Below are 113027 nucleotides of genomic sequence, written 5' to 3'. Positions count from 1 at the left end.
CCGGCTCTGCTGGGTCAGCACCATCCACCAGGCGGCGACGCCGGACAACAGCAGCAAGGCGGCAAAAGCCTTGATGAAACTGTCCTGCAGCGCGCTGATCAGCAGCGTCTGCTCAGCGCCGAGGGCGAGCAGTTCGTGCGTGTACAACACGCCGAGGACCAGGGCGAGAACCGGCACGATGCCGGTCATCAGCATCAGATAGTGGCCGAGGCCGGTCTCCAGGTAAGGCAGAACCGGCGCCGGCAGCAGGCGGCGGAGGACGGTATTCCATTGCGCCGTCAGATTGGCTTCCGGCTTGCACAGGTCGTGGCAGCGCGCATCGAGCGAACAGCACAGCGAACAGATGGCGCCCTGGTAGGCCGGGCAATGCGCCATGTCCTCGCCTTCGTAGTCGCGTTCGCAAATCACGCATTTCTGGGCGTTGACCGCCGGAGTCGCCGCCGGCCGGGCCAGATAGTAGCGGCCGCCGGTCGCCCAGGCGATCAGCGGCGAAATCAGCAAGGCCGAGAACAGTGCGACGAAAGAGGCGTAAGGCTGGATGCCGGTCCCGAACAGCCCGACGAAAGCGCCGATCGACAGCAGCGAGGCGATGCCCATGGCGCCGACGCCGACCGGGTTGATGTCATAGAGGTTGCTGCGCTTGAACTCGATGCCCGGCGGCGACAGGCCGAGCGGCTTGTTGATGACGAGATCGGCAACCACCGCCGCCATCCACGAAATGGCGATGTTGGAATAGAGGCCGAGGACCTGGCCGAGCGCCCGGAAGACGTCGAGCTCCATCAGCAGCAAGGCGATCAGCGTATTGAAGACGACCCAGACGACGCGCCCCGGGTGGCTGTGCGTCAGCCGGGCGAAGAAGTTGGACCAGGCCAAGGAGCCGGCGTAGGCGTTGGTGACGTTGATCTTCAGTTGCGAAACGACGACGAAGAGCACGGTGGCGGCGATGGCCAGCGTCGTGTTGTCGAAGACGTGCGAAAAGCCGATCAGGTACATCTGGTTCGGATCGACCGCCTTGTCGGCCGGCACCGCATTGCGCAGCGCCAGCCAGGCGAGCAGCGCGCCGCCGAGCATTTTCAGGATGCCGGGCACGATCCAGCCCGGCCCGCCGACGACGACGCCGAACCACCAGCGGCGGCGATTGGCGGCGGTCTTTTCCGGCATGAAGCGCAGGTAATCGACCTGCTCGCCCATTTGCGTGACCAGCGCGATGCCGACGGTCAGCGCCGCACCAAAGAGGTGCGGATCGAAGCGGCCGCCCTCCCCGTTCTGGCCGGCGTATTGCCACAGACCGGCCAGCGCCTGCGGCTCCTCGACGAAGACAAAGGCGTAGGGCAGGACCAGCAGGCCGAGCCAGAGCGGCTGCGTCCACGCCTGCAGGCGACTGATCGCGGTGACGCCGTGGGTGACCAGCGGAATGACGACCAGGGCGCAGATCAGGTAACCCCAGGCCGGCGGGATGCGGAAGGCGAGTTCGAGCGCGTAGGCCATGATGGCCGCTTCGAGCGCGAAGAAGATGAAGGTGAAGCTGGCGTAGATCAGCGAGGTGATGGTCGAGCCGATGTAGCCGAAACCGGCGCCGCGCGTCAGCAGATCCATGTCCAGCCCGTGTTTGGCGGCGGTCTGGCTGATCGGCAGGCCGATCAGGAAGATGATCAGGCCGGTCGCCAGAATGGCCCAGAAGGCATTGATGAAACCGGCGTTGACCAGCATGGTGGCGCCGACCGCTTCCAGCACCAGGAAGGAGGCAGCGCCGAAGGCGGTGTTGGCGACGCGCATTTCCGACCACTTGCGGAAGCTGCGCGGCGTGAAGCGCAGGGCGTAATCCTCCAGCGTTTCGCTGGCGACCCAGGTGTTGTAGTCGCGCCGGATCTTGACGACGCGCTGGACGGGATTGCTGATTTCAGAAGGCATGCCGGAAATTATGCATGATTCGCGCCAGTCAGCGCCCGACCCCGGCAGTCGTCAGATTGTCGACAATGTGACATCGACGACGCCGCCGATGACCAGAAACTCGTCCTCGCCCTGCAGCACGCCGGGCAGCAGGCCGCAGTAGAAGAAAATCTTGCTCAGCGGCACGTTGACCGCAAGGATGTAGTCGCCGAACTCGCAGGCTCGCTCGCGGCTGCAGGTAAAGGAACTGAGGTTGTTGAGCAGGATGACGTAGCGACCGCCCTCGCCTTTTTCCAGTACTTCATGGTCGGCCATCCGGTTGACGCCGCGATACAGCGTGACGTGCCGGGCACCCGGGTGGCGCAGCGCCAGGTCGAGCTGGCAATAGGCGTAGACCAGGTCGAACTGGGCCTCCAGCGCATTGGTGCCATATAGCCCCTGCGAGCGCATTTCGAGATAGCGCCGGTAGGCATCGCCCGATGGATCGCGCAGCGACTGGCCGTGGTAGCGCGGCATCAGGCCGAAGCGCGACTCGACCCAGCCTTTGAGCACCGCCCCCTCGCGGCTGTCGGAATCGAAGCTCCAGCCGCGGATCATCCGCACATAGTTGGCCTTGGCCCGGCTCTTCCGCTGGCCTGTGAACCCGATTTCCTCCGGCCGTTCCAGCCGGAAATGCACGGTCAGGTAATCGCGGAAGACCTCGGCCCGGGCCTCGGCCGGCACCGCGTTCAGTCGGCGGAAAAGATCGGCATGCAGTTCGGCGACGCCGTCGATCAACAAGGGGCTGGGGTGTTGCTGGTAAGTCAGGCCGCCGAGGACGACGGCCGGCAGGTTGCAGCGATTGATCGGCAGGCGGGCGTCGCGCGGCAGTGAAGCTGGGTGCGGGTTTGTCTCGCTTGCGCTCGCCCCGTTGTCGTTACCCCTACAAAGCAGAGGGGAATTGTCGGATGTCCCCACGCTGACCGGCGCCGCTACATTTTCATTTTTCATCTAATAATCAATCGATTACGGTCTGCCAGTCGACCTGGCACGCAACATGCAGAAGGTGAGGTGCGACTCTCAATGATTCCTTCGCAAATCGACTGACAGACTAAGGAGATTACACCATGGCAAAACTGCGTCAATGCGCCATCTACGGCAAAGGCGGGATCGGCAAGTCCACCACCACCCAGAATCTGGTGGCGGCACTGGCCGAATCCGGCAAGAAAGTTATGATTGTTGGCTGCGATCCGAAAGCCGACTCCACCCGCCTGATCCTGCATAGCAAGGCTCAGACCACCGTGATGCACCTGGCTGCTGAAGCTGGCTCCGTGGAAGATCTCGAACTGGAAGACGTCCTCTCCGTCGGTTTCGGCGGCGTCAAGTGCGTTGAATCCGGTGGCCCGGAACCCGGCGTCGGCTGTGCCGGTCGTGGTGTGATCACCGCCATCAACTTCCTGGAAGAAGAAGGCGCCTACGACGAAGACCTCGACTTCGTGTTCTACGACGTGCTGGGTGACGTGGTCTGCGGCGGTTTCGCCATGCCGATCCGCGAAAACAAGGCGCAGGAAATCTACATCGTCTGCTCCGGCGAAATGATGGCCATGTACGCTGCCAACAACATCTCCAAGGGTATCGTGAAGTACGCGAACTCCGGCGGTGTCCGTCTGGCCGGCCTGATTTGCAACTCCCGCAACACCGACCGCGAAGACGAACTGATCATGGCTCTGGCTTCCCGCCTCGGCACCACGATGATCCACTTCGTGCCGCGTGACAACGCCGTGCAGCACGCTGAAATCCGCCGCATGACGATGGTCGAATACGATCCGAAGCACAAGCAGGCCGACGAATATCGCCAGCTCGCCAACAAGATCGTCAACAACACCAACTTCGTCATCCCGACCCCGATCGAGATGGAAGAGCTGGAAGACCTGCTGATGGAATTCGGCATCATGGAAGCGGAAGACGAGTCCATCGTCGGCAAGACCGCTGCCGATCTGGCTGCCTAAGCACCACCCCGCAAGCTCCGGCGGGGGCGTTGCTCCCCGCCACTTTCAACCAGTACGTCGGCCACAGATTGGTGGCGACGTCAGGAGGAAAAAATGACGACTCTGTCTCGCGAAGAAACCGAAGCCCTCATTGCCGAGGTGCTTGAGGTTTATCCGGAAAAAGCCAAGAAGGACCGCGCCAAGCATCTCGCGGCCAACGACGTATCCGTTGAACAATCCAAGAAGTGCATCACGTCCAACCGCAAGTCCCTGCCCGGTGTCATGACCATCCGTGGTTGCGCCTACGCCGGCTCCAAGGGCGTGGTCTGGGGTCCGATCAAGGACATGATCCACATCTCGCACGGCCCGGTCGGCTGCGGTCAGTATTCCCGCGCCGGTCGCCGCAACTACTACGTCGGCACCACCGGCGTCGATACCTTCGGCACGATGAACTTCACCTCCGATTTCCAGGAGAAGGACATTGTGTTCGGCGGCGACAAGAAGCTGGCCAAGCTGATCGACGAAGTCGAACAGCTCTTCCCGCTGCACAAGGGGATCTCGGTTCAGTCCGAGTGCCCGATCGGCCTGATCGGCGACGACATCGAGTCGGTCTCCAAGAAGGGTTCCGCCAGTATCGGCAAGCCGGTCGTCCCGGTGCGCTGCGAAGGCTTCCGCGGCGTTTCGCAGTCGCTCGGCCACCACATCGCCAACGACGCGATCCGCGACTGGGTCCTCGACAAGCGTGACGGCCAGCCCTACGAATCGACCCCGTACGACGTTGCCATCATCGGCGACTACAACATCGGTGGCGATGCCTGGGCAACCCGTATTCTTCTCGAAGAGATGGGTCTGCGGGTCGTCGCTCAGTGGTCCGGCGACGGCACCATTGCCGAAATGATGAACACGCCGAAAGTGAAGCTGAACCTGCTGCACTGCTATCGTTCGATGAACTACATCAGCCGCCACATGGAAGAGAAGTACGGCATTCCTTACCTGGAATACAACTTCTTCGGCCCGACCAAGATCATCGAATCGCTGCGCCGCATCGCTGCCTTCTTCGACGATTCCATCAAGGAAAAGACCGAAGCCGTCATCGCCCGCTACAAGCCGATGATGGACGAGATCATCGCCAAGTACAAACCGCGCCTCGAAGGCAAGAAGGTCATGCTCTACGTCGGCGGTCTGCGCCCGCGTCACGTGATCGGCGCCTACGAAGATCTCGGCATGGAAGTGATCGGCACCGGCTACGAATTCGGCCACAACGACGACTATGACCGCACGATCAAGGAAATGGGTGATGCCACCCTGCTCTACGACGACGTCACCGGTTTCGAGCTGGAAGAGTTCGTCAAGAAGCTGAAGCCCGACCTCGTCGGCTCCGGCATCAAGGAAAAGTACATCTTCCAGAAGATGGGCATTCCGCTCCGCCAGATGCACTCCTGGGATTACTCCGGCCCGTACCACGGCTACGACGGCTTCGCCATCTTCGCCCGCGACATGGACATCGCTCTGGCCAGCCCGGTCTGGGGCAACCTCGTGCCGCCCTGGAAGAAGGTTGCAGCCGAAGAAGTCAAGAAGGCCGCCTGAGTTAGTTCAGCAAATCCTTAACCTTGCGCCCGTACCCGCAGATGAGCGGTGCGGGCAAGGAGATAGCAATGCAAACCGCAGAAAAGATCAAGCCCTGTTATCCGCTGTTCCGTGACGATGACTACAAGAAGAACCTCGCTGAAAAGCGCCAGCTCTTCGAAGAAGGTCATGGCCCGGACAAAGTTTGGGAAACCTTCGTCTGGACCACGACGCAGGAATACCAGGATCTCAACTTCAAGCGTGAAGCCCTGACCGTCGATCCGGCCAAGGCCTGCCAGCCGCTCGGCGCCGTCCTCTGCGCCTCCGGCTTCCACAAGACCCTGCCTTACGTGCATGGTTCGCAAGGCTGTGTCGCCTACTTCCGCACCTACTTCAACCGTCACTTCAAGGAACCGTGCTCCTGCGTCTCCGACTCGATGACGGAAGACGCAGCCGTGTTCGGCGGCCAGAAGAACATGTTCGACGGTCTGGCCAACGCCAAGGCCATCTACAAGCCGGACATGATCGCTGTCTCCACCACCTGCATGGCGGAAGTTATTGGTGACGACTTGAACGCGTTCATCAACAACACCAAGAAGGAAGGCCACATTCCCCAGGAATACCCGGTCCCCTTCGCCCACACGCCGTCCTTCGTCGGTTCGCACACGACCGGTTGGGACAACATGCTGGAAGGCATCATCCGCTCCTTCACGCTGAACTTCATGGAAGGCAAGAAGGTCGGTTCGAACGGCAAGGTCAATATCGTTCCGGGTTTCGAAACCTACCTGGGCAACTACCGCGTCATCAAGCGCATGCTCGGTGAAATGGATGTCGATTACACCTACCTGTCCGATGCCAGCGAAGTGTTCGACACCCCGGCCGATGGCGAATTCCGCATGTATGCCGGCGGCACGACCATCGACGAAGTCAAGGATGCGCCGAACGCCATCACGACCCTGCTGCTGCAACCGGCCCAGCTGGAAAAGTCGAAGAAATTCGTCGAGAACACCTGGAACCATGACATTCCCAAGCTGAACATCCCGATGGGTGTGGAATGGACCGACGAGTTCCTGATGAAGGTCTCCGAAGTCACCGGCAAGGCGATTCCCGAATCGCTGGCCAAGGAGCGCGGCCGCTGTATGGACCTGATCGCCGACAGCCACGCCTGGCTGCACGGCAAGAAGTTCGCCCTCTACGGTGACCCGGACTTCGTCATGGGCATGGTCAAGATCCTGCTCGAGTGCGGTGCCGAGCCGACCCACATCCTGTCCCACAACGCCAACAAGCGCTGGGGCAAGGCTGTCGAGAAGCTCCTCGCCTCCAGCCCGTTCGGCGTCAATGGCAAGGTCTATGTCGGCAACGACCTGTGGCACATGCGCAGCCTGTGCTTCACGGACAAGCCGGACTTCCTGATCGGCAACTCCTACGGCAAGTACATCCAGCGCGACACCCGCTACAAGGGTGAAGAGTTCGAAGTACCGCTGATCCGCCTCGGCTTCCCGCTGTTCGATCGTCATCACCTGCATCGTCAGACCACCATGGGCTACGAAGGCATGATGTCCATCGTCACCCAGCTGACCAACGCGGTCCTTGAGCAGCTCGACAAGGAAACGATCGGCATGGGTACGACCGACTACAACTTCGACCTGGTTCGCTAATCAGGACCACCGGCGGGGCTGCACGCTCCGCCGGTCCTGCAGGAGAGTGTCAAATGGCCAATATCATGATCCAGCAAGGCGCAAGCGGTGGGCTGGTTTTTTACCTTCCGAAGCGCGATCTGGAAGCTTCCATCGAGTCCATCGAATTCGATTCCCCGGAAAAATGGGGCGGCGAACTGAAACTGGACAACGGTGGAACCTACTACATTGATCCGATCGCCAAGCCGCCCCGCCTGCCCGTTTCCCTGCGTGCCAAGCGCCTCGGCGCGGCCGAAGACTAAGCCCGTTGAAACCAGCCCGCCCCAGCCAGCCGATTAGCCAGCGAGGGCGGATTGAAAGGAGAGCATCATGGCAATGAAAATCGATCCCGACATGTGCACCGCCTGCGGCGACTGCAAACCGGTCTGCCCGACCAAGTCGATCAGTTCCGGCAAGATCTTTTTCAAGATCGACGGTGCAACCTGCACGGAATGCGACGGCCACAACGATTCCCCGTTGTGTGTCGATGTCTGCCCGTCCGGCTGCATCAGCCCGGCCTGAGCAAAGCCTTGAGCCGAACACCAGCCGCAACGCAAGTTCGTCTGGCGTTCCACTGAAGACTTTCCCTGGAGCCCATCATGTCCGATACCCCCATCGCCTCCCGCGAAGCCGCGCTGCGCATCGCACTGGCCGCCCGTGCCCTGAATGGTCTTGATGTCCGCGCCCTGGTCGGGGCGCTGATCGAAAAGCTCGAAGCCCCCCTCACCGAAGCCAAGCTCGGTACGCTGACGGTCGAAGACCTGCGCGTCATCCTGGCCGGCGACTTTGCCGAACAGGGCTGCCATGTCGGCGTCGAAAGCGAAGCGCTCAAGGAAGCCGTCCGCCTGCTCTGGGGCCAGGGCGTCGAAAACAGCGATTTTCCGGCGGTCGACACCTACACAGAGGGCGAAATGCCCGGCTCGATCCGCGTTGCCATCGCCGCCAACCGCGGCGAGAACCTCGATGGCCACTTCGGCTCCTGCGAACGCTTCCTGATCTATCAGGTCGGCCCGCAGGCGATCAAGCTGATCGGCATCCGCAGCACGGTCGAAGCCGATGCCGCCGAGGACAAGAACGCCGCCCGCTCGGCGCTGATCAACGACTGCCAGATCGTCTATGTCCAGTCGATCGGTGGCCCGGCCGCCGCCAAGGTGGTGCGTGCCGGCGTCCATCCGGTCAAGAAGCCGGAAGGCGGCAAGGCCCGCGAAGTATTGGTCGAACTGCAGGGCCGCCTGTCCAGCCCGCCGCCCTGGCTGGCCCAGATCATGGGCGTGCCCTCGGCCTCGCTGGCCCGCTTCGAGGAGGAAATCGCCGCGGAGGAATCGGCATGATCACCCCCAGCCAACTCGTCCAGGTCGGCGAAGCGACCCATCTCGACGCCCGTGCCGCCTCGCTGCGCCAGCGCTTTCCCGACCTCCACTTCAGCGAATGCAGCGAAGACGACATCTCGCCGCGCTACGCCCCGGCCCTGACCCTCGACAGCTACGATCTTTACCTGATCAGCGGCGCCTCCGGCCATTGTCTCGAACTGACCAACGACTCCGCTTCCGCAACCGGCATTCTCGTTGCCGCCAAGGTCGATGAAGAATGAGAGCCGCCCCGCCGAGGCCGGTTTCGGCCGGCTCGGCCTGTGTTCCGGCTGCAGCTATTACCCGGACTACCTGAACAGCCACCGCTGCACGCCCGGCGACGCCTGCATCCGCGCCCACAGCGGCCGGCAGATCGATCGTTTCCTGCGCACCAATCCGGAACTGGCCCCGAACTACCTGAACGATATTTTCTGGGAGCGGCGGGCGATTGCCGCCCGCTATGCTGCGGTCGACCATATTTTTTCGCTGAAATCGGATGCCGACGAGGTGGTGCGCCGCGTCGTCGCCACCCGCCTGCCGGTCGACGAACTGATCGGCATGGTGCGCGACCCGGACCGCGAGGTACGGCTTTCGGTCGCCGCCCGCCTGCCCGAACCACTGCTTGTCCAGCTGATCAACGACCCGGATTACCTGATCCGTGCCACCGTTGCCCGCCGCCTGCCGCACGGCCAATTGTCCAAACTGGCGAAAGACCCGGAGCGCGAGGTGCGCAAGGTGGTCGCCTCACGCCTGCCGCCCTTCGCGCTGCACATGCTGGCCGCCGACCCGGAACCAGAAGTCCGCGCCATCGTCGCCGAACGCGCCCTGCCCGGTCTCGCCGTCGCCCTGTTGCAGGACGAAGAGTGGTGGGTACGGCTGGCCGCGGTCAGCAACGCGCCGCTCGAATTTCTGCCGCCGCTGGTCAACGATCCGGAAGTCGAGGTCCGCGAAGCGGCCCAGGCCCGGCTGGCCGAACCCAACATGCTTTGATAACGAGGAAGCCTCATGAAACAAACCCTGGCCTGGACGGAATACTGCAAGTCGCTCGCCCCTGCCATTGTCGAAACCTGTGCCAAGGTCTCGGTCAGCAGCGGCCCCGGCGCCCTGGTCAAGGCGCTCGGCGCCGCCTTGCCGGAATGGAAATTCCGCCACGCCCTGAGCCGCGGCGGCTGGTACCGCCTGGGCGGCATCCTCGACCATCAGGGCGAGCGCGTTTCCGACAACCTCGAAAGCTGGGTTGAAAATGCCCTCGATGAACGCGACGGCGACTTCGCCGCGCTTTGCGACGACTTTATCGACAAGAAGCTCTACGCCACCCGGCTGGTCGGCCAGACCCACTATCTGGTCGCCTCGGCCGGCGACAGCACCGACGGTTTCCTGCAACTGGAGATCGAAGACTTGCAGGAAATGCGCGTGCACCAGCTGTTCGCCAACGAACCGAGCACGCTGGAAGAACTGGTCGATCCGCGCGGTGGGGCCGACCAGCCGGTCCCGGTCGGCCTGCCTTTCTACACCTTCCGGCGCATCCAGCACATCGGCGCCTTCCTTGGCCGCATGCTGGCCCAGAAGCCGGAACCGGCCCCCATCCACCGGATGATCGATGACTGGTCGAAAAGCAGCGCCAGCAACACCAGCGCCTATTTCAACCACTGGGTGATCGCCACCCGCGAGCACCTCGACCGCTATCACCAGCCGGTTTTCCGCGCCCAGCCGATCGCCACGCTGGCCGGCGAGGCGCCCGAGTTTGCCGCAGCCAGCGGCACCACCGGCCTCAAGCTGAACGAAGCGCTCAGCCATTTCGACCGCGAGAGCGGTTACCCGATGGCCTGGTATTTCCACATGTTGACCAGCAAGGCGGTGCCCTACTGGGTCGCCCAGGCGGTGGTCGAGGACTCGCTGGGCGGCTTCGCCTACCTGCCGCAACGCGACGTCGATGTCGTCCGCCACTGGTTGCACCAGCCCTACGCCCTCTGAGGCAGCCGCCTAAAAAACAAAGGGCCCGCCTGTGGCGGGCCCTTCTTGCTGCTCGCGACTCAATCGCCGGCTAAAGCATTAGGAAAGCCAACATCGCCACCCCGGTCGGCGCCAGCGCGTAGAGAAAGAGACCGAGCGGGCTGATCGAGCCTTCGTCGAAGCTCGACTTCAGGATCGCCAGACCGGCCGGGTTCGGCGCATTGGCGATGATCGTCAGTCCGCCGCCGGTGACCGCGCCGGCGATGATGGCGTATTTGAATTCGTTGGAAACACCTTCGACCAGCGAGGCCAGATAGGCCAGCGCCGCGTTGTCGGTCAGCGCGGTCAGGCCGGTGGCGAGGAAATAGAGCAGCGTCGGCTCGACGCCGGTCAGCGTACTCTGCAGCCACCATTGCTGCAGGCCGCCAATGACCACCAGCCCGGCCAGGAAGAAGGCAACCAACAGCCCCTCGCGCAAAATCAGGCGATCCTGATAGCGCTCGTAGGCCTCGACATAGCCGAGGAAAAACAGGAAGAGACCCATGAAGATCACCGGATGATGGGCAAAGAGCACGACGCCGAACAGGAAGGCGAGATGGATGCCGGCCACCCCGAGCGGCACCGGCGCGGCATCGCCAGCCTCCGTCTCCTGCCCCTTACCGGCCAGTTCCTTGCGGAACAGCCAGGTCACCACGGAGGCATTGACCAAAACGGCAAGCGCCGCTTTCCAGCCGAAGGTGGCGAACATGAAGGGGGTATCCCACTGCCAGGTGGCCGCCACCATCAGCACCGGCGGCGCGGCGAAATGGGTCAGCGTGCCACCGATCGAGACATTGACGAAGAGAACGCCGATCGTCGCGTACTTCAGGCGATGCGACAGTTGATGCTGGAAATAGCGGTCGCGCAGCATCAGCGCAGCCAGCGTCATCGCTGCCGGCTCGGTAATCAGCGAACCGAACAGCGGCACCAGGCAGAGACAGAGAAAATAGCCGGCCACCGCCCGCTGCATGGGCATCACGGCTGCCACCAGGCGAACGATATTGATCACCGTGCTGACAATCGGCCGGCTGGCGGCAATCACCATCACGACAAAGACGAACATCGGCTCGGTGAAATTCCGGCTTTCGACATAGTCGACCGCAGCACTCTTCCCGGCGACCGAAATCATCACGATAACCAGCACGAAAGCCCAGAAACCAAAGACCACCTCGACTTCGGCCAGCAAGTGCCAGAGCCCGGCATGGCGCGGCTGTGCATGCGCCAGGTGGGCAAAGAACTTGGTCATGAAGGTGTGCAGCACGGCCAGCGCAAAGATACCGGCGGCAATCAGTTCGGGGGCGGAGACAGCTTGAAGATCCATGTTTTTCTTGATTGATTCGTCGTTGCCCCACCATAGCCAACTTGCCTGCCCTTGGCAAATCGGCGAATCCCGGGCGGCCGGTCCTGACTAGTCTTGGCTTTTCGGCGTCAGCAGATAAACCTTCTGCTCGACGCGCACCAACTCGGCAATCGCCGGATCGGGGTCGGCTTCGAAGACACTTTCGACGTGACTGAGTTGAATGTCGAAGGTGGCGGCATAGAGGCCGGCGATTTCATCGGCCACGGCAAAGGGCTGGCCGGCCGTTTCCCAGCCCTCGGGCTCTTCGGTGGTCAGCAGCAACACCTTGCAGGCAGCCGGCACAATGCGGGCAAGATGCGCCAGGTAGGCGGCGCGGATGTCGTCCGGCAATGCGGTCAGCGAGGCGCGGTCGAAAACGGCGGCAATGTCGCCCAGATCGGCGGCGGTCAACTGGAAAAAGTCACCGCACAGGATGCCGATCCGGCCGTTCTCCCAGAGGGTCAGCTTGCCGACCTGGCGCCGGCTGGCCTGCAGCCGGTTTTCGCGAAAAAAGGCGCGGACGGCGAGCGGACTCAGCTCGACCCCGATCACGCTATGCCCCTGCCCGGCCAGCCAGAGCAGATCCAGGCTCTTGCCGCAGAGCGGCACGAAAACCCGGTCGGCGGCCTGCAAGCCAAGGCTGGACCAGAACCTGACCAGATGCGGATTGACCGTTTTCTGGTGAAACGCCGTATTGCGGTCGCGCCAGGATTGTTGCCAGAGCTCGTTGTCGCGGCCTGTCATGTCGATTCTTTCGCATCAGTCGCTGCATTGTTGAATCAGGAAATGTTCTGATCGTAAGACACAAGGCTTCGGCAGAAGCACCATGCAGCCCGAAAAGGCACTCGCGGCGAACGGCTCCAAAAATGGGCCGGACGCGTCGACAGTACCACCGAAAGTTGGCCGGCAAGCGCCGTCGGATGATTGTCGCATTCTCGACATTGAGCCCACATTCCGCCGGTCGACAATAAAAAACATCGGTTTTTCAACACCTTAAAGCTTGGCACCATCCTTGCTGCGAATGAGCCGAGGAGATTCCCATGACCCAGCCTTTCATCACCATCAACGACACCACCCTGCGCGACGGCGAACAGTCGGCCGGCGTGGCGTTCTCGCTCGATGAAAAACTGGAAATCGCCCGCCAGCTGGCCGCCATCGGCGTTCCCGAGCTGGAAGTCGGCATCCCGGCAATGGGCGACGAGGAACGCGCTTCAGTGCGCGCTGTCGCCGACCTCAAGCTGGCCCCCCGACTGATGGTGTGGAGCCGCATGCACCCGGCCGACATCGCCGCCTGCGCCGACCTCGGCGCCCACCTGATCGACATTTCGGTGCCGGCCTCCGACCAGCACCTGGCCTACAAGCTGAAGCAGGACCGCGCCTGGCTGCTGCGCGAACTGCCCAAATTCATCGGCGCCGCGCTCAGCCTCGGCCTCGAAGTCGGCCTCGGCTGCGAGGATGCATCGCGCGCCGACCTGAACTTCCTCTGCGCCCTGGCCGAAACCGCCGAACGGGCCGGCGCTCGCCGCCTGCGCTTCGCCGACACGCTGGGCATTCTCGAACCCTTCGCCACCTTCGAGCGGATCAGCACGCTGCGCCGCAACAGCGGCCTGGAAATCGAGATGCACGCCCACGATGATCTCGGCCTGGCCACCGCCAACACGCTGGCCGCCTGCAAGGCTGGTGCAACGCATGTCAATACGACGGTCAACGGCCTCGGCGAACGGGCCGGCAACGCACCGCTCGAAGAAGTCGTGCTCGGCCTGAAGAAGCTGCACGGCATCGAAACAGGGGTCAATCTGCGCGGCTTCCCGGCGCTCTCCAGCCAGGTCGCCACCGCTTCCGGGCGGGCCGTGCCGTGGCAGAAAAGCGTCGTCGGCGCCGGCGCCTTCACGCACGAGGCCGGCATCCACGTCGATGGCCTGTTGAAGCACCCGGACAACTACCAGGGCTTCGACCCGCAGGAAGTCGGCCAGTCGCACCGCATCGTCCTCGGCAAGCATTCCGGCTCGCGCGCCGTGCAAGTCGTCTATGCCGGCCTCGGCCTGACCGTCGATGACAGCGAAGCCCATGCCCTGCTGCCGCGCGTCCGAAATTTCGTCGCCGAACACAAACATCCGCCGGAAACGCCCGATCTTCGGGCGCTGCTGGCCTCCGTCCGGAGCCAACTCCATGTCTGAAGCGATCACCATGACAGCAAGCCTCACCGCCACGCCGGGCCTCTGGGCAATTCTCAAGGAAGACCTGGCCTGCGTTTTCCTGCGCGACCCGGCGGCCCGCTCGACGCTGGAGGTGCTGACCACCTACCCCGGCGTCCACGCCGTGCTCACCCATCGTCTGTCGCATCGGCTGTGGCAGACCGGCTGGCGCTTTCCGGCCCGCTTCCTGTCCTTCCTCGGGCGGACGCTGACCAATGTCGACATCCACCCCGGCGCCACCATCGGCCGCCGCTTCTTCATCGACCACGGCGCCTGCGTCGTGATCGGCGAAACCGCCGAAGTCGGCAACGATGTCACGCTCTACCACGGCGTCACGCTCGGCGGCACCTCGTGGAACAAAGGCAAGCGCCACCCGACCCTGGCCGACGGTGTCGTCGTCGGGGCCGGCGCCAAGATCCTCGGCCCCATCTGCATCGGCGAACGCGTCCGCGTCGGCGCCAACTCGGTCGTCGTCAAGGATGTGCCGGCCGACCGCACCGTGGTCGGCGTGCCCGGCCGCATCGTCGATACCCGGGCCGGCAGCGCCCGCCCGGAAAATGGCATCAGCCTCGACCACAACCTGCTACCCGACCCGGTCGCCAAGTCGATCGCCTGCCTGATCGAACGCATCGAAAGCCTCGAAAAGGAACTGGCCGAAGTCCGCCACCAACCGCCGCCGGCCGATCACAGCGGCCAATGTCAAACCTGTTCCGCCGGTGACTTGTGCTGCGAGCACGAGTCCATGCACTGATAACGGACGGCAATACGCCATGGACCTGCTCGATTTCTCCGACTGCAAACTCTATTTCGAGGAGCCGCTGCCCGCCGAGGCCGAACGCCTGATCGCCCAGGCGGCCAGCGAATACGGCGAGGCGACGGCCGAAATGGCCTTGCTGCGCGCCCATCTGCTGGCTCCGGAGAACCTGACGGTGCTGGTCGGTCTCTATCGTTACTACTTCTACCAGCATCGCCTCGAAGACGCGCTGATCGTCGCCGAGCGCGCCATGCAGCTGTCCGGCCGCCACCTCGGCCTGCCGCCGGACTGGAACCAGCTCGACGAAACCCGGCTCGGCTCAGCCGCCGCCAACTCCTTCGGCCTGCTCCGCTTTTACTTGCTGGCCCTGAAGGCGGCCAGCGTCGTGCTGCTCCGCCTCGGCAAAATCGCCGCCTCGCGCGCCCGCCTGATCAAGCTGGCCGGCCTCGACAGCCGCGACCAACTCGGCGCCGGCAAGCTGCTCGAAGTGGTCGACGAATTCCAGGGCAGCAGCAGCGACACTGCCCCCCCTCCCGAACTTCAACTTGTAGCCGCCTGAGGAACTCATCATGGAAGATACCCTGACCCTTGCCGAAGCCATGGAAGACCTGGTTTCCGCCGAAGACTTTCTCGATTACTTCGAGGTTCCCTACGAAGCCAGCGTCGTGCACGTGAACCGCCTGCACATCCTGCAGCGCTTCCACGACTACCTGGCCAAGCAGGCGCCCAACCTGCCGCCGGAAGAGGAGTTGCAGCGTGGCATCTACCGCCTGTGGCTGGAACGTGCCTACAAGGACTTCGTGAGCTCCGATTCGCTGACCGAAAAGGTCTTCGCCGTCTTCCAGCACGTCGCCAAGCCGGATGGCGGGATGAGCTCCTTCGTCTCGCTCGACAAGGTGTTCCGGCAATGATGGACGCCCGCTGGGACTACGGTGAGCCGGTGCGCCTCACCCGCAACGTCCGCAACGACGGCACCTACCCCGGCCTCGACCCCGGCGAACCGCTGGTCCGGCGCGGCAGCATCGGCTACGTCGTCGATGTCGGCACCTTTTTGCAGGACCAGATCATCTACTCGGTGAATTTTCTCGACGAAGGCAAGATCGTCGGTTGCCGGGAAGAGGAACTGATCGGCGCCGACGATCCATGGACCCCGTCGCGCTTCGAGTTCCGCGAGAAGGTGCGCTCGGCCAAGGGCCTCGCCGTCGGTGGCGAAGTGTTGGTCGCCCTCGGTGCCATCGGCGAGGTGATCAAGGTGATCCGCGATGCACCGGGCGGCGTCGCCTACCACATCCACTTCGACAGTCTGCCGGGCCGCGTCCTGCAAATCCCGGAAGACGCCCTGGAAGCCACCGAAACAAAGGACTGAACGATGCAGCACGGCTACCTTGAACTGAAACTTTCCTGGGAGCTCTTCAAGAAAGCTCCGGAAACGCTCTCCGATCCCGAGCGCAACCGGCTGGGCGAGGTTGCCGCCAAGCAGAACGGCATCGAGCAGCGCATCCTGGCCAGCCCGCAGGCAGCCAATGTCATCGTCCCCGCAGCGACGCTGGCCACCCGCCTGGGCGAGGTTCGCCAGCGCTACGCCAGCGAGGACGATTACCTGCAGGATCTCGAGCGTAATGGCCTCAACGCGGCGACGCTGGGCGACGCCGTCGAACGCGACCTGCGCGTCGAGGCGGTGCTCGAAAAAGTCGCCGCCAGCGCCCCCACGGTCAGCGCGGTCGATGCCGAAATCTACTACCGGCTCCACCCGGAAGCCTTCGACCGCCCCGAGGCCCGGCGCCTGAGCCATATCCTGATCACCTTCGACAACCCGCAACAGAAGGTCAAGGTCCTCAAGCAACTCGAAGCCCTGCGGTCGACCGTCGAAAACAGCGATAAATTCGCCGCGGCGGCGCTGCGCCATTCGCAATGCCCGACCGCGATGGAAAAGGGCCTGCTCGGCGTCGTCAAGCGCGGCCAGCTCTACAAGGAACTGGAACCGGCCGCCTTTGCGCTGGAGGCCGGCGAAGTCAGCGCCGTACTCGAATCGCCGATCGGCCTGCACATCTTGCGCTGCGACGAAATATTGCCGAGCGGCCTGCTGCCGTTTGCCGAAGTCCGGGAAAAAATCATCGAACGCCTGACCGACAAGCGCCGCCGCGAAGCGCAGCGCGAATGGATTCGGCAGCTCGTTGCTCGCTAGGCCGATGACCGAAACGCAGTTTGGGGCGGCTCTCGGCCAAGCTGCCGAAAAGGCAGCAGAATGTTCAGCCGGAAACGATACAGGACGGGGCTTGTGCCGCTGTTCCTGCCGGCATCCGGCAAGAGGATACGGCAGAAAACAAAAAACGGCCGAAAGGCCGTTTAATGTTGGTCGGGGCGGTGGGATTCGAACTCACGACCCTCTGCTCCCAAAGCAGATGCGCTACCAGACTGCGCTACGCCCCGACACGAGAGCCGGCATTCTAACACCTCGCGGAAATCCGCACCAGATCAATGGTCTATATTCTGCAAAGAAAGATTCCTTGCAGGAAAACCGCCTTTCTGATATTTAATCGCTTTTTTGGTCTCTGGGACGCACAACAAATGGCAGAAGAACTGCTTCACAAACATTTCGCACCGTACGAACCCAAAGCGGGCGAAGACTATATGAGCACCAAGCAACTGGCGCACTTCCGCAAGATTCTCGAGACCCTCAAAAAAGAATTGAGCGAAGACATCGACCGCACCGTGCACACGATGCAGGACGAAGCGACCGTGTTTGCCGACCCGAATGACCGGGCCAGCCAGGAAACCGACATCGCCATCGAACTGCGCAATCGCGACCGCGAACGCAAGCTGATCAAGAAGATCGACGAAACCCTGGTCACCATCGAAAGCGGCGACTACGGCTTCTGCAACAAGTGCGGCGTCGAGATCGGCATCAAGCGCCTGGAAGCGCGCCCGACCGCCACCCTGTGCATCGACTGCAAGACGCTCGACGAAATGAAGGAAAGACAGATGGCGAAGTAATCCGCCACCGGCAGTGCTGCGGTCGACCTCGGGAAAACCGCAAAAAGCAAAGGGCACCTTCCGGTGCCCTTTTGTTTTGCTGCTGATACCAGCCCCCACCGCAGCGGGGGCCGGCACACCGGCAATTACATCTGCGGTTGCTGAGCTTCAGCTTGCGGTGCAGCAGCCGGCTGGGCAGCAGCACCTTCTTCGGCGGCAACGGCCTTCATCGACAGCTTGACGCGGCCGCGGTCGTCGGTCTCGAGAACCTTGACGCGAACGATCTGGCCTTCCTTGACGTAGTCTTCGACCTTGTTGACACGTTCCTGGGCGATCTGGGAGATGTGCAGCAGACCATCCTTGCCCGGCAGCACGGAAACAATCGCGCCGAAGTCGAGGATCTTCAGTACGGTACCTTCGTAGATCTTGCCGATCTCGACTTCCGCCGTGATCGCATCGATCCGGGCGCGGGCCGCAGCAGCGGCTTCGGCACTGCTCGAAGCGATGGTGATCGTGCCGTCGTCCTGGATGTCGATCGTCGTGCCGGTTTCTTCGGTCAGGGCGCGGATAACAGCACCGCCCTTGCCGATGACGTCACGGATCTTTTCCGGATTGATCTTGAAGGTGTACAGACGCGGCGCGTAGGCCGACATCTCTTCACGCGGGCCGGCAGCAGCTTCCTGCATCAGGTTAAGGATGTGCAGACGGGCTTCCTGGGCTTGCGCCAGTGCCACCTGCATGATTTCCTTGGTGATACCCTGGATCTTGATGTCCATCTGCAGCGCGGTGATACCGGCGGTCGTGCCGGCCACCTTGAAGTCCATGTCGCCGAGGTGATCTTCGTCGCCGAGGATGTCGGTCAGCACGGCAAAACGGTTGCCGTCCTTGATCAGGCCCATGGCGATACCGGCAACGTGTGCCTTCAGCGGCACGCCGGCATCGAGCAGCGCCAGACAGCCGCCGCAAACGGACGCCATCGACGAGGAACCGTTGGATTCGGTGATTTCCGAAACCAGGCGCATCGAGTACGAGAAATCTTCCGGCTTCGGCAGCACAGCCAGCAGCGCGCGCTTGGCCAAACGACCGTGACCGACTTCGCGACGCTTCGGCGTACCGACGCGACCGCATTCGCCGGTGGCGTACGGGGGCATGTTGTAGTGCAGCATGAAGCGGTCGCGGTATTCACCGGCCAGCGCATCGATAATCTGCTCGTCGCGGTTGGTACCGAGGGTGGCGACCGCCAGGGCCTGGGTTTCGCCACGGGTGAACAGAGCCGAACCGTGGGTACGCGGCAGGACGCCGGAACGCATGGTGATCGGACGCACGGTGCGGGTGTTGCGGCCGTCGATACGCGGCGCACCACTGAGGATGCGGCCACGGACGATGGCGGCTTCGATTTCATGGAACAGGTTGCCGACGGTATTCTCGTCCGGCGCACCTTCACCCTGACACAGGGCGGCGATGGCTTCGGCGCGGATTTCCTTGACGGCCTGGCTGCGCGTCTGCTTGACGGTGATGTTGTAAGCTTCTTCGAGCTTGGCAGCGACCAGATCCTTCAGCTTGGCGACCAGGGCTTCGTCCTGGACCGGCGCTTGCCAATCCCATTCCGGCTTGCCGGCTTCTTCGACCAACTCGTTGATGGCGTTGATCGCCTTCTGCATTTCGGTATGACCGAACACGACGGCGCCGAGCATGACATCTTCCGGCAGTTGGTCGGCTTCGGATTCAACCATCAGCACGGCGGCTTCGGTACCAGCAACCACCAGGTCGAGCTGGCTGGTCTTCAACTGGCTCAGGGTCGGGCACAGGACATACTGGCCATCAATGTAGCCAACGCGGGCTGCACCGATCGGGCCGTTGAACGGCACGCCGGAGATGGCCAGGGCGGCCGAAGCGCCAATCAGGGCCGGGATATCGGAATCGACTTCCGGATTCAGCGACATCACGGTGGCGATGACCTGGACTTCGTTGTAGAAGCCCTCCGGGAACAGCGGGCGGATCGGGCGGTCGATCAGGCGGCAGGTCAGCGTTTCCTTTTCGGAAGGACGGCCTTCGCGCTTGAAGAAGCCGCCGGGGATACGGCCGGCAGCGTAAACTTTTTCCTGGTAATCAACGGTCAGCGGGAAGAAATCCTGACCCGGCTTGGCGCTCTTGGCAGCGACGACGGTGACCAGAACGACGGTTTCTTCCATGGAAACGAGAACGGCACCGCCAGCCTGGCGGGCGATTTCGCCGGTTTCGATGGTGACCTGATGGTCGCCATAGGCGAAGGTTTTTTTCACGACATTAAACATAATTTCCTTTCACTCTCATCACAATAAACAACGATTTATCAACAACTTACAATCAACAACAAAACACTACGACAAAAAGCAAAAAAAGCGGCCGGGAAATTTCCGGGCCGCTCTTGCGTGGCTTCGTTCTGCCTTACTTGCGCAGACCGAGGCGGGTAATCAGGGTGCGGTAAGAATCAACATTCTTGCCCTTCAGGTAGTCCAGCAGCTTGCGACGCTGGGAAACCAGGCGCAGCAGACCACGACGTGAGTGGTGATCCTTGGTGTGTTCCTTGAAGTGCGGCGTCAGATCGTTGATGCGGGCGGTCAGCAGAGCGATCTGCACTTCCGGCGAACCGGTGTCGCCTTGGGCGCGCTGGAATTCGGCAACGATGCCGGCTTTGACTTCAGTGGTGAATGCCATTTCAAACTCTCTTTCATGGTTACGACGCCGCCCCGGTTTGATAGAGCCAGCGCCAGTTTAAAAAAACTTCCTGTTGGCGACAGGAAGCCTTGGAGTATATCAGTTAATCGGCCAATTGAACCAGGCGTTTCGGCCACAGACGTCCGCTCTGCCCCGGTTCGCCGATGCCGATCAGGCGGCTGCCCTCATAAACCCGGATCTTTCCGTCCAGGCCGGGCGGCAGATCAATCGGGTTACCATGCCGAAAACGCATGGCCGCCTCGCCTTCAACGCTCAGCACCGGCAGCGTATGCAGCAAGGCATCGACCGGCTGCAAATAGGCCAACCGTTCGCTTTCGTCGAGCGCCGCCAGTTCGGCCAGAGTTACCGATCCCTGCAGGCTCAGATCGCCGACCACAGTCCGCCGCAAGGCAGCCAGATGCGCACCACAACCAAGCACGGCGCCGAGATCGGCTGCCAGCACGCGAATATAGGTTCCCTTGCTGCATGCCACACGCAACGTCAGACTGTCGCCGGCAAACGCCAGCACCTCAAGGGCGTGAATGGTGACCGCTCGCGGCTCGCGCTCGACCTCGATTCCCTGCCGCGCCAGTTCGTAAAGCGGCCGGCCGTCGCGCTTGAGCGCCGAATGCATCGGCGGGATCTGCTGAATGTTGCCGGTGAACCGTGGCAGCGCCTTCAAAACATCCTCCGCCGAAACGTTGACCGCAGCAGTCGCCGTGATCGCGCCTTCAGCATCGCCGGAATCGGTGGTCACACCGAGCTTGAGGACCGCTTCGTAAGTCTTGTTGGCATCGAGCAGATCGGCCGAAAACTTGGTCGCCTCGCCGAAACACAAGGGCAGCAGGCCAGTCGCCAGCGGATCGAGTGTTCCGGTATGACCGCCCTTGGCCGCCGAAAACAGGCGACGCGCCTTTTGAAGCGCATCGTTGGAAGAAAGGCCGATGGGTTTGTCGAGCAAAAGAACGCCATCGACCCGTTTCCAGGTCTTTTTGACTTGCATGCGGAGAATTACTCTTCCGGCGTCTGATCGCTCAGCGCATTGGCCTGATCGATCAACAGCGACAAGCTGGCGCCGCGCTCGATGGAGTTGTCGTAAACGAAATGCAACTCGGGCAAGGTATGGATGTGAATCCGCCGCCCCAACTCACGCCGCAGGAAACCGGACGCGCGCTTCAGGCCACGCTCGATTTCCTCCAGATGCTCGGCATTGAGCGTCGCATAAAAAACCTTGGCATGAGCATAATCCGGGGTTAGTTCGACAGCCGTCAGGCTGATCATGCCAACACGCGGATCTTTCAACTCCGTACGAATCAGATCGGCAAGGTCGCGGCGCACCTGCTCCGCGACCCGATCACTACGCTGAAAACCTTTTTTCTTCATTACAGCGAGCGTGCCACTTCCTGAATTTCGTAGACTTCGAGGTGATCGCCTTCTTGAATATCGTTGTTATTCTTGAGCGACAGACCACATTCGAAGTTGCTGCGAACTTCCTTGACGTCATCCTTGAAGCGCTTGAGCGAGTCGAGTTCGCCATCCCACTGCACGACGTTGTTGCGCAACAGACGGATACGCGAATTGCGCTTGACGATACCTTCCAGGACGTAACAGCCGGCAATCGCGCCAACCTTGGAAACGTTGAATACCTGGCGAATCTCGACCATACCGGTAATCTGCTCGCGCTTTTCAGGCGACAGCATGCCGGACAGGGCGGACTTGACCTCGTCGACGGCGTCATAAATCACGTTGTAGTAACGGATATCGACACCGAAGGTTTCGGCCAGCTTGCGAGCACCGGCATCGGCACGGGTATTGAAGCCGATAATGACGGCACCGGAAGCCTGCGCCAGATTGACGTCGGATTCGGTAATGGCACCGACGGCACCGTGGATAACATTGACCCGGACTTCTTCGTTGGCCAACTTGGCCAGCGTCTGGACCAGCGCTTCCTGCGAACCTTGCACGTCGGCCTTGACGATCAGGGCCAGCGTCTTGACCTCGCCCTCTTCCATCTGCTGGAACATGTTTTCCAGCTTGGCCGCCTGTTGCTTGGCCAGCTTGACGTCGCGGAACTTGCCCTGACGGAACAGGGCGATTTCGCGGGCCTTCTTCTCGTCAGCCAGCACGATCGCTTCTTCACCAGCGGCCGGCACATCGGACAGGCCGAGGATTTCGACCGGAATGGACGGCCCGGCTTCGTTGATCGGCTTGCCGTTCTCGTCGAGCATGGCACGAACGCGACCGAAGACCTGACCGGCCAGCACGACATCGCCACGCTTCAGCGTGCCGGAGGTGACCAGCATCGTCGCCACCGCACCGCGCCCCTTGTCGAGGCGGGCTTCGATGATCAGACCCTTGGCCGGCGCATCCTTCTGCGCGGTCAATTCGAGAATTTCGGCCTGCAGCAGGACCTGTTCGAGCAGTTCGTCGATACCGGTGCCCTTCTTGGCAGAGACCGGCACGAACGGCGAATCGCCGCCGTACTCTTCCGGAATGACGCCTTCGGCAACCAGTTCCTGCTTAACGCGGTCCGGGTTGGCATCCGGCTTGTCGATCTTGTTGACTGCAACCACCAGCGGCACACCGGCCGCCTTGGCGTGGTGGATCGCTTCCTTGGTTTGCGGCATCACACCGTCATCGGCCGCGACGACCAGAATGACGATGTCGGTGGCCTTCGCACCGCGCGCCCGCATCGCCGTAAAGGCTTCGTGACCCGGGGTATCGAGGAAGGTGACCATGCCACGGTCGGTTTCGACGTGGTAAGCACCGATGTGCTGGGTAATGCCGCCAGCTTCACCGGCCGCCACCTTGGCGCGACGAATGTAGTCGAGCAGCGAGGTCTTGCCGTGGTCGACGTGGCCCATGACGGTGACCACCGGAGCGCGCGGCTCGAGCGGCACGTCCTTGTGTTCGACACCCTGAGTAACTTCAAGGAAGGCATCCGGATCGTCCAGCTTGGCGGCAACGCCCTTGTGGCCCATTTCCTCGACGACAATGATCGCGGTTTCTTGGTCCAGCACCTGATTGATGGTGACCATGGAGCCCATCTTCATCATGGCCTTGATCACTTCGGTGGCCTTGACTGCCATCTTGTGGGCCAGATCGGCGACGGAAATAGTCTCCGGAATATGCACTTCCCGGACAACCGGCTCGGTCGGCGCCTGGAAGCTGCCCTGGCCGTCATCGCCGCCCTTGCTGGCGTGCTTCTTGTGACCATGGCGGCCATCTTTCCACGAAGTACCGACATCGGAACCACGGGTCTTGATGCCCGGCTTTTTCTTGCCATCATCGGCCCGGCCGTTGCCGGCCTTCTTGCCCGGGGCATCCGGCTTCTTGTGCAGCGTACCCTTTTCGGCCGGCGCTTCCTGAGTCTTCGCCTGGGCAGCAGCCTGCTGCTTGGCTTGCTCGGCTTCCTTGGCGGCAATGGCAGCGGCTTCGGCCTGCTGACGCATGCGCACCAGTTCGGCCTCACGCGCCTGCTTCTGCTTCAGTTCGCGTTCCTGAATTTCACGCAACTGGCTGTAGCGACGCGCTTCCTGCTCGCGTGCCTTGAGCTCCTTCTCGCCAATGATCGCGGCACGATCAAGAACGACCGGTGCGGGCTTTTCGACGACAACTTCGGCCGGCGCTTCGACAACCGGCTCGACGACTTCTTCGACGACCGGCTCGGGAACGATCTCGACCACCGGCTCAACGATCGGCTCCGGCTCGGGAATGACTTCCGGCTCGGGCACGATCTCGACGATCGGCTCGACCACTGGTTCGGCCAGCGCCGACAGATCAGCAGCATCGGTCACAGCTTCCGGGTGCTCACCCAGTTCGCGCTTGACGAGGACACGTTTCTTGCGGACTTCAACCTGAACGGTACGGGCCCGACCATGCGCATCGGTCGCCTTGATTTCCGAGGTCTGCTTGCGGGTCAGCGTGATTTTGGTCTGCGACTCGTCACCATGCGCCCGGCGCAGGTAATCGAGCAGACGCGCCTTGTCCTGATCGGTCAGGGAATCGTTGCTACCAGCCTTGCCGACACCGGCCTTGCCCAATTGCTCGAGCAGGGCCGCGACCGGCATTTTGAGTTCAACAGCAAATTGCGAAACAGTTGTTGCGGACATACTTCCTACCTCCCGCTCACTCAAACCAGTGAGCACGTGCCTTCAGAATAATTTCCTTGGCACGCTCTTCGTCGATGCCGGTCATTTCCGTCAGTTCATCTACCGCCAGTTCAGCGAGATCATCCCGCGTCTTGACGTCGTGACTGGCCAATTTTGCGGCCAGCTCCTTGTTCATGCCTTCCAGACCCATCAGGTCGTCGGACACATTTTCCAGCTGCTCTTCCGTGGCAATCGCCTCGGTCAGCAGCACGTTACGGGCACGGTTACGTAGCTCGTTAACGATTTCCTCATCCAGCCCCTCGATTTCGAGCATTTCGGCCAGCGGCACATAGGCCACCTCCTCCAGCGTCGAGAAGCCCTCTTCGATCAGCAGATCGGCCAGTTCTTCATCAATATCCAGCTTTTCCATGAAGGTAACGCGGGTCACCGCGTATTCCGCCTCGGAACGCTTGGCCGACTCGTCCTGCGTCATCAGGTTGATGGTCCAGCCGGTCAGCTCCGAAGCCAGGCGAACATTCTGACCGCTACGCCCGATGGCGATGGCCAGGTTATCTTCGTCGACGACGACATCCATGACATGCTTTTCCTCATCAACAACGATCGAGGAAACCTCAGCCGGCGACAGGGCGCCAATCACGAACTGGGCCGGGTCAGCCGACCACAGCACGATATCGATGTTCTCACCGCCGATTTCGTTACGCACGGCAGTGACGCGTGAGCCGCGCAGACCGACACAGGTACCGATCGGATCGACGCGCGGATCATTCGACTTGACGGCAATCTTGGCGCGCATGCCTGGATCGCGGGCACAGGCTTTCAATTCCATCAGACCATCGGCAATTTCCGGCACTTCCATCTCGAACAGACGGATGACAAATTCCGGCGCCGTCCGTGACAGGATGATCTGCGGACCACGGGCATTACGGTCAATACGCAGCAGGTAGGCGCGAATGCGGTCACCGACGCGCAGATTTTCCTTGGGGATCATCTGATCGCGCGGCAGCAGGGCTTCGATCTTGCCGGCTTCGACAATGGCGTTGCCGCGCTCCATGCGCTTGATGGTGCCGGAGACGACATGCTCCTTGCGATCCAGGAAGTCAGCCAGAATCTGCTCACGCTCGGCGTCGCGGATTTTCTGCAGGATGACCTGCTTGGCCGCCTGCGCACCAATCCGACCAAAGTCGATTGGCTCCAGAGCCTCTTCGAGCGTATCGCCGGCCTCAATCTCCGGATCGTCCTTCTGGGCGTCGGAGAGTGGCACCTGCAGGTATTCATTGACGTATTCGTTGTCGGCTACGACCTGCCAGCGACGGAAGGACTCGAAGTTCCCGGTATTGCGGTCAATGGAGACACGAACATCGGCCTCGTCATGGATACGCTTCTTGGTCGCCGAAGCGAGCGCCAGTTCGAGGGCGCCAAAGACGATTTCCTTGCCGACGTTCTTTTCGCGGGCCAGTGCATCGACCAGCAGCAACATTTCACGGCTCATGGGCTAAAACCTCCTAGTCCTTCAGTCGAATCGCGGCACGAGACGTGCCTTTTCGATGTTATTAAATTCGAGTTCCACTTCATCTTTTTCCAGGCGCAGGCCAACCTTGCCATCCTTGCAGCCAAGCAACTCGCCCTGAAAATTGCGGCGGCCACCATGCGGAATGCGCAACTTGATCTGGATATCCTGCCCGGCGAAGCGCTCGAAATCTTCCGCCTTCTTGACGACGCGATCCAGGCCCGGCGAGGAAATTTCCAGCCGGTCAAAATCGATGTTCTCGACTTCGAAGACGCGCGACAACTGGTTGGAAACCTTGGCGCAATCCTCGACATCAATCCCGCTCTCCTTTTCAGGGAGATCGATGAAGACGCGAATCGTTCGACCGCGCGGCGACATCTCGACATCGACGAGTTCATAACCCAGACCGACCACGGTCGTTTCAAGCAGCGTGTTTAAATCCATAGCCACAAATAAAAAATGGGCGAAACGCCCACCTCAAGAAAGAAGATGCCTCGCCAGAAACGACGAGAGGAACAAACCCGTGAATTATAACGAGTTTACTCCTCCCCGTAAATGAACCCAGCCGACTTTATGCGTTCTCGGAAAGCTCGGCCGCCGGTTTCAGCGATTTCTCAAGTTCGCGCATAAAATGCTTGACTTCCATCTCTTCCAGCTCGCGCACGCGACCGCGTTTCAGTTGCGGCGGCAGGCTGAACGGGCCGTAACGCACACGAATCAGGCGACTAACCGTGCAATTGACCGCCTCGAACATCCGGCGCACTTCACGATTGCGACCTTCAAAGATCGTCACGTGATACCAGTGATTGGCCCCCTCGCCACCGCGGTCTTCCAGGCTGGCAAAACTGGCCGGCCCGTCCTCCAGTTCGATGCCGCCCAACAACAGCTTTTTCGATTCCTCGGTCAACTCGCCCAAGACGCGAACAGCGTATTCGCGAACCAGTTCCGAACTCGGATGCATCAGCTTGTTGGCCAACTCGCCCGAGGTCGTAAACAGCAGCAGGCCGGAGGTATTGAAGTCGAGACGCCCGACGGCAATCCAGCGCCCGCCCCGAATCCGCGGCAGCGCGCTGAAGACCGACGGCCGACCATCCGGATCATCGCGCGAAACGATTTCACCCTCCGGCTTGTGATACATGACGACGCGCGGCGTCTTGGTCGTCGTAAAGCGCAAATTGACCAGGCGACCGCCGATCTTGACCTTGTCGGTCGGTATCACGCTTTGCCCCAGCTGCGCCGTGACGCCATTGACACTGATCCGGCCAGCAGCGATCCACTCCTCCATTTCGCGCCGCGAACCGATGCCCGCCTGGGCCAGCACCTTCTGCAAACGCTCCGGCTTGGATTCGAGCAAGGCCTTGCCGTTGCGGCCGACGGTGCCGCGATTGGCCCGCCCCGACTGCGGCCCCAAGCGCTGGCGTTTCGGCTTGGCAGCCGGCTCGACAGCCGGCATCTCATCGGCACCGTGCTGCGGTGCTTTGCCGCGCACAGCACCCCGCTTGCGGTCGACGCCGTTTTCCAGGCGATTTTCGGGACCGCCCTCGCCCTTGGCGGGCGATTGACGGAAAGGCGTACGTTTATTTTTCATGGTTCAGCTCCAGTGTCTGGCTGATTTGTTCGAGCGGCGGCAGTTCGCTGACGCTACGCAAGCCCAGATCATCAAGAAATTGTTTGGTCGTGGCAAACAGTGCCGGCCGACCGGGCGTCTCGCGATGCCCGACAACGTCGATCCAACCGCGTTCTTCCAGTGTTTTGACAACATTGCTATTGACCGCCACCCCGCGGATTTCTTCAATGTCGCCACGGGTGACCGGTTGCCGGTAAGCAATGATGGCCAGCGTTTCCAGCATCGCCCGCGAGTACTTCGGCGGCTTTTCCGGATTCAATCGTTCAAGGTAAGGCAGGTATTCGGCCCGCGTCCGAAAACGCCAACCGGAAGCAAGCTGGATCAGTTCAACCGGGCGTTTGGCATACTCGGTGCGCAACTGGTCAAGCAATTTGCGTAAGGTGTCAGTCGACAACTCGTCATCGAACATCTTGCGCAACTCGAGCGGCGTCATCGGCTCGCGGGCGGCGAGCAGCGCCGCTTCAAGCACCTTCTTGACCAGGCTCGGTTCCACCTTGATGCACTCTCACGTAAATGGGCTGAAACGCCTCGGTTTGGGTAAATTCGACCAGTTTTTCACGGGCCAACTCGAGCATGGCGAGAAAATGCACAACCAGGCCGGGCGCGCCCATCGCCGGATCGAACATGGTTTCAAACTGGACAAATCCGCCACGCTCCTGCAAAAGGCGCAGGATAATGCCCATATGTTCGCGAACCGACAACTCTTCGCGACTGATCTTGTGATTCTTGGTCAGCTTGGCCTGGCGGACGATACTCATCCAGGCTTCTTTCAAATCCTCGACCGAAACTTCCGGCAAGCGGACATACAGCGATTTTTCGACCAGAGTTTCGACCCAGAAGAACTCGCGCTCGGCCTGCGGCATTTCGTTCAGCTTCTGGCCGGCAAGCTTCATCTGCTCGTATTCCATCAACCGACGAACCAGTTCGGCACGCGGATCTTCGCCATCGTCACCCTCACCCAGCTTCGGGCGCGGCAGCAGCATGCGCGACTTGATCTCGATCAGCATTGCCGCCATCACCAGATACTCGGCCGCCAGTTCCAGATTACTGGCCTGCATGCCGTCGATGTAGTCAAGATATTGCCGGGTCAGCGGCGCCATCGGAATATCGAGGATATCGACGTTGGCCTTGCGAATCAGGTAAAGCAGCAGGTCGAGCGGCCCCTCGAAAGCATCGAGCATGACTTCGAGGGCATCCGGCGGGATGTACAAATCCTGCGGCAGAGTCTGCATTGCCTCGCCGTAGATGCGGGCAACAGGGACGAAAAGCTCTGCCTGAGGGGCGTCCACCGCAAGATTCATGTCACGAGGCGGCCGAACGGCCCTTGCCTCTGTAGTGCAGATGCAGATTGCGCAGATATATTACGACCGGTAGTGCCTGACCGAAAATGAACACCGGATCCTTGCGATGAATGGCATAGATTACCAACACCAGACTGCCAGCCAGACTGAAATACCAGAAGGCGACCGGGATGACGACCCGCTTGGCCTTCTCGCTACTCCACCACTGGATGACGAAGCGCATCATGAACAGCGCCTGGCCGCCAAAACCGATGCCGATCCAGATCAGGGACTCCCAGTCATAGCCGAACATCAATGGTATTCCAGCCCCATCGATTCGCGGACATCGCGCATCGTTTCGCGGGCCAGTTCACGGGCCTTCTCGCAACCATCAGCAATGATGTTCTTGACCAGCGTCGGATCATCCAGATAGATCTGGGCCCGCTCGCGCATCGGTGCCTGCTCCTTGAGGATGCCCTCGATAACCGGCTGCTTGCATTCGATGCAACCAATGCCGGCCGTCTTGCACCCCTGCTGCACCCATTCCTTGGTGCTGTCGTCGGAATAGACCTGATGCAACTGCCAGACCGGGCAGCGCGCCGGATCACCCGGATCGGTGCGGCGGACGCGGTTGGTGTCGGTCGGCATGCTGCGCACCTTCTTGGTCACCGACTCTTCGGATTCGCGCATGGTGATCGTGTTGTGATACGACTTGGACATCTTCTGCCCATCCAGCCCGGGCATCTTCGATTCTTCGGTCAGCAGGTAGCCCGGCTCGACCAGGATCATCTTGCCGGTCCCTTCCAGGAAACCGAACAGGCGCTCGCGGTCGATCGCAGACATGTGCTGGATTTCGTTGAGCATGGCCTTGGCCTGCTCGACGGCTTCCTTGTCGCCGTTCTGCTGGAAACGGGTCCGCAACTCTTCGTAGAGACGCGCCTTCTTGCTGCCCAGCTTCTTGACCGCTTCGCGCGCCTTGTCCTCGAAGCCGGGTTCACGGCCATACATGTGATTGAAGCGACGGGCCAGTTCGCGGGTAAATTCGACGTGCGGAATCTGGTCTTCACCCACCGGCACCTTGTCGGCGCGGTAGATCAGGATGTCGGCACTCATCAGCAACGGATAGCCGAGGAAACCATAGGTCGTCAGATCCTTGCCGGCCAGCTTTTCCTGCTGATCCTTGTAGGTCGGCACGCGCTCCAGCCAGCCGAGCGGCGTCATCATCGACATCAGCAGATGCAGTTCGGCGTGCTCCGGCACCTTGGACTGGATGAACAGCGTCGCCTGGTTCGGATCGACCCCGGCCGCCAGCCAGTCGATCACCATGTCCCAGGTCGCTTGCTCGATACCCAGCGGATTGTCGTAATGCGTCGTCAGGGCATGCCAGTCGGCAACGAAGAACAGGCAGGGATATTCATGCTGGAGTTTGACCCAGTTCTTGAGAACCCCGTGGTAGTGGCCAAGGTGGAGAGCGCCGGTGGGGCGCATGCCGGAGAGAACACGTTCTGCGTACATAGTCGATCAGTAAAGTCCAAAAATGGATTCGATAGTCCGCGCGGCAAAAATCACCAGCGGATTCATAACGGTGCCGAGGATACCGGTGAACAACAACACCAGCAAAATCGGGAAGCCCCAAGGCTCAAGCTGGGCGAACTTCCAGGCCAGTTTGTGCGGCAGCAGGCTGACAGCAATCCGTCCGCCATCGAGTGGTGGCAGCGGCAGCAGATTGAGCACCATCAGCACACAATTGACCATGATGCCGATCTTGCTCATCTCGGAAAGCGGCAAGGTGAAATCGTTGCCGGGCATCAGCCAGGCAAGCTTGAGCATGCCAGCCCAGCACAACGCCATGAACAGGTTGGCGCCCGGCCCGGCCGCCGCGACCCAGAGCATGTCGCGCTTCGGGTTGCGCAGGCGACCGAAATCGACCGGCACCGGCTTGGCATACCCGAACAGAAAGGAACCGCCAGAAAAAAGCAAAATGGCGACTGGAATAACAATGGTGCCCCACAGGTCGATATGGCGCAGTGGATTAAGGCTGATGCGCCCCAGTTGCCAGGCAGTCGGGTCGCCAAAATGGCGGGCCGCGTAGCCATGCGCCGCCTCATGCAAGGTGATTGCAAATATCACCGGCAAGGCGGCGACCGCCAGCGTCTGGATCAGGCTTTCGAGCATCGCTTCAATCGAGTCCGAACGGGGTCAGCGAACCGCGCCCGGCGCGAACCAGTTCCGGCGCAGGGCCGGTCAGGTCGATCACGGTAGTCGGCTCGGTACCACAGCCCCCCGCATCGAGAATCAACTCTAGCTGGTCTTCCAGGCGATCCTGAATTTCCCAGCCTTCGGTCAGAGGCAACTCATCACCCGGCAACTGCAATGTCGTCGTCAGCAGCGGTTCATTGAGTTCTTCCAGCAGCGCCAGAACCACCGGGTGGTCGGGCACACGCAGGCCGATGGTCTTGCGCTTGGGGTGCATGACCCGCCGCGGCAACTCCTTGGTGCCTTCAAGAATGAAGGTATAACTACCCGGCGTCACCGCCTTAAGCAGCCTGTACTGGGCATTATCGACGCGGGCGAAATGGGCGATTTCCGAGAGATCGCGCACCATCAGCGTCAGATGATGCCGATCATCCACCTGGCGAATCTGGCGGATACGCTCCAGCGCCTCCCGGTCACCAAGATGACAGCAGAGCGCATAGCAGGAATCGGTCGGCAAGGCGACGATGGCGCCATTGCGAATGAATTCGGCCGCCTGCGCGAGTAATCGCTGTTGCGGCGTATCCGGGTGAATATTGACGATGCGGGCCATAAATTTAACGAATCAGACGCCAGACCGGCTTCAGGTCTTCCGGCAGTTGCGGCAATTTGCCGAGATCGACATAGCTTTCCTGCGGCCCGTGGAAATCGGAACCGCGTGAAGCATGGAAGGCGTAGTGCCGAACCAGTCGGGCGAAATGCATTACATGGTCGGGCGAATGGCTGCCACAGGTCACTTCGATCCCTTGCCCGCCCAACTCCTTGAAAGCATCGAGAAACTTGCGCATGTCGCCACCGGACATCTTGTAACGTCCTGGATGGGCCACCACCGCCACGCCGCCGGCCGCATTGATCCAGCCAATGGCATCGGCCAGCGTCGCCCAGCGGTGGTCGACATAACCCGGCTTACCCGGCGTCAGGTAATACTGAAAAACCCCGGGCACATCGCGGGCGATGCCGATCGACACCATGTAGCGGGCGAAGTGGGCCCGGGAAATCAGGCTGGGATTGGTCGCATAACAGAGCGCCCCTTCGTAAACACCTGGAATATTGATTGCCGCCAGCGCCTCGCCCATCCGCTTGGCGCGTTCGATGCGACCAACACGCAACTCCTCGAGGCCGTTCTTCAGCCCCGGATGCTCGGCATCGAAGCCAAGACCAACGATGTGGATCGGCACGCCCTGCCATTCGATGGAAATCTCGACGCCATTGACGAAGGCCATGCCGCTTTCCTCCGCCACTGTCTTGGCCTCGGTGAGGCCGCCCAGATCGTCGTGGTCGGTCAGTGCCCAGAGGTCGACACCATTGGCCGCGGCTCTTTTTGCCACCTCATGGGGCGGCAGGAGCCCGTCGGAGACGGTGGAATGACAGTGGAAATCAAAGTTGACTGGCGTCACGGTACTGAATGCAAGGTAAATGCGGAGTTTATCATGAAGGCCCTGGCCGCCCGGCTTCCATTGTGCGGCGCAGCAGGTTGATTAGATGCCGGCATCCCGTTATAGTGCCTTCCGTTCCATGGGAGAGCGCAGATCAAGTCTGCCGCCGAAGGCGCAATTTCACCCGAAAACGCTCAGGTAAAAGGACCATGGAACCGGACGAATTGCATAAATTCAGCCGAAACTCTGGAGAGCGGCGTAAACAGCGCCCACCGATGGGGCAAATCTCTCAGGTATCGAGGACAGAGGGGTGAAACGCAAGATTCGTTCTTTCGTTTCACCCCTTTTCCGTTTCTAGAACCGACGTCATAAAACGTCAGTAAAGGATTGATATGCTGAAGCAAACGGTTTTGAACGCAGCCCACCGCGCAATGGGCGCCCGGATGGTCGATTTTGGCGGTTGGGACATGCCGGTCAATTACGGTTCGCAGATCGAGGAGCACCACGCGGTGCGTACCAACTGCGGCATGTTCGATGTCTCGCACATGTGCCCGGTCGATGTCGTCGGCGCCGATTGCCGTGCTTTCCTGTCCCGCCTGGTCGCCAACGATGTCGCCAAGCTCAAGGTCTCCGGCAAGGCGCTCTACGCCGCCATGCTCAACGAGGCCGGCGGCGTCATCGACGACCTGATCATCTATTTCCTGACCGAAACCCGCTTCCGCATCGTCGTCAATGCCGGTACCGCCGAGAAGGACCTGGCCTGGATGCAGGCCAAGGTCGCCGAATGGAAGCTCGACGTGACCATCACCCAGCGCCGCGATGGTGCAAACGCCCTCGGCATCATCGCCGTGCAGGGCCCGAATGCCCGCGCCAAGGTCTGGGAAGTCCTCCCCCAGGCCAAGGCCGCAATTGCCGACCTGAAGCCTTTCTTTGCTGCCGAAGTCGACCAGTACTTCATCGCCAGCACCGGCTACACCGGTGAAGATGGCTACGAAATCATGCTGCCGGCCGGCGAAGCCGAAGCCATGTGGAACAAGCTGAATGCTTCCGGCGTCGCCCCCTGTGGCCTCGGCGCCCGCGACACGTTGCGCCTGGAAGCCGGCATGAACCTCTATGGCCAGGACATGGACGAGACGGTTTCGCCGCTCGACGCCGGTCTGGCGTGGACCGTTTCACTCAATACCGAGCGTGATTTTGTCGGTAAAGCTGCGTTGACCGCAGCCGGCCAGCAAAAGCAGTTCCTCGGCCTGGTCCTACTCGACAAGGGCGTGCTGCGCGGCCATCAGAAAGCCATCACCGCTCAGGGTGAAGGTGAAATCACTTCCGGCAGCTTCTCGCCGACCCTGCAGCAATCCATCGCCCTCGCCCGTCTGCCGCTCGGCGTGCAGGTTGGCGACGAGGTCGAAGTCGACATCCGCGGCAAGCTACTCAAGGCCAAGGTCGTCAAACCCGTATTCGCCCGCAACGGCAAGGCAGTCATTTAATTACCCCCATTCAGGAGAAAAGCATGTCCAACGTCCCCGCCAACCTCAAGTACGCCGCCTCCCACGAATGGATGCTGCTCAACGCTGATGGCAGCGTCACCGTCGGTATCACCGACCACGCCCAGGAAGCCCTCGGCGACTTGGTTTTCGTCGAGCTGCCGGAAGTCGGCGCCCATTTTGACGCCGAGAAGGAAATCGCCGTCGTCGAATCGGTCAAGGCCGCCGCCGACGTTTACGCGCCGATCGCCGGCACCGTCACCGAAGTGAACCAGGCTGCCGCCGATGCGCCTGAGTCTGTCAATCAGGACGCCTACGCCGCCTGGCTGTTCAAGATGACGCCGGACAACGTCGCCGACCTCGACAAGATGCTCGACGCTGCTGCCTACCAGGCCGTCGCCGACGCCGCCTAAGCGCTGCATGTCGCTCCCGCACCAGCGGGAGCCCAGAACGATCAAACCACTGGATTCCCGCCGCTGCGGGGATGACGTCTTCACGTATTTCTCATGCAAGGATTTCCATGCCGTTGAATCTTCCCCTTTCAGCCCTGGAGCAGCACGACGAGTTCATCGACCGCCATATCGGCCCCTGCCCCACTGAAATTGCCGCCATGCTGGCCGCCATCGGTGCCGACAGCCTCGACCAACTGATCGACCAGACCGTGCCCGCCGCCATTCGCCTGCCGGCCGACCTGGCGCTGCCCGCCCCGCAGCGCGAGCACGAAGCGCTGGCGACGCTGAAGGCCATCGCCAGCAAGAACGTCGTCAACAAATCCTGCATCGGCATGGGCTATTACGACACGTTGACGCCCAAGGTCATCCTGCGCAACGTCATGGAAAACCCGGGCTGGTACACCGCCTACACGCCCTACCAGGCTGAAATCGCCCAGGGTCGCCTGGAAGCCTTGATGAATTTCCAGCAGATGGTGGTCGACCTGACCGGCCTGGAGATCGCCAACGCCTCGCTGCTCGACGAAGCCACTGCCGCCGCCGAAGCGATGACCATGGCCCGCCGCGTATCGAAGTCGAAATCCAACCGCTTCCTGGTCGATGCCGCCTGTTTCCCGCAGACCATCGACGTCGTCAAGACCCGGGCCGGCTATTTCGGTTTCGAACTGGTGATTGCTGCGGTCGACAGCGTCAAAGACGAAGAATTCTTCGGCGCCCTGCTCCAGTACCCGAACGACAACGGCGAAGTCCGCGACCTAAGCGCCATCATCGCCGGCCTCAAGGCCAAGGGCGCCACGGTGGCCGTCGCCAGCGACCTGATGGCCCTGCTCCTGCTCAAGTCGCCCGGCACCATGGGGGCCGACATCGCCCTCGGTTCCAGCCAGCGCTTCGGCATCCCGATGGGCTTCGGCGGCCCGCACGCCGCCTTCTTCGCCACCCGCGAAGCTTTCGTCCGCTCGATGCCGGGCCGCATCATCGGCGTCTCCAAGGATGCACGCGGCAATACCGCCTACCGCATGACGCTGCAGACCCGCGAGCAGCACATCCGCCGCGAGAAGGCCAACTCCAACATCTGTACCTCGCAGGTGCTACTGGCCAACATGGCCGGCATGTACGCCGTCTATCACGGCGCCGAAGGCCTGCGTACCATCGCCGGCCGCATCCACCGCCTGACCGCCATTCTGGCCGAAGGCCTGAAGCGGGCCGGGGTCAGCCTGCTGACCAAGCAGTTCTACGACACCGTGCATTTCGACCTCGGCGCCCGTGCCGAAACGGTTTATCACGATGCGCTGGCCGCCGGCTACAATCTGCGCCGCGTCTCGGCCGGCGTGCTCGGTGTTTCCATCGACGAAACGACCAGCCGCCACGACGTCGCGACGCTGTTCAAACTGATCAGCCAGGTCACGCTCGACCTGGACCTGATCGACGCCCAGGTGGCTGCGGCTGATCCGACCCTGCCGGCCGAACTGATCCGCAGCGACGCCGTGCTGCAGCACCCGGTGTTCAACACGCATCACACCGAACACGAGATGCTGCGCTACCTGAAGTCGCTGCAGAACAAGGACCTGGCCCTCGACCACTCGATGATCTCGCTCGGTTCGTGCACCATGAAGCTGAACGCGACCAGCGAGATGATCCCGGTCACCTGGCCGGAATTCGGCGGCCTGCACCCCTTCGCGCCGCGTGACCAGGCGGTCGGCTACCTGGAAATGATCGCCGGCCTGACCGAATGGCTGAAGACCGTCACCGGTTTTGACGCCATCTGCATGCAGCCGAACTCCGGCGCCCAAGGCGAGTACGCTGGCCTGGTCGCCATCGACCGCTACCATGCCAGCCGCGGCGAGGAACACCGCAACGTCTGCCTGATCCCGAAATCGGCGCACGGCACCAACCCGGCAACCGCCCAGATGGCCAACATGAAAGTCGTCGTGGTCGATTGCGACGAAAACGGCAATGTGGACGTCAGCGACCTCAAGGCCAAGGCCGAAGAGCACAAGGACGACCTGGCCTGCCTGATGATCACCTACCCGTCCACGCATGGCGTGTTCGAGGAAGCGGTCAAAGACATCTGCGCCATCGTCCATGCCAACGGCGGCCAGGTGTACATGGACGGCGCCAACCTCAACGCCCAGGTTGGCCTGACCGCGCCCGGCTTCATCGGCGCCGACGTCAGCCACATGAACCTGCACAAGACCTTCGCCATCCCGCACGGCGGCGGCGGACCGGGCATGGGTCCGATCGGCCTGAAGGCGCATCTGGCACCGTTCATGGCCGACCACGCCGTCCAGCCGACCGGCGACGCCAACCGCGTCAATGCCGGCCAGGGCGCGGTGTCCGCCGCGCCATTCGGCTCGGCCTCGATCCTGACCATTTCCTGGATGTACATGGCGATGCTCGGCGGCGCCGGCGTCAAGAAGGCAACGCAAGTGGCCATCCTCAACGCCAACTACGTCGCGCAGCAGCTGAACGCCCATTACCCGGTGCTCTATACCGGCAAGAATGGCCGCGTTGCCCACGAGTGCATCCTCGACATTCGCCCAATCAAGGCGGCCACCGGCATCGCCGAAATCGACATCGCCAAGCGCCTGATGGACTACGGTTTCCATGCGCCGACGGTATCCTTCCCGGTCGCCGGCACGATCATGGTCGAGCCGACGGAATCCGAATCGAAGGCCGAACTGGACCGCTTCATCGCAGCCCTTATCAGCATTCGCGAGGAAATCCGCCAGATCGAAAATGGCGTCTGGACGGCCGACAACAATCCGCTGAAGAATGCCCCGCATTCCCAGGCGGACGTCATCGATGCCGACTGGAAGCATCCGTACAGCCGCCAGCAGGCCGTCTTCCCGCTCGCCTGGGTGGCGGCCAACAAGTTCTGGCCGAGCGTCAATCGCATCGACGATGTCTATGGCGACCGCAACCTGAACTGTGCCTGCCCGCCGATGGAAGCGTACGCCGACTGATGACCGTCGATCTCTCTGCCATCGCCAAGTGGCCCAACGTCCCCGCCTGTTACGACTGGTTGTCGCTCGACCGGCGGGGCGATTGGCGCCTGCAGGGAGAGCGCGTCACGCACAGCGGCCTGATTCAATTCATCAACCGGCAGTACGGTTGTGACGAATCAGGCTGCTGGTTTGTGCAGAATGGCCCGCAACGGGTTTTCGTTGCGCTGGCCTACACCCCCTGGATTTTTCGTCGCGAAGCCGACTGCTTGGTCAGCCACACCGGTGAGGCGGCCGGCACGGCCCAGGCCATTTACCTCGACGAGGATGGCAGCCTGCTGCTGGAGACGGCACTCGGCATCGGCCTGCTCGACGACCGCGATCTGCCCCGGTTTCTCGCCGAATGCCGGATGCTCGATGGCCAAGCAGTGGACGATCCAGCCTTCATCGCCCTACTGGAAACCGGCCAGGGCGACATCGCCTGGCAAGGACTGCCGATACAGACCATTGCTGCGGTCGACCTGCCCAAACGCTACAAATTCAACCCTGCCCCCAAGGCCTGACTGGCTTTCTTATTGATTGACTGGAAAAGCAGTCAGCCAATTCAGGGAAGGCCTGGCTACGCGACAACAGCATCCTGCGGCCGCAGGATGCCGAAGTGGCCTAGGCCGGCCAGATGCGGCCGGCCATCTTCGCTTAACGACTGACCGCTTTGGCCCCGGCCATCGCGACCTGCTCGTCCTGATCGGCCCGCACACCGGAAACGCCGACCGCGCCGATCACATCGCCATTGACGATGATCGGCACCCCGCCCTGCAGGAAAACGTGGCCATCGGCTGAAAGCAACGCCGGCCGCCCCTTGTTGATGGCCTCTTCCAGCGCCCCGCTTGGACGGCGGAAGAGTGCCGCAGTCTTTGCCTTGCCGATCGAAATATCGACGCTGGGCCGTTGTGCATTGTCGAGACGATCGATGGTTAGCGGATAACCGGCATCGTCGGCAACGACAATCACCACATTCCAGCCATTGTTCTTGGCCTCGGCGGTGGCCGCGGCCATCGCCTTGCGCGCTTCAGCCAGGGTCAGCGCCTTCTTGTCGACCAACTGGGCCTGGGCGGACAGCGAGGTGACCAGCAGTAGGCCGGCGGCGAACAGCTTGTTCTTTTGGTTCATTGGGATCTCCTTTGGTGGGCAAACAAACAGACCGGCACGGCCGGTCGACGCCAGGGAGATCGGCAATTTATGGGGTGCGGATATGCCCTGGCGCTAAGGCACTATAGCGGCAAATGGCATGACAGCGACCTCGGGAAAACCCACCCCCGGTTGCTACGCCAGTCTCACCACGCTTAACTAGGCAAGCCCGTTGGCCTGCCGCCAGGCCAGAATCTCCGGCAGCGCCGCCTCGATGTCGTCGAGCAGGGCAGCATTGGCCTGCAACAGCAGTTTGCGCTGGCGAACACTGAGCCGGGCGGGAAACACCGGGATCAGCTCGACCAGCAGATCACCGGCCGGATTCCTGCCTCGTCCCGGATAGCCCTTGCCGGCCAGACACAGGCTTCGGATTTCGGCACTACCGGCCTCCAGCGCCTGAATGAACGGCCCGGCCAGCGACGGCAATTCGATGTCGCCACCGGCAATCAAGGCCAGCGCACTGACCGGCATCCGGAAATGCAGGTCGCGCCCGCGCAACTGATAGAGCGGGTGCGAACGGAGAATCAGCGTCAGGTAGAGGTCGCCCGGCTGCAGTTCGCCATCGCCCGGCTCGCCCTGCCCGGCCAGGCGCAGCTCGTCGCCGGCCAGCATGCCGGGCGGCACGGTGATTTCCAGGCTGACCTCGGCCAGCTCGCGACCGCTGCCCGAACAGTCAGGACAAATGCGCTCGCTGAAGAAACCGCGGCCGGCACAGGCCTCGCACGACGCCAGGACACGCTGCATATCGCGCACCCGGCCGCTGCCGTGGCAGGCCTCGCAAAAGCGGGTACGGGCAAACCCGGACTCGCCACTGCCATCACAGGTCGGGCAGGCCTTGCCGCGGGTATAGCGAATGGTCTTGCGGCAACCGCTGGCCGCCTCCTCCAGATCCAGTTCCAGATTGAGACGGATGTCGGCGGCACGGGCGACCGTTTCTTCAGGCTCAGGGCTGGCAGCCTCGGTTTCGTCGGCCTCGGTTTTTGCCTCTTCCGGCACGTCGACCGCAGCGCCAGCAGTTGTTTCTGTGGTCGCAGCAAGCTGGTCGTAGGCGGCGCGAATTTCCTTGAAACGCTCGGTCGCCTCCGGATGATCGCTGCGGTCCGGATGCCAGCGCATGGCCAGCCGGCGATAGGCCCGCTTCCATTCGGCCGGACCGGCTTCGGGTGCAATGCCGAGAATGGCGTAGGGATCGATCGCGCTCACTTATTTGTCACCATGACGACGGGCCGGCGGCGCGCCGACTGCAAACCGAGGAGTGTTGTTGATCGCCAGCATGGATATCCAACGTTGCCGTCAAGCAGCCAGCACTCGTTCAAGCGCCGCCCGCAATTCGCCCACTTCGCTTTCCAGTGCCGCGACGCGCGTGCGCAGTTCTTCGATTTCCGAACGCGAACCGGAAGCGCTGGCCGGCGCTTGCTCGATGGCCGGCTGGCCGCTCAGCAAGTGCGTCCAGCGGTTCTCGCGGGCGCCGGGCAGGCGTGGCAGTTCAAGGACCAGGCCGCCCTCGGCGCGGCTCGCCAGTTCCTCGAGAAAGGCTTCGACCGACGAGATGTCGGCGAATTTGTGCAGACGCTCGCAATTCAGCCGCAATTCACCGGCCGTTTGCGGCCCGCGCAGCATCAACACCGTGATCAGGGCCGAGGCCTGGGTCGGCACGCCGAGCACGCGCTCGAACTGGTGGGCAAAACGCGGCACCCGGCTACCGCTGACTTCGCTAACCAGCCGGGCCTCTTTCAGGCTATCGATCGCTTGCAGGATGTCGGATTCCCCGAGTTCCAGCACCGGGTTGCGGCTCGTCTTCTGGTTGCAGCCGGCGGCCAGCGCATTCAGCGACATCGGATAGGTATCCGGCACCGTCCGCTGCTTCTCGACCAGCGTGGCGAGAACACGGGTTTCAACAACAGAGAGGATCGGAAAACTGTCAGGCATGTTGAGTTCTTTTGCTATTTGCATCGAAGGTTGAAAAGGCTGGCTCAAAGCGCTGCTTGCTTGTCGCGCTCACGCCGCCAGACATGATAAATCTGCAGCGCGACATGGGCATCATTGGCCGCGTAGAGCAATTGCCGTTCACTCAATTGGCGGCTGGCCCAATTGCTCGTCCCGGTTTTTTTGGACTTCTGCAATTTCTGGCCAAAGTAATGCGCCACCGCCACCTTGGCGCCAACGGTACCTTTATGCCCGGGGCCGCGCAGTACTTCGCCGAGATCGAGGACATTGCGCAGATCGATGCCAAAGCGGGATTTCAGCGCACTGCGGTCGTTGCCCAGACCAAAGCCGACCTTCAGGAGTTGCGTCGCCTCCAGCACGATCTTCAAGGCCGCGCCGTCGGAGGAGCGGGAGAGCGGAAACAGGTAGGTCCGGCGATCGGTCGCCAGTTGCACCAGATGCGGCCCGGTCGACACCTCGCCCTTGAGGAAGGTCGGCTTGGACTCGGTATCGAAGCCAATCACCTCGGCCGCCAGCAACACCACCAGCGCATCGGCCGCCTGTGCTTCGGAAGCGACCAGGGTCACGTTCTCCAGGGCGATCCCCGGGTAAGGCGGCAAATCGGCTTCGGCCAGCGTCGCCCGACTCATCACCAGCTCGCTCAAAGGCGCCTCCGGGCGGCTTTTTGCCGGCGTGAAGGCAAGCAATTTTTGCTTGCCGGAATCCTGGGCTGGCCCATCCATGTATCCTTATCGCTTTCAGAAGAAGCAAGTGTATGGGATCGCAGCGGCACAAAGGCATTTTTGTCTGGCTCAAAGGGCTTTTTTCACCCAAGGTGGCACCGCTGTCTGAAATCGCCCGGGCAAAATTGCTGATTTCAGCCGTCGACCGCGGCGGTATTCCGCTCAATGCCGCCAAGGTCAATGCCATTGCCCGTGATCTCGGGCTGGAGGTTTCCCGCAAGGCCCCGATCGAAGAAACCATACAACGCATCCGCGACGCCCTCGGCCGCATCAACCACCATGACTGAATCCAAGCCTTGGTTCCTGTACCTGATCGAATGTCGCGACGGCAGCATCTACACCGGCATCACCGTCGACGTCGCCGCTCGCTACGCCGCGCACTGTGCAGGCAAAGGCGCCCGCTATACCCGCTCACATACGCCCTCGCGGCTGCTGGGGATCGAGTGCCACCCTGATCGCTCGACCGCCTCGAAAGCGGAATACCGGATCAAGCAGCTATCGGCAGCGGAAAAACGCTGCTATGCCGCCAGCCTCGACAGCGGCATGCCGTCATCAAACTGAGCAGACAACAAAAAAGCACTCCGCAAAGTGCTTGTTTGAGACCAGTTCGAGAAACCCCGACGACTGGCAGCTTGCCTGCCCGGAAGCAGTGGTTCAGCGTAGATAAACGCCGGGCGGCTGGATCACGACCGAAGGCGGTTGCAGGTAAATTGCCGGAGCCGGCACGGGTACCATCACCCTGCTCTCACCGCAGACACTCCGCTCCCGATAATGGCCATGGCGGTCGTACCAGCCATCAACCCGGCACGGCCCGCCGCGATAGTCATCCCGGTAATGGTCGTGACCATAGTGCCGATGATGCTTATGCTTATGGTGATGCCGATGCCCGTCGCCATCGGCAAAAGCTGGCACGGACAGCGCCAGCAGCAGGGACGCAAGAACTACCTTCACGGGGTGACGTGTCATACAAAAACCTCAAATTCGGAAACCGGGATTTATCCTGAAGCAGCCCCTGGCAAGGCAGCACAGGAAACAAGCAAGGCTTAGCAAATTCTACGCCAACCAAAATTTTGATGATTTTTCGGCAGAATTTTAATGTCGCACGTCCGCCGCTGTCGTTGCGTGGCGACAGCAGCGGACGCTACACAGCTAAGCGTTTGATTTATAGCATCTTCAATTGTCGCCAACGCACGACAACGCGCTATTGCGACGTATCCGCCAAGAAGGGCCGTTGAGGCTTGCTGGAGCCCTCCCGAGCGAATCAAGAGGCCTTGATCTCGTTGGTCAGCGGACGCCCCTCGGCAAACTCGCTGACGCTGTTGATGGTCGTTTCGCAAATGGTCGTGATCGCTTCCTCGGTAAAAAAGGCCTGGTGCCCGGTAACGATCACGTTGGGGAAAGAAAGCAGGCGCTGGAACACATCGTCCGCGACGATGGTATTCGACAGATCGCGGAAGAACAGGTCGGCCTCCTGCTCATAGACGTCAATCGCCAAGCCGCCCAACTGACCGCTTTTCAGCGCTTCGATCACCGCCTCGGTATCGACCAGCCCGCCACGACTCGTATTGATCAGCAACGCCCCGCGCTTGGCCCGGGCCAGGGTGTCGGCATTGACGATATGGTGCGTTTCCGGCGTCAGCGGACAATGCAGGGAAATGATGTCGGCCTTGGCCCCGATTTCCCCGGGCTGGGCATAACTCGCCCCCAGTGCGGTAAAGGTTTCCGATGGGTACTTGTCGTAGCCGATGACCCGACAGCCAAAGCCCAGCATGATTTTGGCGAAGACACAGCCGATCTTGCCAGTGCCGACCACGGCCACGGTCTTGCCGTGCAGGTCGAAGCCCATCAGCCCATCCAGCGCAAAATTGGAGTCTCGCGTCCGGTTGTAGGCACGGTGAATCTTGCGATTGATTGCCTGCAGCAACGCCACCGCATGCTCGGCCACCGAATAGGGCGAATAGGTCACCACCCGGACAACCTTGAGCCCCAATTCCGCGGCAGCCTGCAGATCGACGTTGTTGAAGCCGGTACAGCGCAGCGCCACCAGGCGAGTGCCTGCGGCAGCGAGCGCCTTGAGTACGCCGGCATCGGCACGGTCATTAACGAAGATGCAGACGGCCTCATAGCCGGCGGCGAGTGCGGCCGACTCCTGGTCGAGCATCTCGTCGAAAAAACGAAGCTGATGACCAGCTGTTTCATTGGCTGCAGTGAGGAAGTCGCGGTCGTAACGCTTGGCGCTGAATACGGCAATTTTCATTTTATCTGCTCCATGAAATATGGAAAAAATGTCTGGGCTGCCTGCTTCGGGCGTCACCCACCCAGCAATATCACGGCGATTTGCGCAAACACGATCTTGAAGATGGTCATCGATGGAAAGATCATGGCGTAGCCGACATCCGGCCGATCTGTACCGGCGGTACGGCTGGCAAAAGCAAGGATCGCCGGATTGCCGGTGGCGCCGGAGATGACACCGATCGCGGTATCGAAAGGTAAGCGGAAAACAACCAGACAAAAGAAGGCGGTAATCAACACCAGGGCGGTAGCGATCAGCGCGCCGTAGAGCAGGAAGCTGGCGCCGGTCGTGCTCACCGTCGCAAAGAACTTCGGCCCCGAGGCCAGCCCGACCTGGGCCAGGAAGATGGTCAAACCGAAGTTGCGCAGCACGAGATTGGCCGATAGCGGCATGGTCCAGACAAAGGGACCGCTCCGCCGGATTTTGCCGAGGTAAAGAGCGACCAGCAGCAGGGCCGCAAGGCCGAGGGTGAGTTTGCCGACACCGGGAATGGCCAATGGAATCAAGCCGACGAGCAGTCCAAGCGCGGCACCGATACCGATCGAGATATAGCTGAGATCGGCCGTTCCCTTGATCGAGTCGCCGAAAAAGGCCCGGATGTTCTTGATCTTGTCGCGCGGCACCAGCAGGCCGACCCGGTCCCCAACCTCGAGGATCAGATCAGGGCTGGGATGGAGATCGCTATCGCCACGCCGCACCTGGATAATCGAACACTCGATGCCGGCCGGCAGCGCCAGATCGCCAATAGCGCAGCCAACCACACTCGGTTTCGAAGCGAAGACACGAATGTAGTCGAAATCCTCGCGATGGCTGGTAATCCGCCCGGGCTGCAGTTCGCCCAGCAGGGCCACCGTATTTTGCAGCGCCGACTTGTCGGTGGAAGTCGCCAACAAGACGTCGCCCGGGGCCAAAACAAAATCATCCGAAGGCAGGCAGTTGTGATGCTCCCGCCGGATCGCAGCAATCATCACGCCGGCCGGCAAGCGAGGTATCAGTTCTGGAAAGCCGACACCATAGAAAGCTGAATTCAACAAGGCAATTTCCGCCGTCTCGACAACCTGCCCGGCAGGCAGATCGATCTTGGGCTTCAACCAAGCCTTCAGGATGTAAATGCCGAGAATCGGAATCGCCACTCCGAACGGATAAGCCACGCTGTAACCCACTGCGGCACCATTGCTCGTCACCGCCGCCAGAATCGCCTGCAAGGTCGCCGTGCTGGTGCCTGCCCCGGCAAAGATACCGAGCGATTCGTCGGCGGCCAGACCGGCGAATGGCACCAGGGCCACCGAAACACAGCCCGCCCCCAGCACCCCGAGGGTCGCAGCCGCGTTGGCCTTGATTCCCTCCTTGCTGGTCAGGCCTTTGAAGAACTGCGCTCCGTACTGAATCCCGACCCCGTAGAGAAAGAGCAGGAGACCCATGGTGCCGAGTACGCCTGGTGGCGCCGCCTTCGCGGCAAATCCCCCGACGGCCAGACCGACGAACAGTACCGCGCCGGAGCCCAGCGCGAAGCCCTTGATGTTGATTTCACCGACCAGATAGCCTAGGGCAATGGTCAGAAACAAGGTGAACAACGGCTGCGTTTCAAGCAATAGCTTTATCTCTTCCACGGCCAGACTCCTTGGAATAGTCTAATTACTGACTTTCAACAACCAGGCAACATGCACCTCAATCACCTTGTCAGCGAACGATCGAAGCGCCGTAAATGGTGTGCGAAGGAAGCTTCAACCGCTCCTCAAGCATCCCGGGAATAGAAAGTTGAAAATAGCGGATGTTACTGATCGGGAAAATTAAAAAATCCCCATCGACTTCGACCACCAGCCGATCGCTCTCCCAAAGACTTTTCAACATCAACTGTCGGGCGGCGTTGATTTCAACCTGCTCCGGAAACTCGAACGACATTTTCTTGCCATCGATGAAATTCAGTGTCAGCGAGCGAACTGTCTTCATTTGATTGCTCCAGCACCGCCAATGAGAATCGGCCAAACCTCTTATGCAAGGGACCTCTTATGAAGGGGTTCTACTTATGCATGATAGGTGGCACATAGCAAATCCTCAATACCCGATGCCCTTCATTTTCCCAGGGATACCGTTCTTGGTTATGATTGGAGGGTATCTGCCGGGCACTCAGCTCACGGCAAGCAGCTGACTTTCGAAAGACAAAGATCTGGCAAGGAGATGTGCATCATGCTCGATATCCGTCAGTACACCGCAACTGAAACCCTGAAAAACGGCCTCGACATATGCATCCGGGCCTCACGCCCGGATGACAGCGACAGGATCGTCGAAGCATTCCATCAGCTCAATCCCGAATCGGTCTATCTGCGCTTTTTCAGTCCCAAGAAGGAAATTTCGGAGGCCGAACTGCAGCGCTTTCGGGAAACCGACTTCGACCGCCGGGTCATCTTACTCGGCACTATCGTCCAGAAAGGTCGAGAAATCGTAATCGCCTCGGCGAGCTATGTCCGGGTAGACGAGGACAGCGCCGAAGTGGCTTTTCTGATCGAGGAGGACTTTCATCGACTGGGCATTGCCGGCCTCCTGCTCAAGCATCTCGGCCGAATTGCGGTGGGCGCCGGTATCAAGACCTTTATCGCCGAAGTACTGCCGCACAACACCGCGATGCTCGGGGTCTTCAAACGTAGCGGTTGGCCAATGACCTCCGAAGTATCCGATGGCACGGTGCACCTTTCTTTGGCACTGAAAAGCTAAGGCATCAGGCCAATGCCGTACTGACATTCTCTCGCCTGGCCTGAGCAACTAGTGCGGCGACGGCACAGGATGCAAGTCGCGTCAGCACGGAATCGGCACGGCTGGTCAGGATGATCGGCACTCGTGCACCGAGCACGATGCCGGCCGCATCGGCGTCCGCCATGAAGCTCAGGCTCTTGGCCAGCATGTTGCCGGCCTCAAGATCCGGCACCACCAGAATATCGGCCTGGCCGGCGACCGGCGACTCGATCTTCTTGATCTTGGCTGCATTGAGATCGACTGCATTGTCGAGCGCCAGCGGGCCGTCGAGAATGCCGCCGGTGATCTGACCACGATCCGCCATTTTGCAGAGAGCGCCGGCCTCGATGGTCGATTGGAGTTTCGGATTGATCGTTTCCATCGCCGAGAGGATCGCTACCTTGGGTTGCTCGATCCCCAGCGAGTGCGCCAGATCGATTGCGTTCTGGATGATGTGCATCTTGTCTTCCATGCTTGGAAAGATGTTGATTGCCGCATCGGTGACGAAAATCGCCCGATCCAGGCTCGGCACATCCATGATGAAGCAGTGACTGATCCGTCGCGCCGTCCGCAAGCCGGTTCCGCTGCGCACCACGGCGGCCATCAGTTCATCGGTATGCAGGCTTCCCTTCATCAGCAATTCGGCCCGCCCTTCGCGGGCCAGTTGGACGGCAGCCTCTGCGGCGGCAACGCTATGCGGCACGTCCACCAGTTCGAATTTCGAGATATCGAGCCCGAATTGCCCTGCCACGGCGTCGATCTTGCTACGGGGGCCGACCAGAATCGGCTGCAGAATTCCCATTTCTGCAGCCTCCACCGCCCCCCTCAGCGAATTCTCGTCACATGGATGGGCAACAGCGGTCGGCGTCGGTGACAGGGTCTTACAGCGAGCAATCAAGCGTTCGTATTTCTCGTGTTTACGTTCCATGCCTCTTCCCTCTCATCGATGCATACTGATTAGCTGACCTTGCGTGAGATTCGTTTGGTCGCCACTTTTTGCTCGGTACCAGTAAAAAGTTTCTCGATCAGAGCCAGTCGTTCGGCTCGCTCTCCTGTCGCCTTGCCAGTCGCCTCGACCGTACGCCGAATGGCTTCCAGCGATTTCGCGCGGAGAGCGGGATCAGTTGGCAACATTGTCGGAATCGCCGCCAGCGCAGCCTCCTGATCGAGCAACAGCCCAAAAAACTGCTCGCGGAGAAGCTGTTTGAACTCATCTAGTGACATGCCCTTATTTTCAGCGCGAATTTGCCGCAATTCGTTGAATGCGCGTTCGTCCACCCCAGGCCCGGCCATCCCGATATAGACCAGGCTGCGAATTACTGCTTCGTGCAATCCACCGTCGGCGATACGCGACTTCAACTCGGCGATACGCCGCTCGATGAACGCGATGCGTTCCGGGTCCATGCCAGGTCGCTTGCGTGGCGGCGCATCCGAGGCCTTGAGGCCGAGCAGCGCCTGCAGCACCGGAGAACTGTAAGTGGCCAGGAAGATCTGTTCCAGGCTGCTATCGCGTAGATCGCGATAGCCATCGAGAGCGGTGACTATCCCTTCAGAAATCGCCGATTGCCAGGCCAGGAATGGATTGTCTGCCGATACCGGCTGACGTTGTTGGCGAACCTCCTCGGCAAGTTGGGCAATTTGCTGCATAAACGGGTTGCGATCGGAAAAAATCTCAAACTGGAGTTCGGATGGATTGAGTTTTTTCATCCATTCCGCCGTCTGTTCGTTTATACCAGCCCGGACAAGGGGTTGAAGAAGCGTCCGATAAAGACCGAGATTGATCTCCGATACCCGCTGGACGGCAGCAAAACGACGCTCGTTCTCGGCGCTGGGCAGGACGACGGCACGGATGTCGTTCAAGGTGCGCGGCTCGAAGCGCACGATCCAGTCGCCGACCACCAAGTCGGGGTTGGCCGCCTCGCCAGACTTCGGGGTCATTACCGCCTCATACAGACCGGGCGGCAAGACATCGACCAGGTCGATGTTGGAGGCGAACTCCTGATGCTCCTTCTTGGCAATGCCGCCCGAAACAAAGATGCCAAGGTGCCCGACGCTTTCGTGAATGGCGTAGATGATGGTCTGGCCACAGACGCGGATGTCGTCATCCTTGGCGTACAAATCAGTGATCCAACCCAAGGCCTGTTGCGGCGGGGTGATGTTGTCGCCCTTGGAGCAGAAACAGATTATCGGCGAGCGAATGTTGCGGAGATCGATCCGCTTGCCATCGCTGGTCACGATCTCGCCTGTCGCCAGACGATTGCCGACGAACAACTGATCGACGATCCATTGAATTTCCTCGCCATTCAGATTGACGTGACCGCCCCACCACTTCTCGAACTCGAGGAAACGCTGTGCACCGCTGTCGATCGTAGACCAGATATCGTAATTCTTGCTCCACAGCGTGTTGGCCGGGTTCAGGTTCTCGAAATTCTTGACCAGATGGGCACCATCGAACTTGCCGTTGCCGAGGTCGCTGGTCAGCGCGGTGATCCAGCTACCACCGGCCAGGCCGCCGGTATAGCGCATCGGGTTCTCACCTTCGACACCAGCCCAGTAGGAAAGCGGCGAGCCGGGAACGATGACCGGGCCACACAGCTCAGGTCGCGTCGCGGCCAGCATCATGACCGCCCAACCGGCCTGGCAGTTGCCGATGATGCAGGGCTTGCCCTCGGCCTCCGGATGTAGCTCGATGACTTTTTCCAGGAAGACCGCCTCGGCGCGCATGATGTCTTCGATGGTTTGCCCCGGCATCGGCTCCGGGGTAAAGCCGACGAAATAACAGGGATGCCCGGCACGCATGGCGACGCCGAGTTCGCTGTCGGCCTTGAAGCCGCCAATCCCCGGCCCGTGCCCGGCGCGCGGGTCGACAACGACGAACGGCCGTTTTTGCAGATCAATCGTTACCCCTGCCGGCGGTTTGATACGGACCAGCATGTAATTGACCGGCCGCTCGAAACCACGGGCGTCGAGCACCAGTTCGGCATCGAAGTTGAGCACATGAGGAACCTTCTTCGCCTTCTGCGCATAGTATTGGTCACTGCGCTGGCGCAGCAGGTCCCAGAACAGAATGGTACGTTGGCTGGCATCTACCATGTATTCCCCCACCGGCCCCCAGGCCTGGAGGATGGCGTTCATGCCGCCAAGCAATCCCGGTAGCACATCTGCTGTCTTGTTAGCCGTTGAGTCAGTCGATTTTTTACTGGACGGGTTGGACATATTGCTAATCCTCGATAACGGTATTGACTTGCTGCACTGCCTTTACAACCAAAGCGGAGGCAGAGTTAGGGGACTGTTGAAGAGGCTTCAGCTCATTTGACGGTGTAGCCCCGCCCTTCCAGACAGGCGGCGCGTGCCTTCGTATATGCGCCCTGTTGTTGCTGGGAACTGGCCTGTTGCTGTTGCTGGGCTTGTTGCTGGGTTGCGGCATTTTGCCGGCGGCTCTGTCCGCGCGCGGCAACCGCCCCGACCGCGGCACCAGTCCCGGCGTCGCCGCCGACAACCTCGCCGACGACAGCCCCTCGCATGGCCCCACGCGCACCGGCACCGGGGGTGGTACCTGTGGCGGTTGTTGGCGGCTTTGCCGCCTGTTGTGGCGGTGGCGGCTTTGCTGGGTCAAAACCGGTTTGCTGGACGGCCCATGTATGACAGGCCGACTCATCGCTCTGTTGTTGCGCCGGAGACTGCCCCTTCGCCGGATACACGTATTGCTGGGCGAACACCAGGGAAACCAGCCCCAGACCGCAGGCAAACACCCATAGGGTTTTCTGTTTCATTCGATCAACCTCCACAAAAGGTGAATGCCAGGCGCCATGCGGCAGGCAAAACACTTTACTGGTTCATGTCTCGTATCGAAGCAGGTCAGGTCATCCGGAAGATGACAAGTGGTAGCATACCACCGGCAAGTGTTCGCTTTGAATACCGATTTCAGGGGTAATACAAGTCCCACCGGAACTTCGCCGACAACAGGAAAACCGGGATCCGAATCAAGCACAACAGCCAGAAAGTGCGCTGCAATGACCAATCGAATTCACCTTTATGCTTTCAAAGCAGTTAGCTGGCTTGTGTTGCTCTCGTCCGGCCTGAACTCATGGGCACAGACCGTGCCTTCCGCCGGGCAGAAGCCTGCCGAAGCAACTGCCCAGCAAGCGTCGTCGCCGACAGCGGTCGACGATGGCTGGCCGGATTTGAGCAACTTCATCGACCAGGCCTATGGCTTTCTTCCACTAGCCATTCCGATCACGGAACCAGCCGTCGGTTTGGGCGCCGTTGGCGCCCTGGCCTTCATCGACAAGCAAAATCCGGAAGCGGGTGCGGGGTTTGGTCGCCCGAATATCTCGGTGGTCGGCGCCCTCGCTACCGACAACGGATCACGCGGCCTGATCCTCGGGGATATGCGCTACTGGCTGGACGATCGACTGCAAACGCTGGTCGGCGCGATCAAAACCAGCATCAACCTGGATTACTACGGCACTGGCGAGCAAGGTTTCCTGAACAAGCACCCACGCTCCTACTCTCTTGACTTGTCGGGTGCAATGGCACAAGCAAAGTACCGGATCGGCCAATCCCAGAACTGGATCGGACTGGGTTACATACTGGCCAGCACCAGCGCCACCTTCAACACCCCCTTTGATTTTCCGGAGCGCGACCGGTCGATCCAGCTCGGGGGCATCAATACCACTTTTTCGCACGATTCACGCGACAACATTTTCACGCCGCGCAGCGGCAATTATCTGGAGTTGTCGGTCAGCCTGTTCAACGAGGCCTTGGGCAGCGACCTGAAATTCACGCGGCTAAACCTGATCGGCATGCAATATTTCCCGCTTGATGCGAAATGGTCTTTCGGTTTGCGTGAAAGCATAAGCTTCAACTACGGCGATGCGCCTTTCTACATTCAACCATTTGTCCTGATGCGCGGGGTTCCCGCCATGCGTTATCAGGGGGAAAAGGTCGCGCAAGTGGAAGCCGAATTGCGCTGGCAATTCTGGCAACGCTTCAGTCTCCTCGGCTTTGTCGGGGCCGGTTCGGCGGTCGATGAAATCCGCCAATTGACGCAAACCAGCAACGTGGTCGCTGGTGGCGCCGGGCTGCGTTATGAGGTGGCCAAAAAATACGGCATCCACATGGGACTGGATGTCGCCTGGAGCCGCGATGGTCCGGCCGCCTATTTTCAGGTCGGCAGCGCCTGGATGCGACCGTAATCGCTCCCAGGCGCTGCGCAATTCGAGCTAGGCGAGCGCCATCTCACCGACCTTGTCGGCCATCGCGAAACGCGCCCCGGTCTTTTCGCGAACCGTTTCGACCGAGATGCCAGGTGCGGTTTCGAGCAGAACGAATTCGCCATGCGAGATCGAGAAGACGGCCAGTTCGGTCACCACCAGCGAGACACGGGACTTGGCCGTCAGCGGCAAGCTGCAGCGTTCGAGAATGCGCGTTTCGCCTTCTTTCGTGCAGTGCTCCATGGCGACGATGACCTTGCGGGCACCACTGACCAGGTCCATGGCACCGCCCATGCCGGGCACCATCTTGCCGGGCACCATCCAGTTGGCCAGGCTACCTTCTTCGTCGACCTGCAGACCACCCAGCACGGTGACATCGACGTGGCCGCCGCGGATCAGCGCAAACGAGGTGGCACTGTCGAACATTGCCGCTCCCGGCGCCAGGCCGCAGGGCACGCCGCCGGCATTGACGACGCCGGGCATCGGCTCGCCTTCCAGCGGCCCAAGGCCGAGAAAGCCGTTTTCCGACTGCAGCGTGATGTTCACGCCCTTCGGCAGGAAGCGCGGCACCATGGTCGGCAGGCCGATCCCGAGATTGACGACGTAGCCCTCCTTCAACTCCTGGGCAACGCGGCGGGCAATGATTTCCTTGGCTTCCATGTTCAAGCTCCCTGACTCAGAACGATCTTGTCGACCAGTGCGGCCGGGGTCATCACCATATCCGGATCGATCTCGCCGACCTCGACCAGTTCATCGACTTCGACGATGACCAGATCGGCGGCAAAGGCGATCACCGGATTGAAATTGCGGGCCGCCCGTTCATAGACCAGATTGCCGGCCCGGTCGGCGCGCTTCGCCTTGATGATCGCGATGTCGGCGCGCAAGGGCAGCTCGAGCAAGTATTCCTTGCCGCCAACCGCCATCTTGGTCTTGCCTTCCTCGACCACGGTGCCGACCCCGGTCGGCGTCAGGACACCGCCCAAGCCGCTGCCACCGCAGCGGATACGCTCGATCAGCGTGCCCTGGGGCACCAGGTCGACATCGAGTTCGCCGGCGATCATCTTCTTGCCGGTAGCCGGGTTGGTCCCGATATGAGAGACGATCACCCGACTCACCTGGCCGCTCGCCACCAGCGGACCGACGCCGGCCTCCGGCATTGCGGTGTCGTTGCCGATCAGGGTCAGTTGGCCGACGCGGCTCTCGCGCAGCACCGCGACGATCCCCAGCGGTGTACCGACGCCCATGAAGCCGCCAAACATAACGGTCATGCCGTCCCGGAACAGCGGGCCGATTTCAGGCCATTGCACAATCTTGTTCATGTTCTTTGCTCTTTCAAAAAGTTCAGCGCTGGAGCATCAGGCCACCGAGGATCAGGCAGGCCAGGAATACGGTATCGATCAGCAGCATCAGTACCGGGCGCCAACCTAGCGCGGCCAGTTGCTGGAAGGAGGTCTTGACGCCGAGGGCGGCGATGGCAACGACCAGGCACCAGCGCGACAGGCCGGACATGCCGTCAACCACCGGCTTGGGTATCCAGCCCAGACTATTGATGACAATCAGGGCCGCGAAGCCGACCAGGAACATCGGCAGCAGCGGCGGCTTGGTGCCCTGCCCGCCGCCCTGGCTGCGGAAGAGCAGCGACAGCACGACCACCACCGGCAGCAACATGGCGACGCGCAGCAGCTTGACGAAGGTCGCCGTGTCGCCGACCTCGGGGGAAATCAGGTAGCCGGCAGCCACCACCTGAGCTACGTCGTGGATGGTGCCGCCGATGAATACGGCTGAGGCACTGGGGCTGAGTTCGAGGAATTTGGCGATACTCGGGTAGGCGATCATCGCCACGGTCGATAGCGCGGTGACCCCTACTACCGTGAACAGCGTGAAACGCTGGTTTTCCTCGTTTTTCGGCAAGACCGCAGAAATAGCCAAGGCGGCGGAAGCACCGCAGATCGCCACGGCGCCGCCGGTGAGCACGCCCTCGACCGCCGGTCGTCGCAGGATACGGCCAATCGAGACGCCGAACAGGATGGTCATGAACACGCCGCCGATTACCATGCTGATCGAAGTGCTGCCAATCGAGGTGATCTGGTCGACGGTGATCCGCACGCCAAGCAAGGCAACACCGAAGCGCAGGATCTGGCGCGCCGTGAACTCAATGCCGGCCTTGACCTTCTCGCCCTGCGCCGCGAAGTTAAAGGCCATGCCGAAGAACAGCGCGTAGAGCAGTTGCGGCCCGCCCTGGTGCTCGGAGACGAAAGTCGCCGCCATGGCAATGGTGATGGCCGTCAGGATGCCCGGCCACAGCGCTTTCCAATGCGGGATCCGGTCGACGAAGAAGGCATGCATTTTTCCGGCTCCTGCCCCGCGGGCGGACGATTGGCTAATGGTGGTCATGGGAGTTAGCGGCTGGCAGTGCGCAGCATGGACAGGTTGAATTGGGCGCTGCGCGCCGGCTTGTCGAGCAGGAAGTGCGAGAGGGCCGGGATCAGGACCAGCGCACCGATCATGTTCCAGACGAACATGAAGGTGAGCAGGATGCCCATGTCGGCCTGAAACTTGATCGGCGACCAGACCCAGGTGACGACACCGGCGGCCAGGGTGATACCGACCAGCGCGACGACCTTGCCGGTGAATTTGATCGAGCGCTTGTAGGCGACGGCAAGGCTGGCGCCGGCCCGCTGCTGGGCGAGCTGGATGCTCAGCAGGTAGAGCGCGTAGTCGACGCCGATGCCGACGCCAAGGGCAATCACCGGCAAGGTGGCGACCTTGACCCCAATCCCGAGGATCACCATCAGCGCCTCGCAGAGGATCGAAGTGACGACCAGCGGCACGATGGCGACGACGACGGCGCGCCAGTTGCGGAAGGTGACGAAGCACAGCAGGATCACCGCGCCATAGACGTAGAGCAGCATGGTCCGGTTGGCCTCATGAACGACGATGTTGGTCGCCGCCTCGATACCGGCATTGCCGGCGGCGAGCAGGAACTGATGCTCGGGCGTCGAGTTGGCCTCGGCGAAGCGGGCCGACTCCTCGACCACCCGGCTCAGGGTTTCGGCACGATGGTCGGACAGATAGGCGATCACCGGCATCACCGAGCAATCGTTATTGAACAGATCCGGGTTGTTGACCGAAGCCTGCTGCGCGCCGTAGTTGAGGACGTTCTGGTTGCGGGCCAGGGTCAGCCATTTCGGGCTGCCCTCGTTCGAGCCGGCGGTGATCTGGCGCACGGCATTGCCGAGAAATACGGTGGTCTGTACCCCCGGTAACTGTTGCAGGTTCCAAGCCAGACGGTCGGCCTCGACCAGGGTTTGGTAATTCAGGCAGCCTTCGGCCGGCGTCTTGACGATGACCGCGAACTGGTCGCTGGACAGCGAATAGCTGCCGGAAATGTAGGCGTTGTCCTTGTTGTAGCGCGAGTCGGCACGCAACTCGGGGGCCCCGGCTTCGAGATCGCCGATCTTCAATTGCAGGCTGACGACGAAGCCAATCACTGCCAGCGCCAGGGAAACGCCCACCGCGCCTAGCGCCCAGCGACGCTCGGTGAAACGCTCAAGCCAGGACCACAGGCCGGCCATGCCCTTGCCGGAAGACTCCGCCTGATCGGCCCGCAAGCTGCGCTCGGCCGCCCCGGCGCTGACGCCAGTGTAGGACAGGAGCACCGGCAAGAGGATCAGGTTGGTGAAGATCAAGACGGCGACGCCCATCGAGGCGGACAGTGCGAGGTCCTTGATGACCGGGATATCGATCAGCATCAGCACGGCAAAGCCCACGGCATCGGCCAGCAAAGCGGTCATTCCGGCCAGGAACAGGCGACGGAAGGTATAGCGGGCAGCGACCAGGCGGTGTGTCCCCTGTCCAATATCCTGCATGATGCCGTTCATCTTCTGCGCTCCGTGCGAGACACCGATGGCGAAGATCAGGAAAGGCACAAGGATGGAGAAGGGGTCCAGCTCGAAGCCGAGAAAGGCGACCAGCCCGAGTTGCCAGACCACGGCGACCACTGAACAGGCGACCACCAGCGCCGTACTGCGCAGGCAGCGGGTGTAGAAATAAATGATGGCAACAGCGATGGCGGCGGCAATCGCGAAATACATCATGACCTGCGACAGGCCTTCGATCAGGTCGCCGACCAGCTTGGCAAAACCGACCATATGGATGCGTGTACCGGAGCCATCCTGCTCGTAGCGATGGCGGATGTTCTCTTCCAGCGTTCTGGAAAGTGCCCGGTAGTCGATCTGCCGGCCAGTCGCCGGATCCTTGTCGAGCAAGGGAACCACGATCATGCTCGACTTGAAGTCGTTGCCGACAAAGCGCCCGACGATGCCAGCACGGGCGATATTCAGCCGCAGCTGCTCGGTCGCCTTCGGCGAACCATCATAGGATTCCGGCATCACCGGGCCACCGCGGAAGCCCTCCTCGGTCACTTCGGTCCACCGTACACCGGGCGTCCACAACGACTTCAACCAAGCCCGGTCGACGCCGGGGGTCAGGAACAGTTCATCGCTGATCTTGCGCAGCGTCTCCTGGTATTTCGGATCGAAAATATCGCCCTCGGTGTTTTCGACGACGATACGCAGGACATTGCCCAGGCCGCGCAATTCGGCCCGATTGTCGAGGTAGTTCTTGATATAAGGCTGGCTCTGCGGAATCATCCGTTCAAAGCTGGCATTCAGCGTCAGCTTGGTCGCCGCGCCGAACAGAAAGAGCAGCGTCGCCAGGACGCAGGCCACGACAACAACCAGCCGGTTGTTGAAGATCAGGCGTTCAAGCTTGGTGCCCGAGTTCTGGTTGAAATCTTCCAGGCTCCGCACGATGGGCATGCGGTCCATGAGGTCAGTTGCGACAGCCATCGCTTGCATCTCCTGTGGGTTTTTTCTAGTTTTGTCGTTGAATTACTGGATCACCTGGGCGCTGACACCCCGCGCCCCGGCAATCACGCTTACATCGCGGCCCAGACAGGCAACCGCGGAGGCCGGCACGGCCTGCTCCAGCTTGACCGGCCGAAAACTGGCGCCACTGTTGTCGCTGAGCAGCATCCGCCCAGCCTGGCTGACCAGGACGATGCGCCCTTCGCCGCAGACGCTGCTGCCGGTGACGCCGTCCTGCAGGCCGGTTTCGATCTTCTGCCAGCTAGCGCCGCCATCAAGGCTGCGGAAGGCATGACCACGCAAGCCGTGGACGATGACCGCACCGTCGCTGCCGGTTACCCCGAAGAACGTTCCTCGGTAGCCAGTTTCCAGTGTTACGAAACGTTCACCGGCGGCATCGAGCTTCTGCACCAGGCCCTGTTCGCCGACAATGTAGAGGCTGTTGCCGACCTTGCGCAGGGCATAGAAATGCAGGCGATTGGGGTTCGCCGTCCGGTGGAACCAGGGCTCCCAGGTCTTGCCGCCATCGGCGGTACGAAAGATCAGGTTGAAGGCGCCAACGATGAAACCGTTGTTCTCGTCCGCGAACCAGACGTCGAGGAAGGGGTTTTCCGCCCCCTGGGCGGCGATGCGGCCGGCCTCGTCGATCAACGCGGCGGCAGCCTCCGCCGAGCCAAGGCTGCCCTTGGCCGCTTGCGCAGCATAGAAATCGCTCATGATCTTGCCGGCGCCGCGGCCATCGAGCTGGCGCGTCCAGTTCGCGCCACCGTCGACGGAGTGCAGCACGACACCATCATGGCCCACCGCCCAGCCCTTCTCTGGCGTCGGAAAGCTCACCGCCACCAGGTCGGAACTGACCGGCACCTGCGCCTGCCGCCAGGACTTGCCGGCATCGTCGGAATAGACGATATGCCCGCGCTGACCAACCGCAACTACGCGGCGCCCGGCATTGGTCACGCCATTGAGCAAGCTCTTGGCAGCGAATGGGCTCTGCCGGGCCGGCGTATCGAGCACATCGCGAAAACCGTCGGCGCTGGCCGCCAGCGGCAGGCCGAGGGTCAGGGCAAGGCAAGGAAGGATGAGGTTGCGGATGTTCATGGCGTGCTCTTCGATAGAGAAGGGAATGCCGGGCAGCAGAAGCCTGCCGCCCGGCCTGGATTTGCCGGGTTAGCGGATACCGGCACCGGCCAGCGCATCCGGCGACCAGTCACGCTCTGAAGCCGGCTTGCCGTGGCGCATGCCGCCGGTTTCGGCGGTGTAGCCGCTCAGCGAGTAGGAACCGGCGATCAGGTCGTACAGGCCATGCATGTCGGTCCAGGGAGCCGGCGCATCGTAGCTCTGCGTCGGATAGGCAAAACCGACACGGAAGAGCTGGCCACGGGCGTCGTATTCATCCGAGGCAACGATGGTCCAGCTGTCCTCGTCGATGTAGAAGGTCCGCTTGCTGTAGATATGGCGCTTGCCTTCGCGCAGGCTGGCATCGACGACCCAGACGCGGTGCAGTTCCCAGCGGACGAGGTCCGGATTGAGGAACTTCGGCTTCAGCAGGTCATCCTTGGTCGAGTTGTAAGCCATCTTGTAGGCGTTGTACGGCACGAACATTTCCTTCTTGCCAACCAGCTTGAAGTCGTAGCGATCCATCGAGCCGTTGAACAGGAAGACGTTGTCGAAGGTGGAGGTGCCGCCGGTCCCCGGATTCGGGGTGTCGTGGGCGAGATCCGGGGCGACCTTGACGCGACGCTGGCCGGGCAGGTATTGCCAGGCACGACGATCCTTTTCGGTGTAATCGAGCGGATCGATCAGCATCAGCGCCTCGCCGGCCCGACGCGCCGGGCCGGTATAAGTGATGCGCTGCTTGTAGTAGGTACCGGAATCAGCCTTGTCGGCCTCCCAGTACGGATACTCCTGGGCGATGGTGCCTTCGGTCGACACCGAGGGGCGCCCCGAAGCATCGATGTTCCAGTTGCGATATTTCACCGAGTAGGCGATCCCCTGGTAACGAACCAGATGGTTCCACATGACCTCGAAACCGGTCTTCGGGATCGGGAACGGGAAGCCGGCGTGGCAGCCATCCATCGAACGACCGCCGCTGGTGGTCTTGGCGCTGGTCGCGCACTTGCCGGTGTTGTCCTCGACGAACTTCGGATAGGCGACCGAACGCTGGGTCTTGTAGACGTCGATACGGTAGTCCGGGTACTTCTTCATCAAGGCCTTGGTGCCTTCGGTCAGCTTGTCGCCGTATTTGTCGATGGATTTGCCGTCGACCGAAAACATCGGCTTGTCGTCGGCATAGGGATCGGGTCGCAGGCCGTCACCGGCCTTGAAACTGGCCGGTGCCTTGGTCAGGCCGCCGCTATAGGCCGGAATCGAACCATCCTTGTTGCCAGCCTTTTCGGCGCCGATGGTGGTCAGGGAAGTGCCGAGTTTTTTCGCTTCGTCGGCGGTGACGCCGGCGTAGGCGCTGCTGCCGGCGGCGGAAGCCAGCGCGGCAATGAGCAGGGTTTGCTGAAATCGCATGGTGTATCTCCTTAGAATGTGGTTTTGAATGTCAGGCCGAGGAAATCGCGGTCCTTGAGCAGGGCCGACAAACCGTTGGGCGTTACCGTGTGCAAGCCGGTGGCCGGGTTGTAAGCGGTATCGTTCAGGCGACCGAAATAGCTGACGTACTTCAGGTCGATGCGGTGTTTCTGGAAAATATCGAAGCCCAGGCCGAGGCTATAGTTGCCAGTCCCCTGGTTGCCACCCAGCGTGGTTGCGGCATTGCCGCTCAGGCCATAGGAAACCGTGACCGGCGCCGACATGTCGACCCCAGCCATGACCTGGTACCAGGTCGGCGCGAAGCTCGCCCCGAGGCCGAAATAGTCGCGGGTCGCGCAGTTGAAATGCCAGTCACCCGATGGGCAGCCACCATAACCGACGCCCTGGAAGAGGTCGGCCCCGCTGCTCACCTTCTGCAGGCGGCTCCAGACCAGTTCGGTCGCCCAACTGGCCGAATCGAACAGCATGGTCTTCGGCACGATGCCCAGAACATTGATCAGGCCATGCATGGTGTCGCCGCGCGGGCCGGTCGTCTCGCCGCCTTCGGGCATTGCCGCACCGGCGAGCGGAACGCCGAGCAGCCTGGCGGCCAGCGGCGTGTTGTGACGATAGGACAATTCGACACCAACACTGAGCCCGCCGATATTCTTGGCCAGGCTGATACCGAACAGGTCTACGTTGTCGGCATAGAGGAAGTTGTACTGGCTGCCGTTCAGCAATGGCACATTGGAAGCGGCACCCAGCGCCGGATTTTTCGGCGTCTTCGTTTCTTTGGTAACGAGGATCTGCGGCACCTTGTCGGTGTAACGGCGGTAGTAGAAGCCGAGCGTGCCGTCGAGGGCCTCCGGCGACCAGCGGGCGCTCAGGCCGAATTCGCCATTCTGGTCAGGCTTGATCGCGCCGCCGTTCTTGTAGCCGATGAACTGGCCTTTATACGGTCCTAAGGCATTGAGGTTGGGCAACTGGGTGACGCGGTAGCTGTCCGGGCCGTTGAACAGCATGTCGCCCGGGCCGAGATAGGTGCCGCCTTCGGGATAGCGGTAGGACTCCCATTCCAGGAAGTACTGGCCGGCCAGCGACAGGGTATCGGTGACCTGAACCTGGCCAGAAACCTGGTTCAACGGCCGGAACAATTCCTTGGCCTCGACGCCCGGCGTGGCAAAACCCTTCTGCAGGTCAAGCGGCATCTGCGCATACGAAATGCCATGCAGGGCGCCGCTCAGGAACAGCGACTCGCCCCAGAACACGGTATGGCGGCCAGCGCGCACCTTGGTCGGCACATTGCCGAGGTCGACATTGGCAAAGACGAAGGCATCGAGCAGTTCACCGGAGGGCCCCGCGTAGTAGCGCTTGGTGTAGTTGCTGTACTTGGTATTGTTGTAGCTTGCCAGGCTGGCAATCCGCGGATTGGCGCGGCTGTCGTCACCATAGGCGGCGTCGTACCAGCCGGCGGCGCTGATCCGGCTACCGACCATCTTCTTGTAGGAGACATCGAACTCGGTCAGCAGATCGAAGCGATTGGTCACGATGTCGCCACGGTCGAAGCTATAGGTACCCTCGTCCGATTGCAGGTTGTTGCCGATCAGGTCGCTGCGCCCCTTGGTCCGGGCCCCCACGTTGTAGCGCACCGTGTTGTCCCAGCGCATCTCGACATCCTCGTTGCCGGTGTCGATATTGAATGCCGCAGCATTGCCACCTGCTCCCAGCGCGGCAACTGCCAACACGATGGGACGGATGCGATTCCACTGCGAGCCTTGTCTCCGTTTATGCATTATTTTCTCTTCTTTCCTGGCTGATTAATCAGAGAGGTCTGTCTCCAGACTGCTTCTGGGATCTGATTATCCAGAGCGCGCGCCAGCTTCCCCCCCCAGAAACGGGGGGTTAGTCAGGTAAAGAAGGGGGGGTAAAACGGGCCGGGGCAAGCCCCCGGCCGGAAGAAGCTGTCAGTCAGCGCCTTCGAGCAAGCCGAGCAACTGGGCCCGGCGGACGACGTGCTTGCGGGTGCCGGCATCGAGTTTGCCGAACAGGTTCTTCAGATGCCACTTGATCGTCTCTTCGCCAACTTCCATGGCCTGGGCGATTTCCTTGTTGGAAAGATTGCGCGCCAGATGCTCCAGCACTTCGCGTTCCTTGGGAGTCAGCACCATGCTCGGCACCGCGCGCGGTGCGGCGCTTGAACGCTGGGGAAGCGGGCGGGCCGTACGCGCCATCTGGATCCGCTGCCCCCCATCCTCCTCCGAAATGCGCTGCACCCAGTCGGCAAGCGCCGGGTGGGCATCGACAAAGACCCGGGACAGGCTGAAGGTCTGTGCCAGATTGATCGCCTCGAGCAATAGCGGTCGCCCCTCCTGACCGGCGCGCTCCATGGCGAAAGCGCGCAAGGCCATGGTTTCGATGCGCCAACGCCCCAGCTTCGCGCTTTCGATCAGTGTCAGGGCACGGGCCAAGGCCTCAACTGCCGCCGTCCATTCCTGCGCGGCGATCAGGGCGTGAGCATGCGCCAGCCGCTGCAGCACCTCAACCGATGCACGCCAGAGCGGCCCCTTGCCAACTGAATGTTCGGCGATGATTTCATCGATTCGCTGGACCAGCGCCCGGCAGGTTTCCGTCCGGAAGCGGGCGGCATGCATACGGACCTGCTCGCCCAGACTGGCAACGCAAAGCCTGGGCAGATTACGGGCAACACCGACGGCGCTCATCACTTCGAGCAAATCGAGCGCCCGGTACTCGACGCCCTTGGCAGCGGCAATCCGGGCCGCCGTCCGGTAGCCGAGCAAGGCCGTTTCCGGCGTACCAACCCGTTCGAGCACATCAAGCCGGTTGGCCAGTAACGCAGCCGCTTCATCCACCTGGTCGCGCTCGAAAACCGCCCATGCCAGCAGCGATGCAATCATGCAGGAGAGCGGGTGGCGCCGCCCAAGCTCGGCATCGGCACTAGCGAGGGCCGGCCGCAGGATCTCCTCGGCCAGCACCCCCTGCCCTTCCCAGATATAGCTCAGACCACTGATGAAATCGCCCCAGCGGGCGCCATAGCGATAACGCTTGTCGAAATCGCTATGCGGCACCGCCTGCAGGCAACGCCGGCCGCGCGCCGGGTCGCCGGTCAGAATGGCCATCGCCGCCTGCCGATTGGCGTGCATCTGCAACAAGCGCTGCTCCCTGTCCGGCGGCGGCCCGCCCAGCCAGGGCTGCAACAAGTCAATGTAGCGGTCCGGCTCGTCGGCATAGTAGGCCGCCCCGCTGGCGATCAAGGCGCACTCGTAGCGCAACAAGGTATCGGCCGCTGGATTGTCGATGATGTCCTTGACCAGCGCGGCAGCCTCGCCATGGCGTTCGCTCAAGGCCAGGGCCCAGGCGGCGGCCAGGCTCAGCCTGGGCCGTTTCTTCAGTTCGACCTCGGGCAGCAGATCAAGCCAGCGCAACACCATTTCCTGGTGTCCCTGGGTCACCGCATCGTAGAGGCACTGCTCGGCCAGATCGTAGGCCAGGTCGTGCTGACCCGCTTCATGGGCATGGCGCGCCGCCTCCTGGATCATGCCGTGATCGGCCAGCCAGCGCATGGCCCGCAAATGCAGATCGCGCTGTTCCGCCGCCGGCAGTTCGGCCAGTTTGCGACGCAAGGCGTCGCGCACCAGGTTGTGCAAGCGGACCCAGTCGCTGCTATCGCCGACCACGAAGACCGGCGTTTCGCGAATCAGCCGGGCCAGTTGTTCGGCCGCCCCGGCCCCGCCGCTCAGGGCGGCGGCCAAATCGGGGTGAATGAGATCGACGATGGCAATCCGGATCAGGAAATCGGCATCGCCCCCCCCCAGATTGCTCAGCAAGCCGCCGACAAAACTGCCGCCCGAATCACCACCGGACATCATCGGCAAGCCGGCGCGAAGATCACCGCCCTTTTCCAGCCCGGCCATCAGAATCTGCAACCCGAGCGGCCAGCCTTCGGTCAGTTCGTGCAGACGCGCCGCGGTGTCGGCATCGAGCTTTTCGCCAAGACGGTTGCGGGCCAGCGACATGCTTTCATCAAGCCGGAAACGCAACGCGTCGGGCCCCAGCGACAGCGCCTGGCCGTAATCGACCAGATCGGCAATCGCCGCATCAAGGCCGGCGCGCGCCCCGATGACGACATGCAGATTCGGTGAAAGGTTGTGCAGCAGATAGGTCAGTGCGGCGAAGTTGCCGCTCGACAAGCGCTCCGCTTCATCGACGATCAGCACCATGTCGAGGGAAGTCTGCGCAACTTCGGCCAGCCAGGCGGTAACGCCTTCCAGCTCGCCCGGCTTGGTGCCCATGTTTTCCAGCAGCAAGCGCCCGAAAGCCGGGCGCCCGCAGCCGAAGCGGACAGCCTGGACCAGGCAGTGCAGGAAACGCTGCAGGTCGTCGCTGTCATCTGCCGTCACCCAGGCCACCGCGGCGCCACGCGCCAGATACTCGCGCCGCCACTGGCCGAGCAGCGAGGTTTTGCCGAAGCCGGGCGGTGCTTGAACGACGATCACCGGGCGATCGCGAAACTGCTCATCGGCCAAGCTCAAGCGTGGTCGGGGCAGTTGATGGCGCGGCGCGCGCGGCGGCATCGTCTTGAGCACCAGCTCGGAATAAGTCGCGCTGGCGTCGATAGGTGCGAAGTTCATCGGGCGTGAGTTCTCTAGGGAATCGTTATCGTATTTGCCGAACAACATTCGAAACAGACCGCCATGTTCGCGTCTCCAGGCGAACAATCCAGCGACCTTCATTTATACGATAAAACAAAATCACCGGTTTCCTGAAATAGTTATATCCCCCCCTTTTTCGAGGGGGGTCCGACGACGATCGATCCCCTACGATTCAACCAAGCCTGATACCCGTGAGTCAAAGATGAACTTCGTCGAAACATATTCCCTGCACGACATTGCCCCCGGTAAGTCGCGCCCCGTGCGCATCGGGACGACGGATATCGTCCTCTTCAATGTCGACGGCGCCATCCACGCCCTGGAAAACGCCTGCCTGCATGGCGGTGCGGCACTGAGCGGCGGCCGGCTGTGCGGCAAGGTCGTCGCCTGCCCGGCCCACGGCTGGCGTTACGACGTGACCAGCGGCGCCTTGCTGATCGCACCCGAGAAGGGGCTGAAAACATTCCCCGTCAGGATCGACGACGGAAAAATCTTTGTGCAAGTCGAAGCATGAAGATCACCTTTAGAACAATATTGCGCTAGGAGTCGCCATGTATCGTCACCTGCTGGTACCCATCGACAACACCGATCTGTCGACCGTCACGGTTGGCCGTGCCGTCGAATTCGCACGCACCCTGGGCGCCCGGATCACCTTTTTCCATGCCGCCGCCGATCATGCCGCTTCATTGCGGGGCGACGCCGAGATCGTGCGTCTGACCTCGCCTGACGACTACAGCTACAACTTCGAGGGACGAGCCCACGAACTGCTGACCAAGGCGGAATCGGCAGCCCGCGCCTACGGCGTGCCCTGCGCCTCGAGCACGGCGGTCAGCGACTCGCCCTATAGCGCAATCATTGATGCTGCCCGCGCTGAAGGCTGCGACCTGATCTTCATGGCCTCGCATGGCCGGCGCAGCACGCTGGGCATGATGCTCGGCTCGCAGACGCTGAAAGTGCTGATCAACTCGGAAATTCCGGTGCTCGTTTCGGCGATGGCCGATCCCCCCGCCCCGGCCCAGGCCATCGCCACCATCCGCGATGAGCATCGCTCCCTGGCCGCGGTCCTGCACGCCTGGCTGCACGCGCTGAAGCCGGCCGGCGACGGCAAGGCCGCCCCCGATCCGGCCCTGATGAAAGCCATGGTGCATTACATCCAAGCCTTTCCGGTCGCCCTGCACCACCCCAAGGAAGAAGACTATCTGTTCCGCAAGCTGCGCGAACGGACCGCAGCCGTCAATCCGGAACTCGAGGAACTGGAACGCCAGCACGACCGGGACGAGCAGATGGTGGCCGACCTGGCGACGGCGGTCGATGAATACATCGCCGGCCGCAAATCGGCCGAGACGCTGGAGAAATCCGTCGCCGCCTACGCCAAATTCATGTGGGAACACATGGGCCGCGAAGAAGGTGTCATTTTGCCGGAAGCACAGCGGTACCTGACCGATGCCGACTGGAGCGAAATCAACGCCGCCTTTTCGGAAAACCGCGACCCGCGCTTCGGTGGCGAAACCGATGCCGAGTTCAGGCACCTCTTCTCGAGAATCGTCAATCTGGCGAAACCCGGCGACTCGAAGTAAACATCAGATAACAGAAATACCAAGGAGAACACATGGAAAAGGCAATACGATTCTATGAGGCCGGCGGCCCCGAAGTCCTGCGACTGGAAGACGTCGCCGTCGGCGAACCCGGCCCGGGCGAAGTCCGCCTGCGCCACGTCGCGGTCGGCCTGAATTTCGCCGACACTTACTTCCGCAACGGCACCTACCCGATTCCCCTGCCCGCCGGCATGGGCGTCGAAGCGGCCGGCGTCGTCGAGGCCATCGGCCCCGGCGTCAGCAATGTGGCGGTCGGCGACAAGGTGACCTACACCGGTTTCATCAACACCTTGGGCGCCTACAGCACGGCCCGCATCATCGCCGCCGCGCCGCTGATCAAGCTGCCGGCCGGCATCGAATGCGAGACGGCAGCCGCGATGACCATGCGTGGCCTGACCTCGGCCTACCTGATGCGCCGCATCTATGACTTCAAGGCCGGCGACACCATCTTGCTGCATGCCGCCGCCGGCGGGGTCGGCCTGATCGTTTCGCAGTGGGCCAAGCTGCTCGGCCTGCGCGTCATCGGTACCGTGTCGACCGAAGAGAAGGCCGAAGTCGCCCGCGCCCACGGTTGCGACGAAACCATCAATTACAGCCACGAGGATGTCGCCAAACGGGCTCGCGAACTGACTGACGGCGTCGGCGTCAATGTTGTGTTCGACAGCGTTGGCAAGAGCACTTTCCTGGCTTCGCTCGATTCGCTGAAGCGCCGCGGCCTGATGGTCTGCGTCGGTACTGCTTCCGGCCCGATCGACGGCTTCAACCCGCAATTGCTGGCGATGAAGGGTTCGCTCTACCTGACCCGCCCGGCGCTCGCCGACTACATCGCCGACCCGGCCGAGAAGACCGAGCTGGCCAACGAAATTTTCGGTCACGTCGCCGCCGGCCGCATCAAGATCGAAATCAATCAACGTTATGCATTGCAGGAGGCAGTGCAGGCGCACCGTGATCTGGAGGCCCGCAAGACAACCGGGTCATCCATTTTCGTAATTTGAGGAAAGAGGAGACAAAAAAATGAGAATCGAACAACTGACCTGCGCCGTGGGAGCTGAACTGCTCGACATCAATCTCGGCGATGCCGTGCGCGACGACGGCCTGTTCAAGGAGATCTACGCCGCCCTGCTCAAGTACAAGGTACTTTTCCTGCGCGACCAGGACTTGAACAAGCTGTCGCGCAAGGACCACATGGCCTTCGCCCAGCGCCTCGGCGAGCTGGAAACCCACCCGATGGCGCCCAGCCATCCGGAGGCTCCGGGCCTGGTCCAGATCTACAAGAATCCGGACAGCCCGATGGATCGCTACGAGAATGCCTGGCACACCGACGGCACCTGGCGCGAGACGCCGGCCCTCGGCTGCGTGCTGCGCTGCATCGAATGCCCGCCGGTCGGCGGCGACACGATGTGGGCCAACATGGTGCTGGCCTACGAAAAGCTGCCGGAATACGTGAAGAAGGAAATCGCCGGCCTGATCGCCAACCACAGCTTCAATTCCTCCTTCGCCGCCGCGATGCCGCAGGAAAAGCGCCTGGCGATGAAAGCCCAGTACCCGGATGCCGAGCATCCAGTCGTCCGCACTCACCCGGAAACCGACGAGAAGGTGCTGTTCGTCAATGCCTTCACGACGCACTTCGTCAATTACCACACCAAGGACCGCGTCCGTTACGGCCAGGACTACAACAAGAACGGCAGCGACCTGATGCAGTACCTGATCAGCCAGGCCTACAACCCCGAATACCAGGTGCGCTGGCGCTGGAAGCCTTACAGCATGGCGATCTGGGACAACCGCAGCACGCAGCACTACGCTGTCATGGACTACCCGCCGTGCCATCGCAAGATGGAACGCGCCGCCATTGTCGGCGACAAGCCTTTCTAAGCCTCATCCGGGTTGAGCGCTGCGACTACAGGAATACCTGCGGGTCCTGCGGTCGACCCTGAAAATTCGCAAAAAACCACATCAAAATTATTCAAGGAGCATCACATGAACTTTCTCGACGGATCCCTCTGGCCGGAAAACCAGCAAAAACTCGTCATCACCTGCGCGCCCTACGGCCCCGAATGGGAACCGGCTGACTTCCCGGCAGACATCCCGGTCACCATGGAAGAGCAGATCCAGAAGGCGGTCGACTGCTATAACGCCGGCGCCACCGTGCTCCATGTCCACGTCCGCGAACTCGACGGCAAGGGCTCGAAGCGCCTGTCCAAGTTCAACGAACTGCTGGCCGGCATCCGTGCCCGCGTTCCGGACATGATCCTCCAGGTCGGCGGCTCGATCTCCTTTGCTCCGGAAGGTGAAGGCGACGTCGCCAAGTGGCTGTCCGACGACACCCGCCACATGCTGGCCGAACTGCAGCCGCGGCCGGACCAGGTGACCATCGCCATCAACTCCAACCAGATGAACGTGGTCGAACAGATGTGTGAAGCCGACGTCGCCGGCACCTCGCTGGGCGAGCCTGCCAACTACCGCGCCTACCGCGAGATGACCATCCCGGCCGGTCCGGAATGGGTCGAAGAGCACATCAAGCGGCTGTCTGCCAACGGCATCCAGACCCACTTCCAGCTCGCCAACATCACCCAGCTCGAAACGGTCGAGCGCATGATGCGCCGCGGCGTCTGCAACGTGCCGCTGATCCTGACCTGGGTGGCCATCGGCGGTGGCTTCGATGCGCCGAACATCTACAACCTGGCCAACTTCGTCCGTGCCTGCCCGGACGGCTCCGTGCTGACCCTGGAAACCTCCATGCTCAACGTCCTGCCGCTGAACATGATGGCCATCGCCATGGGCCTGCACGTCCGCTGCGGTATCGAAGACAATATCTGGACTCAGGATCGTTCGCGCAAGATGAGTAGCGTCGAGCAGATCGAGCAACTGGTGCGCATCGCCAAAGAGTTCGGCCGCGAGGTCGCCAACGGCAAGGAAGCCCGCCAGATCTACAAGATCGGCACTTTCTACGAAACCGCCGACCAGACGCTGGCCAAGAACGGCTTCGCGCCGAACCGCAAGCCGGGCCAAAAGGGTTTCACGCAGCACGCCTAAGCCCGGGCACTAGTTGAGTTTCTACAAGTAGCATGGGCAAGCGGTCCTCCCCTGACCGCTTGCCCACAATAAAAAACCTGCCGGATGCGCCTAACGGCTCGCCGACACGGTCATAACTATCAGGAGACACCCCTTGGCCGTTTACATTGCAGATTCGCCGCCGCTCATGTCGGCCGCCCCCCCTAGCGTTCCGCGCACCTATGCCTGGATCGTCTTCGCCCTGACCTTCGGCTTGCTTTTGTCGGACTACATGTCGCGCCAGGTGCTCAATGCCGTCTTTCCGATCCTCAAGGCCGAATGGAGCCTGTCGGACACTCAGCTTGGCTCGCTCAGCAGCATCGTCGCGCTGCTCGTTGGCCTGCTCACATTCCCGCTGTCGGTCGTCGCCGACCGCTGGGGCCGGGTCAGGAGCGTCATCCTGATGGCCGGCCTGTGGAGCCTGGCCACCCTCGCCTGCGCGCTGGCCGCCAGCTACAACCAGATGTTCATCGCCCGCTTCTTCGTCGGGGTCGGCGAAGCTGCCTACGGCAGCGTCGGCATCGCCCTCATTCTCAGCATTTTCCCGGCCCACATGCGTTCCACCTTGGCCAGTGCCTTTATGGCCGGCGGCCCGGTCGGTTCGGTGATCGGCATGGCGCTGGGCGGTATCGTCGCCACCCATTTCGGCTGGCGCTGGTCGTTTGGCGCCATGGCCGCCTTCGGGCTGGTCTTGGTCATCCTCTACGCCTTCGTCGTCCGCGAAAGCCGGATCAGTTCGGAAGCCGAGAATGCGGCCCGTTCCGGTAAGTCACCCGCCCTGCAGCGCCCCAAGCTGCGCACCATATTCTCTGGCCTGTTCTCGTCGCGCGCGGTTATTGCCGCCTACATCGGCAGCGGTCTGCAACTGTTCATCATGGCCGCCATGCTCGCCTGGCTGCCCAGTTTCCTGAACCGTTACTATGGCCTGCCCACCGACAAGGCCGGGGTCGCCGCCGCCGCCTTCATCCTGGTCGGCGCCATCGGCATGACCGTCTGCGGCGTCATCACCGACCGGGTCAGCCGCAGCGCACCGTCCCGCAAATGGACGGTGGCGATCGCCTACGCCCTGATCTCGGCCAGCCTGCTCCTGATAGGCTTCATGCTGCCACCCGGCACGGCGCAACTGGTCCTGATCGCCCTCGGCATGGCGCTGGTCGCCGGCACCACCGGCCCGGCCGGTGCCATGGTCGCCAACCTGACCCATCCGTCGATCCACGCCACCGCCTTTGCCACGCTGACCCTGGCCAACAACCTGCTTGGCCTGGCCCCCGGCCCCTTCGTCACCGGCATCCTCGCCGACCACATCGGGCTGATGGGTGCCATGCAGGTCGTGCCGTTGATCGCCCTCGGTGCAGCCGCCGCATTCGTCATCGGCAAGCGCTACTACGCCGCAGACCTGCAGCGCATGCATGCCATGCAAATCTGATTTTCAACCTCGATTCATTCAAGACCACCATGAGCACTTCCCCAACCATCCTGATCGTTCCCGGTCTGCGCGACCACGTCGAAGAACACTGGCAAACCATTCTCGAACGCAAGCTGCCCAAGGCCTGCTCGGTGGCACCGCTCGAACACGACAAACTGAGCTGTGCCGCCCGCGTCGAGGCTCTGCAGGATGCCATCGCCAAAATCGACGGCCCGCTCGTCCTGGTCGCCCACAGCGGCGGTGTGATGATCGCCGTACATTGGGCGCAAAAATACGATCGGCCGATCCAGGGCGCCCTGCTCGCCGCACCGGCCGATCTTGAATCGCCGCTGCCGGCCGGTTACCCGACGCTTGACGCACTGCGCGACAACGGCTGGCTGCCGATCCCGCGCCGCCGACTGCCCTTCCCGAGCATCGTTGCAGCCAGCAGCAACGACCCGCTGGCTGATCTCGATCGCGTCAAGCAATACGCCGCCGACTGGGGCAGCGAACTGGTCGACATCGGCGCCGTCGGCCACCTCAACCCTACCGCCGGCTTCGGCGAATGGCCGCAGGCGGAAGAACTGCTCGGCCGGCTCGTCTGAGCCGACCGGCAAGACGCCCCAATGAAGGCGATGCAGCCAGCCGTGCTGATCGTGCTGCTCGCCGTCATGGGGCTGCTCAACTCCCTCGGTTCGGACATTCTGATCCCGGCCCTGCCGGCCATGCGCAGTGATCTGAACATCAGCAGCTGGCAGGCGCAGCAGACCATCTCGCTTTTTTTCTTCGCCAGCGCCTTCATGTCGCTGTGGTACGGTGCGCTGGCCGATGCCTACGGTCGACGGCGTACGATCCTGTTTTCCCTGCTCCTGCTCGCCATTGCGGCGGCGGCCTCGGCTTTTCCGGGCAATATCGAAATGCTGTGGGGGCTGCGCGTTGCGCAAGGCGTCGCCGCCGGTGCCGGCATGGTGGTCAGCCGCTCCATCCTGCACGACCTGCATCACGGCCCGGAAGCCCAGCACCTGCTTGGCCGCATCACCATGCTGCAGACCCTGAGCCTGATCGCGACGCCGGTCATCGGCGCTTGGCTGAGCACACATTTCGGCTGGCGCGCCGTCTTCGTCGCCATGAGTGGAACCGCCTTCATGCTGGCCGCTATCTACTGGCGCTGGCTGCCGGAGACCTTGCCGCAAGAGCGTCGCCTGAGCCTGCACCCGGGGGCGCTGGCCCGCGCCTACCTGCATGCGCTGCGCACGCCGCGTTTCGTCCGGCTGTCGGTGGCCCATGTCGCCAACTGGACGAGCATGGCCATCTACGTCGTCTCGGCCCCGACCATTGTCATTCATCTGCTCGGCAAGGCGGCAACTGAGATCTACCTGATCTACGGCCCGATCACCCTCGGCCTGACTGCCGGTTTCTGGGCTTTTCCCCATCTGCTGCGGCAGCTGAAGGGCGGCCGACTGCTGGCGACCGCCTATCGCGTCCTCGCGCTGGCGGTCGGCCTTAACCTGCTGATCAGCGGCTTGCTGCCTGCTAGTATTTGTGCCGTCCTGCCGCTCTTCGCCTATTCGTTCGGCCTGGCCCTCGCCCTGCCCATCCTGATCGGCGGCGCCATCGAACCCTTGCGGCAGAGCGCCGGGGTCGCCGCCTCGCTGCAGACCTTCCTCCAGTTCACCATGATCGCCCTGGCCGCCGGCCTGATCGCACCGTGGCTCTGGGATTCCCTCTTTACGCTGGCTCTCGGCACCGGTCTGCTCACCCTGATCGGCGGCGGTGCAGTCTATCTCGAACACAAGGCCGGCTTGCCTGCGGCCGCTCCTCACCTGCATTCGGAAACTTGATGACCCCCAACCTGATTATCGAAGTCTATTTCGACCTGATCTGCCCCTGGTGCCTGATCGGCAAACACAATCTCGACACCGCCCTGCAACAGTTCCGGGCGAGCCGGCCGGATATCCGGCCGCGCATCGTCTGGCGCGGTTTGCCGCTGTTGCCGGACACCCCGCTGGCCGGCGAGCCTTATCAGGAATTCTATGTCCGACGCCTCGGCAGCCCGGCCGCGGTCACTGCCCGCCGGGCCCAGGTCAGGGAAGCCGGGCAGTTGGCCGGCATCGACTTCGCGTTCGACGACATTACCGTGCTACCCAATACGCTGGCCGCCCATGCCCTGGTCGAACTGGTCGCCGACAAAGGTGACGAGGCGCGAACGGCGAAGCTGATCGAAGCACTGTTCCAGGCCTACTTCATGGCGGCCCGGGATATCGGCGACGTCTCGGTGCTGCTCGACATCGCCGGCGAATGCGGCATCACAGTCAGCCTGCAGCAACTGGTCGGCGCCAGCGCCAAGGCCAGGCAGGAACAAACTGCAGCCGTTTCCGGCGTGCCCTATTACGTCTTCAATGAGCGCCTCGCGCTGTCCGGCGCCCATCCGCCGGCCACGCTCCGCGAAGTGATCCAGCGTTCAGTCGATGAGTTCGTGTCTTAGGGCGTAGCGCACCAGGTCAGCGTTGCTTTCCAGGCCGAGCTTGGCGAGCAGGCGGGTCCGGTAGGTACTGATGGTCTTGACACTGAGAAACAGCTTTTCACCGATCTCGGTCAGCGACACGCCCTGCACGATCAGGTGCAGGATTTCGATTTCACGCGCACTCAAGCCGAGATGCGGCGCCTGGCTGGCTTCGTGGCGCGGCTTGGTGAGCAGTTGGACGGCGACATTCGGCGAAATGTACTTCCCCCCCGCCGCCGCCGCCCGGATCGCCTGGAGCAGTTCGCCGGCGTCGCGATCCTTAGACAGATAGCCGTTCGCCCCGCCTTCAATGGCGATCAGGGCGTACTGCTCCTCCGGATACATCGACAGCATCAGCACCGGCTGGGTCGGCCACGAGGCGCGGATACGCTTCAGGGTTTCCAGTCCGCTGCGCCCCGGCATGTTGATGTCGAGCAGGACGACCGAGTATTTGCCGGCCTGCAGCAGGTCAATGACTTCCTGACCATTGGCCGCTTCGCCGGAAACGCGCATGTCGTGTTCATCGGAGAGCAGGCGGCGCATGCCGCTGCGAAAAATGGCATGGTCGTCGGCGATCAGGACATCGATCATTGATTCAGCTCCAGGGGAATGCACAGGGAAATGCGGGTGCCGCAAGCGTTGGCGCCATCGCCAACGGTCAAAGTGCCGCCCAGTTCGCGTGCCCGTTCGGCCATGCCGACCAGGCCGATACTTTTGCCGGTCCGGTTGCTGTGGACCAGGCCCTGCCCGTCATCGACGATGTCGAGATGCAGTTCGCCATCTTCGGCCGCCAGGCTGACTTCGACCCGGTGCGCCTTGGCGTGTCTGGCGATATTGGTCAGCGCCTCCTGGAAGATCCGGTAGATGGCGGTGGCGCTACTCTGCGACAACTCGACATCAAAATGCCCGGGAGACAGCGTGGCAGAAATTTCAGTCCGCTCCGAAAACTGGCGCAGGGCCGATTGCAGCGCGGCGTGCAGGCCGAGATGATCGAGGATGCCCGGTCGCAGGTCTTCGGAAATCTGGCGGACGGCCGCAATACTCTCCTGGACCAGGCCAAGCAGATCATCGACGATGCCGGTGACCTCCGGATCATCGACCCGCCGGTTGATACGCTGGATATCCAGCTTCATCGAGGTCAAGATGCCGCCAACCACGTCATGCAGTTCGCGGGCGATCCGAGAACGCTGTTCCTCACGCATGGTGTTGATATAACGGGCCAGTTCGCGCAGCCGTTCGCGCGATGCCTGCAAGTCTTCCTGCTGGCGAACCTGCTCGGTAATGTTGATGCCGACACCGACTACCGCCGGGCGGCCACGAAAATCCAGGCTGGAACCGTGCACTTCGAGGTGCACCAGGCTGCCGTTCTTATGCACACCCCGGGTCGTAAAACGGATGCTCGGCCGCTCGCCACTGACCCGCAAATGATAGTTGCCGACCACCTGCTGCAGGCAATCCGGCGCCACCAGATCCTTCAGGTGCATGCCGGTCAGCTCCTCAGCGCTATAGCCGAACATGCCTGCAAAGGTGGCGTTGGAATACTGGAAGACCTCGTCCTGGATCACGTAGATGCCGGCCAGGGATTGCTCGACCAGCCCGCGAAAGGGGATTTCCTCCATCGTTCCGTCATCCATCGCTGCGTCTTCCTCGATCATCATCAGCCAACCTGTATTACAAGCCCTTCATCCGGTGCGCACAAGGCAAACAAACAAAAAAAGAGGGGGAAACCTCCCCCTCGAAAGCGATGCCGGCAAAAGCGCCCTTCACTTTTGCCCCACCCGCAGAGTGAACCTGGCGGCAACAGCGCGAGACCTTTCGCACTGTGCCAGCCCTTAATCGAACAAATCGTTGCCGATATCCTTGATCGCCAGATCGCGGGCCATTACGGTCTGCGCCCAGGCTTCAGCCTGCGGCAGCAGCTGGTCGGCGTAGAAACGGGCGGTGGCGATCTTGTTGCGATAGAAGCGCGGGTCGCCCTCGCCGCTGTCGAGACGCGCCGCCGCGGCCAGCGCCGCCTTGCCCATCAGCCAGCCGCCACAGACGGCGACGGCGATGTTCAGGTAGGGTACAGCTGCGGTCAACACCCCGGAAACGGCAGTTTTCGCGTTGCCGGCCAGCCATTCGGTCGCTTCCGCCCAGGCTTTCAGGCTGCGGTTGAGGCGCTGGCCGATGGCCTGCAGCTCCGGCTTGCCGGTGTCGCCGAGGGCCTTGGCAGTGGCGTAGATTTCGGCAAAGAGCACCTTGGCGGTGGCGCTCTGGTCGCGCATCAGTTTACGGAAGATCAGGTCGTTGGCCTGGATGGCCGTGGTGCCTTCGTAAATCGTCGTAATCCGCGAATCGCGCCAGTGCTGGGCGGCACCGGTTTCCTCGATGAAACCCATGCCACCATGGATCTGGATGCCGAGCGAAGCGACATCGATGCCCATTTCGGTACCGCCGCCCTTGACGATGGGGATCAGGAACTCGGCCAGGTAAAGGTCCTTCTTTTTCTGTGCCGGGTCGGTGCCGGCATGGGCTCGGTCAAGCAGGCCGGCCGTGTAGTACGTGATGGCCCGGCAGGCCTCGACGCGTGACTTCATCAGCATCAACATGCGCCGGACATCGGGGTGATGATCAATCGTGACCAGCGCCTCGCCAGTCACCGCATCGCGGCCCTGCTTGCGTTCGCGGGCATAGGCGAGCGCCTGCTGGTAGGCGCGTTCGCCGATGGCGACACCCTGCAGGCCGACGCCCATGCGCGCCTCGTTCATCATGATGAACATGTACTCGAGGCCGCGGTTGGCTTCGCCGAGCAGATAACCGACGGCACCGCCGTTGTCGCCGAAGGCCAGGACGCAGGTCGGGCTGGCGTGGATGCCGAGCTTGTGCTCGATGGAGACACAATGCGCGTCATTGCGGGCACCAAGCGAGCCATCGGCATTGACCAGGAATTTCGGCACCAGGAACAGCGAGATACCCTTCACGCCAGCCGGCGCATCCGGCAGCCGGGCGAGCACGAGATGGACGATGTTGTCCGTCATGTCGTGGTCGCCGTAGGTGATGAAGATCTTCTGGCCGAAGACGCGGTAGCTGCCGTCAGCCTGCGGCTCGGCGCGGGAGCGGATCAGTGCCAGATCGGAGCCGGCATTCGGCTCGGTCAGGTTCATCGTGCCGGTCCACTCGCCGGTGATCATCTTTTCCAGGAAGGTCGCCTTCAGTTCATCGCTGGCGCAGGTCAGCAGCGCCGCGACGGCACCGCCGGTGAGCATCGGGCCGAGCGAGAAGGACAGGTTGGCCGAGGCCGCCATCTCCTTGACGGCGATGCCGAAAGTTTCCGGCAACCCCTGGCCGCCGAATTCCGCCGGCGAGGCCAGGCCATTCCAGCCGCCGTCGCAGAAAGCCTTGTAGGCCTCCTTCCAGCCAGCGGGCGTGATCACGCCATTGGGTCCGAGCTTGCAGCCCTGGGTATCACCAATGCGGTTGAGCGGCGCCAGTACCTCGCCGGTGAAGCGGGCCGCCTCTTCCAGCACGGCATCGGCCAGATCGGGGGTCGCTTCTTCGTAGCCCGGCAGGCGGGCAATGGTGGCCAGGCCGACAATCTCATCCATCACAAATCGCATGTCCCGAACCGGGGCCTTGTAATCGCTCATGCTGTTATCTCCTTTTATTATCTCGTTCAAATACGTTCGAAAATGCCGGCGGCGCCCATGCCGGTGCCGATGCACATGCTGACCAGGCCATACTTGCCGCCGCTGCGGCGCATGCCGTGCAGCAAGGTCGCCGTGCGGATGGCGCCGGTGGCGCCGAGCGGGTGGCCGAGGGCGATGGCGCCGCCCAACGGGTTGATGCGCGCCGGGTCGAGGTCGAGATGCTTGATCACGGCCAGGGCCTGCGCCGCAAAGGCTTCGTTCAGTTCGATCCAGTCGAGATCCTGCTGGCGGATGCCGACCTGGGCCAACACCTTGGGAATCGCCACGATCGGGCCGACGCCCATGATCTCGGGCGCCACACCGCCGACGGCATAACCGGCAAAGCGGGCGAGCGGGGTCAGGTTGTGTTCCTTCAATATTCTTTCCGAAACCAGCATCACGGCGCCGGCGCCATCCGACATCTGCGAGGCGTTGCCCGCCGTCACCGAGCCTTTGGCATGGAAAACCGGGCGCAGCTTGCCGAGCTTCTCAACCGAGATGTCGGCGCGCGCCCCTTCGTCGTTCTCCGGCGTGCGCTGGCGCTGGCGAACCTCGCCGCTCGTCAGATCCGGCAAATGATCGCAGACGGCATACGGCGAAATTTCCGCCTTGAAATGGCCGGCGGCAATCGCCGCGCAAGCCTTGCGATGCGAAGCTTCGGCGAAGGCATCCTGCTCGTCGCGGCTGATCGACCACTCCTGCGCGACCTTCTCGGCGGTCAGGCCCATGCCGTAGGCGATGCCGAGGTTTTCGTCGCCGCTGAACAGCGCCGGATTCGGCATGACCTTGTTGCCCATGATGTTGGACATGGCGCTCATCGACTCGGTGCCGGCAGCGATCATCACGTCGGCCAGGCCGAGGCGGATTTGGTTGGCGGCATCGGCCACGGCCTGCAGGCCGGAGGAGCAGAAACGGTTGATGGTGATGCCCGGCACGGTATCCGGCAGGCCGGCCAGCAAGGCGCCGATGCGGGCGATATTCATGCCCTGCTCAGCCTCGGGAATGGCGCAGCCGACGATGACGTCGCCGATCAGCGCCGGATCGACGCCCGGCACCTGGGCGACGACGGCACGGATGGCATGGGCCAGCATGTCGTCCGGGCGGACGTTCCTGAACATGCCATTGCGCTTGGCGACCGGCAGGCGGGTGGCGGCGACGATGTAGGCGTCTTGAATCTGTCTATTCATGGTTTGTCTCTCTTTGCACCGGTCAGTTGCGCAGCGGCTTGCCGGTTTCGAGCGTGTGCTTGATCCGGGCCTGGGTTTCGGGGTTCTTCAGCAGGCCGACGAACAGGCGGCGCTCGACGGCGAGCAGCCATTCCTCGTCGACCAGGCTGCCGGCATCGATCTCACCGCCGCACAGCGCGACGGCCGCCGCCCTCGCCACCTGGTAGTCGTAGGCCGAGATCATGCCGCCATCGCGCATGTTGACCAGCGTCATCTCCAGCGTCGCGATGCCGGCCCGGCCGGCCACCGGAATGCCCCGCGCCATCGGTTTCGGGGCATAGCCGGCCTCGGCCAGCGCCCGTGCTTCGCGGATGGCGACGTAGAGCAGTTCATCGGGATGGAACAGGATGGTGTCGGTCGCCTGGGCAAAACCATAATCGACCGCTTCATGCGCGCTCTTCGAAACCTTGGCCGTGGCTATGTTCATGAACACCGGCTGCAGGAAAGCCATCAACTCGTTCGGCGTCGCCGTGCGGCCGGCCCAGGCGGCCGCCTGCAGCACGAATTCCTTGCTGCCACCGCCGGCCGGAATCAGGCCGACGCCGACCTCGACCAAACCGACATAGCTTTCCAGCGCCAGCACCCGGCGCGCCGCATGCAGCGCAAACTCGCAACCGCCGCCCAGGGCCATGCCCTGAACTGCCGCGACCACCGGGACCTGGGCATACTTGATGGCCAGCGCCGTGCGCTGGAAGGCTTCGACATACGTTTCGAGCAGCGCGAAATCGCCCTTGGCAACCACCTCGCCGACCTGGGCCAGATTGGCCCCGACGGCAAAAGGTGCCTGATGCCAGATCACCAAACCGGCCAGGCTGGCTTCCGCCTGGCTGATCGCTGCCATCAGGCCGCTAACCACTTCGCTGCCGATGGTGTGCATCTTGGTCTTGAAGGAAATGATGCCAATCCCGGCGTCGACCGCCGGCATCGTCCACAGACGCACGCCGTCGTTTTCATACAGCGTCTCGCCGGCCTGTTCCGGGCCGACGCCACCGGCGCCGAGCACCCGTTCGGGGAACAGCTGGCGCCGATAGACCGGCAGCGTCGACGGCGCGACATAGACCTGGCGGCGGGCCGACCACGAACCGGCCGCCGTATGCACGCCATCGCGCCCATCCAGCACCCAGGCTGGCAAGGGTGCGGCACTCATCGTCAGGCCGGCGGCGATGTCGGCCGCGATGCCTTGGGCGATCTCGGACCACCCCGCCGCCTGCCAGGTTTCGAACGGCCCTTGCGTCCAGCCGAAGCCCCAGCGCATGGCAAAATCGAGATCGCGGGCGTTGTCGGCGACCGACTCGAGTTGCACCGCCGCATAGTGGAAAACATCGCGGAAGATCGCCCACAGGAAGCGCGCCTGCGGATCCTGCGAAGCACGCAGGGCGGCGAAGCGGACGGCCGGGTTCTTTTCCTGCAGGATGGCAGCCACTTCGGCACTCACTTCGCCGGCCGAAGGCCGGTAATCCTGCTGGCCCAAGTCAAGGACATGAATTTCCTTGCCGACCTTGCGGAAGATACCGCCCTTGGTTTTCTGACCAAGGGCTCCTTTTTCGATCAGCTGATCGAGCCAGGTCGGTGCCTGGAAATGGCTGTGCCAGGGATCGTCCGGCAAGGTGTTCTGCATCGTCCGCACGACATGGGCCAGGGTATCGAGGCCGACGACATCGGCCGTGCGATAGGTGGAGCTCTTCGGGCGGCCGATTTTCGGGCCGGTCAGCGCGTCGACCGTGTCGAAGCCGAGATCGAAGCGCTGCGTGTGGTGCATCACCGCCAGAATCGAGAAGACGCCGATCCGGTTGGCAACGAAATTCGGGGTATCGAGCGCCCGCACGACGCCCTTGCCGAGCCGCGAAGTGAGCCAGGTTTCCAGCGCATCGAGGGTGGCGGCATCGGTCGTCTCGGTGCCGATGATTTCGACCAGGCGCATGTAGCGCGGCGGATTGAAGAAATGGATGCCGCAGAAACGCGGCCGGACAGCGGCCGGCAAGCCTTGGGCCAGCGCGTTGATCGACAGGCCCGAGGTATTCGAGGCGATGATTGCGGTCGACGACAAAAACGGGGCGATTTTGGCGTAGAGGTCGTTCTTCCAGTCCATGCGCTCGGCGATCGCCTCGATGATCAGGTCACAGCCGGCGAGCAAATGCAGATGCTCGTCGTAATTGGCCGCATCGATCTGCTTGAGCACCGCCCGGTTGGCCAGCGGCGCCGGGTCGAGCTTCTTCAGGCCGTCGAGCGCCTTCCTGACGATGCCGTTCTTGTCGCCTTCCCTGGCGGCGAGGTCGAACAGGACGACCGGCACGCCGGCATTGGCGAGGTGCGCCGCAATCTGCGCCCCCATCACGCCGGCCCCGAGGACGGCGGCTTTCTTCACATGCAACTGGCTCACTTGAAACTCCCGAAAAACGTCAGTCAAACCGCGATTTCTTCGCGAATGGCCTTCTTGTTGATCTTGCCGACACTGGTCCGCGCCAGCGACTGGACGAAACGCACCTGGTCGGGCACGGCATAGCGCGAGACGTGGCCGGTTTCGGCAAATTTCATCACGTGAGCCTTGATCTCATCGACCGAAGCGCTCAGCCCTTCCTTGAGAACGATCAGCGCCATCGGCCGCTCACCCCATTTGTCGTCCTTGACGCCGATCACGGCGACTTCATTGACCGCCGGGTGCTGCGAGACGATGTTTTCCACTTCCAGCGACGACACCCACTCGCCACCGGTCTTGATCACATCCTTCAGGCGGTCGGTCACCTGCAGGCAGCCCTTGGCGTCAATGACGCCGATATCGCCGGTATGCAGGTGGCCGCCTTCCCAGAGGTCCTCGGAAGCCGCCGGATTGTTCAGATAGCCCATGGTCAGCCACGGCGCACGGACGACAATCTCGCCGGCGCTCTTGCCGTCACGCGGCGTATCGACCATGTCGCCATCGACGGTATGCAGATCGACGAGCGGAATCGGGTAGCCGGTCTTGATGCGCTGGTCGGCCTGGACGTCGAGCTCGGCCTCGGCCATCTCGGACGGCAGGCGGGCGATGGTCAGGATCGGGCAGGTTTCCGACATGCCGTAGCCGGCAAAGACGTCAATGCCACGGGCCAGCGCCATCGCCGCCATGCCTTTGGGGAAGGCGGCGCCGCCGATGATGACTTTCCAGTTCGAGAAATCGACATCCTTGGCAACACTGCTCGACAGCAGCATGTGCAGGATGGTCGGCACGCAGTGCGAGAACGTCACCTTCTCGTTGTGGATGTACTGGGCCAGCGTATCCGGCGCATAGCGCCCCGGATAAACCTGCTTCACGCCAAGCATGGTGGCGATGTAGGGCAGCCCCCAGGCATGGACGTGGAACATCGGGGTGATCGGCATGTACACGTCGTCGCGATGTAGCCGCCCCTGCCCCGGCGCCGTGCCGAGATGGGCTGCCACCGCCAGGGTGTGCAGCACGAGTTGGCGATGGCTGAAGTAGACCCCCTTCGGCAAGCCGGTCGTGCCCGTAGTGTAGAAAGTCGTGGCCCGCGTGTTTTCGTCGAAGTCCGGGAAGTCGTAGCTGGCCGATTCGGCGGCCAGCAAAGCCTCGTACTCACCAGCGTAGGGCACCTTGAACGACGCGAGATCGGCGCCGTCGTCGCTGATCAGGATGAATTTCTTCACCGTTTCCAGCTGGTCCTTGATGATCGACAGCATCGGGATGAACTCGGCGTTCACCAGCACGACATCAGCCTTGGCGTGGTTCAGCGTGTACAAGATCTGTTCCGGCGAGAGCCGAATATTCACCGTCTGCAGCACCGCGCCCATCATCGGTACGGCGAAGAAACATTCCAAATAGCGATGACTGTCCCAGTCCATCACTGCGACCGTGTTACCGGCGGCGACGCCCTGGCGAGTCAGCGCATTGGCCAGGCGGCCAATCCGCTGGGAAAGGTCGCGGTAGGTCAGGCGACACTTGTCGCGATAGACGATTTCCTGATCGAGCGACGTGGCCAGCGGGGTGTGCAGGAGCTGCTTGATGAGCAGCGGATAGGTATAGGCTGACGGGGTAACCGCTACGGAATCGAATGCCATTTTTGTCTCCTCGGATTCATTGGTGATATCTCGGGGAGTAAAGATAGACAAACGGCGTGACCAGCGAAGTCAGAAACTTCCCGACTCCGGGTAGGAAAATTCTGAAACGGCTCAAGTCTTCGTTTTCAGCACAGCGGAACCATAGACCCAAAAAGAAAAACCCCGCCTAGCTTGCGCTGTGCGGGGTCATCTAATTCGTTGCCGGCAGGTTTCACCAAACATTTTGGCGGAGACGAAGGGATTCGAACCCTTGATGCAGGTTTTGCCCGCATGCTCCCTTAGCAGGGGAGTGCCTTCGACCTCTCGGCCACGTCTCCGTTCCTGCCTTCAACGAGGCGCGGATGATATAGCCTCCGCGCCGTTTGGTCAAACCTTACTGATCAAGACCGAAAGTACGGTGCAGCACGCGGACGGCCAGTTCCAGATATTTCTCGTCGAGAACGACGGAAATCTTGATCTCGGAGGTCGAGATCATCTGGATGTTGATGCCTTCGTCAGCCAGCGCCTTGAACATCTGGCTGGCGACGCCCGGGTGCGAGCGCATGCCGACGCCGACGGCGGAGACCTTGCAGATCTTGTTGTCGCCGGTCACTTCACGAGCGCCCAGCTTGGCCTTGACGCCTTCGAGGATGCCCTGTGCCTTGGCGAATTCGCCGCGGTTGACGGTGAAGGAGAAATCGGTGGTGCCGTCGTGGCCGACGTTCTGGATGATCATGTCGACGTCGATGTTGGCGTCGGCGATGGCGCCCAGGATCTGGTAGGCGATGCCCGGGGTGTCCGGTACGCCGAGCATGGTCAGCTTGGCTTCGTCGCGATTGAAAGCGATCCCGGAGATGATCGGTTGTTCCATGTTCTTGTCTTCCTCAACAGTGATCAGCGTGCCTTCCCCTTCGTCCTGGAAGCTGGAAAGAACGCGCAGTTTGACCTTGTACTTGCCGGCGAATTCGACCGAGCGGATCTGCAGCACCTTGGAGCCGAGGCTGGCCATTTCCAGCATTTCCTCGAAGGTGATGGTATCGAGCTTCTTGGCTTCCGGCACGACACGCGGGTCGGTGGTGTAGACGCCATCGACGTCGGTATAGATCTGGCACTCGTCGGCCTTCAGCGCGGCGGCCAGCGCCACGCCCGAGGTATCAGAACCGCCACGACCGAGCGTCGTGATGTTGCCATGCTCGTCGACGCCCTGGAAACCGGCGACAACCACGACATGGCCGGCATCGAGATCGCGCCGCATGTTGGATTCGTCGATCGACAGGATGCGCGCCTTGGTGTGCGTGCTGTCGGTCAGCACCTTGACCTGGCCGCCGGTGTAGCTCTTGGCCTTGCAGCCGATATCCATCAGCGCCATGGAGAGCAGGCCGGTGGTGACCTGTTCGCCGGTGGACATGATGGCATCCAGCTCGCGCGGATCGGGGTTGGCCTGAACTTCCTTGGCCAGCGCGATCAGCTTGTTGGTTTCACCGCTCATCGCAGAGACAACCACCACCACCTGATGGCCCTGGGCCTGGAACTTGGCAATACGCTTGGCGACGTTCTTGATGCGCTCGGGATTACCGACCGAAGTGCCGCCGTATTTCTGAACAATCAACGCCATGGATTTGTCCGGTTAAACGTTGGAAACATGAAAAAGAGCGCGGGATTTTACCTCACCCGGCACTTTTTCCGAAGAAAACGAATTTCAGAGATCGCCCAGAACGCGCAAATGGGCGCCAACGCTGCGCGCCAGCGAGGTCATGACATAGCCACCTTCGAGCATGGAAACGATGCGCTTGTCGCACATTTCGGCAGCCAGCTTTTTCAGGTGCTCGGTGCACCAGGCGAAATCCTTCTCGACCAGCTTGAGGCCGCCCATGTCGTCCTCGTAATGGCCGTCGAAACCGGCCGAGATGAAGATCATCTGCGGCTTGAATTCCTTGAGGCGCGGCGTCCACACCTGCAGCACGGCATCACGGAACTCTTCGCCGCCGGAACCGGCGGCCAGCGGCACGTTGCACATGTTGGCGGCGGGCTTGTCGGCGCCGCTGTAGGGGTAGAACGGGTGCTGGAAAATGCTGCACATCAGGACCTGTTCGTCACCGGCAAAACAGTCTTCGGTACCGTTGCCGTGGTGCACGTCGAAGTCGATGATGGCGACGCGCTCCAGACCATGTGCCTTGATGGCATGGCGGGCGGCAACCGCGATGTTGTTGAAGAAACAGAAGCCCATCGGGTTGGCTTTTTCGGCATGGTGGCCGGGCGGGCGGACCGCGCAGAAAGCGTTTTCGACCTCCTTGTTGACGACCAGGTCGACCGCCAGGCAACCGGCCCCCGCAGCGCGCAGTGCGGCCTGCCAGGTATGCGGATTCATCGCGGTATCGGGATCGAGATGGACGACGCCGAGCTCCGGCGAGGCGCGCTTGATGCGTTCAAGATGCGAGGCCGGATGGACGCGCAACAACTGCTCGAAAGTGGCCAGCGGCGCATCGTAATAAACAAAATAGGCATCGATGCCCTGGGCAATCAGGTGATCGTTGATGGCGGTAAGACGTTGCGGGCATTCCGGGTGATGCGACCCCATGTCGTGCAACTGGCAGTCGCGATGGGTTATGAAGGCAGTGGTTGTCACTTGTTCTCTCTCTCCGAGCCGGCGCGCCAGGCGGCGCACGTCGAAATGTCATTATCGTCCGATTCAGCGCGCTGCTTCAAGCATTAGAATCGGTTTGACAGATTTTGTGAGACTTGACGATGCTCGGAAGCAAACTATCCATTCTCGCGGGCCACCCGCGCCCCCTCGACGGCGTCCTGGCCGCTGCCGGCCGGGTCATTCTCGGCAAGGACACCGAAATTCGCCAGGCGCTGGCCTGCCTGCTGGCCGGCGGACATCTGCTGATCGAAGACCTTCCCGGCATGGGCAAAACGACACTGGCCCACGCCCTGGCCCGGCTGCTCGGCCTGCAGTTTTCGCGCATCCAGTTCACCAGCGACCTGCTGCCGGCCGACATTACCGGCGTCTCCATCTTCGACCGCGAGAAAAGCGAATTCCGTTTTCTGCCCGGTCCGGTCTTCGCCCAACTGGTGCTGGCCGACGAGATCAACCGCGCCACGCCGAAAACCCAGAGCGCGCTGCTTGAAGCGATGGAGGAAGGTCAGGTGACCAGCGAGGGCCAGACCCGCGATCTGCCGCGCCCCTTCTTCGTCATCGCGACGCAAAACCCGGCCCATCAGATCGGCACCTTTGCGCTGCCCGAGTCGCAGCTCGATCGCTTCCTGATGCGCATCGAACTCGGCTACCCGGAGCGCAGCGCCGAGCGTGCCCTGCTTGCCGCCGGCAGTCAGCGCGTGCAGGCCGATCAATTACCGGCCCAACTCAGCGCCGACGACCTGCCCGCCCTGCAGCGGGAAGTGGCCGGCATTCATGCCGCCGAGCCGCTGATCGATTACGTTCAGGCGCTGATCGACGCCACCCGGCAGAACCCGGCGTTCCAGCACGGCCTGTCGCCCCGCGCCGGGCTGGCCTTGCTCGCCGCCGCACGCGCCTGGGCCTGGCTGAGTGGCCGCGACATGGTGCTGCCCGACGATGTCCAGGCTGTCCTGCCGGCCGTTGCCCGCCATCGGCTGCGCTCGGCCCAGGGCGGCGGTTACGCCAGCGCCGAGGAGATCGCCCTGTTGATCCGCAGCGTCGCCATCCCCTGATCTGCCGTGGGCATTTTCGCAACCCTGAAGCAGCAGCTTTTCCGCTGGCAAAGTGACGGCAGCGCCCCCTTCCGGCTCTGCCAGCGGCGCATCTTCATCATCCCGTCGCGCGGCGGCCTGCTCTTCGCACTGGCCCTGATCGTCATGCTGCTCGGGGCGATCAACTACACGCTCGCCCTCGGCCACGCGCTGGTTTTCCTGCTCGCCGGACTGGGCCTGACCGGCATGGTGCATACCTTTCGCAACCAGTATGGCATGCTGATCACGCCGGGCCGCTGCGAGCCGATTTTTGTCGGCGAAACCGCCCTCTTCCAGCTGACGCTGGGCAATGACCGCAGCTCCCCGCGCCTGGCGCTGGAACTGGGTGTCGAAGAAGGCAAAACGGTGATGGCTGCGGTCGACGCCCTGGAAAGCACAAAAATCGCCATTCCGGTCACGGCAACACGGCGCGGCTGGCTGGCGCTGCCCAGGGTGAAGCTGTCCACCCGCTATCCGCTCGGCCTGTTCTACGCCTGGTGCTACCTGCAGCCGGCCATGCGCTGCCTGGTGTACCCGCAACCGCTAGCCTCGCCGCTGCCCGCCGTCAGCTCGACACCCAATCCCGGCGAAAGGAGCGGCGATGGCGGCCAGGAGGATTTCGCCGGTTTTCGCGAACGCCAGCCCGCCGACTCGCCGCGCCACGTCGCCTGGAAAGCCAGCGCCCGCGACACCGGCAACCGCCCCTTGCTGATCAAGCAATTCGCCGGCGGCGGCCAGCTTGAACTGCAACTGGACTGGGCGCTGACCGATCCGGCGCAAAGCACGGAAAGCCGCCTCTCCATCCTCTGCGGCTGGGTGCTGGCCGCCGAAGCGGCGGGCGCCCGCTACGCCCTCCACCTGCCCGACCGGCAGATCCCGCCCGGTGGCGGCGAACAACAGCGCCAGCGCTGTCTCGAAGCCCTCGCCCTCGTACAGCCATGAGCACGCCCGCCAGCCAGGCCCTGGATCGGACAGCCGTGCCTTGGCTATTTGCCGCCGCCCTTGTCACCACGCTGCCGCACTTCGCCCACCAGGCGGCCTGGCTCAGCCTGCTTACCGGCCTCACCTTTGCCTGGGGGGCCTGGCTGTGGTGGAAGGACCAACGCCTGCCCGGGCGGTGGCTGCTGATCCTGCTGGTCATCGCTGCCTGCAGCAGCATCTTTGTCGAATTCCGCACCCTCTTCGGGCGCGATGCCGGCGTTGCCATGCTGGTCATTTTCATGGCCATGAAACTGCTCGAACTGAAAAGCCGGCGCGACGGCATGGTCGTCGTCACGCTCGGCTACTTCCTGCTACTGACCCATTATTTCTATTCGCAGAGCATTCCGACCGGACTCTGGCTACTCCTGGCCATGTGGCTGGTCACCGCCACCCTGATCCGACTGCACGGCGGCCCGGCCAGCACGCTGCGGGCGACGCTGCGTTACGCTGCCCTACTCAGCCTGCAAGCGGTTCCCTTCATGCTGGTGCTCTACCTGCTCTTTCCACGGATCTCCGGCCCGCTCTGGGGCTTGCCGCAGGATGCCCATGCCGGCAAGACCGGCCTGTCGGAAACGATGTCGCCGGGCAGCATCGCCAATCTCGCACAAAGCGCCGAGATCGCCTTTCGCGTCCGCTTCGACGGGCCGTTGCCGCCCAGGGAAAAGCTCTACTGGCGTGGCCCGGTCATGGAACAGTTCGATGGCACTAGCTGGCGCCCCTTTCCCGGCCGCCACGTTGCCGAGCGCGTCGAAGTCATTTCATCGCCGATCGGCTATGAAACCACGCTCGAAGCCCACAACCAGCGCTGGCTACTGGCCCTCGACGCCCCGACCGGACTGCCGGCGGAAAGTGCCCTGAACGGCACGTTGACCGCAGGAGTCCGCCAGCCGATCACCCAGCGCCAGCGCTTTCGTCTGGCCGCCAGCCTCGACTACCGTTTCAACGCCAGCGAAGACAGCGCGGTGTTGCGCCGCAACCTGCAACTGCCGGCCGGTCGCAACCCACAGTCACATGCCCTGGCCAGACAATGGCAGGCCAGCGAAAAAACACCCGCTGCAATTATTGCCAAGGCGATCGCTCTGTTCGGCAGCCGCGATTTCGCCTACACGCTGCAACCGCCGCTGCTTGGCGACAACAGCATCGATCAGTTCCTGTTCCAGACCAAACGCGGCTTCTGCGAGCACTACGCCGCCGCCTTCGTCGTGCTGATGCGGGCCGCCGGCATTCCGGCCCGTGTCGTCGGCGGCTACCAGGGCGGCGAAGCCAATCCGCTCGACGGCTATCTGGTCGTCCGCCAGTCCGACGCCCATGCCTGGGCCGAAGTCTGGCTCGAGGCCAGGGGCTGGGTACGGGTTGACCCGACCGCCGTTGTCGCCCCGGCCCGTATCGAAACCGGTATTGCCGACGCCCTGCCCGCCGGCGAACCCTTGCCGGCCCTGATCCAGCTGCGGGCCGACTGGCTGCGCGACATGCGCCACCGCTGGGAGGCCATCAACAATGCCTGGAACCAGCAGATTCTCGGCTACGACCCGCAGCGCCAGCGCGAACTGCTGACCCGGCTCGGCCTGCCCGACACCGACTGGGGCAGTCTGGCCATCGCCCTCGGCCTGGCCTGCGGCCTGCTGCTCGTCGCCATCACCGGCTGGACCCTGTACCAAAGGCCACGCCGCGACCCGGCGACTCGACTTTGGCATAAGGCCTTGCGACAGTTGGCGCGAAGACAAGTAAACTGTGCCCCCTGGGAAACGCCGCTGGCCATCGCCCGCCGCGTGGACGCGGAAAGGCCGGAACTGGCCGAGGCTTTCCGCCGCGTCGCCGACGCCTACCTGCAGGCCCGCTACGGTAGACCAACGAATAATCTGAAGAATCTGAAGAATCTGCGCGAGGCACTCGCGCAACTGCCCCGATGGAGATGAACTTGAAGCACACCTTTGCCGCCCTCGTTTGCGCGGCCTTGACCAGCCTGAACTGCGCCGCGCAGACCCCGCCCAGCTTCGCCAGCGAACAGGCGGTCATCGATTTCGCCCGCGACCTCGAACAGCGCCAGGATTTCAATGCCGACGAACTGCTCGCCCAATTCGCGCAAACCCGCCCGAACAACAAGGTCCTGCAACTGATCAAGCCACCGACGTCGCCGCTGCAACGCTCCTGGGAACGCTACCGGCCGCGCTTCCTGAATGAGCGCCGGATCGACGGCGGCGTCCGCTTCTGGCAGGAGAACCAGGCCAAGCTGGCGCGGGCCCGCGCGCTGTATGGCGTGCCGGAGGAAATCATCGTCGCCATCATCGGCGTCGAAACCGAATACGGTCGCAACACCGGCGGCTTCCGCGTTCTCGAAGCACTGGCGACGCTGGCTTTCCATTACCCGCCGCGGGCCGAGTTTTTCCGCACCGAACTCGAGCAGTTCCTGCTCCTCGCCCGTGAAAACAATCTCGACCCATTGGCGGTCAAGGGATCGTTTGCCGGTGCAATCGGTATTCCGCAATTCATGCCGGGCAGCCAGCGCCGCTACGCCGTCGATTTCGACGGCGACCAGCGCGTCGACCTCAGCAATAGCGTCGATGACGCCATCGGCAGCGTCGGCCGCTTTCTCGAACAACATGGCTGGCAGGCCGGGCAAGGCATCGCCTTGCCGGCGAGCAGCCAGGGCGAGCCGGAGCGCAGCCTGCTCGAAGCCGGCCTCCGCCCCAGCCTGAAAGTCGCCGAACTGAGTAGCAAAGGGGTGATCAGCGATGCCGACCCAGCCACTACCGTGGCGCTGATCGATCTCGTCTCGCCGGGTCGGGAGACGGAATACTGGCTCGGCTTCGACAACTTTTACGTCATTACCCGCTACAACCGTTCCAGCTTCTACGCGATGTCTGTCTTCCAGCTGGCCGAGGAAATCCGCAAGCGAATGCTGCGGTAAACCGTTCTATTTGGCCTTTGTCCGGGCTGCCGGCTTGGCAGTCTTGCCGGCCGGCGGCAGCTCTGCCGCTTGCTCGGCGGCGGCGCCAACCCCATCGCCATAGACCAGCCGGCCGTTATCGGTCGGCTGGTCGTCGCGGAATTCGCCTTCCCAATAATCGCCGCCCACCCAGGTCAAGCGCCCCTGGCCGTGCTTGTTGCCATTGAGCCAGGCGCCGACATAGACATCGCCGTTGTGCAGGGTGTAGGTACCCTTGCCGTGCGGCTCGCCATTGCGGAACTCGCCTTCGTAGCGGTCGCCATTGGTGTAGTGCAAGGTGCCCACGCCATTGATCCGGTCCTCGGACCACTCGCCGTCGTAACGCTGTCCATTCGCCCAGGTGAAGCTGCCCCGCCCCTGCTTCTTGCCATTGACCAGGGCGCCCTCGTAATGATCGCCGTTCAGCCACGCGATCCGCCCCTCCCCGGTCATCGCACCGGTTACCTTATCCAGCACCATCTTACCGGTCGCGGTAAAACTATCAGTACGAATCACTTGCTCCTCGACCTCATCCGTCACAGTTGGCTCGGCAGCAGCGGCAGGCAGAGTCGCCGGAACGAAGTAGAAATCGCCGGTCAATGACGAGGATTCCCACGGAATCTGCTTATCACGGGTGGCCCGCGCCACTTCGCGGCGGACATTTTTGAACACCTGCTCGATGGTCAGGCCGGGCACCTGTATCTGCTTGAGCAGTTCCTGCGTAAACAGGCCGTTGCGACCATCGCCATCGACCGCCGTCTTGCCGGGAGCCGCTGCGTAGGCGATCAGGCTTCTCTTCGGCGCATCCATCTGCGCCAGACCGCCGCCGAGACTGCGGAAGCGACGCCCGAACGGGTTGTTCCGACAGGCATCGAGAATGATCACCTTGAGGTCGCTGCTGGCCAGTTGATCCAGCACGCCATCGACATCGACCGACCCGAGGCGGATCGAGGTTTCATTGGTGATTTGCGCGTCGACCGGAATCAGGTAATTTTTGCCACGCAGCTGCATGCCGTGCCCGGCGTAATAGAACAGGGCGACGGCATCGCTGCTCAGCCGATCGCCGAATTTGGCAATCGCCTGATTCATCTCTTTCTGCGTGCCGTCAATCAACTCGATGACTTCAAAGCCTGTCTGGCGCAGCATGTTTGCCATGTCGCGGGCGTCGTTGAGTGTTTTGCCGAGCGGTGCATCACGGTATTTGGCATTGCCAATCACCAGCGCCACCCGCTTCTCCGCCGCCCAGGCCGGTGAGGTGAGACAAATCGACATGACCACCGATGCCAGGAGAGACGTGAGAAAACGCTTCAACATCAAGGCTACCGCCGTTCAATTTCAGGAAGAGAGACTACCCGGCAGCGGGTAGCAAACTAGAGCAGGGAATCCCGCGAAATATTGCCACGCTTGATGATCTTGCGCAGCCGGTCCAGACCTTCCATCTGGATCTGCCGCACCCGCTCGCGGGTCAGGCCGAGATCGCCGGCAATCAGGTCGAGCGTCGCGATATCCTGCCCATTCAGGCCGTAGCGGCGTTCGATCACCACCCGCTGGCGCTCGGTCAACTGGCGCAGCCAGTCCTCGAGCAGGTCACCGATCTCGCTGGTCTGCAACAAGGATTCGGGATCGCGCCCGGTATCGTCGGCAATCAATTCGGCCATCGTGTGGCCGGGGTCGATTTCCAGCGGCGCATCGAGCGAGGCGATATGTTCGTTCAGCGACAGGATACGGCGCACCTCGGCAGCCGGCTTGTCGATCAGCAGCGCGACCCGCTCGATGGTCGTCTCGCGCCGCTCGGCCGATTCCAGATGGCGCATGGCACGCAGCACGACGTTGATTTCCTTGACGACATGCACCGGCAGACGGATCGTCCGCGACTGGTTCATGATGCCGCGCTCGATACTCTGGCGTATCCACCAGGTGGCATAGGTCGAAAAGCGGAAGCCACGTTCCGGGTCGAATTTCTCGAGGGCATGGATCAGCCCGAGATTGCCCTCCTCGATCAGATCCAGCAAGGGAATGCCGCGGTTCAGATAATGCTTGGCAATATTCACGACGAGCCGGAGGTTGTGCTCGATCATTTTCTGGCGCGCCGCAAAATCGCCGGTACATACCAGACGCGCCGTCGCCACCTCTTCGGCCGGCGTCAGCAAGGGCTTGGCGCCAATTTCATTCAGGTAGAGCTGGGTGACATCCTCGAGCAGGTCGAGTTCGGGCGCCACCGGCTCAGGCTCGGGAAGAAGCGCCGAGTCATCCGGCTGCCCTTCGAACTCATCCTCCTCCACGGCCTCGCTGCTCATCTTTTGGGCAGGTACTGGGCAGGATCGACCGGCTTGCCTTGCTTGCGAATTTCGAAATGCAACTTGACCGAATCCGCATCGGTATTGCCCATTTCAGCAATTCGCTGGCCCCGCGTCACTTGCTGGCCTTCCTTGACGAGAATTTTCCGATTGTGGGCATACGCGGAAAGGAAGGTCGCATTGTGTTTGACGATGACGAGTTCACCATAACCGCGCAACCCGGCACCGGCATAGACGACTTTGCCATCGCCGGCCGCAATCACCGGGTCGCCCGCCTTGCCGGCAAAATCCAGCCCCTTGTTGGCCGACTCGCTAAACGGGGCCACCACCTTGGCCGCCGAAGGCCAGATCCATGGCACATCATCCGGGCCAGCCGCAACCGTTGCTGCGGCAGGCGCCGGCTCCGGTTTCACCTCGGGTTTCGGCTCCACCTTGGTCTCGACCGGCTTGGCCGCCTCCGTCATTCGGTTCAGGCGGGCATAAGCCTCGTCGGAATACGGTTCCTTGCCAACCCGCGGCTCACGCTTGATGCCGTCAGCCGGCAAAGACTGCGCGCCGTTGACCGGCTGATCCAGCGATCGCGACTCGATGACGCCACCCGAGGCAATCGGTTTGCTGACCACGGCGCCACCAGCCTCGGTCGTGCCCGGCGGTGCCACCCGTAGAACCTGGCCTTCCTTGATCGCCGAAGGATTGATCAGATTGTTCCAGGCCGCGACGTCCTTGTAGTCCTGACCATTTTCCAGCGCAATCCGGTACAGGGTGTCGCCGCGCTTCACCGTGTAATAACCGGGCCCGCTCGGCTGAACCGGCATGGCGGCGCGGGATTGTGCCGTCGAATTGCGGTCGACCGCAGGCGCCGGTTGCTGAGAGAAACAACCAGCCAACAACAAAGAAGGGAGAACAAAAACAAAAGCTCGAATCATTGCGTTCCTGCGAGAAGCGGGACAAACCGCACGGCATCGAGCCGCGTCTCGGTGTATCCCTGAGGCGTTCGTTCAATGAAGCTAAGATACTGCTCTGACGTCCCGACTGGCAAGACCAGCCGGCCGCCGAGCGCCAGTTGTTCCAGCAAGGCTTGCGGCACATGCATGCCGGCCGCTGCGACAATGATACTGTCAAACGGCCCCGCTTCAGGCAAGCCGAACTGACCATCCGCATGTTTCAGACGAACATTGAATTGCTGCAAGGCCCGCATATTGGCTTTCGCTTTTTCGAGCAGTGGCCCGAGGCGCTCGACGGCAAAAACCTCGTTGGTCAGTTGCGCCAGCACGGCTGCCTGGTAACCGCAGCCAGCCCCGACTTCAAGCGTTTTGCCCAACGATGGACGGCCATTGAGCAGCAACTCGATCATCCGGGCGACAACGTAGGGCTGCGAAATAGTCTGCCCCATACCGAGCGGCAAGGCCGTATCTTCATAGGCGCGGGAGGCCAGAGCCTCCTCGACAAAGACATGGCGCGGCACGGCGGCCATCGCCGCCAGTACCGATTCATGGCGGATGCCTTTTTCACGCAGGCGCTCGATCATCCGCGCCCGCGTCCGCTGCGAGGTCATCCCGATACCACGAAGCACGCTTGAACTCATTGCACCCAGCGACGGATCGCAGGCAACTGGGCCGAATGCGTTAAATCGATCTGCAGCGGAGTAATCGACACACAGCCCCGCTCGATCGCATTGAAATCGGTACCTGGACCGGCGTCGGCTGCGGCACCGGCCGCCCCTACCCAAAACACCGTCTCCTTGCGCGGCGAGGTCATTTTCACCACAGGCTCTGCCTTGTGACGCCGACCAAGCCGAGTAACTTCCATACCTTTGAGATTTGCGTAGGGAATATCCGGCACATTCACATTCAACAAAACCGGCTCTTTGATCGGGTCGCGAATAAAGCGCTCGACCAACTCTCTGGCAACCTGGCCGGCAGTCTCGAAGTTATTGCCTTCAAAACTAGTCAGCGAAATTGCAATGGAAGGAATTCCCAGCAAAAAACCCTCGGTTGCCGCGGCGACCGTACCGGAATAAATGGTGTCATCGCCCATATTGGCACCGTGATTAATCCCCGAAACAATAATGTCCGGCAATCTATCCAGCATACCGGTCACTGCCAGATGCACGCAATCCGTAGGGGTACCATTCACAAAATGAAAACCACTGGCCGCCTTTTTCAAGAACAATGGGCGATCAAGCGTCAGTGAGTTACTGGCTCCACTTCGATTCTGCTCAGGAGCAACGACGACGATCTCCCCAATGGCAGATAGTGCTTCCGCCAGTACCGCTAAACCGGGTGCAAAATAACCGTCGTCATTACTGAGCAGGATACGCATATATCAAACCAATAGATTATCGATGCTGGCGCCAGTGGCTAGCCAAGCCTCAACCCACTTCGGCTTACGGCCACGACCGGTCCATTCCAGTTCAGGATTTTCCGGATGGCGATATTTGACTTTAACTTTATTGCCCGAGGAAGAAACGGTCTTGACCTTGACTTCCTTGCCCAGCAAGTCCTCAATGGCATAACCGCGGGCCTTGGCAAAAGCGCGAACCTCATTCAGGATATTCGCTTTATCCTGAACCTCGCGGCGCTTCAATTCGGCGGGAATTTGTTGCTGCAATTCACGCAACTGGGGAACAGACAATGTCGACAAATCCATAATTACCTCCGAAATTAAATAGGTGGCAACAATTTAATTTGTCTTAATATATTTTTCAACGTTAAAAATTAAAAAACCGGCAAAAGCCGGTTATTTAATTTGGTCGGGGCGGCGGGATTCGAACTCGCGACCCCTTGCACCCCATGCAAGTGCGCTACCAGGCTGCGCTACGCCCCGACAAGCCAAGCATTATACCTGAAATAACCAGGATTCAAAGACGTAACATTTCAATTACTGACATTAATTCTGCGCGCAGGCCCGTTTCAATCCTTGACGAATCCTGTTTATCGACGACAGCAACCTCAACCGCCGGACCATCATCCAGTCGATTGCGAGCACCGCTGATGGTAAAACCCTGATTATAAAGAAGCTCGCGAATACGGCGAACCAGCAAAACCTCATGATGCTGGTAATAGCGCCGATTCCCCCGCCGCTTTACCGGCTTGAGTTGATTGAACTCCTGCTCCCAATAACGCAGAACATGGGGTTTAACGCCACATAATTCGCTAACTTCACCAATGGTGAAATAGCGTTTGGCAGGAATGGGCGGGAGTTCATCCCCGCCGGAGGCTTTATGCCGCTGTTCCATCGTAGGCTAGCTCAACATCGGATTTCAGCTTTTGGCTGGCGTGAAAAGTCACCACCCGGCGAGCCGTGATGGGAATTTCCTGACCGGTTTTTGGGTTGCGCCCTGGGCGCTGAGGCTTGTCGCGCAACTGGAAATTACCGAAACCAGACAGCTTGACGCCGTCGCCAGTCTCCAGCGCATTACGAATTTCTTCGAAAAAAGCCTCGACCATATCTTTTGCCTCACGCTTATTGAGACCGACCTTCTCAAAAAGAAGGTCAGCGAGCTCGGCTTTGGTGAGCGTCATCGTTGTTTTATCCATCAGGCACGCAGTTGAGCACCGAATGCCCGTTCGAGACAAGACACCAGTTGCTGCATCGCAGCATCAACTTCCGAATCTAGCAAAGTGCGTTGAGTATCTTGCATAACTATACGGAACGCAAGACTTTTCTTGTTTTCAGGCACCCCTTTGCCAACGTAAACATCGAACAATTGAATGTCCCGTACAAGAGCCGGCAACTGCTCTTTCAGGCCATCGAGCAGGGCCTGCAAGACAAGCCCCTGATCGACAACAATGGCCAGATCGCGAATCACCGGCGGGAATTTTGAAACCTCAAGATAAGAAGGCACATGAACCGCCTTCACGAGGTCAAAATCGAGCTCGAATACAACCGGCGCTTGCGGCAAATCGTACTTCTGCACCCATTCGGGATGCAGTTCACCAAGGCAACCAATCTCGCGACCATCAAGCAGCACCTTGGCCGCACGACCGGGGTGCAAGGCCGGATGCTGCAGCCTTTCGAAACGGAGTTGAGCAGGCGCCAGCAGCGCCTCGATATCACCCTTTACATCGAAGAAATCGACCTTGCGTGCACCGCTGCCCCAACCTTCCGGCAAGGCACCGCCGTACGCCAAGCCAGCCAGCTTCCAAGGCTGGAGAAAACCGGCAACCGGAACGCCCAGCGAAACGCGCTGAAAAGCACGCCCCGTTTCAAACAGGCGAACTCGGCTCTGCTTGCGCTTGAGATTGGTCACCAGATTGGAAATCAGGCCGCCAAACAACGTCGACCGCATGACTGCCATCTGACTGGCGATCGGGTTGGCCAGGCGAATCAGGTCGGCATTAGCGGCAAAATCGGCCTCCCAGGCCTCCTCGACGAAAGCGAAATTGACCACTTCCTGATAGCCACGATCAACCAACAACTGGCGAACGCGCGCCGCTGGACGTTGCGCTTCAGGCTGCACCATCATTTTCAAATTGCCGCGCGGCGCCGGCGCCGGGATATTGTCATAGCCGTGCAGACGGGCGATTTCCTCGATCAGGTCTTCCTCGATCTCGATATCGAAGCGCCAGGTCGGCGGTGTCACCAGGAAATCGTCGCCTTCGCGCACGAAAGACAAGCCCAGGCCGTTGAACAAGCCGGCGATCTGTTCGGGCGAAAAGACCATGCCGATCACCGCACTGGCCCGTGCGCTGCGCAAGCGCACCGGCTGGCGCGCCGGCATTTCTGCCTTGGCCTCGACCACCGGACCTGCAGCCCCGCCACAGATATCAATAATCAGTTGCGTAGCCCGCTCGATGGCACGACGAGCGCCACCGAAATCAACACCGCGCTCAAAGCGGTGCGAGGCATCGGAGCCGAAACCGTAACGACGGGCGCGACCGGCAATCGCCTTCGGTGCGAAGAAGGCCGACTCGAGGAACAGCTCACTGGTTTCCAGCGTGATGCCGCTTTCCTCACCGCCCATGATGCCGGCCATGGCCAAGGGCTTGGCATCGTCGGCAATGACCAGAATATCGGCATCGATATTGATGGTCTGCTCGTTCAACAGCAGCAGCTTTTCTTCCGGCTTGGCCATGCGGGCATGCACGGCGCCTTCGAGCTTGGTGTTGTCGAAGGCATGCAGCGGCTGGCCGAGTTCGAGCATCACGTAATTGGTGACGTCAACCAGTGCCGAAATCGAGCGGATACCGCTACGCTCCAGGCGGCGTTTCATCCATTCCGGGGTCGCCGCCTTGGCATTGACGCCCTTCAGCACACGGCCGAAATAGAGCGGGCAGGCAGCCGACGCATCGAGCACCACGGCGCGCTGGTCGGCGATGCTTGCCGCAACCTCCGGCACTTCGATCAGTTTGGCCTGGGCGCCGGCAATGGCCGCGACTTCGCGCGCCACGCCGGTCAACGACAGGCAGTCGGCACGATTCGGCGTCAGTTTGAGTTCAAATTGATTGTCTTCGAGATCGAGATATTCGCGGATCGACTGGCCGACAGGCGCATCAGTCGGTAGCACCAGCAGGCCGGAAGCCTCTTCGGCAATACCAAGCTCCTTGGCCGAACAAAGCATGCCGGAGGACTCGATCCCGCGTACCTTGGCGATTTTGATAACAAAATTGCCGGGTAACTCGGCGCCGGGCAAAGCGCACGGCACGCGCAGGCCGACAGCCACATTCGGTGCCCCGCAGACGATGGTTGTCGGCTCGCCGCGACCGGTATCAACCTTGCAGACGTTAAGACGGTCAGCATCCGGATGCTTGACCACTTCGAGCACCTGGGCGACGACGACGTCGCTAAATTGGGGTGCAACCGGCTCCAGCCCCTCGACTTCGAGGCCGGCCATGGTCAGTAGATGAGAAAGCTCCTCGCTCGACAACTGAGCGTCGACAAGGGTACGCAGCCAGGATTCGGAGAATTTCATGCGAATTGCCTCAGGAAACGGAGGTCGCCTTCAAAGAAGAGGCGCAGATCATTGACGCCGTAACGCAGCATGGTCAGGCGATCCTGGCCAAAGCCGAAGGCAAAGCCGGTGTACTTTTCCGGATCAATGCCGGCGATACGCAGCACATCCGGATGCACCATGCCGCAACCGGCGATTTCCAGCCAGCGGCCTTCGAGCGGGCCGCTCATGAAGGCAACGTCGATTTCGGCGGACGGTTCGGTGAACGGGAAGAAAGACGGGCGGAAGCGAACCTTGAGGTCGCCGGACTCGAAAAAACTCTTGAGGAAATCTGCGATGACGCCCTTGAGGTCGGCGAAGGAAACCCCCTCGCCCACCCACAGGCCCTCGACCTGATTGAACATCGGCGAATGGGTCGCATCGGAGTCAACTCGATAAACCCGGCCCGGGGCAATGATGCGGATTTCGGGCATTTTCTCGAGTTGACCGTAGCGCTCGACGTGCGCCTTCATGTAACGCGCCTGAATCGGGCTGGTGTGGGTGCGCAGCAGCACCTTGTCGGCCACCGTGCCATCCGGGCTCTGCAGGTAAAAGGTGTCGTGCATCGAACGCGCCGGATGATCCTCGGGCGTGTTCATGGCCGTGAAATTGAAAAAATCTTCCTCGATCTCGGGACCGTCGGCCACTTCGAAACCGATGGAGCGGAACAGGGACTCGATCCGTTCCAGCGTGCGCGTTACCGGGTGCAGACCACCGCGCGCTTCAGCGCGACCGGGTAGCGTGACATCCAGTGCCTCTTCGGCCAGGCGCGCTTCCAGCGCGGCCTTGCGGATTGCTTCGCGACGCTCGTTGAGCGCAGCTTCAACGGCCGTCTTGGCAACGTTGATCGTAGCACCGGCAGTTTTCTTCTCTTCCGGCGGCAATTTGCCCAAGCCTTTGAGAAGTTCGGTAATCTGTCCGCTCTTGCCGAGGAAACGGGCTTTTACCTGTTCCAGCGCATCCGGGTCAGAGATGGCAGCAAACGCCGACTGGGCTTCGCTAACGATTTGATCGAGATTGTCCATAAACATCCACCAACAAAAAAGGAGGCTTTCGCCTCCTTTTTTTAATTACGCTTTCGCTCAGGCGCCGAGCTTTGCCTTGGCTTGAGCAGCCAGAGCAGCAAATGCCGGCTGATCGAAGACAGCCAGGTCGGCCAGAACCTTGCGGTCCACTTCGATGTTGGCCTTCTTCAGACCATTCATGAAGGTGCTGTACTTCATGCCCAGCTCGCGAGCTGCTGCATTGATACGGGCGATCCACAGGGCACGGAACTGGCGTTTGCGTTGACGACGGTCACGGTACTGATATTGACCAGCCTTCATCACCGCCTGTTTGGCGACGCGATATACGTTCTTGCGACGACCGCGGTAACCCTTGGCCTGAACGAGAATCTTTTTGTGACGGGCGCGAGCCGTTACACCACGTTTAACTCTAGGCATCTGCTATCTCCTTATGCGTAGGGCATCATGGCGCGGACAGAAGCGGAATCGCGCGCGTTAACTTCGACGGAACCGCGCAGATGGCGTTTCACCTTGGTGGTCTTCTTGGTCAGAATGTGACGCTTGAAGGCTTGACCGCGCTTGATGGAACCACCGGCGCGGATCGAGAAACGCTTTTTGGCGCTGCTCTTGGTCTTCATTTTGGGCATTTAGATGCTCCTTAATGACATGCTGTCAGGTGGTTCCCGGCGGGAACGCTTGCACTACCCGAAGGCACTTATGGATACTACGTATTACACTTTCTTCTTGGCAGGCGCGATGATCATGATCATCTGGCGACCTTCCATCTTCGGCATCTGCTCGACCTGGCCTACGGCCTCGAGGTCTGCCTTGATTCGTTCGAGCTGGCGCATACCGAATTCCTGATGCGCCATTTCACGCCCCCGGAAGCGCAAAGTCACTTTGACCTTGTCTTCTTCTTCCAGGAAACGAGTCATATTCCGGAGCTTGATCTGGTAGTCGTTTTCGTCGGTGCCCGGGCGCAGCTTGACTTCCTTGACCTGCACCTGTTTCTGCTTCAGCTTGGCCTCATGCGCACGTTTCTGTTCCTGATACTTGAACTTGCCGTAGTCCATGATCCGACAGACCGGCGGCTTGGCAACCGGGGCGATCTCAACCAGATCGACACCAGCTTCTTCAGCCATCTGCAAGGCAGCGCGGATACTCATGATACCCAGCTGCTCACCTTCCAAACCCTGGAGACGAATCTCCGGAACCGTAATTTCTTCGTTGAGGCGATGCGCCTTGTTCTGAGCTATGGTGAAACCCCCGAAAACAACAATAATTAAGCCGTGCCACTACGCGCTGCGACTTCGCCTTGAAGTCGCTCGATCAGTGCATCCACGGACATTTGCCCGAGATCCTGACCACCGCGAGTACGCACGGCTACCAGTCCGTCCGCTTTTTCCTTATCGCCCACAACAAGCTGATAAGGCAGCCGGTTCAAGCTATGTTCGCGAATTTTATAGGTAATTTTCTCGTTACGCAAATCCGACTCAGCCCGGAAGCCGGCTTGGTGTAGCTTTTGCGCGACTTCGGCAGCGTAATCCGCCTGCTTCTCCGAAATATTCAGGACAACGGCCTGAGTCGGCGCCAGCCAGAGCGGCAAGGCGCCGGCGAAGTTTTCGATCAGGATGCCGATAAAACGCTCCAGCGAACCAAGAATCGCACGATGCAGCATCACCGGCACCTTGCGCGTATCGTCAGCCCCGACATACTCGGCGCCAAGACGACCCGGCATCGAGAAATCGACCTGCATCGTGCCGCACTGCCAGGAGCGCCCGATGGCATCCTTGATATGGAACTCGATTTTCGGTCCGTAGAAAGCCCCCTCGCCCGGCAACTCCGTCCATTCCAGCCCGGAAGCACGCAAACCTTGGCGCAACGCATCCTCGGCCTTGTCCCAGACCTCATCCGAACCAACCCGGCTTTCCGGACGCAAGGCCAACTTGACGGCGACGTCGTTGAAGCCAAAATCGGCATAGACTTTCTTGACCAGCGCGTTGAAGGCGGTCACCTCGGATTCGATCTGATCTTCGGTACAGAAGATATGACCGTCGTCCTGCACAAAGCCGCGCACGCGCATCAGACCATGTAGCGCACCGGTCGGCTCATTACGGTGACAGGAACCGAACTCGCCATAGCGCAGCGGCAGTTCGCGGTAGGAACGGAGGTCGGCATTGAAGACCTGGACATGCCCCGGGCAGTTCATCGGCTTCACCGCGTAATCGCGGTTTTCCGAGGCCGTCGTAAACATGTTGTCCTTGTAGTGCTCCCAGTGACCGGACTTTTCCCACAGCGACTTGTCGAGAATCTGCGGGCAGCGCACTTCCTGATAGCCGTTGTTGCGATAGACGGCGCGCATGTACTGCTCGATTTCCTGCCAGACCGCCCAGCCCTTCGGATGCCAGAAAACCAGACCGGGCGCCTCGTCTTGCATGTGAAAGAGATCGAATTGCTTGCCCAGGCGGCGATGGTCGCGCTTCTCGGCCTCTTCCAGCATATGCAGATAGGCCTCGAGATCCTCCTTCTTGGCCCAGGCCGTACCGTAGATGCGCTGTAGCTGCTCATTGCGATGGTCGCCGCGCCAGTAGGCACCAGCCACCTTCATCAGCTTGAAGACTTTCAGCTTGGCCGTGGTCGGCACGTGCGGACCGCGGCAAAGGTCGATGAAATCGCCTTCGCGATACAGCGAAACCTGCTGATCAGCCGGAATGGCACCAATCAACTCAGCCTTGTATTTCTCGCCGAGATCGAGGAAGAACTTGACCGCGTCGTCACGCGCCCAGACTTCGCGGCTGACCGGGATATCCTTCTTGGCCAGTTCGGCCATCCGCTTTTCGATCGCCACCAGATCTTCCGGGGTAAACGGGCGCTTGTAAGCGAAGTCATAATAGAAGCCGTTTTCAATGACCGGGCCGATCGTCACCTGCGCCTCCGGGAACAACTCCTTGACGGCGTAAGCCAGCAAGTGAGCGGTCGAGTGACGAATCACCTCAACACCCTCGGCATCGCGATCCGTGATGATCGCCAGATCGGCATCTTTTTCGATCAGGAAAGAAGTATCAACCAGCACGCCATCAACCTTGCCAGCCAAGGCTGCACGGGCCAGACCGGCACCAATGCTTGCCGCAACCTCAGCAATTGTTACCGGCTGCTCAAAGGAGCGGATGGAACCATCAGGCAGTTTGATATCAGGCATGGCAAATCTCTGGGCAAAAAAAAAGTGCGGGGCGAGCCGCACTTTTTTGGTCGAACGAAAGCTGACTCGATTAGTGTTTCTGAACTGCAGTGCAAGTTCGGAAATTCATCAATTCAGCTCCGTCGGGAATTTGGTAGGCGGTATTGGAATCGAACCAACGACCTCCACGATGTCAACGTGGCGCTCTAACCAACTGAGCTAACCGCCTTCAGAAGGTGCGCATTATAGACTGAACACCAAAGCCGTCAACAACTTTTCACGAAAAGTTGTGAAGCCAAGTACACTCCGCCCCTCAAGCCAATGAATTTTAAGGAAACAGGACTGCCAATGGAATCGCGAATTACCGAGCTGGAGATCAAGATAAGTTACGCCGAAGACATGATCGACGAGCTTAACCACACCATTTTTCGCCAGCAGCAGCAAATCGACCTGTTGATTTCCCAGCTGCGGGCCTTGCGCGAACAAATGCAGACCTCCCAGCCAAACGAAGCGCTCAGCCTGCGCGACGAACTCCCACCGCATTACTGAAGCTGTTCGCATGACCGCACACACGCCGACCAGCATTCTCTACCACGCCGACTGCCTTGACGGCTTTGGCGCCGCCTATGCCGCCTGGCGGCGATTCGGCAGTGCCGCCCGCTATTGCCCGATGCATCATGGCGCCGCCTGGGAAATGAACGAGATCGCCGGGCATACCGTCTATATCCTCGACTTTTCCTTCCCGCCAGAAACCCTGGAGCGTATGGCAAAGCTCGCCCACGCAGTCATCCAAATCGATCACCACGCCTCGGCCCGCCACGCCTGGGCCGACAAACTGCAGCCAGCCGATGACGGCAGTCATTCATTTCACGCCCCATCACTGCCGCTCAGCGTCATCTTCGATCTCGGCAAATCCGGCGCCCGGCTGGCCTGGGAATATTTTCACGAGGCCCCCGTCCCGCTTGCCCTGGCTCATATCGAAGATCAGGACTTGTGGCGCTTCGCCTTGCCGGCAACGCGTCCTTTTTGCCGCGCCCTGCGGCTGCTCCCCTTCGAGTTGGAAACCTGGGATGCCATGGTGCAGGCGACGGCAACAGCGGACACGCCCCGCTACCTGGAGATGCTCGGCAATGGCCAGGCCATCGAGCAGTTCTTCCAGAAGGAAGTCGAACGACTTGCCCATGGCACCCTGCCCAGCCCGGCCCGCCTGCGCGGCGAACCCGTCGACGCCCTGCAGGCAACGCGCCATGGCCTGCCAATCATCAGCGACAACGAACTCAGCTGGCGAGCCATCGAAGGCATTGCGATCAATACCAGCGCCTTGTTCAGCTCCGAACTTGGCCATCAACTGGCACAGCAGAGTGGTACTTTTGGCTTGATCTGGCAACTGGCCGCCGACGGCGAAGCCAAGGTTTCGCTTCGCTCGGAGGGGGGCTTCGACGTCGCCGAAATCGCCAGCCGCTACGGCGGCGGTGGACATCGCAATGCGGCCGGTTTTCGCATGCCGGTCGCCCGCTTCATGGCCGAAGTTCTCGGCCTCGGCTAAAGACTCAGGTCAGGACGAAATCCGTCACCACCGGGGGTTGGCCGAGCGGCGCCAGGCCGGCCATCTCGCAGACCGAAAGCTCGATGGTGTGACACAGAGAATCGAGCGCCAGGTCGTTGGCTTCGGTGCCGAACGGTTCCTCGATCTGCTCGCCGATCATTTCCAGCGCCAAAAAGGTATAGGCGACAAAGGTGGCAATCAACGGTGTGAGCCAGCCGATGCTGGTCGCCAGCCCGACTGGCAGCAACAGGCAATAGACCATCACCGTCCGGTTCATCAGCACCCGGTAAGTATAGGGAATCGGCGTACTGGCAATCCGCTCGCAAGCCCCCGAGGTATCGGCCAACACATTCAGGCTCTTATCGATGGCAAATAGCTGCATTTCGGAAAGCTGCCCCTGGCGCCGCAGATCGGCCACCAGATGAGCCAGCGACAGCAGGATGATCTGCGGCTGGAAGCGGGCGGCACTGACCTCGGCCAGCAAAGCCCCTTCCAGGCGCAAGGCCAGATCGCCCGCGGCATCGGTTTGCCTTAACTGGTGCTTCAAGGCATAGGCAAAAGCTGCTACCCGGCGCACCGTCGCCGCCCGAACCGGCTCGTATTCACGCCCGGGCAAGCTGCTGCACACCTGCCGCACCAGCGAACGCGCCACCACCAGCAGGCCGCCCCATTGCTTGCGCGCCTCCCAGAAGCGGTCGTAACTGACCGAGTTGCGAAAGCCGAGGAAAATGGCCAGCGCCACCCCCATCAGCGTGAAGGGCGGGATACTCAGTGCCGAATTGGCATGGACGCTCATCCACCACTCGCGACTCAGCACGCTGATCACCGAAACCGCTAGGACCAGCGCCAGCCGGCCGATGATGTCCGGCAAGACGGAGCCGCGCCAGACGAAAAGCAGGCGGAACCAGTGGTGGCGGGGACGAACGATCATGGCGGACGATATCCTGATGACGAAAAGCAAAAAGCCGCCAATCCTCGGATTAAAGCGGCTTTTTCAGCTTCTAAACAAACATGGTGCCCAGGAAGGGACTCGAACCCCCACACCTTTCGGCGCCAGAACCTAAATCTGGTGCGTCTACCAATTTCGCCACCTGGGCAGGCGGCGCGCATTCTAACACTGTCCTGGCCTTCACCTCTATACTTCCGGCCCCATGCCGGTCGACCACTACGAAAACTTTCCCGTTGCCTCGCTGTTGCTGCCTGCGAAATTGCGCCGGCCGATCGAGGTTATCTACCGTTTTGCGCGCAGCGCCGATGACATTGCCGACGAGGGCGATGCCGAGCCGGCCGAGCGTCTGGCCGGCCTGGCCGCCTACCAGGCGGAACTGGATCGGATCGCCGCCGGACACGTGCCGCACAGTGCAATGTTCGTCGCCCTGGCCGAAGTCATTGAGCAGTACCGCTTGCCGATCCAGTTGTTCCGCGACCTGCTCGATGCCTTTGCCCAGGACGTGGTCAAGAAGCGCTACGCCGACTACCCGGAACTGCTCGATTATTGCCGCCGTTCGGCCAACCCGGTCGGCCGGCTGGTGTTGCATCTGTTCGGCCGGACCGAAGCCGAATACCTGGAACAATCCGACTGCATTTGCAGCGCCCTGCAATTGATCAATTTTTGGCAGGATGTTGCGGTCGACTGGCAAAAGGACCGGGTTTACATTCCGCAGGCCGATCTCCCGCAGTTCAAGGTTGGCGAGAACGACATCGCCGCCAGCCGTTGGTCCGCCAACTGGGCGGCGCTGATGGATTTCGAGATCGACCGCGCCCGGGCATTGATGCTGCGCGGTGCGCCGCTCGTGCACGCCCTGCCCGGCCGTCTCGGCTGGGAAATCCGCCTGACCATCCAGGGCGGCCTGCGCATCCTCGACAAGCTGCGCCAGGTGCGCGGCGATGTCTTCCACCGCCGGCCCAAACTCGGCAAATGGGACTGGCTGGTTCTCGCCAGCCGTTCCCTTACAATGTAGCCCCATGAGCCCAGAACAATACTGCCAGGAGAAGTGCGCCGCCAGCGGCTCCTCCTTCTATTACAGCTTCCTTTTTCTGCCCGTCGAGCGTCGGCGCGCCATCATGGCGCTGTATGCCTTCTGCCGCGAAGTCGATGACGTGGTCGATGAGTGCCACGACATCTCCATCGCCTCGACCAAACTGACTTGGTGGCGCCAGGAGGTCGAGCGCGTCGCCAGCGGCGAGCCGACCCATCCGGTCGGCTTGGCCCTGAAGGCGGTCGGCGGCCAGTTCAATCTGCCCAAGGAACAGCTGTTGGAAATCATCGACGGCATGGAGATGGATCTGCAGCAGTCGCGCTACCTCGATTTCAAGGGGCTCTCACTGTATTGCTACCGCGTCGCCAGCGTCGTCGGCCTGCTCGCCGCCGAGATCTTCGGCTTTAAGGACCGGCAGACGCAGAAATACGCGCACGACCTGGGCATGGCCTTCCAGCTCACCAACATCATCCGCGACATCGGCGAGGATGCCCGGCGCGGCCGCATCTACATCCCGATGGACGAACTGAAGCAGTTCAACGTACCGGCCGCCGACATTCTGAATGGCAAGTATTCGGACAATTTCACGGCGCTGATGAAGTTCCAGACCGAACGGGCCGAGCAATACTACGCGCAGGCTTTTGCCCAGTTACCGGCCGTCGACCGCAAGAGTCAGCGTCCCGGCCTGATCATGGCGGCGATCTACCGTACCTTGCTCGACGAGATCAAGCGCGAGAACTACCAGGTGCTGCACCAGCGCATCGCGCTGACCCCGGTACGCAAGATCTGGATCGCCTGGAAGACCTGGGCGTTTGCCTGATCAACGTACCAAGGTCGCCGTCATCGGCGGCGGCTGGGCCGGCCTGGCCGCTGCCGTCGAACTGACGGCGGCCGGTATCGACACCACGCTGTTCGAAGCTGGCCGCGTGGTGGGTGGGCGGGCTCGCACGGTCAGCATCGACGGCCGCAAGCTGGATAACGGCCAGCACATCCTGCTCGGCGCCTACCGCGAAACCCTGGCCCTGATGCGCCGGCTGGGCGCCGACCCCGAACGGCTGTTCGAACGCCGGCCGCTGCAGGTCATCGAGCCGGATGGCTTCCATCTCGCCCTGCCCCGCTGGCCGGCGCCACTCAATGTCGCCTGGGGGCTGCTGACGGCCAAGGGCGTCGGCCTGCGCGAGAAACTCGCCACTGCATGGTGGATGGAAGGCATCAAGGCCAAAAAATTCCAGCTAGACAACGACACGACGGTCGCCGCCTGGCTCGATGCCGCCGGACAAACCGGCCGCCTGCGCCGGCATCTGTGGGAACCGCTCTGCCTCGCCGCGTTAAACACGCCGGCCGAACAGGCCTCGGCGCAACTGTTCGCCAATGTGCTGCGCGACAGCCTGGGCAGTGCACGCCGGGCCGATACCGACCTGCTGCTGCCGCGCGTCGATTTCGGCCAGTTGCTGGCGGAGCCGGCGCGCGACTGGCTGCTCGCCCATGGCGCCGAAATCCGGACGGGGACGCGGATCGAGGAACTAGCCGCAGGCGAGCACGGCGTCGACATCGACGGCTGCCGCTTTGATGGCACCATCATTGCCACTGCCGCCCAGCATGCGACCAAGCTCTGGCCGGCGCTAACCGCCCGCTACGACTACGAGCCGATTGCTACGGTCTACCTGCAATTCGGGGCAAAAACCGGGTTGCCTTTCCCGCTCATCAACCTGGCCGGAAAACACGGCCAGTGGGTGGTCGACCGCGGCAATGGCCTCCTCGCCTGCGTCCTGAGCGGCCATGGTGCCTGGGAATCGCTCGACGACGGGGCGCTGGCCGAAACGCTGCAGGCCGAACTCGGCCTGGGCGAAAAGGCGAGCTGGCAGAAAGTCATCCGCGAAAAACGCGCCACCCTGTCGGCCCGCCCCGGCCTGCTGCGCCCGGGCTGCAGCACGGCGCACTCCAGAGTTTTCCTGGCCGGCGACTACACTTGGGCCGACTATCCGGCGACGCTGGAAGGCGCCGTCCGCAGCGGGCTGCGCGCCGCCCGCCGAATCATTGACCGGGAGCTCGCACCGGCTTGGTGAAACCCCCTATAGCGCCCACCCCCGACGCGGTTTAGTGTCGCAGCATAAAAATTTCCGGAGACAACATGTTCATCATTCGCCATCTGGCGCTCGGCTTGCTGGGCGCCCTCACCCTCGGCGCGGCAAGTGCCGAACCGATCCGCATCGCCGTGACCGGGCCGTTCACCGGCTCGTCGGCGCCGATGGGCCTGTCGATGCTGGCCGGCGTCCGCATCGCGGCCGAGGAGATCAACCTCGGCGGCGGCATTTTCGGGCGCCGCATCGAACTGGTCGAACGCGACGACAAGGCCGATCCGGAGACCGGCAAGAAAGTCGTGCAGGAAGTCATCGAAAAGGAAAAAGTGGTAGCCGGCCTCGGCTTCATCAATACCGGTGTCGCCATGGCCGCCCAGCGCCTTTACCAGGATGCCCGCATCCCGGTCATCAACAACGTCGCCACCGGCGCCCGCATCGTCGGCCAGTTCAAGGCCCCGGAATTTCCCGAGAGCTACCTGTTCCGCAACTCGGCCAGCGACGCCATCCAGTCGGCAATGATTGTTCGTGATGCAACCGAACGTCGCCATTTCAGCAAGCTGGCCATCTTCCACGACACCACCGCCTATGGCGAACAGGGCCGCGAGCAATTGCTCGAACAGCTGGCCCAGCGCAACCTGAAACCGGTCGCCGTCGAAAGCTTCAAGCTCGGCACCACCGATTTGTCGGCCGCGCTGAAACGGGCCAAGGATGCCGGCGCCGAAGCCATCCTGACTTACGCCATCGGCCCCGAACTGGCCAGCATCGCCAACGGACGGGCCAAGCTGGGCTGGAACGTGCCGATGATCGGCAGCTGGCCGCTGTCGCTGCCCAACTTCATCGAGGCGGCCGGCAAGAACGCCGAAGGCGCCCGCATGCCGCAAACCTTCATCGAAGAGGCCAACAATTCGCGGCGCACTGGTTTCATCGTCGCCTACCACCAGGCCAACCAGACCAAGCGCATCCCGTCGGCGGTGTCCGCCGCCCAGGGCTACGACTCGGTGTATCTGCTGATCGGCGCAATGATCCAGGCTGGCGGCACCGAGGGCACCAAGGTCCGGCAGGCGCTGGAAAACCTGAACAAGCCGGTTTATGGGGTGATCACGACCTACGATCACCCGTTCAGCGCCGGCGACCATGAGGCGCTTTCCGAAAACATGGTGGTGATGGGCGAAGTCAAGAACGGACGCATCGCCTATGCCTATGCCGATGACGAACGGCGCAGCCTGCTGATCCAGAAGAAACCGAAAAAATAGGCCTCAGGCGGCCAGTTGCCCGCACTGGATGCGCAAGATACGGCCGCAACGGGCAGCGATTGCCTCGTCATGGGTGACCAGGATCAGCGTCGTGCCCTGCCGGGCATTCAAGTCGAACATCAGTTCGATGATCTGCTGCCCGGTGGCCGCATCGAGATTGCCGGTCGGCTCGTCGGCCAGCACCAGGCGCGGCGACGGGGCAAAGGCGCGGGCCAGCGCCACCCGCTGCTGCTCGCCGCCGGAAAGATGCTTGGGATAGTGCTTCAGCCGATGCGCCAGGCCGACCCGGTTCAGCCAGTCGCTGGCGGCTGCGACCATAGAAACAGAGGCTGGCCCCAGGGTGGACGCCTTGAAACCGGCCAATTCCAGCGGCAGCATGACGTTTTCCAGCGCATTCAGCGAGGGTAGCAACTGGAAAGACTGGAAAACGAAACCGAGCAACTTGCCGCGCTGCTTGGCTCGTTCATCCTCGTCGAGCGCAGCCAGCGCCACGCCATCGAGGCGGATTTCGCCGGCGGTCGGCACATCGAGCCCGGCCAGCAGGCCGAGCAGGGTCGACTTGCCGGAGCCCGAAGCACCGACAATGGCGACTGTTTCACCCGGTTGCACCGAAAAGGAAATATCCTGCAGTATCGTCAGCGGCTCGCCGCCGTTGTCGACCGTCTTGCCCAACCCCACCACTTCAACGACCGGTTTCTCTGCCATGCGGCTTTTCCTCTTGCTGTTTGCCCTGCTTTGCTCAGCCCCGGCGGCCTTCGCCGGCAAAACCATCCTAGTCATCGGCGACTCGCTGTCCGCCGGCTATGGCATTCGTCCCGAACAGGCCTGGCCGGCGCTGCTCGGCAAACGCCTGGCCGAAAAGCGTTTCGATTATAGCGTCGCCAATCTGTCGATCTCCGGCGAAACCACGGCCGGCGGCCGCAGCCGTCTGCTGCCGGCACTGAAACAGCATCAGCCTGCCATCGTCATCATCGCCCTCGGCGCCAATGACGGCCTGCGCGGCCTGTCGCTGGCCCAGATGCGGGACAACCTGAAGGCAATGAACGACGCCGCCCGGACGGCCGGCGCGCGGGTCATGCTGGTCGGCATGCGTCTACCGCCCAATTACGGCCCCTACGCCGCCGAATTTGAGCGCAACTATGCCGAACTGGCGGCGAACGGAAAAAGCACCTTTCTGCCTTTCCTGCTCGAACCGGTCGCCGCCCAGGCCGCCTACTTTCAGGCCGACAATCTACATCCGACTGCCGCAGCACAGCCCTTGATTCTCGATCATGTCTGGGCCAGCCTGCAGCCCTTGCTAAAATAGACGGATGAAACAGAATCGCCCGACCGTCGCCGACCTTGCGGCCTACGATGAAATCATCGATGTCCGCTCCCCCGCCGAATTTGCCGAGGACCACATCCCCGGCGCCATCAACTGCCCGGTACTCGACGACGCCCAGCGTGCCGAAGTCGGCACGCTGTACAAGCAGGTTTCCCCATTCGAAGCCAAGAAGATCGGCGCCGCGCTGGTCTCCGAAAACATCGCCCGCCACTTGCGCGAGCGCTTTCTCGACCGGCCGAAATCCTGGAAACCGCTGATCTACTGCTGGCGCGGCGGCGATCGCAGCGGCTCGATGACGACGATTTTTCGCGCCATCGGCTGGCCCGCCGGGCAACTGGATGGCGGCTACAAGGCCTGGCGCGGCCACGTCATCGCCGAATTGGCCCGCCTGCCGCAAAACCTCGATTTCCAGGTTGTCTGCGGCCCGACCGGCAGTGCCAAAACCCGTATCCTGCAAGCCATCGGCCAGTTGGGTGGGCAGGTCCTCGATCTCGAAACCCTGGCCTGCCACAAAGGCTCGGTGCTCGGCGTCCTGCCCGGCCAGCCGCAACCAGCCCAAAAGAGCTTTGAAACCAGCCTGCTGCAGGCAATTGCCGCCTTCGACCCAGCCCGCCCGGTCTACGTCGAAGCCGAGAGCCGCAAGATTGGCCGCCTGCACCTGCCCGACGCCCTGCTCGAACGCATCCGGCTCGGCAATTGCCTGAACATCGAGGCCAGCACCGAAGCCCGCGTCGCCTTCCTGCTCCATGACTACGATTATTTCCTGCACGACCCGGCTTTCCTGGTCGAACGACTGGAGCCGCTGCGCGGCCTGCAGAGCAAGGAAACAATGAGTCGCTGGCTGAACCTGATCGAAAGCGGCCACTGGTCCGAACTGGTGCGCGAACTGCTCGATCTGCACTATGACCCGCACTACCGACGCTCGCAGGACAGGAATTACACCGGCATGCAGGACCCTGCCTGCTTCACGACAGACGATCTTTCAGCCGCCGGCATCGAACGGCTGGCCGCGGCCATCACTCAGGGACGCTGCGCGCACACCGCCTGACGCATGGCCGGCTTCGGCGTTGCGGTATAGCCTTCGTCGAAGGCGATTTCACGCCAGCCGGCCACCGCCACGCGTTCGCGCAACTCGCCAGGCTGGAGCAGGAACTTCGCGCTGGACGGCTTGCCGTAGGCTTCGTTACCGACCATGAAGGTTTCGTAGATCAGCACACCGCCCGGCGCCAGCAAGGCCAACAGATCGGCAAATCGCGGCCGCCACAGGTAGTTGGTGACGACGATGCCGGCAAACTGGCGCCCGGCCAATGGCCATTCGTCGCCTTCCAGATCGGCCTGCAATGTTTCGATGCCGGGCAGCCCGTACAGGCCGGCCAGCGCCTCGGCATCGCGGTCGACCGCCAGCACCGGGTGCCCGAGACTGGCCAGCAGGCGGCTGTGACGCCCGCTGCCGCAAGCCAGATCAAGCACCCTGGCGCCTGGCGCAAAGTAGCCGAGATGGCCGGCCACCCAAGGTGATGGAGGTATGATCCGGGCCATTTCGTTCAGGGAGTCGGTCATGTCGGAAGTCGTCGTTGCGGAAAATGGACAAGGAAGATACCAGCAGGAAGTACTTGCCGGCCAGCATCGGCTGATTGCCGACGAGCCGGCGAGCATCGGCGGCGCCGATGCCGGCCCGGCCCCTTTCGATTTCCTGATGAGCGGTCTCGGCGCCTGCACCTCGATGACGCTGCGCATGTACGCCGAGCGGAAAGGCCTGCCGCTGACCCGGATCAGCGTTGCCCTCAGGCACGACAAGATCGATATCGATGGCGTCGCTCGCGACCGCATTACGCGGGAAATCACGCTCGAGGGCGAGCTCCTGCCGGAACACCGCCGCCGCCTTCTCGAAATTGCCAACCGCTGCCCGGTACACCGCGCCCTTTCTCACTCCATGACGCTCGATTGCGCACTGAGCGAATAGTCAATAACCCCACCTCTGCAATGGCATTCACCATGTCTTTGTGCCAGAATCGTGCGATGCACAATAACAGCCTAACAAGGGGCCTGCCATGCTTGAACAGCACTATCTGACTTCATTATTCGAACCCAAATCGGTGGCTGTGATTGGCGCCTCCGACCGTGAAAACTCGGTCGGCAACGTCATTTTCAAGAACATTCTGAATCAGGGCTACAAGGGCAAGCTGTACGCCATCAACCCCAAGCATGAGACGATCCAGGGCCAGCCGGCCTACAAGTCGATCGAGGAAATCGGCGCCCGGGTCGAGACGGCGATCATCGCCACCCGGCCGCAAACCGTCCCCCATATCATCGAACAATGCGGCCGCAGCGGCGTCCGCAACGCCATCATCATTGCCGCCGGCTTTTCCGAGGCCGGCCACATCGGCGCCGCGCTCGAACGCAAGGTGATCGAGATCGCCCGTTCCTACAACGTGCGCATCCTCGGCCCCAACTGCCTCGGCATCATCCGCCCCGAACTCGGGCTGAACGCCACCTTCACCAAGATCACCGCCAACCCGGGCAACCTGGCCCTGGTCTCGCAGTCTGGCGCCATGTGCTCGGCGGTGCTCGACTGGGCCAAGGCCAATCAGGTCGGCTTTTCCTCGGTCATTTCGCTGGGCATGACGGCCGACATCGATTTCGGCGAAATTCTTGACTACCTGATTTACGACAGCCGCACGCACTACATCCTGATGTACGTCGAAGGCATCCGCAATGCCCGCCGCTTCATGAGCGCCCTGCGGTCGGCCGCCCGTATCAAGCCGATCATCCTGCTCAAGGCCGGTCGCCACGAAGCCGGCTCGGTTGCCGCCGCAGCCCACTCCGGCATGGCCGCCGTCTCCGATACCGTGTTCGATGCAGCCGTCCGCCGGGCCGGCGTCGTCCGCGTCCGTAACGTCGGCCAGTTGTTCTATGCCGCCAAGGCGCTCGCTTCCAAATTCCGCCCGCAGGGCAGCCGTCTCGCCATCATCACCAACGGCGGTGGCCCCGGTGCCATGGCCGCCGACCGCGCTGGCGACCTCGGCATTCCGCTGGCCCAGCTCTCGAACGAGACGATGGCCGCGCTCAACAAGTTCCTGCCGATCGGCTGGTCGCACGGCAATCCAATCGACATTGGCGGCGATGCGACACCGGAGCGCTACCGCGACACCATCCTCGCCGTGACCCATGACGCAAATGTCGACAGCACGCTGGTCATGCTGTCGCCGCAGGCAATGACCGAACCGATGGAAGTCGCCAAGGCGATCATCGAAGTCGCCGACAAGCTGAACCGTTCGCTGATCTGCTGCTGGATGGGCGAAGAACAGGTGGCCGGCGCCCGCAAGCTGCTCGAAGATGCCGGCATTCCGGCCTTCCGTATGCCGGAAACGGCGATCGAGCTGTTCCATCACATCTCCAAGTACTACAGCAACCAGAAGCTGCTGCTGCAGACGCCGGAACCGACCCGCCAGCAACGCCCGGAAACCGAAGGCGCCAAGATGCTGATCGAGGCGCTGCTCGCCGAACGGCGCAAGGTGCTGTCGGAAATGGAATCGAAAGCCATCCTGCGTGCCTTCAAGGTGCCGGTGGCGCAGACCATGGTTGCCCGCACCGCGACCGAAGCGCTGCTGCTGGCCGAGCAGATCGGCTTCCCGATCGCCATGAAGGTCGATTCGCCGGACCTGCCGCACAAGTCGGATGCCGGCGGCGTTCGCCTGAACATCCAGAATGCACCAGCTGTCCGCAACGCCTACCACGACATCATTGATACCGTCCAGAAGCGTC

Annotated in this window: 110 protein-coding genes, 5 tRNA genes and 2 riboswitches (2 of these 117 cut by a window edge); of the genes, 48 read left to right on the top strand and 67 right to left on the bottom strand. The window is 61.7% G+C overall.

Translation table 11 applies throughout. The annotated features are described in order from the left end of the window. A protein-coding gene (locus GH663_RS05720) for a hybrid sensor histidine kinase/response regulator (protein ID WP_153130694.1) crosses the window boundary here: on the bottom strand, nt 1–1911 show its 5' portion. Its footprint begins 1476 nt before the window's first position; 1911 of the gene's 3387 nt are visible here — the first part of the coding sequence; it begins with the start codon at nt 1909–1911; its stop codon lies beyond the left edge, outside the window. Between the two features lie 51 nt (nt 1912–1962). Then, on the bottom strand, nt 1963–2880 hold the full coding sequence (locus GH663_RS05715; protein ID WP_153130693.1) for an NAD(+)--dinitrogen-reductase ADP-D-ribosyltransferase: 918 nt from the start codon (nt 2878–2880) through the stop codon (nt 1963–1965). Between the two features lie 116 nt (nt 2881–2996). On the opposite strand from GH663_RS05715, the gene nifH reads away from it, so the two are divergent. The 9 genes from nifH to GH663_RS05670 all read left to right on the top strand — a co-directional run bounded on the left by nifH (nt 2997) and on the right by GH663_RS05670 (nt 10422). Next, the gene (gene nifH, locus GH663_RS05710) at nt 2997–3878 is read left to right on the top strand and encodes a nitrogenase iron protein (protein ID WP_153130692.1); all 882 of its coding nucleotides are present in this window, start codon (nt 2997–2999) and stop codon (nt 3876–3878) included. Nucleotides 3879–3971: 93 nt separating this feature from the next. Next, nucleotides 3972–5444: a nitrogenase molybdenum-iron protein alpha chain gene (gene nifD, locus GH663_RS05705; protein WP_153130691.1), complete on the top strand. Its 1473-nt coding sequence runs from the start codon at nt 3972–3974 to the stop codon at nt 5442–5444. 68 nt (nt 5445–5512) lie between these two features. Further along, on the top strand, nt 5513–7081 hold the full coding sequence (gene nifK, locus GH663_RS05700) for a nitrogenase molybdenum-iron protein subunit beta (RefSeq protein WP_153130690.1): 1569 nt from the start codon (nt 5513–5515) through the stop codon (nt 7079–7081). A 53-nt stretch (nt 7082–7134) separates the two neighbouring features. Then, nucleotides 7135–7362 (top strand): putative nitrogen fixation protein NifT, encoded by a 228-nt coding sequence (gene nifT / locus GH663_RS05695; RefSeq protein ID WP_066879932.1) that lies wholly within the window; start codon nt 7135–7137, stop codon nt 7360–7362. A gap of 67 nt (nt 7363–7429) precedes the next feature. Next, nucleotides 7430–7621 carry a 4Fe-4S binding protein gene (locus GH663_RS05690; protein WP_066879924.1) on the top strand — a complete coding sequence of 64 codons (192 nt, stop codon included), beginning with the start codon at nt 7430–7432 and terminating at the stop codon, nt 7619–7621. Between the two features lie 77 nt (nt 7622–7698). Further along, nucleotides 7699–8430 (top strand): dinitrogenase iron-molybdenum cofactor biosynthesis protein, encoded by a 732-nt coding sequence (locus GH663_RS05685; protein WP_066879921.1) that lies wholly within the window; start codon nt 7699–7701, stop codon nt 8428–8430. Continuing rightward, complete coding sequence (locus GH663_RS05680; RefSeq protein WP_066879914.1) at nt 8427–8690, top strand: DUF6129 family protein; 264 nt, start codon at nt 8427–8429, stop codon at nt 8688–8690. The genes GH663_RS05685 and GH663_RS05680 overlap by 4 nt, the downstream gene beginning before the upstream one ends. Next, a complete protein-coding gene (locus tag GH663_RS05675; protein WP_153130689.1) occupies nt 8680–9438 on the top strand; it encodes a 4Fe4S-binding leucine-rich repeat protein in 759 nt (252 codons plus the stop codon). Before GH663_RS05680 ends, GH663_RS05675 begins: the two co-directional genes overlap by 11 nt. 15 nt (nt 9439–9453) lie before the next feature. Continuing rightward, complete coding sequence (locus tag GH663_RS05670; protein ID WP_153130688.1) at nt 9454–10422, top strand: hypothetical protein; 969 nt, start codon at nt 9454–9456, stop codon at nt 10420–10422. Nucleotides 10423–10492: 70 nt separating this feature from the next. Here the strand turns inward: GH663_RS05670 and GH663_RS05665 are convergent, their stop codons facing one another. Both GH663_RS05665 and GH663_RS05660 read right to left on the bottom strand, forming a co-directional pair. After that, complete coding sequence (locus tag GH663_RS05665; protein WP_153130687.1) at nt 10493–11761, bottom strand: putative Na+/H+ antiporter; 1269 nt, start codon at nt 11759–11761, stop codon at nt 10493–10495. Nucleotides 11762–11848: 87 nt separating this feature from the next. Then, on the bottom strand, nt 11849–12523 hold the full coding sequence (locus GH663_RS05660; RefSeq protein WP_153130686.1) for a thiopurine S-methyltransferase: 675 nt from the start codon (nt 12521–12523) through the stop codon (nt 11849–11851). A gap of 296 nt (nt 12524–12819) precedes the next feature. Between GH663_RS05660 and nifV the strand changes: the two genes are divergently transcribed. The 6 genes from nifV to nifM are packed head-to-tail and all read left to right on the top strand — an operon-like array spanning nt 12820 to nt 16913. After that, entirely contained in the window at nt 12820–13956 is a 1137-nt protein-coding gene (gene nifV, locus GH663_RS05655; protein WP_153130685.1) for a homocitrate synthase, read from the top strand. Then, entirely contained in the window at nt 13949–14725 is a 777-nt protein-coding gene (cysE, locus tag GH663_RS05650) for a serine O-acetyltransferase (protein ID WP_211371065.1), read from the top strand. The genes nifV and cysE overlap by 8 nt, the downstream gene beginning before the upstream one ends. 19 nt (nt 14726–14744) lie before the next feature. Then, nucleotides 14745–15287 (top strand): hypothetical protein, encoded by a 543-nt coding sequence (locus GH663_RS05645; RefSeq protein WP_153130684.1) that lies wholly within the window; start codon nt 14745–14747, stop codon nt 15285–15287. 10 nt (nt 15288–15297) lie between these two features. Continuing rightward, the gene (nifW, locus tag GH663_RS05640) at nt 15298–15639 is read left to right on the top strand and encodes a nitrogenase-stabilizing/protective protein NifW (protein ID WP_153130683.1); all 342 of its coding nucleotides are present in this window, start codon (nt 15298–15300) and stop codon (nt 15637–15639) included. Then, nucleotides 15636–16094 (top strand): nitrogen fixation protein NifZ, encoded by a 459-nt coding sequence (locus tag GH663_RS05635; protein WP_240481659.1) that lies wholly within the window; start codon nt 15636–15638, stop codon nt 16092–16094. The genes nifW and GH663_RS05635 overlap by 4 nt, the downstream gene beginning before the upstream one ends. A gap of 3 nt (nt 16095–16097) precedes the next feature. Beyond that, on the top strand, nt 16098–16913 hold the full coding sequence (nifM, locus tag GH663_RS05630) for a nitrogen fixation protein NifM (RefSeq protein ID WP_153130682.1): 816 nt from the start codon (nt 16098–16100) through the stop codon (nt 16911–16913). Nucleotides 16914–17081: 168 nt separating this feature from the next. Here the strand turns inward: nifM and GH663_RS05625 are convergent. Beyond that, a tRNA-Pro gene (locus GH663_RS05625) sits at nt 17082–17158 on the bottom strand. Nucleotides 17159–17296: 138 nt separating this feature from the next. Between GH663_RS05625 and dksA the strand changes: the two genes are divergently transcribed. Next, nucleotides 17297–17722 carry an RNA polymerase-binding protein DksA gene (dksA, locus tag GH663_RS05620; RefSeq protein ID WP_066880248.1) on the top strand — a complete coding sequence of 142 codons (426 nt, stop codon included), beginning with the start codon at nt 17297–17299 and terminating at the stop codon, nt 17720–17722. 125 nt (nt 17723–17847) lie between these two features. On the opposite strand, the gene pnp is transcribed toward dksA, so the two are convergent. From pnp to GH663_RS05545, 15 genes are all read right to left on the bottom strand, one after another. After that, nucleotides 17848–19995 (bottom strand): polyribonucleotide nucleotidyltransferase, encoded by a 2148-nt coding sequence (pnp, locus tag GH663_RS05615; protein WP_153130681.1) that lies wholly within the window; start codon nt 19993–19995, stop codon nt 17848–17850. Nucleotides 19996–20128: 133 nt separating this feature from the next. Next, the gene (gene rpsO, locus GH663_RS05610) at nt 20129–20398 is read right to left on the bottom strand and encodes a 30S ribosomal protein S15 (protein ID WP_153130680.1); all 270 of its coding nucleotides are present in this window, start codon (nt 20396–20398) and stop codon (nt 20129–20131) included. 103 nt (nt 20399–20501) lie between these two features. Further along, nucleotides 20502–21401 (bottom strand): tRNA pseudouridine(55) synthase TruB, encoded by a 900-nt coding sequence (truB, locus tag GH663_RS05605; protein WP_153130679.1) that lies wholly within the window; start codon nt 21399–21401, stop codon nt 20502–20504. Nucleotides 21402–21409: 8 nt separating this feature from the next. Then, complete coding sequence (gene rbfA / locus GH663_RS05600; RefSeq protein ID WP_066879872.1) at nt 21410–21781, bottom strand: 30S ribosome-binding factor RbfA; 372 nt, start codon at nt 21779–21781, stop codon at nt 21410–21412. Beyond that, a complete protein-coding gene (infB, locus tag GH663_RS05595; protein WP_153130678.1) occupies nt 21781–24510 on the bottom strand; it encodes a translation initiation factor IF-2 in 2730 nt (909 codons plus the stop codon). Before infB ends, rbfA begins: the two co-directional genes overlap by 1 nt. Nucleotides 24511–24526: 16 nt before the next feature. Beyond that, complete coding sequence (gene nusA / locus GH663_RS05590; RefSeq protein ID WP_153130677.1) at nt 24527–25999, bottom strand: transcription termination factor NusA; 1473 nt, start codon at nt 25997–25999, stop codon at nt 24527–24529. A gap of 21 nt (nt 26000–26020) precedes the next feature. Then, nucleotides 26021–26461, bottom strand: coding sequence for a ribosome maturation factor RimP (gene rimP / locus GH663_RS05585; RefSeq protein WP_066879866.1), 441 nt, complete (start codon nt 26459–26461; stop codon nt 26021–26023). A 127-nt stretch (nt 26462–26588) separates the two neighbouring features. Beyond that, entirely contained in the window at nt 26589–27470 is an 882-nt protein-coding gene (gene rluB, locus GH663_RS05580; protein WP_439329154.1) for a 23S rRNA pseudouridine(2605) synthase RluB, read from the bottom strand. 124 nt (nt 27471–27594) lie between these two features. Then, a complete protein-coding gene (gene scpB / locus GH663_RS05575; RefSeq protein ID WP_246181515.1) occupies nt 27595–28077 on the bottom strand; it encodes an SMC-Scp complex subunit ScpB in 483 nt (160 codons plus the stop codon). A gap of 28 nt (nt 28078–28105) precedes the next feature. Then, a complete protein-coding gene (locus GH663_RS05570; RefSeq protein ID WP_153130674.1) occupies nt 28106–28945 on the bottom strand; it encodes a segregation and condensation protein A in 840 nt (279 codons plus the stop codon). A gap of 1 nt (nt 28946) precedes the next feature. Continuing rightward, nucleotides 28947–29237, bottom strand: coding sequence for a lipid-A-disaccharide synthase N-terminal domain-containing protein (locus tag GH663_RS05565; protein ID WP_153130673.1), 291 nt, complete (start codon nt 29235–29237; stop codon nt 28947–28949). Then, complete coding sequence (locus GH663_RS05560) at nt 29237–30439, bottom strand: tryptophan--tRNA ligase (protein WP_153130672.1); 1203 nt, start codon at nt 30437–30439, stop codon at nt 29237–29239. The genes GH663_RS05565 and GH663_RS05560 overlap by 1 nt, the downstream gene beginning before the upstream one ends. Nucleotides 30440–30445: 6 nt before the next feature. Continuing rightward, nucleotides 30446–31099 carry a site-2 protease family protein gene (locus tag GH663_RS05555; protein WP_153130671.1) on the bottom strand — a complete coding sequence of 218 codons (654 nt, stop codon included), beginning with the start codon at nt 31097–31099 and terminating at the stop codon, nt 30446–30448. Between the two features lie 4 nt (nt 31100–31103). Further along, on the bottom strand, nt 31104–31730 hold the full coding sequence (locus GH663_RS05550) for an L-threonylcarbamoyladenylate synthase (protein ID WP_153130670.1): 627 nt from the start codon (nt 31728–31730) through the stop codon (nt 31104–31106). A 4-nt stretch (nt 31731–31734) separates the two neighbouring features. Further along, nucleotides 31735–32574: a 3',5'-nucleoside bisphosphate phosphatase gene (locus GH663_RS05545; RefSeq protein ID WP_153130669.1), complete on the bottom strand. Its 840-nt coding sequence runs from the start codon at nt 32572–32574 to the stop codon at nt 31735–31737. Between the two features lie 109 nt (nt 32575–32683). Further along, nucleotides 32684–32773, top strand: a riboswitch (glycine riboswitch). A 16-nt stretch (nt 32774–32789) separates the two neighbouring features. Beyond that, nucleotides 32790–32869: riboswitch (glycine riboswitch) on the top strand. Nucleotides 32870–32945: 76 nt separating this feature from the next. Between GH663_RS05545 and gcvT the strand changes: the two genes are divergently transcribed. The 4 genes from gcvT (at nt 32946) to GH663_RS05525 (ending at nt 37988) form a co-directional block, all read left to right on the top strand. Next, complete coding sequence (gene gcvT / locus GH663_RS05540; RefSeq protein WP_153130668.1) at nt 32946–34037, top strand: glycine cleavage system aminomethyltransferase GcvT; 1092 nt, start codon at nt 32946–32948, stop codon at nt 34035–34037. A 23-nt stretch (nt 34038–34060) separates the two neighbouring features. Further along, nucleotides 34061–34447, top strand: a complete 387-nt coding sequence (gcvH, locus tag GH663_RS05535; protein WP_153130667.1) for a glycine cleavage system protein GcvH — start codon at nt 34061–34063, stop codon at nt 34445–34447. A 107-nt stretch (nt 34448–34554) separates the two neighbouring features. Next, the gene (gcvP, locus tag GH663_RS05530; protein WP_153130666.1) at nt 34555–37446 is read left to right on the top strand and encodes an aminomethyl-transferring glycine dehydrogenase; all 2892 of its coding nucleotides are present in this window, start codon (nt 34555–34557) and stop codon (nt 37444–37446) included. After that, the gene (locus tag GH663_RS05525) at nt 37446–37988 is read left to right on the top strand and encodes a DUF2946 family protein (protein WP_153130665.1); all 543 of its coding nucleotides are present in this window, start codon (nt 37446–37448) and stop codon (nt 37986–37988) included. The genes gcvP and GH663_RS05525 overlap by 1 nt, the downstream gene beginning before the upstream one ends. A gap of 133 nt (nt 37989–38121) precedes the next feature. On the opposite strand, the gene GH663_RS05520 is transcribed toward GH663_RS05525, so the two are convergent. The 4 genes from GH663_RS05520 to GH663_RS05505 all read right to left on the bottom strand — a co-directional run bounded on the left by GH663_RS05520 (nt 38122) and on the right by GH663_RS05505 (nt 41282). Beyond that, the gene (locus GH663_RS05520) at nt 38122–38595 is read right to left on the bottom strand and encodes a GlcG/HbpS family heme-binding protein (protein ID WP_153130664.1); all 474 of its coding nucleotides are present in this window, start codon (nt 38593–38595) and stop codon (nt 38122–38124) included. 177 nt (nt 38596–38772) lie between these two features. After that, the gene (locus GH663_RS05515) at nt 38773–39816 is read right to left on the bottom strand and encodes a DnaJ C-terminal domain-containing protein (RefSeq protein WP_153130663.1); all 1044 of its coding nucleotides are present in this window, start codon (nt 39814–39816) and stop codon (nt 38773–38775) included. 90 nt (nt 39817–39906) lie between these two features. Continuing rightward, nucleotides 39907–40542 (bottom strand): YceH family protein, encoded by a 636-nt coding sequence (locus tag GH663_RS05510; protein WP_153130662.1) that lies wholly within the window; start codon nt 40540–40542, stop codon nt 39907–39909. Between the two features lie 44 nt (nt 40543–40586). After that, entirely contained in the window at nt 40587–41282 is a 696-nt protein-coding gene (locus GH663_RS05505) for a 3'-5' exonuclease (RefSeq protein WP_246181503.1), read from the bottom strand. A 32-nt stretch (nt 41283–41314) separates the two neighbouring features. Between GH663_RS05505 and GH663_RS05500 the strand changes: the two genes are divergently transcribed. The 3 genes from GH663_RS05500 to GH663_RS05490 all read left to right on the top strand — a co-directional run bounded on the left by GH663_RS05500 (nt 41315) and on the right by GH663_RS05490 (nt 42329). Then, nucleotides 41315–41569: a hypothetical protein gene (locus tag GH663_RS05500; RefSeq protein WP_211371064.1), complete on the top strand. Its 255-nt coding sequence runs from the start codon at nt 41315–41317 to the stop codon at nt 41567–41569. After that, nucleotides 41562–41843 (top strand): GIY-YIG nuclease family protein, encoded by a 282-nt coding sequence (locus GH663_RS05495; RefSeq protein WP_153130661.1) that lies wholly within the window; start codon nt 41562–41564, stop codon nt 41841–41843. Before GH663_RS05500 ends, GH663_RS05495 begins: the two co-directional genes overlap by 8 nt. Before the next feature lie 216 nt (nt 41844–42059). Then, complete coding sequence (locus GH663_RS05490) at nt 42060–42329, top strand: hypothetical protein (protein ID WP_153130660.1); 270 nt, start codon at nt 42060–42062, stop codon at nt 42327–42329. Nucleotides 42330–42543: 214 nt separating this feature from the next. Here the strand turns inward: GH663_RS05490 and GH663_RS05485 are convergent, their stop codons facing one another. The 3 genes from GH663_RS05485 to GH663_RS05475 form a co-directional block, all read right to left on the bottom strand. Further along, nucleotides 42544–43539 carry a 2-hydroxyacid dehydrogenase gene (locus GH663_RS05485; RefSeq protein ID WP_153130659.1) on the bottom strand — a complete coding sequence of 332 codons (996 nt, stop codon included), beginning with the start codon at nt 43537–43539 and terminating at the stop codon, nt 42544–42546. A gap of 53 nt (nt 43540–43592) precedes the next feature. Continuing rightward, a complete protein-coding gene (locus GH663_RS05480; RefSeq protein WP_153130658.1) occupies nt 43593–45185 on the bottom strand; it encodes an aspartate:alanine exchanger family transporter in 1593 nt (530 codons plus the stop codon). A gap of 70 nt (nt 45186–45255) precedes the next feature. After that, a complete protein-coding gene (locus tag GH663_RS05475; protein ID WP_153130657.1) occupies nt 45256–45525 on the bottom strand; it encodes a hypothetical protein in 270 nt (89 codons plus the stop codon). Between the two features lie 237 nt (nt 45526–45762). Between GH663_RS05475 and GH663_RS05470 the strand changes: the two genes are divergently transcribed. Continuing rightward, nucleotides 45763–46287, top strand: a complete 525-nt coding sequence (locus tag GH663_RS05470; protein ID WP_170291343.1) for a GNAT family N-acetyltransferase — start codon at nt 45763–45765, stop codon at nt 46285–46287. Between the two features lie 4 nt (nt 46288–46291). Here GH663_RS05470 and GH663_RS05465 read toward each other — a convergent pair whose 3' ends face one another. From GH663_RS05465 to GH663_RS05455, 3 genes are all read right to left on the bottom strand, one after another. After that, the gene (locus tag GH663_RS05465) at nt 46292–47233 is read right to left on the bottom strand and encodes a phosphate acetyltransferase (RefSeq protein ID WP_153130655.1); all 942 of its coding nucleotides are present in this window, start codon (nt 47231–47233) and stop codon (nt 46292–46294) included. Between the two features lie 29 nt (nt 47234–47262). Continuing rightward, on the bottom strand, nt 47263–49440 hold the full coding sequence (locus tag GH663_RS05460; protein ID WP_153130654.1) for a DUF3141 domain-containing protein: 2178 nt from the start codon (nt 49438–49440) through the stop codon (nt 47263–47265). 173 nt (nt 49441–49613) lie between these two features. After that, nucleotides 49614–50078, bottom strand: coding sequence for a hypothetical protein (locus tag GH663_RS05455; protein ID WP_153130653.1), 465 nt, complete (start codon nt 50076–50078; stop codon nt 49614–49616). A 240-nt stretch (nt 50079–50318) separates the two neighbouring features. Between GH663_RS05455 and GH663_RS05450 the strand changes: the two genes are divergently transcribed. After that, entirely contained in the window at nt 50319–51503 is a 1185-nt protein-coding gene (locus GH663_RS05450) for a BamA/TamA family outer membrane protein (RefSeq protein WP_153130652.1), read from the top strand. 27 nt (nt 51504–51530) lie between these two features. On the opposite strand, the gene GH663_RS05445 is transcribed toward GH663_RS05450, so the two are convergent. The 8 genes from GH663_RS05445 to GH663_RS05410 form a co-directional block, all read right to left on the bottom strand. After that, nucleotides 51531–52181, bottom strand: a complete 651-nt coding sequence (locus GH663_RS05445; RefSeq protein ID WP_153130651.1) for a 3-oxoacid CoA-transferase subunit B — start codon at nt 52179–52181, stop codon at nt 51531–51533. Nucleotides 52182–52183: 2 nt separating this feature from the next. Further along, nucleotides 52184–52840: an acetate CoA-transferase subunit alpha gene (gene atoD / locus GH663_RS05440; protein ID WP_153130650.1), complete on the bottom strand. Its 657-nt coding sequence runs from the start codon at nt 52838–52840 to the stop codon at nt 52184–52186. A 22-nt stretch (nt 52841–52862) separates the two neighbouring features. Continuing rightward, on the bottom strand, nt 52863–53867 hold the full coding sequence (locus tag GH663_RS05435) for a YeiH family protein (protein WP_153130649.1): 1005 nt from the start codon (nt 53865–53867) through the stop codon (nt 52863–52865). Between the two features lie 53 nt (nt 53868–53920). Then, nucleotides 53921–56371, bottom strand: a complete 2451-nt coding sequence (locus GH663_RS05430; RefSeq protein WP_153130648.1) for an efflux RND transporter permease subunit — start codon at nt 56369–56371, stop codon at nt 53921–53923. 42 nt (nt 56372–56413) lie between these two features. Further along, nucleotides 56414–57487, bottom strand: coding sequence for a WD40/YVTN/BNR-like repeat-containing protein (locus GH663_RS05425; protein WP_153130647.1), 1074 nt, complete (start codon nt 57485–57487; stop codon nt 56414–56416). A 69-nt stretch (nt 57488–57556) separates the two neighbouring features. Continuing rightward, entirely contained in the window at nt 57557–58906 is a 1350-nt protein-coding gene (locus tag GH663_RS05420) for a DUF1329 domain-containing protein (RefSeq protein WP_153130646.1), read from the bottom strand. Between the two features lie 11 nt (nt 58907–58917). After that, on the bottom strand, nt 58918–60699 hold the full coding sequence (locus GH663_RS05415; protein WP_153130645.1) for a DUF1302 domain-containing protein: 1782 nt from the start codon (nt 60697–60699) through the stop codon (nt 58918–58920). Between the two features lie 171 nt (nt 60700–60870). Next, nucleotides 60871–63555, bottom strand: coding sequence for a helix-turn-helix transcriptional regulator (locus GH663_RS05410; RefSeq protein WP_153130644.1), 2685 nt, complete (start codon nt 63553–63555; stop codon nt 60871–60873). A 223-nt stretch (nt 63556–63778) separates the two neighbouring features. Between GH663_RS05410 and GH663_RS05405 the strand changes: the two genes are divergently transcribed. The 9 genes from GH663_RS05405 to GH663_RS05365 all read left to right on the top strand — a co-directional run bounded on the left by GH663_RS05405 (nt 63779) and on the right by GH663_RS05365 (nt 72109). Beyond that, entirely contained in the window at nt 63779–64087 is a 309-nt protein-coding gene (locus GH663_RS05405; RefSeq protein ID WP_153130643.1) for a Rieske (2Fe-2S) protein, read from the top strand. A 37-nt stretch (nt 64088–64124) separates the two neighbouring features. Beyond that, entirely contained in the window at nt 64125–65150 is a 1026-nt protein-coding gene (locus GH663_RS05400) for a universal stress protein (protein ID WP_153130642.1), read from the top strand. A gap of 32 nt (nt 65151–65182) precedes the next feature. Next, a complete protein-coding gene (locus GH663_RS05395; RefSeq protein ID WP_153130641.1) occupies nt 65183–66163 on the top strand; it encodes a quinone oxidoreductase family protein in 981 nt (326 codons plus the stop codon). 19 nt (nt 66164–66182) lie between these two features. Beyond that, a complete protein-coding gene (locus GH663_RS05390; RefSeq protein ID WP_153130640.1) occupies nt 66183–67040 on the top strand; it encodes a TauD/TfdA dioxygenase family protein in 858 nt (285 codons plus the stop codon). A 105-nt stretch (nt 67041–67145) separates the two neighbouring features. Beyond that, nucleotides 67146–68201 carry a beta-keto acid cleavage family enzyme gene (locus GH663_RS05385; protein WP_153130639.1) on the top strand — a complete coding sequence of 352 codons (1056 nt, stop codon included), beginning with the start codon at nt 67146–67148 and terminating at the stop codon, nt 68199–68201. A 133-nt stretch (nt 68202–68334) separates the two neighbouring features. Then, nucleotides 68335–69645, top strand: a complete 1311-nt coding sequence (locus GH663_RS05380; RefSeq protein ID WP_211371063.1) for an MFS transporter — start codon at nt 68335–68337, stop codon at nt 69643–69645. A gap of 29 nt (nt 69646–69674) precedes the next feature. Beyond that, a complete protein-coding gene (locus tag GH663_RS05375; RefSeq protein ID WP_153130638.1) occupies nt 69675–70229 on the top strand; it encodes an RBBP9/YdeN family alpha/beta hydrolase in 555 nt (184 codons plus the stop codon). Between the two features lie 21 nt (nt 70230–70250). Further along, on the top strand, nt 70251–71465 hold the full coding sequence (locus GH663_RS05370) for an MFS transporter (RefSeq protein ID WP_153130637.1): 1215 nt from the start codon (nt 70251–70253) through the stop codon (nt 71463–71465). Next, nucleotides 71465–72109, top strand: a complete 645-nt coding sequence (locus tag GH663_RS05365; RefSeq protein ID WP_153130636.1) for a DsbA family oxidoreductase — start codon at nt 71465–71467, stop codon at nt 72107–72109. The genes GH663_RS05370 and GH663_RS05365 overlap by 1 nt, the downstream gene beginning before the upstream one ends. On the opposite strand, the gene GH663_RS05360 is transcribed toward GH663_RS05365, so the two are convergent. From GH663_RS05360 to GH663_RS05320, 9 genes are all read right to left on the bottom strand, one after another. Then, on the bottom strand, nt 72086–72718 hold the full coding sequence (locus tag GH663_RS05360) for a response regulator (RefSeq protein ID WP_153130635.1): 633 nt from the start codon (nt 72716–72718) through the stop codon (nt 72086–72088). The two genes, GH663_RS05365 and GH663_RS05360, sit on opposite strands and share 24 nt — an antisense overlap. Then, nucleotides 72715–73785 carry a PAS domain-containing sensor histidine kinase gene (locus GH663_RS05355; RefSeq protein ID WP_153130634.1) on the bottom strand — a complete coding sequence of 357 codons (1071 nt, stop codon included), beginning with the start codon at nt 73783–73785 and terminating at the stop codon, nt 72715–72717. Before GH663_RS05355 ends, GH663_RS05360 begins: the two co-directional genes overlap by 4 nt. A gap of 174 nt (nt 73786–73959) precedes the next feature. After that, nucleotides 73960–75756, bottom strand: coding sequence for an acyl-CoA dehydrogenase (locus tag GH663_RS05350; protein ID WP_153130633.1), 1797 nt, complete (start codon nt 75754–75756; stop codon nt 73960–73962). Nucleotides 75757–75782: 26 nt separating this feature from the next. Beyond that, nucleotides 75783–76982 carry an acetyl-CoA C-acyltransferase gene (locus GH663_RS05345; RefSeq protein ID WP_153130632.1) on the bottom strand — a complete coding sequence of 400 codons (1200 nt, stop codon included), beginning with the start codon at nt 76980–76982 and terminating at the stop codon, nt 75783–75785. A gap of 22 nt (nt 76983–77004) precedes the next feature. After that, nucleotides 77005–79401, bottom strand: a complete 2397-nt coding sequence (locus tag GH663_RS05340; RefSeq protein WP_153130631.1) for a 3-hydroxyacyl-CoA dehydrogenase/enoyl-CoA hydratase family protein — start codon at nt 79399–79401, stop codon at nt 77005–77007. A gap of 23 nt (nt 79402–79424) precedes the next feature. Then, nucleotides 79425–81071: a fatty acid--CoA ligase gene (locus GH663_RS05335; protein ID WP_153130630.1), complete on the bottom strand. Its 1647-nt coding sequence runs from the start codon at nt 81069–81071 to the stop codon at nt 79425–79427. Between the two features lie 224 nt (nt 81072–81295). Further along, a tRNA-Ser gene (locus GH663_RS05330) sits at nt 81296–81388 on the bottom strand. Between the two features lie 56 nt (nt 81389–81444). Continuing rightward, nucleotides 81445–82665, bottom strand: coding sequence for an aspartate kinase (locus GH663_RS05325; protein WP_066879741.1), 1221 nt, complete (start codon nt 82663–82665; stop codon nt 81445–81447). 84 nt (nt 82666–82749) lie between these two features. Next, complete coding sequence (locus tag GH663_RS05320) at nt 82750–83676, bottom strand: histone deacetylase family protein (RefSeq protein ID WP_066879738.1); 927 nt, start codon at nt 83674–83676, stop codon at nt 82750–82752. Between the two features lie 119 nt (nt 83677–83795). Here GH663_RS05320 and GH663_RS05315 point away from each other — a divergent pair, with 119 nt between their 5' ends. From GH663_RS05315 to mltB, 4 genes are read left to right on the top strand one after another with little or no spacing between them, the layout of a single operon-like run. After that, nucleotides 83796–84743, top strand: coding sequence for an AAA family ATPase (locus GH663_RS05315; protein WP_153130629.1), 948 nt, complete (start codon nt 83796–83798; stop codon nt 84741–84743). 6 nt (nt 84744–84749) lie between these two features. Next, the gene (locus tag GH663_RS05310) at nt 84750–85703 is read left to right on the top strand and encodes a DUF58 domain-containing protein (RefSeq protein ID WP_153130628.1); all 954 of its coding nucleotides are present in this window, start codon (nt 84750–84752) and stop codon (nt 85701–85703) included. After that, nucleotides 85700–87658: a transglutaminase TgpA family protein gene (locus GH663_RS05305; RefSeq protein ID WP_153130627.1), complete on the top strand. Its 1959-nt coding sequence runs from the start codon at nt 85700–85702 to the stop codon at nt 87656–87658. Before GH663_RS05310 ends, GH663_RS05305 begins: the two co-directional genes overlap by 4 nt. Then, nucleotides 87655–88650, top strand: a complete 996-nt coding sequence (gene mltB / locus GH663_RS05300) for a lytic murein transglycosylase B (protein WP_246181514.1) — start codon at nt 87655–87657, stop codon at nt 88648–88650. Before GH663_RS05305 ends, mltB begins: the two co-directional genes overlap by 4 nt. Before the next feature lie 6 nt (nt 88651–88656). Here mltB and GH663_RS05295 read toward each other — a convergent pair whose 3' ends face one another. The 16 genes from GH663_RS05295 to GH663_RS05220 form a co-directional block, all read right to left on the bottom strand. After that, on the bottom strand, nt 88657–89940 hold the full coding sequence (locus GH663_RS05295; RefSeq protein WP_170291342.1) for a caspase family protein: 1284 nt from the start codon (nt 89938–89940) through the stop codon (nt 88657–88659). Nucleotides 89941–90038: 98 nt separating this feature from the next. Next, the gene (rpoS, locus tag GH663_RS05290; RefSeq protein ID WP_153130624.1) at nt 90039–90965 is read right to left on the bottom strand and encodes an RNA polymerase sigma factor RpoS; all 927 of its coding nucleotides are present in this window, start codon (nt 90963–90965) and stop codon (nt 90039–90041) included. After that, nucleotides 90962–91780 (bottom strand): peptidoglycan DD-metalloendopeptidase family protein, encoded by an 819-nt coding sequence (locus GH663_RS05285; RefSeq protein ID WP_246181502.1) that lies wholly within the window; start codon nt 91778–91780, stop codon nt 90962–90964. Before GH663_RS05285 ends, rpoS begins: the two co-directional genes overlap by 4 nt. Before the next feature lie 107 nt (nt 91781–91887). Beyond that, nucleotides 91888–92550: a protein-L-isoaspartate(D-aspartate) O-methyltransferase gene (locus tag GH663_RS05280; RefSeq protein ID WP_083518136.1), complete on the bottom strand. Its 663-nt coding sequence runs from the start codon at nt 92548–92550 to the stop codon at nt 91888–91890. Next, nucleotides 92547–93287 carry a 5'/3'-nucleotidase SurE gene (gene surE, locus GH663_RS05275; protein ID WP_153130622.1) on the bottom strand — a complete coding sequence of 247 codons (741 nt, stop codon included), beginning with the start codon at nt 93285–93287 and terminating at the stop codon, nt 92547–92549. The genes GH663_RS05280 and surE overlap by 4 nt, the downstream gene beginning before the upstream one ends. Nucleotides 93288–93290: 3 nt before the next feature. Next, nucleotides 93291–93614, bottom strand: a complete 324-nt coding sequence (locus tag GH663_RS05270) for an H-NS histone family protein (protein WP_153130621.1) — start codon at nt 93612–93614, stop codon at nt 93291–93293. A gap of 100 nt (nt 93615–93714) precedes the next feature. Beyond that, nucleotides 93715–93791 (bottom strand) — tRNA-Pro (locus tag GH663_RS05265). Between the two features lie 34 nt (nt 93792–93825). Beyond that, nucleotides 93826–94203 (bottom strand): MerR family transcriptional regulator, encoded by a 378-nt coding sequence (locus GH663_RS05260; protein WP_153130620.1) that lies wholly within the window; start codon nt 94201–94203, stop codon nt 93826–93828. Next, entirely contained in the window at nt 94187–94489 is a 303-nt protein-coding gene (locus GH663_RS05255; RefSeq protein WP_066880234.1) for an integration host factor subunit alpha, read from the bottom strand. The genes GH663_RS05260 and GH663_RS05255 overlap by 17 nt, the downstream gene beginning before the upstream one ends. A gap of 14 nt (nt 94490–94503) precedes the next feature. Next, the gene (pheT, locus tag GH663_RS05250) at nt 94504–96879 is read right to left on the bottom strand and encodes a phenylalanine--tRNA ligase subunit beta (RefSeq protein ID WP_153130619.1); all 2376 of its coding nucleotides are present in this window, start codon (nt 96877–96879) and stop codon (nt 94504–94506) included. Then, a complete protein-coding gene (gene pheS / locus GH663_RS05245) occupies nt 96876–97922 on the bottom strand; it encodes a phenylalanine--tRNA ligase subunit alpha (protein WP_153130618.1) in 1047 nt (348 codons plus the stop codon). Before pheS ends, pheT begins: the two co-directional genes overlap by 4 nt. 57 nt (nt 97923–97979) lie before the next feature. After that, complete coding sequence (gene rplT, locus GH663_RS05240; RefSeq protein WP_066879706.1) at nt 97980–98339, bottom strand: 50S ribosomal protein L20; 360 nt, start codon at nt 98337–98339, stop codon at nt 97980–97982. 11 nt (nt 98340–98350) lie between these two features. Continuing rightward, nucleotides 98351–98548, bottom strand: a complete 198-nt coding sequence (gene rpmI / locus GH663_RS05235; RefSeq protein ID WP_066879703.1) for a 50S ribosomal protein L35 — start codon at nt 98546–98548, stop codon at nt 98351–98353. An 84-nt stretch (nt 98549–98632) separates the two neighbouring features. Continuing rightward, entirely contained in the window at nt 98633–99157 is a 525-nt protein-coding gene (gene infC, locus GH663_RS05230; RefSeq protein ID WP_083518134.1) for a translation initiation factor IF-3, read from the bottom strand. 26 nt (nt 99158–99183) lie between these two features. Beyond that, nucleotides 99184–101100, bottom strand: coding sequence for a threonine--tRNA ligase (thrS, locus tag GH663_RS05225; protein WP_153130617.1), 1917 nt, complete (start codon nt 101098–101100; stop codon nt 99184–99186). Nucleotides 101101–101231: 131 nt separating this feature from the next. Beyond that, nucleotides 101232–101308, bottom strand: a tRNA-Val gene (locus GH663_RS05220). Between the two features lie 119 nt (nt 101309–101427). On the opposite strand from GH663_RS05220, the gene GH663_RS05215 reads away from it, so the two are divergent. Together GH663_RS05215 and GH663_RS05210 are read left to right on the top strand one after the other, a co-directional pair. After that, nucleotides 101428–101628, top strand: coding sequence for a SlyX family protein (locus GH663_RS05215; RefSeq protein WP_153130616.1), 201 nt, complete (start codon nt 101428–101430; stop codon nt 101626–101628). 10 nt (nt 101629–101638) lie between these two features. After that, nucleotides 101639–102625, top strand: coding sequence for a DHH family phosphoesterase (locus GH663_RS05210; protein ID WP_153130615.1), 987 nt, complete (start codon nt 101639–101641; stop codon nt 102623–102625). Between the two features lie 4 nt (nt 102626–102629). Here the strand turns inward: GH663_RS05210 and GH663_RS05205 are convergent, their stop codons facing one another. Beyond that, nucleotides 102630–103556: a bestrophin family protein gene (locus tag GH663_RS05205; protein WP_153130614.1), complete on the bottom strand. Its 927-nt coding sequence runs from the start codon at nt 103554–103556 to the stop codon at nt 102630–102632. 81 nt (nt 103557–103637) lie between these two features. Then, a tRNA-Leu gene (locus tag GH663_RS05200) sits at nt 103638–103722 on the bottom strand. A gap of 54 nt (nt 103723–103776) precedes the next feature. On the opposite strand from GH663_RS05200, the gene hpnC reads away from it, so the two are divergent. From hpnC to GH663_RS05180, 4 genes are all read left to right on the top strand, one after another. Further along, nucleotides 103777–104586 carry a squalene synthase HpnC gene (gene hpnC / locus GH663_RS05195; protein WP_153130613.1) on the top strand — a complete coding sequence of 270 codons (810 nt, stop codon included), beginning with the start codon at nt 103777–103779 and terminating at the stop codon, nt 104584–104586. 4 nt (nt 104587–104590) lie between these two features. Further along, complete coding sequence (gene hpnD, locus GH663_RS05190; RefSeq protein WP_153130612.1) at nt 104591–105424, top strand: presqualene diphosphate synthase HpnD; 834 nt, start codon at nt 104591–104593, stop codon at nt 105422–105424. Continuing rightward, nucleotides 105417–106670: a hydroxysqualene dehydroxylase HpnE gene (gene hpnE, locus GH663_RS05185; protein WP_153130611.1), complete on the top strand. Its 1254-nt coding sequence runs from the start codon at nt 105417–105419 to the stop codon at nt 106668–106670. The genes hpnD and hpnE overlap by 8 nt, the downstream gene beginning before the upstream one ends. A gap of 65 nt (nt 106671–106735) precedes the next feature. Further along, complete coding sequence (locus GH663_RS05180) at nt 106736–107938, top strand: ABC transporter substrate-binding protein (protein WP_153130610.1); 1203 nt, start codon at nt 106736–106738, stop codon at nt 107936–107938. 3 nt (nt 107939–107941) lie between these two features. Here the strand turns inward: GH663_RS05180 and GH663_RS05175 are convergent, their stop codons facing one another. Next, nucleotides 107942–108643 carry an ABC transporter ATP-binding protein gene (locus tag GH663_RS05175; RefSeq protein WP_211371062.1) on the bottom strand — a complete coding sequence of 234 codons (702 nt, stop codon included), beginning with the start codon at nt 108641–108643 and terminating at the stop codon, nt 107942–107944. On the opposite strand from GH663_RS05175, the gene GH663_RS05170 reads away from it, so the two are divergent. Continuing rightward, the gene (locus GH663_RS05170) at nt 108642–109244 is read left to right on the top strand and encodes an arylesterase (RefSeq protein ID WP_153130609.1); all 603 of its coding nucleotides are present in this window, start codon (nt 108642–108644) and stop codon (nt 109242–109244) included. The genes GH663_RS05175 and GH663_RS05170 overlap by 2 nt on opposite strands. A gap of 4 nt (nt 109245–109248) precedes the next feature. Beyond that, nucleotides 109249–110310 carry a tRNA 2-selenouridine(34) synthase MnmH gene (mnmH, locus tag GH663_RS05165; RefSeq protein ID WP_153130608.1) on the top strand — a complete coding sequence of 354 codons (1062 nt, stop codon included), beginning with the start codon at nt 109249–109251 and terminating at the stop codon, nt 110308–110310. Here the strand turns inward: mnmH and GH663_RS05160 are convergent. Further along, nucleotides 110283–110822 (bottom strand): class I SAM-dependent methyltransferase, encoded by a 540-nt coding sequence (locus GH663_RS05160; protein ID WP_246181501.1) that lies wholly within the window; start codon nt 110820–110822, stop codon nt 110283–110285. The two genes, mnmH and GH663_RS05160, sit on opposite strands and share 28 nt — an antisense overlap. On the opposite strand from GH663_RS05160, the gene GH663_RS05155 reads away from it, so the two are divergent. Together GH663_RS05155 and GH663_RS05150 are read left to right on the top strand one after the other, a co-directional pair. After that, the gene (locus GH663_RS05155) at nt 110821–111225 is read left to right on the top strand and encodes an OsmC family protein (RefSeq protein ID WP_066879673.1); all 405 of its coding nucleotides are present in this window, start codon (nt 110821–110823) and stop codon (nt 111223–111225) included. The two genes, GH663_RS05160 and GH663_RS05155, sit on opposite strands and share 2 nt — an antisense overlap. An 88-nt stretch (nt 111226–111313) precedes the next feature. After that, nucleotides 111314–113027: the 5' portion of a bifunctional acetate--CoA ligase family protein/GNAT family N-acetyltransferase gene (locus tag GH663_RS05150; protein WP_153130607.1), read on the top strand. Its footprint extends 977 nt past the window's final position; 1714 of the gene's 2691 nt are visible here — the first part of the coding sequence; the start codon lies at nt 111314–111316; its stop codon lies beyond the right edge, outside the window.

It is taken from the genome of Dechloromonas hortensis (assembly GCF_009469765.1).
In the GTDB taxonomy this organism is placed as follows: domain Bacteria; phylum Pseudomonadota; class Gammaproteobacteria; order Burkholderiales; family Rhodocyclaceae; genus Azonexus; species Azonexus hortensis.
This window is presented reverse-complemented; position numbering and strand designations above follow the sequence as displayed.

What these genes read in the sequence shown, in the direction of transcription:
- GH663_RS05305 (WP_153130627.1), top strand. Translation starts at nt 85,700, where the DNA reads ATGAGCACGCCCGCCAGCCAGGCCCTGGATCGGACAGCCGTGCCTTGG.
- GH663_RS05485 (WP_153130659.1), bottom strand. Translation starts at nt 43,539, where the DNA reads ATGAAAATTGCCGTATTCAGCGCCAAGCGTTACGACCGCGACTTCCTC.
- GH663_RS05680 (WP_066879914.1), top strand. Translation starts at nt 8,427, where the DNA reads ATGATCACCCCCAGCCAACTCGTCCAGGTCGGCGAAGCGACCCATCTC.
- rplT (WP_066879706.1), bottom strand. Translation starts at nt 98,339, where the DNA reads ATGCCTAGAGTTAAACGTGGTGTAACGGCTCGCGCCCGTCACAAAAAG.
- GH663_RS05660 (WP_153130686.1), bottom strand. Translation starts at nt 12,523, where the DNA reads ATGACAGGCCGCGACAACGAGCTCTGGCAACAATCCTGGCGCGACCGC.
- GH663_RS05345 (WP_153130632.1), bottom strand. Translation starts at nt 76,982, where the DNA reads ATGAATAGACAGATTCAAGACGCCTACATCGTCGCCGCCACCCGCCTG.
- GH663_RS05375 (WP_153130638.1), top strand. Translation starts at nt 69,675, where the DNA reads ATGAGCACTTCCCCAACCATCCTGATCGTTCCCGGTCTGCGCGACCAC.
- rluB (WP_439329154.1), bottom strand. Translation starts at nt 27,470, where the DNA reads ATGCCGGCTGTCGAGCCGGCTGCCAAGCCGAAACGCCAGCGCTTGGGG.
- GH663_RS05470 (WP_170291343.1), top strand. Translation starts at nt 45,763, where the DNA reads ATGCTCGATATCCGTCAGTACACCGCAACTGAAACCCTGAAAAACGGC.
- GH663_RS05450 (WP_153130652.1), top strand. Translation starts at nt 50,319, where the DNA reads ATGACCAATCGAATTCACCTTTATGCTTTCAAAGCAGTTAGCTGGCTT.
- rbfA (WP_066879872.1), bottom strand. Translation starts at nt 21,781, where the DNA reads ATGAAGAAAAAAGGTTTTCAGCGTAGTGATCGGGTCGCGGAGCAGGTG.
- GH663_RS05550 (WP_153130670.1), bottom strand. Translation starts at nt 31,730, where the DNA reads ATGGCCCGCATCGTCAATATTCACCCGGATACGCCGCAACAGCGATTA.
- mnmH (WP_153130608.1), top strand. Translation starts at nt 109,249, where the DNA reads ATGAAACAGAATCGCCCGACCGTCGCCGACCTTGCGGCCTACGATGAA.
- GH663_RS05670 (WP_153130688.1), top strand. Translation starts at nt 9,454, where the DNA reads ATGAAACAAACCCTGGCCTGGACGGAATACTGCAAGTCGCTCGCCCCT.
- gcvP (WP_153130666.1), top strand. Translation starts at nt 34,555, where the DNA reads ATGCCGTTGAATCTTCCCCTTTCAGCCCTGGAGCAGCACGACGAGTTC.
- GH663_RS05270 (WP_153130621.1), bottom strand. Translation starts at nt 93,614, where the DNA reads ATGGATTTGTCGACATTGTCTGTTCCCCAGTTGCGTGAATTGCAGCAA.
- GH663_RS05555 (WP_153130671.1), bottom strand. Translation starts at nt 31,099, where the DNA reads ATGCTCGAAAGCCTGATCCAGACGCTGGCGGTCGCCGCCTTGCCGGTG.
- nifD (WP_153130691.1), top strand. Translation starts at nt 3,972, where the DNA reads ATGACGACTCTGTCTCGCGAAGAAACCGAAGCCCTCATTGCCGAGGTG.
- GH663_RS05210 (WP_153130615.1), top strand. Translation starts at nt 101,639, where the DNA reads ATGACCGCACACACGCCGACCAGCATTCTCTACCACGCCGACTGCCTT.
- rpsO (WP_153130680.1), bottom strand. Translation starts at nt 20,398, where the DNA reads ATGGCATTCACCACTGAAGTCAAAGCCGGCATCGTTGCCGAATTCCAG.
- cysE (WP_211371065.1), top strand. Translation starts at nt 13,949, where the DNA reads ATGTCTGAAGCGATCACCATGACAGCAAGCCTCACCGCCACGCCGGGC.
- GH663_RS05395 (WP_153130641.1), top strand. Translation starts at nt 65,183, where the DNA reads ATGGAAAAGGCAATACGATTCTATGAGGCCGGCGGCCCCGAAGTCCTG.
- nifT (WP_066879932.1), top strand. Translation starts at nt 7,135, where the DNA reads ATGGCCAATATCATGATCCAGCAAGGCGCAAGCGGTGGGCTGGTTTTT.
- GH663_RS05570 (WP_153130674.1), bottom strand. Translation starts at nt 28,945, where the DNA reads ATGAATCTTGCGGTGGACGCCCCTCAGGCAGAGCTTTTCGTCCCTGTT.
- GH663_RS05325 (WP_066879741.1), bottom strand. Translation starts at nt 82,665, where the DNA reads ATGGCGTTGATTGTTCAGAAATACGGCGGCACTTCGGTCGGTAATCCC.
- GH663_RS05170 (WP_153130609.1), top strand. Translation starts at nt 108,642, where the DNA reads ATGCGGCTTTTCCTCTTGCTGTTTGCCCTGCTTTGCTCAGCCCCGGCG.
- GH663_RS05445 (WP_153130651.1), bottom strand. Translation starts at nt 52,181, where the DNA reads ATGGAAGCCAAGGAAATCATTGCCCGCCGCGTTGCCCAGGAGTTGAAG.
- infB (WP_153130678.1), bottom strand. Translation starts at nt 24,510, where the DNA reads ATGTCCGCAACAACTGTTTCGCAATTTGCTGTTGAACTCAAAATGCCG.
- GH663_RS05350 (WP_153130633.1), bottom strand. Translation starts at nt 75,756, where the DNA reads ATGAGCGATTACAAGGCCCCGGTTCGGGACATGCGATTTGTGATGGAT.
- nifK (WP_153130690.1), top strand. Translation starts at nt 5,513, where the DNA reads ATGCAAACCGCAGAAAAGATCAAGCCCTGTTATCCGCTGTTCCGTGAC.
- GH663_RS05690 (WP_066879924.1), top strand. Translation starts at nt 7,430, where the DNA reads ATGGCAATGAAAATCGATCCCGACATGTGCACCGCCTGCGGCGACTGC.
- GH663_RS05280 (WP_083518136.1), bottom strand. Translation starts at nt 92,550, where the DNA reads ATGAGTTCAAGCGTGCTTCGTGGTATCGGGATGACCTCGCAGCGGACG.
- pheT (WP_153130619.1), bottom strand. Translation starts at nt 96,879, where the DNA reads ATGAAATTCTCCGAATCCTGGCTGCGTACCCTTGTCGACGCTCAGTTG.
- atoD (WP_153130650.1), bottom strand. Translation starts at nt 52,840, where the DNA reads ATGAACAAGATTGTGCAATGGCCTGAAATCGGCCCGCTGTTCCGGGAC.
- GH663_RS05215 (WP_153130616.1), top strand. Translation starts at nt 101,428, where the DNA reads ATGGAATCGCGAATTACCGAGCTGGAGATCAAGATAAGTTACGCCGAA.
- gcvH (WP_153130667.1), top strand. Translation starts at nt 34,061, where the DNA reads ATGTCCAACGTCCCCGCCAACCTCAAGTACGCCGCCTCCCACGAATGG.
- gcvT (WP_153130668.1), top strand. Translation starts at nt 32,946, where the DNA reads ATGCTGAAGCAAACGGTTTTGAACGCAGCCCACCGCGCAATGGGCGCC.
- GH663_RS05415 (WP_153130645.1), bottom strand. Translation starts at nt 60,699, where the DNA reads ATGCATAAACGGAGACAAGGCTCGCAGTGGAATCGCATCCGTCCCATC.
- GH663_RS05455 (WP_153130653.1), bottom strand. Translation starts at nt 50,078, where the DNA reads ATGAAACAGAAAACCCTATGGGTGTTTGCCTGCGGTCTGGGGCTGGTT.
- GH663_RS05715 (WP_153130693.1), bottom strand. Translation starts at nt 2,880, where the DNA reads ATGAAAAATGAAAATGTAGCGGCGCCGGTCAGCGTGGGGACATCCGAC.
- GH663_RS05360 (WP_153130635.1), bottom strand. Translation starts at nt 72,718, where the DNA reads ATGATCGATGTCCTGATCGCCGACGACCATGCCATTTTTCGCAGCGGC.
- nusA (WP_153130677.1), bottom strand. Translation starts at nt 25,999, where the DNA reads ATGAGCCGTGAAATGTTGCTGCTGGTCGATGCACTGGCCCGCGAAAAG.
- GH663_RS05365 (WP_153130636.1), top strand. Translation starts at nt 71,465, where the DNA reads ATGACCCCCAACCTGATTATCGAAGTCTATTTCGACCTGATCTGCCCC.
- pnp (WP_153130681.1), bottom strand. Translation starts at nt 19,995, where the DNA reads ATGTTTAATGTCGTGAAAAAAACCTTCGCCTATGGCGACCATCAGGTC.
- GH663_RS05430 (WP_153130648.1), bottom strand. Translation starts at nt 56,371, where the DNA reads ATGGCTGTCGCAACTGACCTCATGGACCGCATGCCCATCGTGCGGAGC.
- rimP (WP_066879866.1), bottom strand. Translation starts at nt 26,461, where the DNA reads ATGGATTTAAACACGCTGCTTGAAACGACCGTGGTCGGTCTGGGTTAT.
- GH663_RS05385 (WP_153130639.1), top strand. Translation starts at nt 67,146, where the DNA reads ATGAACTTTCTCGACGGATCCCTCTGGCCGGAAAACCAGCAAAAACTC.
- GH663_RS05495 (WP_153130661.1), top strand. Translation starts at nt 41,562, where the DNA reads ATGACTGAATCCAAGCCTTGGTTCCTGTACCTGATCGAATGTCGCGAC.
- GH663_RS05285 (WP_246181502.1), bottom strand. Translation starts at nt 91,780, where the DNA reads ATGCCGGTTCAGCCGAGCGGGCCCGGTTATTACACGGTGAAGCGCGGC.
- GH663_RS05460 (WP_153130654.1), bottom strand. Translation starts at nt 49,440, where the DNA reads ATGAACGCCATCCTCCAGGCCTGGGGGCCGGTGGGGGAATACATGGTA.
- GH663_RS05410 (WP_153130644.1), bottom strand. Translation starts at nt 63,555, where the DNA reads ATGAACTTCGCACCTATCGACGCCAGCGCGACTTATTCCGAGCTGGTG.
- nifH (WP_153130692.1), top strand. Translation starts at nt 2,997, where the DNA reads ATGGCAAAACTGCGTCAATGCGCCATCTACGGCAAAGGCGGGATCGGC.
- GH663_RS05260 (WP_153130620.1), bottom strand. Translation starts at nt 94,203, where the DNA reads ATGGAACAGCGGCATAAAGCCTCCGGCGGGGATGAACTCCCGCCCATT.
- GH663_RS05255 (WP_066880234.1), bottom strand. Translation starts at nt 94,489, where the DNA reads ATGACGCTCACCAAAGCCGAGCTCGCTGACCTTCTTTTTGAGAAGGTC.
- hpnD (WP_153130612.1), top strand. Translation starts at nt 104,591, where the DNA reads ATGAGCCCAGAACAATACTGCCAGGAGAAGTGCGCCGCCAGCGGCTCC.
- nifV (WP_153130685.1), top strand. Translation starts at nt 12,820, where the DNA reads ATGACCCAGCCTTTCATCACCATCAACGACACCACCCTGCGCGACGGC.
- dksA (WP_066880248.1), top strand. Translation starts at nt 17,297, where the DNA reads ATGGCAGAAGAACTGCTTCACAAACATTTCGCACCGTACGAACCCAAA.
- GH663_RS05335 (WP_153130630.1), bottom strand. Translation starts at nt 81,071, where the DNA reads ATGGCATTCGATTCCGTAGCGGTTACCCCGTCAGCCTATACCTATCCG.
- rpmI (WP_066879703.1), bottom strand. Translation starts at nt 98,548, where the DNA reads ATGCCCAAAATGAAGACCAAGAGCAGCGCCAAAAAGCGTTTCTCGATC.
- GH663_RS05180 (WP_153130610.1), top strand. Translation starts at nt 106,736, where the DNA reads ATGTTCATCATTCGCCATCTGGCGCTCGGCTTGCTGGGCGCCCTCACC.
- GH663_RS05525 (WP_153130665.1), top strand. Translation starts at nt 37,446, where the DNA reads ATGACCGTCGATCTCTCTGCCATCGCCAAGTGGCCCAACGTCCCCGCC.
- nifM (WP_153130682.1), top strand. Translation starts at nt 16,098, where the DNA reads ATGCAGCACGGCTACCTTGAACTGAAACTTTCCTGGGAGCTCTTCAAG.
- GH663_RS05685 (WP_066879921.1), top strand. Translation starts at nt 7,699, where the DNA reads ATGTCCGATACCCCCATCGCCTCCCGCGAAGCCGCGCTGCGCATCGCA.
- GH663_RS05560 (WP_153130672.1), bottom strand. Translation starts at nt 30,439, where the DNA reads ATGTACGCAGAACGTGTTCTCTCCGGCATGCGCCCCACCGGCGCTCTC.
- surE (WP_153130622.1), bottom strand. Translation starts at nt 93,287, where the DNA reads ATGCGTATCCTGCTCAGTAATGACGACGGTTATTTTGCACCCGGTTTA.
- GH663_RS05405 (WP_153130643.1), top strand. Translation starts at nt 63,779, where the DNA reads ATGAACTTCGTCGAAACATATTCCCTGCACGACATTGCCCCCGGTAAG.
- GH663_RS05295 (WP_170291342.1), bottom strand. Translation starts at nt 89,940, where the DNA reads ATGTCGATTTGTCTCACCTCACCGGCCTGGGCGGCGGAGAAGCGGGTG.
- GH663_RS05205 (WP_153130614.1), bottom strand. Translation starts at nt 103,556, where the DNA reads ATGATCGTTCGTCCCCGCCACCACTGGTTCCGCCTGCTTTTCGTCTGG.
- GH663_RS05510 (WP_153130662.1), bottom strand. Translation starts at nt 40,542, where the DNA reads ATGCCTGACAGTTTTCCGATCCTCTCTGTTGTTGAAACCCGTGTTCTC.
- GH663_RS05370 (WP_153130637.1), top strand. Translation starts at nt 70,251, where the DNA reads ATGAAGGCGATGCAGCCAGCCGTGCTGATCGTGCTGCTCGCCGTCATG.
- truB (WP_153130679.1), bottom strand. Translation starts at nt 21,401, where the DNA reads ATGCAAGTCAAAAAGACCTGGAAACGGGTCGATGGCGTTCTTTTGCTC.
- GH663_RS05425 (WP_153130647.1), bottom strand. Translation starts at nt 57,487, where the DNA reads ATGAACATCCGCAACCTCATCCTTCCTTGCCTTGCCCTGACCCTCGGC.
- GH663_RS05435 (WP_153130649.1), bottom strand. Translation starts at nt 53,867, where the DNA reads ATGCATGCCTTCTTCGTCGACCGGATCCCGCATTGGAAAGCGCTGTGG.
- GH663_RS05390 (WP_153130640.1), top strand. Translation starts at nt 66,183, where the DNA reads ATGAGAATCGAACAACTGACCTGCGCCGTGGGAGCTGAACTGCTCGAC.
- GH663_RS05355 (WP_153130634.1), bottom strand. Translation starts at nt 73,785, where the DNA reads ATGATGATCGAGGAAGACGCAGCGATGGATGACGGAACGATGGAGGAA.
- GH663_RS05465 (WP_153130655.1), bottom strand. Translation starts at nt 47,233, where the DNA reads ATGGAACGTAAACACGAGAAATACGAACGCTTGATTGCTCGCTGTAAG.
- GH663_RS05160 (WP_246181501.1), bottom strand. Translation starts at nt 110,822, where the DNA reads ATGACCGACTCCCTGAACGAAATGGCCCGGATCATACCTCCATCACCT.
- GH663_RS05475 (WP_153130657.1), bottom strand. Translation starts at nt 45,525, where the DNA reads ATGAAGACAGTTCGCTCGCTGACACTGAATTTCATCGATGGCAAGAAA.
- GH663_RS05155 (WP_066879673.1), top strand. Translation starts at nt 110,821, where the DNA reads ATGTCGGAAGTCGTCGTTGCGGAAAATGGACAAGGAAGATACCAGCAG.
- scpB (WP_246181515.1), bottom strand. Translation starts at nt 28,077, where the DNA reads ATGACGCCGCTCGAGTTGCGCAAGATGTTCGATGACGAGTTGTCGACT.
- rpoS (WP_153130624.1), bottom strand. Translation starts at nt 90,965, where the DNA reads ATGAGCAGCGAGGCCGTGGAGGAGGATGAGTTCGAAGGGCAGCCGGAT.
- pheS (WP_153130618.1), bottom strand. Translation starts at nt 97,922, where the DNA reads ATGGACAATCTCGATCAAATCGTTAGCGAAGCCCAGTCGGCGTTTGCT.
- GH663_RS05520 (WP_153130664.1), bottom strand. Translation starts at nt 38,595, where the DNA reads ATGAACCAAAAGAACAAGCTGTTCGCCGCCGGCCTACTGCTGGTCACC.
- GH663_RS05315 (WP_153130629.1), top strand. Translation starts at nt 83,796, where the DNA reads ATGCTCGGAAGCAAACTATCCATTCTCGCGGGCCACCCGCGCCCCCTC.
- GH663_RS05635 (WP_240481659.1), top strand. Translation starts at nt 15,636, where the DNA reads ATGATGGACGCCCGCTGGGACTACGGTGAGCCGGTGCGCCTCACCCGC.
- thrS (WP_153130617.1), bottom strand. Translation starts at nt 101,100, where the DNA reads ATGCCTGATATCAAACTGCCTGATGGTTCCATCCGCTCCTTTGAGCAG.
- nifW (WP_153130683.1), top strand. Translation starts at nt 15,298, where the DNA reads ATGGAAGATACCCTGACCCTTGCCGAAGCCATGGAAGACCTGGTTTCC.
- mltB (WP_246181514.1), top strand. Translation starts at nt 87,655, where the DNA reads ATGAACTTGAAGCACACCTTTGCCGCCCTCGTTTGCGCGGCCTTGACC.
- GH663_RS05665 (WP_153130687.1), bottom strand. Translation starts at nt 11,761, where the DNA reads ATGGATCTTCAAGCTGTCTCCGCCCCCGAACTGATTGCCGCCGGTATC.
- GH663_RS05675 (WP_153130689.1), top strand. Translation starts at nt 8,680, where the DNA reads ATGAAGAATGAGAGCCGCCCCGCCGAGGCCGGTTTCGGCCGGCTCGGC.
- GH663_RS05645 (WP_153130684.1), top strand. Translation starts at nt 14,745, where the DNA reads ATGGACCTGCTCGATTTCTCCGACTGCAAACTCTATTTCGAGGAGCCG.
- GH663_RS05505 (WP_246181503.1), bottom strand. Translation starts at nt 41,282, where the DNA reads ATGGATGGGCCAGCCCAGGATTCCGGCAAGCAAAAATTGCTTGCCTTC.
- GH663_RS05490 (WP_153130660.1), top strand. Translation starts at nt 42,060, where the DNA reads ATGGCGGTCGTACCAGCCATCAACCCGGCACGGCCCGCCGCGATAGTC.
- GH663_RS05500 (WP_211371064.1), top strand. Translation starts at nt 41,315, where the DNA reads ATGGGATCGCAGCGGCACAAAGGCATTTTTGTCTGGCTCAAAGGGCTT.
- GH663_RS05400 (WP_153130642.1), top strand. Translation starts at nt 64,125, where the DNA reads ATGTATCGTCACCTGCTGGTACCCATCGACAACACCGATCTGTCGACC.
- GH663_RS05420 (WP_153130646.1), bottom strand. Translation starts at nt 58,906, where the DNA reads ATGCGATTTCAGCAAACCCTGCTCATTGCCGCGCTGGCTTCCGCCGCC.
- GH663_RS05565 (WP_153130673.1), bottom strand. Translation starts at nt 29,237, where the DNA reads ATGTTCGGCTATGACTGGGAGTCCCTGATCTGGATCGGCATCGGTTTT.
- GH663_RS05175 (WP_211371062.1), bottom strand. Translation starts at nt 108,643, where the DNA reads ATGGCAGAGAAACCGGTCGTTGAAGTGGTGGGGTTGGGCAAGACGGTC.
- hpnC (WP_153130613.1), top strand. Translation starts at nt 103,777, where the DNA reads ATGCCGGTCGACCACTACGAAAACTTTCCCGTTGCCTCGCTGTTGCTG.